Source organism: Sinorhizobium sp. FG01, from assembly GCF_002531875.1.
Classification (GTDB): domain Bacteria; phylum Pseudomonadota; class Alphaproteobacteria; order Rhizobiales; family Rhizobiaceae; genus Sinorhizobium; species Sinorhizobium fredii_C.
The window spans coordinates 223,224-336,222 of sequence record NZ_NWTB01000008.1 but is presented as its reverse complement, the minus strand read 5'-3'; the positions used below and the strand labels follow the sequence as shown (position 1 = coordinate 336,222).

Sequence of the window (112,999 nt, the reverse complement as noted above, 5' to 3'; positions counted from 1 at the left end):
ATCGAGATCGACCCGATGATCACCCACACCATGCCGCTCGACGAGATCAACAGGGGCTTCGAGCTGATGCATTCGGGTGAGAGCATCAGAAGCGTGGTCGTCTACTGAGCCAGACGATTGCCGGCGGCAATGAATTCGCCCGTTGCCGCTGGCAAGATAAGGTGGAGACCGCCACCATTTCCTCACACAAAAATCTGATGCTCAGCCGTCACCAGTTCCTGCAGGAATGAGACGACCGTGCGCACGCGCACCAATTCGCGTGCGCTCTCGTGATAGGTCGTCCAGTAGGCGCGCCTGATCGTCGTCTCGGGCAGGACGCGCGTGAGTTCCGGATATTGCCGGGCGATATAGTTGTGCAGGATGCCGATGCCGGCGCTGGAGCGAACCGCCTCGGTCTGGCCGGTGGCGCTGGAAATTTCGAAGGAAGCGTCCCAGCTTCGCATGATCTCTGCGGAGAAATTCAGCGACGGCGTGAAGATCAGGTCCTCCACATAGCCGATCCGTCGGTGGTTCTTGAGGTCGTCGACCGTTGACGGAGTGCCGTAGCGGGCAAGATAGTCTGCCGATGCATAGAGGCCGAGTGTATAGTCGGTGAGCCTGGAGGAAACGAGCCGCCCCTGTTCGGGCCGTTCGATGGTGATGGCAATATCGGCCTCGCGCTGCGACAGCGAGAAGGAGCGCGCCACCGGCACGAGCTGCAGCTTGAGTTCCGGATGGCGCGCCGTCAGCCGTCCGAGCCGCGGCGCCAGGAAGGAGACGCCGAAGCCGTCGGGGGCGCCGATGCGCACCGTGCCGGCGATTGCCGTGTCGATCCGGCCGATCTGCGACTGCGCCGCGAGCATTTCGGTTTCCATGCGCTCGGCGGCGGAAAGGAAGATCTCGCCCTCGGCGGTCAGTTCGCAGCCGTTCGGACGGCGGACGAGCAGCCGCGTCTTCAGCGTTTCTTCGAGCGCAGTGACGCGCCGGCTGAGCGTCGCGTGATTGATGCCGAGCCTCTTAGACGCGGCAAGGATCTGGCCCGTTCGCGCCACCGCGAGAAACACCCTGACGTCGTCCCAGTCCATGTAGCTGCTCCCGTGAACTTCAATTTTCGCACAACGGTTACTGAATTTCGGAAATTGATTTGTTGAAATCGTAGTGCGATCATGCCCCCAAGATCAAGACCAACCAGGATCAAGACAGGAGGAACACCGATGTATGAAGTAGGACATTTCATCGACGGCAAGCGCGTCGCCGGCAAGAGCGGCCGCGTCAGCAACATCTTCAACCCGGCAACGGGCGAAGTTCAGGGCACCGTGGCGCTGGCGAGCGACGCGGAGCTTGCAGCCGCCGTCGAGAGCGCCAAGGCCGCGCAGGTCAAGTGGGCCGCCACCAACCCGCAGCGCCGCGCCCGCGTCTTCATCAAGTTCGTTCAGCTCCTGAACGAGAACATGAACGAACTGGCCGAGATGCTCTCCCGCGAGCACGGCAAGACCATTGACGATGCCAAGGGCGATGTCGTCCGCGGTCTTGAAGTCTGCGAATTCGTCATCGGCATTCCGCACCTGCAGAAGAGCGAGTTCACCGAAGGTGCCGGCCCTGGCATCGACATGTACTCGATCCGCCAGCCGGTCGGCGTCGGCGCCGGCATCACGCCCTTCAACTTCCCGGCAATGATCCCGATGTGGATGTTCGCGCCGGCGATCGCCTGCGGCAACGCCTTCATCCTGAAGCCCTCCGAGCGCGATCCGTCCGTGCCGATTCGCCTTGCCGAACTGATGATCGAGGCCGGCCTGCCGGCCGGTGTCCTGAACGTCGTCAACGGCGACAAGGGCGCGGTCGACGCGATCCTGACTCATCCCGACATCGCCGCCGTCTCCTTCGTCGGCTCGACCCCGATCGCCCGTTACGTCTACGGAACCGCGGCGATGAACGGCAAGCGCGCCCAGTGCTTCGGCGGCGCCAAGAACCACATGATCATCATGCCCGATGCCGATCTCGACCAGGCCGCCAACGCGCTGATCGGCGCCGGTTACGGCTCTGCCGGCGAGCGCTGCATGGCGATCTCGGTCGCGGTTCCGGTCGGCGAGGAAACCGCCAACCGCCTGATCGACAAGCTGACGCCGATGGTCGAGAGCCTGCGCATCGGCCCCTATACGGACGAAAAGGCCGATATGGGCCCGGTCGTCACCAAGGAGGCCGAACAGCGCATCCGCAGCCTCATCGACAGCGGTATCGAACAGGGTGCGAAGCTCGTCGTCGACGGCCGCGATTTCAAGCTGCAGGGCTATGAGGACGGCCATTTCATCGGCGGCTGCCTGTTCGACCACGTCACGCCGGACATGGACATCTACAAGACGGAGATCTTCGGCCCGGTTCTCTCGGTCGTCCGCGCCAAGAACTACGAGGAAGCCCTGTCGCTGCCGATGAAGCATGAATACGGCAACGGCGTCGCGATCTACACCCGCGACGGCGACGCGGCGCGCGACTTCGCCTCCCGCATCAATATCGGCATGGTCGGCGTCAACGTGCCGATCCCGGTTCCGCTTGCCTACCACTCCTTCGGCGGCTGGAAATCCTCGTCCTTCGGCGATCTCAACCAGCACGGCCCGGACTCGATCAAATTCTGGACCCGGACCAAGACCATCACCGAGCGGTGGCCCTCGGGCATCAAGGATGGCGCGGAGTTCTCGATCCCGACGATGCGCTGACAAAGAAATATCCTCCCCCATTGAGAGCCTCCTCCGGGAGGCTCTTTTTTGTTGCATTCCGCGCAGCGGCACAACTAACGTCGGGCTTGACGGTGCAGTCGACGGGTGATTCGCGCATGCGTTGCGTTAGATGCTTCCGGCTGCAATCGGAATGGCGCAGTCGGCGCAAGCGGCGTATGGTTTTGTCGAGGGGATGGATCATGGTTTTGGCTGAGCCGTTGGCGGCACAGAGTGTCGGGCAGGGCAGTTTCGGGCGCGCCGGTCACGGCGATTTTCAGCGCCTGTCATTTACCGGCAGCGGCAGCGAGTATTTCGGCATCTGGATCGTCAACATACTGCTGACGATCGTCACGCTCGGCATCTATTCCGCCTGGGCCAAGGTGCGCCGCAATCGCTATTTCTACGGCAACACAGTGCTCCTCGGGCGCGGGTTCGAATATCATGCCAGGGGTGGGCAGATCCTGATCGGCCGGATCATCGTCTTCGCCTATCTGGTGCTCTACAACGTGCTCCTGACCTTCGCACCGTTCGCCGGCATCGCGCTCGTTCTATTGTTTCTCTGTTTCGTCCCGTGGCTCGTCGCCCGGGGCTTGCGCTTCAGCGCGCGGGTGACGAGCTACCGCAATGTCCGCTTCGATTTCGTCGGCCGCGCCGGCGGCGCCTTTCTCGCCTTCATCGTCGGCCCGTTCCTTGCGGCGGTGACGCTCGGGATTCTTGCGCCGCTCGCCAGCCGCTGGACCTATCGCTACATCGGCAGCAATCTGCGTTACGGGCAAAGAGCCTTTTCCACCGAACCCTCGGTCGGGGTAATTTATAAGTCCTGGGGTATTTCGGCGGCGATCATTGTTCTCGGGCTGTTGATCGTCGGCTTCATCGCCTTCCTCAACATTGCGCTTTTTGCGACGGCGATCGAGAGCCCCGACTTGCTTCCGGCCGAGATGCAGATGTCGCTCGTCACGCTGATGGTGCTCGGCTACATCCTGTTTTTTGCGATCTTCGGTGTGGCGGCGCTGGTCTACCGTGCCGGCGTGCGCAATGTCGCCTGGTCCGCCACCACCTTCGACGGCAAGCACCGGCTCTTGAGCGATCTCTCGCGCCTGCGCTACACTTGGATCGCCATCTCGAACGTCGTCGTGACGCTTCTAACGCTCGGCCTGATGCGGCCCTGGGCCGCCGTCCGGATGGCGCGCTACGTCAACGAACACACCGGCGTCCGATTCGAGGGCAATGTCGGCGAGATCTTCTCGGCGATCGCCCAGGAAGGCTCGGCGGTCGGTGCCGAATTCATGGATATCGAAGGCTTCGACTTTGGCTTCTGACAATTCGGCCTTTGCGCATGGCGAGTGGCATCCCCCGGGGTCGAGCCGCTCAGTGACCTCCGGCCTCGTTGAGGCCGGGGAGCGGCTGGTCGCCAGTGACGAAACCGGTGCGGAACTCGCCGGAGGCAGCCTTTCGGCCATCGAAATCTCCGCGCGGGTCGGCCGCATCCCGCGCCGCGTCACCTTCCCAGATGGTTCTCTTTTCGAGACCGACGACAACGACGCAATCGACCGCTTCCTGTCCCGCAACGGTCGGAGCGGGGCAGGGCTTGTCCACTGGCTGGAGCGCTTCCACCCGCGGCTGATCGCCTTCGTCGCGGCGACCATCCTGCTCGGTGCGTTGATCTACCGCTACGCGCTGCCGGCCCTCGTCGAAGTCGCCATCGCCGTCACGCCGCCGATCGTGCCCCAGATCATGTCGGCGAGCACGCTCGAGACCATGGACCGGACGCTGCTTGGCGAAACGAAGCTGGATGAGGCGCGGCGCGGCAGGATCGTTGACGGGTTCCGGCGTATCGCGGCGCTCTCGGCCGCGGGTGAGGCGGCCTATACGCTGAACTTCCGCGAAGGTGGTCCGATGGGTCCCAACGCCTTCGCCCTGCCCGATGGTACCCTCATCGTGACGGATGAGCTCGTCGAACTTGCCGGTAATGACACGGAGATGATCGTCGGCGTGCTGGCGCACGAAATCGGCCATGTCGAGCACAAGCATAGCCTCAGGCAGATCTATCGCGCGGCCGGGGTTGCCGCACTCATCATGCTGATCGCTGGCGATATCGGATCGGGAGCCGAAGACGTTCTGGTGGAGGGAGGCGGCCTGCTCGCGCTCTCCTATTCGCGCGCCGCGGAAGCGGAGGCGGACCGGCATTCCGTCGAGCTGATGATGAAGGCTGGCCGCGATCCGACGGCGATCGCCCGCTTCTTCGAGCTGCTGGAGACGAAGCTCGACGATCATTCCGACACGAGCATCTTCTCGACCCATCCCGGGACGCCGGAGCGCCGCAAGGCGATCCTCGAGCTGATTGCCGAATTGCGGAAGGGCTAAACTCCGCCGGAAACGGCCGTGGAGCCGGCAGACCGGAACCGTTCCTCGAACTCCCGGCGCAGTTCCCGCCGGACCTCGGCGGCGCGGTAGCGGCGTTCCGTTATGCCGGGCTCGGGGCGGTAGGGCGGCACGCTCGTCGGCCGGCCTTCCGCGTCGACGGCCACCATGGTGAAATAGCAGGAGTTGGTGTGCCTCCGTTCGCCGGTGCGGATGTTCTCCGCTTCGACCCGGATTCCGACCTCCATCGAGGTTCGGCCGGCATAGTTGATGGAAGCCCGAAAGTGCACCAGTTCGCCGACATGGATCGGCTGGCGGAAAACCACCTGGTCGACGGAGAGTGTCACCGCATATTGCTTTGAGTAGCGCGAGGCGCAGGAGAAGGCGACCCGATCGAGGAGGTTGAGGAGCGCGCCGCCATGCACCTTGCCGCTGAAATTCGCCATGTCGGGGGTCATCAGCACGACCATTTCCAACTGGCTCTTGTCATTCGTCTCTTCCAATTTCCCCTCCGATAAGGCCGTTCCAGCGAGCGCTACTTTCGAGGGGTTAAGAATCCTATGGTTGGATCGGTCCGTCAATGCGTCTGCGAAAGCGTCGGTCGGCGGAAATTTTGCCTGTCGAGTGCCCCAAACGAAAACAGCGGGCCTTGTGCCCGCTGCTTCCTCTCAATGGCAATGACCGCCTTACAGTGCCGTGCGTCCTTAGGACGCACAAAGGACGCTGTAAGCCTTTGAATCTACGCATCGTGCTTTCCGAAAATCGGGTCCGATTTTCGGGCCGATGCGCTAGTCTTGCGGCCCATCGTTGTAGCCGACCTTGTCGACCAGTTCCGACGCCTTCTTCCGGTTTGCGGCAATCTCGGCAAGCGGCAGGGTGTCCGGCTTGATCGTCCCGAAGGACTTGACGACGTCAGACGGCTCGGCACCCGGAAGCACCGGGTATTCGAAGACCTGCTCGGCATAGATCTTCTGCGCTTCGCCGGCCGAAAGGAATTCCATCAGCTTGATGGCGTTGTCCTTGTTCGGGGCGTTCTTCGCGAGCGCCATGCCGGAGATGTTGACATGCGTGCCGCGGTCCTTCGCGTTCGGGAAGAGGACCTTGATGGCCGAAGCCCATTCCCTCTGCTCGGGCTCCTTCTCGTTGGTCAGCATGAGACCGACATAGTAGCTGTTGCCGAGCGCGATATCGCATTCGCCGGCAAAGATCGCCTTTGCCTGGTCACGGTCGCCGCCATCGGGCTTTTTCGACAGATTGTCCCTGAGCCCCGTCAGCCACTTTTCCGTCTCGGCCTCGCCGTGGTGGGCGATCATCGAGGCGAACAGGCCGACATTGTAGGAATGCTGGCCGTCGCGGGTGCAGAACTTGCCCTTCCATTTCGGGTCGGCGAGCTCCTCATAAGTGATGTCGTTCTGCGGCACGCGTTCCTTCGACGCATAGATGACGCGGCCGCGGGTCGTCAGGCCGAACCAGTTGCCGTCCGGGTCACGGAAATGCGCCGGAATGTCCTTGTTGATCGTCTCGTTGATGAGCGGCTGGGTCACGCCGGCGTCCCTCGCCTCGGTCAGGCGGCTGATGTCGACGGTCAGGATCACATCGGCCGGAGAGTTCGCGCCCTCCGCCTGGATGCGCTCGACGAGGCCCTTGTCGAGGAAGAGCACATTGGCGGTGATGCCGGTCTCCTTGGTGAAGGCGTCGAGCAGCGGCTTGATAAGATCGGGCTGGCGGTACGAATAGATGTTGACCTCGCCATCGGCGCGGGCAGGCGCCGTCAAGGCAAGGAACGCCGCCGCGACCGACAGGGTGCCGATCAGCGTTTTAGAGGCAAGCATGGTGTTCTCTCCGTTTGGTGGTGCTTATAAGTTAACCAGGCGGGTCATATTTCTACCGCGCGACAGCGACAGTCAACGGCGAAACGGCGAAGTAAAGCCTTCGTGAATTTTTCATGTTTTGGAATTGTTCCAAACTACGTTCCGTCCTATATGAGAGGGACGAATTTCTCGATCCCGGAGTGAATGATGCGTCTGACGAAGCAAACAAACTACGCAGTTCGCATGCTGATGTACTGTGCTGCGAATGGCGAGAAGCTCAGCCGCATTCCTGAAATCGCCAAAGCGTACGGTGTTTCCGAGCTGTTTCTGTTCAAGATCTTGCAGCCCTTGACCAAGGCGGGTCTGGTGGAAACCGTGCGCGGCCGCAATGGCGGCGTTCGGCTGCCGAAGCCGGCCTCGGAGATCAGCCTCTTTGACGTGGTCAAGGTGACGGAGGACAGCTTCGCCATGGCCGAATGCTTCGAGGCGGGGGAGGTCGACTGTCCTCTGGTCGACAGTTGCGGCCTCAATGCCGCGTTGCGCAAAGCGTTGAACGCCTTCTTCGAGGTACTCGAGGGCTATACGATCGACGATCTCGTCAAGGCGCGACCGCAGATCAACTTCCTTCTGGGCTTGGACACCGGTTCGCAGCCGCAGCCCTCTGCCGCCTGAAAAAAACCGGTTCGACATGTGAAGCGCGGAGCCCCTTCTCCGCGCTTTTCTGCGTCTTCTCCTCGCTTCTTCCGCCGCATCCCCGTCTTACTGCATGTGTCCTCGAGGCGTGCCGATTTGAGGACAAAACATGCAGCAATTCAAAGTGCTACAGGGTCCTTTGTGCGTCTGATAAGACGCGCGGGCCTGTAGGGGAGGGCTCATCGACACGCGACAGGCGCAGCCGGAAGACCGATTCGCTGCCGGGGCCGAGCCTCTACCTGTGGAAGAATTTTTCGCATAGACAAATTTCTTAAGCGAGTTATTGCAATGCGACGCCAAATGTCGTTCCATCCGTTCTTGACCGGATGGAAAAACTCTCGCCGCGGTCGAAAACAATACGAGAACAAAAAACAAATCTGGGAAGCAAGCTCATGAAAAAGCTCACGACTCTCTTCGCAGCGACGGCGCTCGCCACGCTGATGGCCGGCACTGCCTGGTCGAAAACGTTCGTCTTTTGCTCGGAAGGCTCGCCGGAGGGTTTTGACCCCGGCCTCTACACGGCCGGTACAACGTTCGACGCTTCCGCGCATACCGTCTATAACCGCCTGCTCGAGTTCAAGAAGGGCACGACGGAAACCGAGCCGGGGCTCGCCGAGAGCTGGACGATCTCCGACGACGGCCTCGAATACACCTTCAAGCTTCGTCCCGGCGTCAAGTTCCAGACGACCGAGTTCTTCACCCCGACCCGCGAACTGAACGCCGACGACGTCGTCTTCTCGCTCGAGCGCCAGTGGAAGTCCGACAATCCGTGGCACGGCTATGTAACCGGCGGTTCCTGGGAATACTTCGCCGGCATGGGGCTGCCCGAGCTGCTCGAGTCGATCGAGAAGGTCGACGACATGACCGTCAAGATCAAGCTGAAGCGGAAAGAAGCTCCCTTCCTCGCCAACCTGGCCATGCCCTTCGCTTCGATCATGTCGAAGGAATATGCCGACAAGCTGCAGGCCGAAGGCAAGATGAACCAGCTGAACCAGATGCCGCTCGGCACCGGTCCCTTCTCCTTCGTCGCCTATCAGCAGGATGCCGTCATCCGTTACAAGGCTCACCCGGACTACTGGGGCGGAAAGCAGAAGATCGACGACCTGGTCTTTTCGATCACGACCGATGCGGCCGTCCGCTTCCAGAAGCTTCAGGCCGGCGAATGCCACCTGATGCCGTATCCGAACGCGGCTGACGTCGAGGCGATGAAGGCTGATCCGAACCTCAAGGTGATGGAACAGGCCGGCCTCAACGTCGCCTATCTCGCCTACAACACCACGCAGGCGCCTTTCGACAAGGTCGAAGTGCGCAAGGCGCTGAACAAGGCGATCAACAAGCAGGCGATCGTCGACGCCGTCTTCCAGGGGCAGGCTACGCCGGCGACGAACCCGATCCCGCCGACGATGTGGTCCTATAACGAACATCTCGAAGAGGACACCTACGAGCCGGAAGTGGCAAAGAAGATGCTTGAGGACGCCGGCGTCAAGGACCTGTCGATGAAGGTCTGGGCGATGCCCGTCGCGCGGCCCTACATGCTGAACGCGCGTCGCGCTGCCGAGATGATGCAGGCAGACTTCGCCAAGATCGGCGTCAAGGTCGAGATCGTCACCTACGAGTGGGCCGAATATCTCGAGAAGTCCAAGGCGAAGGACCGCGACGGTGCGGTGATCCTCGGCTGGACGGGTGACAACGGCGACCCGGACAACTTCCTTGACACGCTGCTCGGCTGCGACGCCGTCGGCGGCAACAACCGCGCTCAGTGGTGCAACAAGGAGTTCGACGATCTGGTCACCAAGGCCAAGGAAGCGTCCGACGTCGCAGAGCGCACCAAGCTCTACGAAGAGGCGCAAGTCGTCTTCAAGCGCGAAGCGCCGTGGGCGACGCTCGACCACTCGCTCTCCATCGTCCCGATGCGCAAGAACGTCGAAGGCTTCGTCCAGAGCCCGCTCGGCGACTTTGCTTTCGACGGCGTTGATATTGTAGAGTAATCTTACCGACTGACCCGAAGGGGGCGTTTGCCGTTGGCGAACGCCCCTCTTCCTTTTTGCCGGTGCCGCAGCAACGAGGCCGCGGTTACGATGGCATGAGGTTTGACTATGTTTCGATTCTTGCTGGGGCGCTTGGCAGTGCTGGTCCCGACCTTCATCGGGGTGTCGATCATTGCCTTCTCCTTCATCCGCCTGCTTCCGGGCGATCCCGTGGCGCTGCTTTCCGGCGAACGGGTGATGTCGCCGGAGCGGCACGCCGAGATTTCTCACCAGCTCGGCTTCGACCGCCCTATCGTCGTGCAGTACCTGGATTATCTCTGGGGTGTCGTCCGCGGCGACTTCGGCACCTCGATCGTCACCAAAAAGCCGGTGATCGACCAATTCATGGAGCTCTTTCCCGCAACCGTCGAGCTGTCGCTGTGCGCCATCATCTTTGCCGTCGTCGTCGGTATCCCGGCCGGCGTGATTGCGGCGATCAAGCGCGGTTCCATCCTCGACCAGCTGATCATGGGAACGGCGCTCGTCGGCTTCTCGATGCCGATCTTCTGGTGGGGGCTGCTGCTGATCATCGTCGTCTCCGGCATGCTGCAATGGACGCCGGTGTCCGGGCGCATCTCGCTGATGTTCTTCTTTCCGTCGGTCACGGGCTTCATGCTGATCGACTCGCTCCTGTCGGGGCAGGAGGGGGCGTTCCAATCGGCCTTCAGTCATCTGATCCTGCCGACGATCGTGCTCGGCACCATTCCGCTCGCCGTCATCGCGCGGCAGACCCGTTCGGCGATGCTCGAAGTGCTCTCGGAGGATTATGTCCGCACCGCGCGCGCCAAGGGGCTTCCGACCTTTCGAGTGGTAGGCATCCATGCCTTGCGCAATGCGATGATCCCGGTCGTGACCACGATCGGCCTGCAGATCGGCGTGATGCTGGCGGGCGCAATTCTGACCGAATCGATCTTCTCCTGGCCGGGCATCGGCAAGTGGATGGTAGATTCGGTGTTCCGGCGCGATTACGCCGTCATCCAGGGCGGGCTGCTGATCATCGCCGGCGTCATCATGCTGGTAAACCTCGCCGTCGATATGCTCTACGGGTTGATCAACCCGCGCATCCGGCATTGAGGAGGGCGATATGACCGAAGTTACCGCAACAACCGCCATATCGACCGACCCGTCCCGTCGGGCGCGGCTCGCCGAATTCTGGTACTATTTCTCGGAGAACCGCGGCGCCGTCATCGGCCTCTTCTTCTTTCTTTTCCTGGTAGTGCTGGCGATTTGCGCTCCGCTGGTGGCACCGCATGATCCGACCGTCCAGTTCCGCGACGCGGTACTGCTGCCGCCCTTCTGGCAGGAGGGGGGGCGCGTCGAGTTCCTTCTCGGAACCGACGCCGTTGGACGCGACATGCTTTCGCGCCTCATCTACGGCACGCGCTTCTCGCTGTTCGTCGGCGTCATCGTGACCACATTGTCGCTGAGCGGCGGCATTCTGGTCGGCGTCATCGCCGGCTATTTCCGTGGATGGGTCGACACCGTCATCATGCGGATCATGGACATCATCCTGGCCTTCCCGTCGCTGCTCCTGGCGCTCGTCCTGGTGGCGGTACTGGGGCCGGGTCTCACCAATGCGATGATCGCCATCGCCATCGTCTTCCAGCCCCATTTCGTCCGGCTGACGCGCGCCGCGGTGATGTCGGAGAAGACCCGCGACTACGTCGTCGCCGCAAAGGTCGCCGGGGCGGGGCACCTGAGGCTGATGTTCAGGACCATCCTGCCGAATTGCATGGCACCGCTGATCGTTCAGGCGACGCTCTCCTTTTCGAGCGCGATCCTCGACGCAGCGGCGCTCGGCTTCCTCGGCATGGGCGCGCAGCCGCCGACGCCGGAATGGGGAACGATGCTTGCAGAAGCCCGCGAATTCATTCTGCGGGCCTGGTGGGTCGTGACGCTTCCGGGTCTCGCGATCCTCCTGACCGTTCTGGCAATCAACCTGATGGGCGATGGACTGCGTGATGCTCTCGACCCCAAGCTGAAGAGGTCCTGACATGGCGCTTCTTGAAATCGAAAATCTCGTCGTCGAATTCCAGACGGCTACCGGGCCGTTCCGAGCCGTCGACGGCGTTTCGCTCAAGGTTCATGAGGGCGAGGTCCTGGCGATTGTCGGGGAGTCCGGTTCGGGCAAGTCCGTGTCGATGCTCGCGGCGATGGGGCTTCTGCCCTGGACCGCGAAGGTGACGGCCGACAAGCTCGCCTTCAACGGGCGGGATCTCCTGAAAATGCCGTCGGCCGAGCGCCGCAAGATCGTCGGCAAGGACATCGCGATGATCTTCCAGGAGCCGATTGCGAGCCTCAATCCCTGCTTCACCGTCGGTTTCCAGATCGAGGAAGTGCTGCGCATCCATATGGGCCTCGACCGGACGGCGCGGCGCAGGCGCGCCATCGAGCTCTTCGAGGCCGTCGGCATTCCCGATCCGGGCGAGCGCCTCGGGCATTTTCCGCATCAGATGTCGGGCGGCCAGTGCCAGCGCGTGATGATCGCGATTGCCCTTGCCTGCAATCCGAAGCTCCTGATCGCCGATGAGCCGACGACGGCGCTCGACGTGACGATCCAGAAGCAGATCCTCGACCTGCTGATGAAACTGCAGCAGGAATACCGCATGGGCCTGATCATGATCACCCACAACATGGGTGTCGTCGCCGAAACGGCCGATCGCGTCGTCGTCCAGTACAAGGGGCGTAAGATCGAGGAGGCGGATGTGCTGTCGCTGTTCGAATCGCCGAAGAGCAATTACACGCGGGCGCTTCTCGCCGCCCTTCCGGAAAACGCGACGGGGGACCGGTTGCCGACGATTTCCGAACTTTTCAATGAGCAGCAGACGCTCGAGGGAGCCGCTCGATGACCCACGTTCTCGAAGCCCGCAACCTGGTGCGCGACTATCACATCCCCGGCAGCCTGTTCCGCAAGGCGCGGACCGTCCATGCGCTGAAGGGCGTCAGCTTCACCGTCGACGAGGGCAAGACCCTCGCGATCGTCGGCGAAAGCGGCTGCGGCAAGTCGACGCTCGGCCGCATCATCACCCTGATCGACCCGGCGACCGCCGGAGAGCTGCTGATCGATGGCAATAAGGTGGACATCGCACGCGATGGCCTGACCACGGAAATGCGCCGCAAGGTGCAGATCGTCTTTCAAAATCCTTACGGATCGCTCAATCCGCGCCAGAAGATCGGCGACATCCTTGCGGAACCGCTGGTGATCAACACCAAAGTTCCCGCAGCCGAGCGGCGCGAGCGGGCGATGACGATGCTGAAGAAGGTCGGCCTGGAGGAGAAGCACTACAACCGCTATCCGCACATGTTCTCCGGCGGTCAGCGGCAGCGCATCGCCATCGCCCGCGCTCTGATGCTCAATCCCAAGCTCCTGGTGCTGGACGAGCCCGTTTCGGCGCTCGACCTATCCGTCCAGGCCCAGGTCCTGAACCTGCTTGCCGATCTGCAGGACGAGTTCAAGCTCACCTATGTCTTCATCAGCCACGACCTCTCGGTGGTGCGCTACATCGCCGACGACGTGATGGTGATGTATTACGGCGAGGCAGTCGAATACGGCAGCCGGGACGAGGTGTTTTCCAATCCGCAGCACAGCTATACCAAGACGCTGTTCGCGGCCACGCCGCGTGCCGATGTTGCGAGCATCAAGGCGCGGCTCGCCCGCAAGAGCGCCGCCTGAGCGGCTCCGAGCGAGCCGAGTAAAAAACCCAGAAAGCCGCGTCTCGCACGGAAGCGCGGCTTGTTGGCGTTCTCATTCCGATCGTGTAGAGCTTCGGCGCCGCCACTTGAATTCCGGCCCTGGCGGCGGGCAGCCGAATTGGCCGGCAATCCCTTGTTCGGCCCAACACCAGGATGACGAATATGGAAATCAAGCGCTTTGAAACCGGCCCGCGGATGAGTCAGGCCGTGGTCTACAACAACACGGTCTATCTGGCCGGCCAGGTTGGCAACGCTGGAGACGATGTCGTCACCCAGACCAAGCAGGCGCTCGCCGAAGTGGATCGTCTGCTGGCGCTCGCCGGCACCGACAAGACGCGCATCCTCTCGGCCACCGTCTGGCTCGCCGACATGGCGGATTTCGCCAAGATGAATTCCGTCTGGGATGCCTGGGTGCCGCAGGGCCACACGCCTGCCCGCGCCACCGGTGAAGCCAAGCTCGCAACGCCGGAATACCTCGTCGAGGTTATCGTGACGGCAGCGCTCTGAGGCGTCGCGTCACACCGCTTCATGTCTCTATTTTGAACGCCGCCGGCTGAACGGCCCGGCGGCGTTTTGCTGTGCGCTGCCGATACCCACAGCCGGAACGATTCTCCTCCTCGAAGCGTTTTTGTGGATCAAACCGCATGTGGAGGAATCGCCCATGGTCTACTGGCTGCCGCGGCTGTGTTTGCTGCTGATCGCCGGGGTGATTCTGGGCTTCGGCCTTTTCCCGCGGACGTCGGAGGAGGTCGCCTACACATTGCTGATAATCCTTGTGGGGCTGGGGCTGCTTTCCGTGACGCTCCACATCTTCCCTCCCGAAAAGCATTGACCGCGCGGCCGTCGAGATCGAGAGGCGGCGAACTGCCCATGATTTCCTCTTGCCGCACTCAGGAAAGAAGCGAGGCAGCGGCAGAGCAGGTTGAAGAGGCGTGTCGATGGACGCCAAAAGTGTAGCGGCTGTCCGGAACCGCAAGCGCAATGCCGACAAGGAAATCGCCTTGGCGGAGGCGACGAAGGCGGCTGCCCAGAAGCGCGACGGCATGGATCTCGTGGTTGCCGGGAGCATCGTCGGGTTGTTCGTCCTGGCTTGCTCTGCAGCCGTTTATACGATGGCGGCGATCCTGATGCCGATTGCCTTCGCCATCGTCGTCGGCATCGTGCTCGGCCGGGCAGCCGATGAGCTGGCGCGTTTCGGTCTTCCGCCGATGCTTGGCGGCCTCCTGCTGGCGCTGTTCTTCGTGCTCGGCTTATCCTCGCTCGTCAATGCGCTGCTGGGGCCGATCACCGAAGTCGCGCGCGAGGCGCCGAGATTGGCCGAAGGCGTAGTGGAACGGGTGCTGCCCTTCATCGAGCGCTTCGAGTGGGGACGGATTGCGCTTGAGCGAAGCATCGGCGCCGCCGCCTTCGCGGACGTCATCGTCAAGAATGCCGGCCCGATCCTCGGCGCCGCCGCGGCGAGCGTCACGCCGGCGCTGATCCAGACGCTGATCTTCCTGGCCGCCCTCGTGCTGTTCCTGCTCGGCCGCGTCCACTTGCGCAGCACCATCATCCTTGCATTTCCGAGTCGCGAGGGGCGCTTGAGCGCGATCCGCATCATGAATGCCATCGAAGACGGGCTGGCGCGCTATTTTTCCACGGCGAGCCTGATTTACCTGGCGCTGGGCGGCTTCACGATGATGATCGCGCTGATCGGCAGTTTGCCGATGCCGCCGCTCTGGGGACTCTTCGCCTTCGTTTCGAGCTTCATACCCTATCTCGGGGTCACGTTCATGACGCTGTCGCTGCTCGTGGGCGGCCTGATGATCCATGATGCCCTGGTCGCAGCGCTCGCGCCGGCCGCCGGCTTCTTCCTCATTCATCTCGCCATGGAGAATCTGGTCGTGCCGGCGATTCTGGGGCGACGCTTTGAAATTAATCCATTCCTGATCTTCGTCGCGATTCTGTTCTGGACCTGGATGTGGGGCGCGGTCGGGGCGATCCTCGCCATGCCGCTCTCGCTGATCGCCATGACCATTTTCGAGCAGCTGCGCGAGGCGACGCCCGAACCGCAACTGCCGGGCTGAAGGTCAGCGCGCGCGTGCGTGCGCTTGTTCGTCGAAGAACAGCGCCTGGCTGATCAGCGCCTTGACCATTTCCGGATTGAAGGGCTTCGTTACGAGGAAGGCAGGCTCCGGCTTGTTGCCCGTCAGCAACCGCTCGGGGAAGGCGGTAATGAAGATCACCGGAACGGCCGCCTGCGTCAGGATGTCGTTGACCGCGTCGATACCGGAGCTCCCGTCGGCCAGCTGTATATCCGCGAGAACCATCTTGGGCGACGTCTGGCGATAGATGTCGATCGCCTCGCGATGCGTGCGGGCGATGCCCGTCACCCGGTGCCCGAGGCTCGTCACCATGTCCTCGATGTCCATGGCGATAAGCGGCTCGTCTTCGATGATCATGATGTCGGTGGCCACCTGGCGGGAAATCTCTTCCGACGCACTAGCGAGGAGCTTGGCGAAGGCGCCCTGGTCGACGGACATGATTTCCGCCGCTTCGGCGCTCGAAAAGCCTTCGACGGAGACGAGCAGGAATGCCTGTCGCGGCGCGGGCGCGATCAGCGACAGATTGGCGGCGGCCTTCTGTTCCCAGGCAAAGGGAGAGGTCAAATTGGCCCGGTCGACCTCCAGCTTGTCGAACAGCGAGCAGAAGAGCTTGTAGAGGCTGATTCGGTCGTTGGACGCCGAAGGGAAAAGGCTGATGTCTTCGATCAATGCCTCCAAGGTGGCTGCGACATAGGCATCGCCTGCCGCTTGCGAGCCGGTAGCGGCGCGCGCGTAGCGCCTGAGATAAGGAAGATGTGGCGCAATCCTGGTGGAAAGTGACATTTAGGCCTTCCTAAACTATTGTGCATAAAGTCGCACTAATGGGGTGGCATGACGCAGGATACGTCAATGTTGTGCGCGCGTCTTGCGAATTCAAGAAACGGATTGCAGACGACGAGATACGAATGGAAAACCGCCGGAGGATTTGAGCCTTCGGTATCCGGGACTGAAAAATGAACGATCAATCCAACCGTCGTCCGGGAGGCAAATCGGCCACCGGAGCCACGAAAAGCGATGTCAATGGCATCGTGGTGTCCCGCCTGAGAGCGCTCTATCAGGCTGTCGAGTCCGAGGCTGTGCCACAGCAATTTATCGATCTTCTCCGGCGCCTCGACGAGGCCGAGAGGGCGCAGTCGGACGATTGACGAAGGATCCGGCAGGCCCTCGCTTTCGAGAGGGCCTGTGCCTCGACGGAAATGGCGAAGCTGTCGACGCGAAATCGATCCGCTTCGCGGCGGCCGCATCAGCAACGCGCGGTATAGCGGCGGCCGTAGCGGTCGCGATAGACGCAATAGCCGGGCTCGCTCGCGCGCCCGATCAGCGCGCCAGCTACGCCGCCGACCGCCGCGCCGACCGCGGCGCCGCGGACATCGTTCGAAATGGCCCCGCCGATGATGCCGCCTGAAGCGGCGCCGATCGCTGCACCCCTTTCCGTTTGCGTGCACGAAGCAGCAAGGGGAAGAATTACGCTGGCGACAAGAAGGATCTTCTTCATGGTGCTTTCCTATCCGAGGTTGGTTGAACGAAAAATGGGCGCGGGGCGGTCGAAACGGCGCGGAATGAAGCTCTCAAGGAATAAATTCGAGATGGTCGGCAGCCACCATAAGGCGGGAGAATCGGCTTCTGCCGGAACCATCAGGACAGGCGCGGCGAAGGCTTGCAATTCGCGACTCCCTTGTACTGCCGCCGTTGCGGCGCGCGTTATCGTTGTCAGAACGCCGTCTGACGCCTTTTGTTCCGCGTGGCCGGGACGTGCTACGCTCGGTTGTTGCCGCCGTCCTGCCTGGGGCCGGAATCTGAGCTGCGTCACAACGTTTCTTGAGGAGAATGGTCGCGCCTAGCTGTGGCGCTTGCCCTCACACTGCTCCAGGTTTTCAAGCAGCGCCTGAAGCCGCTCGTTGCTCTTTTCTTCCGTGTGCATTTCGAGATCGCGCAAAGTCCTGCCGATGTGCAGATTATGAACACTCATATCCGTCTCGGGCCGGGTGATCTCTGTCACCGTCTTGAGTATATGTCGCGAAGGTATCTTCATATCTTGCCTGAGGAACTCTGTTTTCCGGAGAACGCCAAGTCCTGGCGAAGGTTCCGGTCGTAATGACCCGCGACGCAATTGCGGATTGTTTTTCCTGTCCCTGGCTAAACATATGGTTTCCGGCTGGTTAACGGGCGCTGGCGCGAAACCGGAACAAAGCCGAGCGGCAGAGCGTTTGGATTCCAATTCCAAGGCAAGGAGATAGCAAATGCTCTACTATGCCCTCATCTTTCTTGTGGTCGCCATCATAGCCGGCGTTCTCGGTTTCGGCGGCATAGCCGGCACCTCGGCGGGAATCGCCCAGATCCTGTTCTTCCTGTTCCTGATCTTCCTGGTGGTCTCGCTTGTCATGGGACTCTTCCGACGAACCTGACGAGAGTCTTTACGGAGCGGATCGCTTGCGCTCCGCGCCAGATCCCAAGACATATCTTGCTTTAAAGGGTGAGGCTTCAAGCCTCACCCTTTTCCTTGGCAGCTTTGCCGTCCCTTGCCCCGCCTGGCGCGCTTGGCTATTCATGCGTGTATCATCGGGGGCGACGCTCATGAAATCACTCGAACTTTGTCGACGAGCCCGGGCGCCCTCTGTCTCGGGTCCTGCTGCCAAGGTTTCCCGAGATAGGGAAAGCTAAATGCGTGACGCATGGATCGAACGGGGCGAAGGAACGGGCATCGTCTATGAAGACTGACATAGTGGTATTGGGCGCCGGGATCGTCGGCATTTCGACCGCCATTCACCTGGCGCGGCGCGGCAAATCGGTGGTGCTTCTCGATCGTCGCGGCGCGGGCGAGGAGACTTCCTACGGCAATGCCGGCCTGATCCAGCGGGAGGGGGTTTTTCCCTATGGCTTCCCGCATGATTTCGGTGCGCTTTTCCGCTACGCGCTGAACAACACCATCGATGCCAGCTATCACTTTCGCGCGCTGCCGAGCCTGGTGCCTTTCCTGGCGCGGTATTGGTGGCACTCGGGCTTCACCCAGCATCAGCGGATCGCCCATCTCTACGCTCCGCTGATCGAGAATTCGATCGCCGAGCACAGCGATCTGATCGACGCATCCGGCGCCGGCGACCTCATCCGCAAGGACGGCTGGATGAAGGTGTTCCGCACCGAGAAGGAGCGCGACGCCGCCTACAAGGATGCTGAACGGCTCTCGGCCGGGTTCGGCGTCAATCACCAGAAGCTCTCGACAAGCGAGCTGAAGACCATGGAGCCCTCGATCCAGGTGGAACTGGCCGGCGGGCTGCGCTGGACGGATCCCTGGTCGATCCGCGACCCGCACAGCCTGAACAAGGCCTATCTCGGTTATTTCCAGTCGCTCGGCGGCCGGCTCCTCTCGGGCGATGCCGCAACGCTTGAACATGTTCTCGAGGGGCCCGGCTGGCGCGTCGCGACGCCGGAAGGTCCGCTCGAAGCCCGCCAGGTGGTTGTTGCCCTCGGCCCCTGGGCCGACACGGTGACGCGCAAGCTCGGTTATCATTTCCCGCTTGCGGTCAAGCGCGGCTATCATATGCACTATGGCACCAAGGACGGTGCACAATTGAACAATTGGGTGCTGGACGAGGAAATGGGCTATTTCCTGGCGCCGATGCTCCGCGGCATCCGCCTGACGACAGGGGCGGAATTCGCGCTCCGCGACGCACCGAAGACGCCCGTGCAGCTGACCCGCGCGGAGCGCGTCGCCCGCGAATTCTTCCCGCTCGCCGAACGGCGCGACGAGGAGCCATGGATCGGCGCTCGACCCTGCACGCCCGACATGATGCCGATCATCGGCAAGGCCCCCAGGCACGAGGGGTTGTGGTTCGCTTTCGGGCATGCCCATCACGGAATGACCCTCGGCCCGGTTACCGGTCGCGCGCTTGCAGAAGCGATCACGGGCCAGAAGACGGTGATCGACCTTGCGCCCTACAGGCCAGACCGCTTCCTCGCGTAAATTTCTCGGCCTTCCGGAGCGATTTTTTTGCTCCAGTGGAACTTAAGCGGCGGAGGCGTGTTTCTCCCGCGGCTGAAAGGAAAGGTTCGGTGCGTCCGATCTCTGCCTTGCAGCCAGCCGCCCCAGCCGGCGGGCGAGGGAGGGCCGCTTCAATGAAAAAGCAGACGATCGAATTCGCCGGCGAGGCCGTGGGCGCGCTGATCCCAGACAATGGGCAATTGCGTTTCGTGGCGGTTAAGTACAGCGTGTGGTCTCTCGATGGTCGGATCTTTGCGACCTCCGACGAGGCGCTTCGAGCGGTCGCCTCGCTGCATGTCTTGCGGCAGAGGGAGCCGGTCGGGGCAGGGCCGGTGCCGACTGGGGGCAGTGAAACGATGGTCAGCGCCTGCTAGGTGTGACAGGCCGAAGCGCTCATCTCGCTCGGCCACGTAGGCCACAGACTATTCTCTCATCGACTTCGTTCGCCCGATCCCGAAGGTGCCCCGGCAGCGTCTTTCCGGCGAGGTTCCCTGGCGCCGTCCTCTTCACCTTCGGGCGCCTTCCATTGCAGCGCCACCTCCATGCGGCCGAGGATGAAAAGGACGATGAGGCTGGCCACCGCGGCGAAGGCAGCAATCAACCAGAAGCCGAAGCCGATCGACAGGCCGACGGCGCCGGCAAGCCACATGCCGGCGCCCGTCGTCAGGCCTTTGACCTCGCCCTTCGAGAACACGATCATGCCGGCAGCCAGGAAGGCGACGCCTGCGGTTACCGCTTCGACGACGCGGATCGGATCGATGCGGACCTCCGGGCCCGACAAGCTCGTCATGTGCACGCTCTCTACCGCGACTACAGCGAAGATCGCCGAAGCGAGACTTACGAGGATATGCGTCCTGAGACCCGCGGGGCGCTGGCGTTTCTCCCGTTCGATGCCAATGAGGGCGCCAAGCAAGATTGCTCCGCCCAACCGTGCGAATATGACCGGATAGGGGGTGCGAGTCCCAACGAGGATGTCGGCAAGGATCTGGTCCATGAATGTGCGGATCGCGGTAGTGGATTGCAAAGCCAAGGCGACACTGCGCCGGAGCGGCGGAACTCAGATCAGGGGGGCGGAGAGCCTCCTCTCCGCCCGAAATCGTCGCGTTCCGGTCACTGGGCCGGAGGCGTCTGCGTCTGCGGCTGCGGTGCCGTTCCTTCAGGTGCCGTTCCTTCAGGTGCCGGTGCCGGCGCCGGGGTAGTCGGCTGAGGTTGCGTTTCAGCGGGTGTCGTTCCCCCTGGCGTTGCCGCGGGCGGTGTTGCCTCTCCGCTTGTGGCGGGTTGGTCGGTCGCGGGCTCCGTCGTGGTCGTCGTCGAGGAGGTGGGAGTATCCTCCGCATCCCTGGTCAGTTCGGCCGGCAACCAAGCAATCAGCGCAAGCACGAGACCGGCAAGCAGTATGACGAGCAACGGCCAGGTGCTTCGGGCGGCGCGCTCCTCATGCACTTCGGGACGCGGCGCTGGCTGTCCTGTAACCGGATCGACCGGAGGCCTATCCTTCAACTGGTCGTTTGGGTCCATGGCAGTATCATCCTTTCTGGCCATCGTCCCTTCGGCGCCAGCATCTGGCGGCTATGATTCCCCAAATCAGCGAGGACTTAAGGAGGGGCGTTCGACCATCGCAAGTATAATTTAGAGCCTCACCATCGTGGATGGAGAGGCGCTGCAATATTAAACGCGCGAAATATTGCAAGGTTCCGTTGCGGTCCTTTTGAAACACACACCTGTGCTGGTAGAAGGTCCTTTACAGAGCGCGCGTTCGACTGCAAGAACTGAAACGGGAATGCACCGGACGGGCAAGCACGGGAGGCATACGAATGACCACGAGCTATGAAAATGGAACCTTCGTCGGACGTGCGTGGCGCCCGGACGTCGAAGGGCCGAGCCTTGTGACCGTCCGAGCGGGAGAATTGATCGACATCACCTCGAAGGCGGTGCCAACGATGCGCGACCTCCTCGAGCTTTCCGATCCCGTCGCCCATGTCCGTTCGGCCTCCGGAGAGGCCATCGGCTCCGTCGACGCCGTCATGGCCAAGACGGAGCCGGGCCGGGACAAGGTCCATCTTCTTGCCCCTTGCGATCTTCAGGCGGTCAAGGCCTGCGGCGTCACCTTCGCCCGCTCGATGATCGAGCGTGTCATCGAGGAGCGCGCTGCAGGCGACGCCGCACGGGCCGAGACGATCCGCACGCGGATGACGGCGATCATCGGCAACAGCCTGAGAAACCTGAAGGCCGGCTCGCCGGAGGCAGCCGATGTCAAATCCGCGCTGATCGAGGAGGGCGTCTGGTCGCAATATCTTGAGGTCGGCATCGGCCCCGATGCCGAGGTCTTCACCAAGGCCCAGCCGCTCTCGGCGGTCGGCTTTGGCGCCGCGGTCGGCCTGCATCCGATTTCGCGCTGGAACAACCCGGAGCCGGAGATTGTCCTTGCTGTTTCCGGCGACGGGCGCGCCAAGGGTGCGACGCTTGGCAACGATGTCAATCTGCGCGACGTCGAGGGACGCTCGGCGCTGCTTCTCGGCAAGGCCAAGGACAACAACGCCTCCTGTTCGGTCGGCCCCTTCATCCGCCTCTTCGACGAGACCTATGCGATTGACGACGTGCGCAGCGCCGATCTCGATCTGCTGATCGAGGGCCCGGACGGCTTCCGCCTTAAGGGCGCCAGCACGATGCGCGAGATCAGCCGCGACCCGCTCGATCTCGTCACCCAGACGATCGGCCCGCACCACCAGTATCCGGATGGGCTTATGCTGTTCATGGGGACGCTCTTCGCTCCGGTCGAGGATCGCGGCGAGCCGGGCCAGGGTTTCACGCACAAAATCGGCGACGTCGTTACGATCTCGAGCCCCGCCCTCGGCAGCCTCGTCAACACGGTTCGCCTTTCCACCGATTGCCCGCCCTGGACCTTCGGAGCTGCATCGCTGATGCGCAATCTTGCGAAACGCGGCTGGCTTTAGCGCGAGGAGATGGGCGATTGCATCCGGGCGCCGTCCGTCGCAATCTCTGGCGGCTGGATTGATCGTTCATTCAGGGCTGGGGGTCGAAATGAAAGTCGCCTTCGGGTTGGCCGCGGTTAGCCTGTTCGTCGCAGTCGCGGCGCATCCGCTGCGCGCCGAACCGTTGCGGACCATCGAGGAGGTAAGCAATGCGCTCGGCAAATGCTGGACTCCTCCCGCCGGCATCAGGGATTCCTTCGTCACGCTCAAATTCGGCTTCCGCGGCAACGGCACGCTGATGGGCCCGCCTCAGCCGACGGCGATCCGCGTCACCGGAGACGCAGACCAGCGCAAGGCCTTCGTCGCCGCCGCGACGGCGGCGCTCGAGAACTGCGTGCCGCTGGACTTCTCCCGGGAACTCGCCGACGAAATCTCGGGCAACGTGTTTACGCTGCAGTTCTATTCGGCGGACTGACGGAGGGGACTTGCGGGCTGAGGCGGCTCCGCCAAGCCCAAGCACTGAACCGTCGCTGGCAAGTGCACTCCGCCATGGCCGACGCTGCTGCAGACGCCCGCGGCTACAACCTATCGATTGCAGACCTGTTACCGCAGGAACAACTCCCGGCTCTCCCGCAGATTAGCTAATGGTCACGCCAGATCGGCGTAGCAACCCAACTGTCGAGGGAGCCATGAGCAAGAAAGTGAAGTCCATAGCGCCGCCTCAGGCGATGCTCGCGCTTGATCCGTTGGCCGCCGGGTATACCATACCCGGCGTCGGCGACCAGACGGTGAACGGCGACGGCGGCAGCAATTTCATCAGCACCGGCTCCGGTTCGGACACGATCGATGGCGGTCTTGGCGCCGACACGATCAAGGCTGGCACCGGCGACGACGAAATTCTCAACCAGAGCCCCGCGGGCCTGCTTGGCGACAAGATCGACGGCGGCCTCGGCTTCGACGTGCTCGGCATCGATTTCAGCGGATCGAGCAAGGGCGTCTCCTTTGCCGCCTTCGACCCGATTGTGACGAAGGCGGTTCTCGGCGCCACCATCCTTAATGTGGAAAGGTTCGAACTCGCGGGCAGCAATTTCGCCGATACGTTCACTGGCGGTCGCTGGAACGACTGGTTCGAAGGCGGCGCCGGCGCTGACGTTCTGAATGGCGGCATTGGCAAGGACTGGCTCGAGGGAGGAGCCGGCAGCGACAGGATCTATGGCGGCAACGGCGATGATTCTGTGCTGGGGGATGCGGGCGACGACTATCTCTCCGGCGGCTATGGCATCGACTGGCTTTCCGCCGACGAGGGCAACGACACGCTGCTCGGCGGCGCCGGTGGCGACTATCTCTACGGCCATTCCGGCAATGACAACATCAAGGGCGAAAGCGGCACCGATACCATCTCCGGCGGCTCCGGCCGGGATGTCATAGACGGCGGTTCGGAGGACGATTATCTCGCCGGCGACGGCGATGACGACACGGTTCTGGGTGGCGCAGGCAACGATACGATCCGGCACAGCATCGAAAGCTGGGCAAGCGACGGCAAGGACGTGCTCGACGGCGGCGTCGGCTACGACGAGGTCGAGCTGAGCGGTCTCTCCGGAACCTTCACCGCCAAGTCCTCCTCGACCAAGCAGACGCTTTCCAACGGCACCACCATAATCAATTTTGAAGCCTACACGATTTACGGCTCGGACACGGCCGACTGGTTCACCGGCTGGACCGGCGCCGATACGCTTTCAGGGAAATCAGGCAACGACACGCTCGTCGGCCTCGGCGGCAATGATCATCTCGATGGCGGCCTCGGCAGCGACAGTCTTGATGGCGGCGAGGGAAATGACCTCCTGATCGTCGGCAGCGGCGGCAAGGACACGGTAAAGGCCGGCAGCGGCAACGATTCGGTCTGGATTGATCGTGCCGACATCCACAGCGGACTGACCTTCACCGTTTCCGGTACAACCGCAAAGCTTTCCGATGGAACGGTCGTCACCGACGGCGAGAGCTTCACCATCGACACCGGCAACGGCAGCGACGTCATATCGGCGGGCACCGCGGCATATCTCAACGTCGACGCCGGCAGCGGCAACAACAGGCTGACCGGCGGCAAGGGCGGCGACAGCTTCTACAGCACCAGCGGCAGCGACACCGTCTCGGGCGGAGACGGCGACGACCGCATCATCGACAACGGCGGCGGCACCAATAGGCTCGATGGCGGCAACGGCAACGACTACATTTCCGCAGAGGCGGAGACGGGGACGGCATTGACGATCATGCTCGGCGCCGCGGGCGGCGACCAACTGAGCGTCAACTACGCGGGCGGCTCGACGGCGGGTCGGTTCTCCGTCGACGGCGGATCGGGAACCGATACGCTGTGGATCAGCCGATATGACAGCACGAAGAACCTGTCCTTCGTGCTTTCCGCAAACGCGACGCTGGTCAACGGCGACGTCACGGTAAAAAACGTCGAAGTGGTCAACTTCATTTCCGGTCAGGGTCACGACACGCTGACGGCCGGCAACCTTGACGACGATCTCAACGGCATGGGCGGCAACGACACGCTCAAAGGTCTTGGCGGCAATGATGAGCTGACCGGCTGGACCGGCGCCGACAAGCTCTATGGCGGCGATGGCAACGACGTGCTTTGGGGCAGCGGCGGCATCAAGGACAGCAATGCCGACAGCCTTTATGGCGAGAAGGGCAATGACATTCTCAACATGAATGCCGGCGACTATGCCTCCGGTGGCGATGGCTTCGACCGAGCTGTCATCGAGTTCGGCGAAGAGACGTTCGACGTGTCCTTCGTCTTCGGCAGCGGCCTCGTCAAGGTGAACGCCAACACCTCCTTCACCGGTATGGAGGCGCTCGAATATGTGGGCGGTTCGGGCAAGGACACTGTGACCGGCAGCACGCAAATCGACTATCTCGAAGGTGGGCTCGGAAACGACGCGCTCAGGGGAGGCGGCGGCAATGACTATCTGATCGACGGGAAGGGCAATGACAGGCTCTATGGCGATGCGGGCAACGACACCTTCGACCGCTTCAGTGATGAGACCGGCACCGACTATTTCGATGGCGGCTCCGGTGTCGACACGCTGGAATTCGACATCGTGTCCGACCGCGCGGTCATCATCGACCTGGAGAATAGTGCGAAGAACGGCGGCGTGGCGACGGGGCTAACGCTAGTGAGCATAGAAAACGTGGTCGGGCAGAATAAAGAAGACACAATCCTCGGCAACGGCGTCGCCAATACACTGAAGGGTGGAATGGGTGACGACCGGCTCGACGGTCGCGCCGGTAACGACAAGCTCGAAGGCGGCGCCCACGGCGACCTGCTGACGGGCGGATCGGGCGCGGACCATTTCATCTATGTCACCGGGGATGCGATCGGCTCCGGCGACCAGATCACCGACTTCAAGCGCGGCGAGGACAAGGTTGTCATCGACAAGGATGTGTTCGGCTTTATCGCGCTGGTGCTCTACTCCGGCAACGACCTCAAGGCGACCGGCACGGCCGCGCAGTTCTTCTTCGAGACGGACAATGGCCGGACGCCGACGGCACCGGCAACGAGGCCGATGCCGTGCTCATGGCGACCTTGGACAAGGTTACCTCACTTGCCGCCACCGACTTCCTTCTGGTCTAGAGCGCCGCGCGCTATTTGAACGCGCAAAGGACGCTCTAGCACTTTGAATCTAGAGCATCCTTTCTGCTTTCAGTGGTTCCACTTGAACGCAGGATGCTCTCTAGACGACCCATGAATCGCTGCCGGGGCCGCCGAAATGCATGGCGGCCCCTCACCAGGCGCACTGTCTTCGTGAACCGCTGGCAGTCGCGGTCGAGAAGGTCGGCGCATCACGTCCGGCGGGCTGGTCTTCTCCGGCCGGAGATCAGTCTAAGCCAGGGCGCCGAATGGAAGGCGCTCATCAGCGCGTACATCGGGATCATGCCGGTTACGGCTGGCGCATCGCCGGCGGACGAGCAGAGCATGTCCGGCGGAGTGCCGAGAACGCCGGCAAGAAGCGCCATGACGGCGAAGGTCGGCGCCGCCGCCAAGGACAGAACGTCGGCCGTGCCGAGGGCGGTGGTGTTGCCGCCCGGGTCGCCGCCAGAGCCGCAATCGGAGGCCGGCGACAAGTTCAAACTGCTGGAGTGGCGCAACATTGGAGGTCAGCCCCGGCCGTACTCGTCGTTTCGGCGCCACCAGACACCGGTCTCGTTGCGCCCCAGAGGGGCACGGTCGAGCCACTGATACATGCCCCATATGCTGTCCAGTCCGCGCGCATAGCTGGAATAGCTATGGTAGACGTCGCCGTCGTCGAGCACGAAGGCACTGAGGCCCGGCCTGTCGCGCGTATAGGTGGCGACGTCCGTTCCGGTCATGGCGGCGATCTGCGCGACCGGCCCCTCGCTGCCACGCAACTGCCATTCCTGTACGGTCTTTCCTGCGAGCGGCTCGGGTGCGGGCGGCTCGCGGCGGAAGTTGTATTCGATGCGGCCTTCGCGCTGTTCGTCTGCTGTGAACCAGACGCTAAAATCGCGATTGAAGTCGCCATCGTTCGAGGATGCCCAGGGAAAGCTCCAGCCCATCCGTCGCTTGTAGGCCTCCAGTTTGGCGAGTGGCGCGCGAGATATCGCCGAAAAGGCGATGTCGTGGTTCTCGAGATGGACGACGATGCCGTCGAATCCGTCGGCGATTGCGGAGCAGGAGGGGCACCCGGCGGTGTAGTCCGGCCCAAACATGAAGTGGTAGACGAGCAACTGTGAGCGGCCCCGGAAGAGGTCCTTGAGCGAGGCGCTGCCTGCGTCGGTCTCGAAGCTGTAATCCTTGTCAATCTTGACCCAGGGCAAGGCTTGGCGCTGCCGCGCCAGCTCGTCGCTCCGGCGGGTCAGCTCCTTCTCGGCCTTCAGCAGTTCCAGCCGTGCCGCCAACCATTCTTCGCGGCTCCCGGTCCTGTGTTCCGTCATCGCTCGTCTCCTTCTTTCGGCTTGTTGGGTCTACGGCTAGACTAGCTGCGGATGTCCAGGCGGCGGGAGTTACAAGTGTGACGGGATTTCGATGGATTCGCTGATTACCGCTGCGGCGCGCGCGCTTGCCACGGGAGATCCGCTCGGCGCCTTGAAGCGGGTGGCGCTGCGCGACGACCCGCCCGCGCTGGCGCTGAGGGGTATCGCGATGGCGCAGCTCGGCGACCTCGCCCGGGCAAAGAGCCTCCTCAAGAATGCCGGGCGTGCCTTCGGTCCAAGGGAGGCCGTGGCCCGCGCCAGATGCGTCGTCGCCGAGGCCGAAATCGCCCTCGTCTCGCGCGATCTCTCCTGGCCCGAAAAGGCGCTCGACACGGCGCGGGCGACGCTCGAAAAGCATAGAGACTGGGTAAATGCCGCGCATGCGAGCAATCTCAAGGTGCGGCGCCTGCTCCTGGTCGGCCGGCTCGACGAGGCCGAGCGCGCGCTCGGTGAGATCGACCCCGCACCGCTTCCGCCCGCCGCGCGCGCCGCCTATGAGCTGGTCGTGGCCGGGATCGCAATCCGGCGCCTCAGGACGAAAGCAGCCCGGGCAGCACTTGCGCGCGCCGAGCACGCTGCGCATGAAGCCGATATCCCCGCACTGGCGGCGGAGGTCGAGAGCGCATCCCTCGTCCTTGGTTCTCCGGCGGCACGGCTGATCGCCCGGGATGCGGCGCACCCCTTGCTGCTCGAGGAAGTCGAAACATTGCTGGCCTCGGAAGTGCTTGTGGTGGACGCCTGTCGCCATGTCGTGCGGGGCGGAAGCGCGACGGTGTCGCTCGCGACGCGGCCGGTCCTCTTCACGCTGGCGCGCGCGCTCGGCGAAGCCTGGCCCGGCGATGTGCCGAGAGGCGTGCTCGTTGCACGTGCCTTCCGGGCCAAGCATGCCGATGAATCGCATCGCGCCCGGTTGCGCGTCGAGATCGGCCGGCTTCGGGCGGAGCTTGGGACGTTGGCGGAGGTGGTGGCGACGAAGCGCGGCTTTGCCCTGGCGCCGCGGACAGGCGAGGTCGTGGTGCTGGCGCCGCCCGTCGAAGGGCGGCACGCGGCGTTGCTCGCCCTTCTTTTCGACGGCGAGGCGTGGTCGAGCTCGGCGCTGGCGATCGCCCTTGGTAGCAGCCCGCGCACGGTGCAGCGCGCCCTGGAAGTGCTTGTGGCCGCCGGCAAGGTGCAGTGCTTCGGCCGCGGCCGGGCGCGCCGCTGGATGAGCCCGCCGGTGCCGGCATTCCCGACAGTCTTGTTACTCCCCGGCCCGCTGCCGGGTGACTAGGATCAGCGCATCAAGATAACCGCTGCAACCGATCGAATGGGATGAACAGATGAAACACGCTCAGGCCGAAATTCTCCGCGAATACGGACCCTTTGAGGGCGCCGACAACGTGCATGGCGTCACCTTCGACGGCGAGCATGTCTGGTTCGCGTCCGGTGACAAGCTCAATGCCTTCGATCCGGCAAGCGGCGATACGGTGCGCGCGATCGACGTCGCTGCCCACGCCGGCACGGCCTTCGACGGCCGGCACCTCTATCAGATCGCCGAGGACCGCATCCAGAAGATCGATCCCAGGACCGGCCGCGTGCTTTCGACGATCCCGGCGCCAGGCAACGGCGGCGATTCGGGGCTCGCCTGGGCGGAGGGAACGCTCTGGGTCGGACAGCACCGCGGCCGGAAGATCCATCAGATCGATCCCGAAACCGGCGCGGTCCTTCGCACCATCGAATCCAACCGCATCGTCACCGGCGTCACCTGGATCGACGGCGAGCTTTGGCACGGCACCTGGGAGGGCGACGAGAGCGAAGTGAGGCGGGTCGATCCTGAGACGGGCAAGGTGTTGGAAGCCCTCGACATGCCCGCCGGAATGGGCGTCTCGGGTCTGGAATCCGATGGCGGCGATCGGTTCTTCTGCGGTGGCGGAAAGAGCGGGAAGGTGAGGGCGGTGCGGCGGCCGCGGTGAGGCCCGCCGCGGATTACCGACAGCTCGATATTGGCGCTCCGCCGAAGTGCCACAATGGGGGGAGCGGCCTGCCCTGGCGGCATATTGGACCGGAAGTCCGCGTGAGCGTCAACCGCCTCACGCGGCCTCGATCGCGGCGACGTCGATTTTCTTCATGGTCATCATGGCATCGCTTCGAGGCTGACTGAATGAAACCTGAGGGCAGTTGCTATTCTCGAAATAAAGGCGCAGGGTCCAACCTTCAGTAGCAAATGTCACGGGCGCTATTGCTTGAGGGCTAGATACCCTGGCCCCAATCAAGGAGGGCGCCATGTCTTCCACCATACGCCATATATCGCCCTCCGATAGGGAAATGATCCGGTCAGTCTTAGACGAAGCTGGCTATCGCGCGGATGTTCTTGTCGATGATCCGAGGTTTTTTGAGACTGCCACATTGCTGGTCACTAAGCTGTTGCTTGCGGGTGTTGAATCCCGGTCGGGCCTAGCGGCGAAGCTCGAGTATCAATTGGGCAAGGCCGGCAAGCACAGGCAACCGCCTGGATCGCAGTTGGGCCGCTACGCCATCCAAGGTCTACCGGTCGAGCTGCAACGCCTCACGAGATGAGCGACTCATGAGATGAGCGAGGTTCCTCGCGCTCGTCATTTTGCGGCCCCTCCGGAAGACGCTTGTAGATGCCCGGGGAGGAGATCTGGAAAATCGATCAAGCCGAATTTCGATCTCGGTGGCCAACCGCCTTCGGGTGACCCCGGCATCGATCGGCACCGACAGTTCAGGACCTACCTCGAGATAACGGCCCACCGGCTCCTTCGGAGATAAGTCATGCCCCAACCGTACTGCTCAACATCTGCCCTCCGGATGAGCGTCCTTCTATCAGCAACTCTGTTATTCAGCTCGAGCGCATTTGGCCAAGCGACACCGCGGGTGCCCGCCAATGCCGAGGCAAGCCGTTACGGATCCGGCTGGGAGTGCAATCGCGGGTTCAGAAAACAGGGCAATTCCTGCGTTGTAGTGATGGCTCCCGACCACGCGTTCCTAACGAATAAATCCTATGGCAAGGGCTGGGAATGCCACTACGGATTCGCTGAAGAGGGCAACCGGTGCCTTGCCGTCCGGGTGCCTGCAAATGCCTATCTTGACCCCTACTATGGCGATCGCTGGAAATGCATGCGGGGGCATCGCCGCGACGACACTGGATGTGAGCTTATCGAGGTGCCGGATAATGCGTTTTTGTCGGACACTGCCCTTAATCAGGGGTGGGAATGCGAGCGCGGTTACCAGAATGTCGGGCGCAAATGCGTAGCGTTGATCGTGCCTGAGCACGCTTATCTGACGACCAGCGGGAACGAGTGGATTTGCGATCGTGGTTTCGAACAGAAGGGCGAAACCTGCGTTGCCGTCCAAGTTCCGAAAAACGCATTCTTCGTCGATACGACCTATGGTCAGAAATGGAAGTGTGATCGCGGGTTTGAATCGAAAGGAACCACGTGTTCAGAGGTCAAGCTTCCTGAGAATGCGCATCTCGATTCTTCCGGTAACGCCTGGGAGTGCAACCGACCGTATCAGCTCCGCAGCGGCGTCTGCAGCATGGAATAGCGAGCTCCGAACAAAGGCGGCTTCAGCCGAGTGTATTCCGCACCGCGGCGCGCTCATTTGGAAAGCGCTATGGTGTTTCGGCGCTAGCAAATAAGGGTGGTTATGGTGCGTGAACGGCGGCATCGGCGGCGTCACGGAATGAAACGAGTTTTTGGTTTCTATCGTCCCAAAGGACAAGCCTAACACACCGAAAGCTTTCCCAAAGCGTGATGCGGCCGATACGCGCGAGTTGTGGGTGGTCACGCAGAACCTCCGGCAATCTGTAGTATGGGATCCTGCTCGATAGGTGATGCACGTGATGAATGCCGATATTGCCGGACAGCCATCGCAGTACCAGCGGCAGGTCATAGTGGGACGCACCGTGTAGGGCCGCCCGGGGAAAACGCCAATCCTCGCCGGCCGACCAGTGCGTCTCTTCAAACTGATGCTGCACGTAGAAGAGCCAGATGCCGGCCGTGCCCGACAGGAGCACGATCGGCAGGTGGATCAACAGGAAGGGCAGGAATCCGATCGCCCAAGCCATCAAGGCGGCGCCTGTCACGATCGCAACGTTCGTCGCCATCGTCGAGATCCAGGGCAGCGCACCGCCCCTCATCATCCCGAACGGCAAGCGCTGCTTGAGGAGAAAGAGCCACGCGGGGCCGATGCCGAACATTACCAGCGGATGCCGATAAAGGCGGTAGCCCAAGCGCTTCATGGGAGAAAGTGAACGGTACTCTGAGATCGTGAGCGTGGTGATATCGCCGACACCCCGCTCGTCCAGATTGCCGGCCGAGGCGTGATGAGCGGCGTGCGCCCTGCGCCAGTAATCATATGGGGTCAGCGTAAGCACGCCGATGGCACGCCCTGTCCAATCGTCGAGGCCGCGGCGAGCGAAGAACGAGCCGTGGCCGCAATCGTGCTGGATCATGAAAAGCCGCAGAAGGAAGGCTGCGGCCGGAATGATTGCGATGAGCCCGAACCAGAACCCGCTGGCGAGGGAAAAATAGGCGACGGCCCAGAAGCCGGCGAGCGGGACGATGGTGACAAGAAGCTCGAAGGCGCTGCGTCCAATGCGGGGCTGACGGTATTTCGCAAGCGTCTTCAACCAAGCTGCGGCATCATTTTCGGCAACAGAAGCCGGCGGGCAGACATGTGCATTCATCAAAACTGGTCCGTGTTCCTCGACTCGTAAATCATCTGCCAGGCTGTGGCCTTGCGCCTGAGCTTCAGTTGCAATGGCTGAAGGTGTCAGGCCTGACGAGCCTTGCGTGCCGCATAGCGGCGATCGCGCTCGGCTTTGCGGGCAGCCTCGGCCGCCACGGCACGTGAAGCGTGATCGGCAATTTCAGCCTGCCGCGCTTCGGTTTCTTTCCGCTCCATGGCTTCGGCCGCCGCCATCGCTGCTGCGGCTTCCGCCCGCTTCAGCGCTTCGCGTTCGGCGCGACGAGCCTCGCGTGCAACCGCCACTGTTTCGCGGGCGGCAAGCCGCTCCTGCATCTCCGGGTCGGTTGCCTTGGGGGCGGCGGCGAATTTTGCCAGAAGCTGACGCTTGGCTTCGGCCGCAGCAGTACGGCGCTCGGCAAAGCCATTGTCGTTCGGGTGTCTCAATGGAAAATCCTTAATTCTCGCTGGTGACGAGCCGGTCACGCACTCGGAAAGAAAAGGCGGATGTCGTGCCGGCAAATAGAGCCTCAGAACAGAAAAAGGCCAGACATCCGCCTGGCCTTTTCGAACTTCTTGCCGCCATGCCAGTACATCCGTGGTCATCGGCGGCTAAAAGCTTTAGGCAGCGCGGAGCTGGCCTGCGGACATTTTGCCCGACTTGTTGTCGCGCTCGAGCTCGAAGCCGAGCTTCTGGCCTTCGACGATCGAGTTCATCCCTGACCGCTCGACGGCCGAAATGTGAACGAACACGTCGGCGCTGCCGTCGTCAGGCTGGATGAAGCCGAAGCCTTTGGTGGAATTGAACCATTTAACTGTGCCAGTGGTCATAACGAACCCTTTCTTAGCAATATTGATCACCGCTGGGCGACGCACAGCGGGCATTTTTCGACTTTTGAAAGGAGAAGTTCGTTAAGAAGCGCGAGGCGCAGCAAAAACAAATATCGGCAAACAAAGTATCGATGGTGTCCAGTACAGCTTTTTGACCGGCGCGTCAACTTCTTGTTTTGAGTTTCGCAGATATACTACCTTTGCTAGAAATCGGGGGATGAGTCACCCTGCCGCCTTGCCACGCAAAGGGGAACGCCGGGAAGTGCGTGAAGATCGTGACTTCACATGCCCCGCCGCGGCAGAGGGTATGCATCGGCTTCGTAAAGCCTCCGCATCTGTTGACCATCGTAGCGGGCTTCGTCGACCTCCAGGACGGAGCCGCGAAGCATCGCGACCGGCATATCCTCGATCGCAAAGCGAATTGCTTCCGCGGCCGATTCAAACCTCTTGTATCGAAGGCGGCTCGTTCTTCTCACGGTCTTACATGGATAAAGTCCTGCGCCGGCACTGTAATCAAACGTCGCCATGGAGCCGCTCCTTGGGGGCGAACAAAGCGTCGGCTGTCCTCATACGCTTTTCAAGGCGCCTCTGCCTTTCAACTGGCCTGAGTTCCCGCATCCTGCGGACTTGTCTGGCGCGTATCTCCTGCAACTTGGCAGCATTTGAGCCTTCGGGCATTGCGCGCGAAAATAGGCTTTCCGCCACGTGGCGGGTCGTGTCTTTCATAAGGGGTATCCTAAGACTGGATGCGCGCCGGGATAACTTGTAGCGCGATTATCTCCTGCCATGGGCGGAGTTCGAAACGTTGCAAATCGGGAGTCGCCAAGCACCCGGACGAACCGGGGATCACGTAGCCGAAAGCTGAAACGCAGTGTTTAGGTGGTGACGCGTACTGTCCAATTCAAGACGGCTACTGCTGCCCGCCGAAAAGCGCAACGTCCTTGGCCTCACCGACGCGGCAGAAGCTATAGGCCCGGCGCCTCTACTTCCGTGAGAGTCACTTCTGCTTCTTTCCGAGACCTAACCCGCTGTTCGCAAACTTTGCGGTCGTGCCCTGTAGGCCCGCGCCCGGAGCCACGGTCTTGTCTTTTTTCGGCTTTCGCTTTTCGCGATTGCTTCTAGCTTGGCCCTTGGCCATCTGATGCTCCTGAATTTTCGGTTTATGATCGGTTGCGCTGCGGCGTCAGCGCACTCTTACTCAGCAAGGACGAAGCTTTGCGCCACGAAAGCAGGAAAGCCTGGCGGCTCGCGCTGCCAAGTTGAACCGTTTGATGCGCGGTGCTGCCGCTGGCTCGCCTTTACCATTATGCTGAAGCCGAACGTTTTCGCCGTAACCAAATTCGCTGACGCTGACGAGATTACGAGCGACGATGTGAAGGTGGAGGTCGGAAGACATGCTGTCCTCCTTTCTTTGGGGCCAGGACACCAAGGCCCCGAAGCAGCAGCGCCCTGACAATGGCTGCTGACGTTGAGAACATGCGCCCTTTAGCAGCCAAGCGCAAGGGCGCCGGCCGTTTTGCTACTTGTCGAACGATGTTCTCGTGATGACGCAACGGATCGCCTAGTTCTCCGGTAACAGGCGACACTTGCCCTTAGGGCCTTCATGCAGAGACTGTAGTGTGCCTGATCTGAACGTCGCAGATCGGGACTGCTGGCAGCTTACCGTCGCGGCGTGATACCGACCCTGGCCAGCATCCGTGTCAACGGGGCCACCGAAGCCGTCTACGTGAGGGACGGTCATTTCCCTGCTTTCTCCACATCATGCAACCGCTCAAGGAGAACTCTTATATTCTTTGGGAGTTTTTGGGGATGACTGTGAACACGGGAAGTGATCGGAGAAAAGCGACGTTGGAGTCGGTTGCCATCACCTGCCGGATATGCGTCGCCACGTCCCTGTGGGGCTTCTTCATGTCGCCGTCCCTAAAGAGGAATAACACCACGACTGAGAGAATGTTCCCTAAAAGGGGTTTGTGGCGGACAGGCAAGAATTGGCTGGGGAACCTGGATTCGAACCAGGACTAACGGAGTCAGAGTCCGCTGGTCTACCGTTAACCTATTCCCCAAGACCTGCAGGCGTGGTCGCCCGCGTCGGTGTGGCGGGCTTATAAACAAAAGAACCGCCGATGCAAATACCTTTTGGCAAAAAAATGCGGCCGGCCTGTGGTGAAGGCGCGATCCGTCGGTCACGACGATCCGGAGCGTCGGCCTTCGCCCGCAAGGCGGCGGAGAATTGGGGCGAATTCGAGCCTTAAAAAAAGTTTGGCGAAAAAGGGCGGCGCTGGTACAGTCGCGCCAACGCAAAATCGAGAGAGCGCCTTGAGCGGCCGGAAGGCTTCGCGCGGCGCGATGGTTGAGACAAGTGAAAGACCCCGAACACGGCGCAACGCCGTCTGAATCCGGGGCGTCGGCAGCAGGTCGTGGCGAGGCGCATAAGCTTGTGCCGCGCGGCGGCAAGGGGAAACGGAGGCGGCGCAAGCCGTCCGGTTCGCCGTCTGCAATTGCCAGCCCATCCGGGCTTTCCGGAGAGGCAGGGCGTCCCGCAGCACTGAACGAAGCGGAGCCGGCGCGCAAGCGCAAGCGGCGCCGCCGTTCGAAGGCCGCAAGGCCGCAGAGTCAGGCTGCCGCCGGCGTTTCCGGCGCCGCCACCCACGAGCCACCGATCACCGACAAGAAGGGCCAGAAGCGCGGCAAGAAGGCGCGTCAAAGGCGTGGCCTGCAGGGGCGGCCGCTCGCTTCCAGCGGCAAGCCGCTGACCTCCGACCGGCAAGCCTCGCGCGATGTTCCGGCCGCGCTGCAGCAGCCGCGCAAGGACGAGGTGCGCGCTCCCTATCTTGCGCCCAGCGAGCCACCGGCGCCGCTTTATGCGGCGCTCGATCTCGGCACCAACAATTGCCGCCTGCTGGTCGCCCAGCCGACCCGGCCGGGGCAGTTCCGCGTCGTCGACGCCTTTTCCCGCATCGTCCGGCTCGGCGAGGGCCTCGGCGCCAGCGGCAGGCTCTCCGACGATGCGATGGAACGCTCCGTCGAAGCGTTGAAGATCTGCGCCGGCAAGCTCAGTGCCCGGTCGATTCGCCGACGTCGGCTGATCGCCACCGAGGCGGCGCGCGCCGCCGAAAACGGCGAGGCCTTCCTCAAGCGCGTTGCCGAGGAAACCGGCCTCGATCTCGAAATCATCGACCGCGAAACCGAGGCGCGGCTTGCCGTTTCCGGCTGCTCCTCGCTCGTCGATCGCGAGACCAAGTCGGTCGTTCTCTTCGACATCGGCGGCGGCTCGTCGGAAATCGCGGTGATCCGCATCGGCGACAACCGCTCGAGCCGGCTTGCCAACCACATCACCCATTGGACCTCGCTGCCCGTCGGCGTCGTCACCCTGTCCGAACGCCACGGCGGCGAGCATGTCACACCTGATAGCTTCGAGACGATGGTGCGCGAGGTCGAAGGCATGCTCGACCGGTTCGACGGCCCCTCGGTCGAAGCGCTGGAAAGCGCCTCCGGCAGCGGCTTCCACCTGATCGGCACGTCGGGCACGGTGACAACGCTGGCCGGCGTCCATCTCGACCTGCCGCGCTACGACCGGCGTCGCGTCGACGGTCTCTGGCTCTCCGACGAGGAGGTCTCGGCGATGCAGGCACGGCTGCTCTCCTGGGATTTCGCCGCGCGGGCCGCCAATCCCTGCATCGGTCCGGACCGAGCCGATCTGGTACTTGCCGGCTGCGCCATCCTCGAGGCGATCCGCCGCCGCTGGCCGTCGAACCGTATGCGTGTCGCCGACCGTGGGCTCAGAGAGGGTCTGCTGACCGACATGATGGCCGATGACGGGGCCTGGCGGCGCGGGCGTCCGCGTCGCTACCAGCAGCGCGGCTCGGCCCTGGCGAGCGAAGAGCGGCAGAGGTCCCACGAAGGGAACAAGGCATGACGAAATCTCCGATCGGCGGCAACCGCAGCGGCCGCAAGCTCGGCCAAAAGGTGAAGAAGGGCAAGCTCAAGGCATCCTCGCGCCGTTGGCTTGAACGGCACATCAACGACCCTTACGTGCAGCGCGCCCAGCTCGAGGGCTATCGCGCCCGGGCGGCTTTCAAGCTTTTGGAGATCGACGAGAAGCACAAGATTTTGGCCGGCGCCCGGCGCATCATCGATCTCGGCGCCGCACCCGGCAGCTGGTCGCAGATCGCTGCCAAGGTGACGAATTCGACCGATGCGGATCCGCGCGTCGCCGCAATCGACTTTCTCGAGATGGACCCGATCCCGGGGGTCCGCTTCCTGCAGATGGATTTCCTCGACCCCGAAGCGCCGGAAAAGCTCAAGGAGGCGGTCGGCGGCACGCCCGACCTCGTCATCTCCGACATGGCGGCGCCGACCACCGGCCATCGCCAGACCGACCATCTGCGCACCATGCATCTCTGTGAAGTGGCGGCGCATTTTGCGGTCGACGTGCTCGCCAAGGGAGGGCACTTCCTGGCAAAAACCTTCCAGGGCGGTACGGAGCGCGACCTTCTCAACATGCTGAAGCAGAATTTCCGCCAGGTCATCCATGTGAAGCCGGCCTCGTCGCGCGCTGAATCGGTCGAGATGTTCCTGCTCGCCAAGGATTTCAAGGGTCGGCAGAAGGCCGGCACGGAGACGGAAGCCGAAGAAGAGGCGGCGGAATAGGCATGTTGCTCTACGTGACGGTCGGCACCAACGACCTCGAACGCGCCGGCGCGTTCTATGACGGCGTGCTCCCAACCCTCGGCTACCGCCGCCAGCGGTGGGACGAAACCGAGATCGGCTACGGCGCCGATGGTGATATGCGCGTCCGCTTCTGGGTGGTCACCCCGTTTAATCGCGAGCCTGCCACCTATGGCAACGGCGTGAGCATCGCGCTCGTGGCCGAGACACGAGGCGCCGTCGATGCCTTTTATGCCGCGGCGCTTGCAAACGGCGGCACCGACGAGGGCGCGCCGGGGCTGCGGCCGTTCCACGCGCATTTTTATGGCGCCTGGGTCCGCGATCTCGATGGCAACAAGATTGCCGCCGTCTGCGAGCGGCCGGAATAGGGCAGGATACGTACGGCCCGTCTGAGAAGACAATCGAGGTGGACCCGCCCCCCTCTGCGATGTTCCCATAGAGCAGTCTGATTAGAGAGCTACTTACCGGCCGTCGCCTCGGCTTCCCGCAGCGCCTTTCGATGGCCGGAGACGGAAGCGCCGGCATTCTTCGCCATCGTCAAAAACGGGATCGCCGCCAGCAGATTGGCGACCGCGATGATCATGAAGGCGATGTGAAAGTCGTCGAGCGCCAGCGGTCCGCCGCCGATCGCGGTTCGGATTTCCAGGATCGCGCCCGCCACCGCCACGCCGAGCGCAAGGCTGATCTGCTGCAGCACGGCGCTCATCGACGTTGCCTTGCTGGCGTCGGCGTCGTCGATGTCGGCGAAGGAAAGTGCGTTGACGCTGGTGAAGAAGAAGGAGCGGGCAAAGCCGGCGATGAGCAGGATCGTGAGCATGACGAGGTAAGGCGTCGCCGGCGTGAAGAAGCCGTTCACGAAGGTGGTGCCGGCGGCGATGATGGCGGCAATGATCAGCGTTGTGCGGAAGCCGGCAAAGGCGAGAACGCGGCGGGCGAAGAATTTCGTGGTGATCGCGCCGACGGCGCCGATGAAGGTGATCAGCCCCGACTGGAACGGATTGAGGCCGAAGCCGATCTGCAGCATCAGCGGCATTAGGAACGGAACGGCGCCGACGGAGATGCGGAAGACCGTGCCGCCGATCGAGGCGGCGCGGAAGGCGCTGTCGCGAAACAGCCCGAGGTCGAGCACCGGTGCCGGATGGCGGCGCGCGTGGAAGATGTAAAGGAAGGTCGCGGCAATGCCGGCCGCGACGGAAGCGATGCCGACCGCCGGCGGCAGGGCCGGCAGGCTGATGACCGAAAGTCCGAAGACGATGCCCGAGGCGGCGATGCCGCCGAGCAGAAAGCCGAGAATGTCGACCGGCGGCGGGTTCTGCCGCTCCATCTCCGGCAGGTAGATGCCGGAAAGCACATAGCCCGCAATGCCGACCGGCACATTGATCAGGAAGATCCAGTGCCAGGAGAAATAGGTGGTGATGAAGCCGCCGAGCGGTGGGCCCGCCAAGGGTCCGACGAGAGCCGGAATGGTGAGCAGCGCCATGGCGGAGACGAGCTCGCTGCGCGGCGTGCCGCGCACCAGCACGAGCCGCGCGACCGGCGTCATCATCGCGCCACCCATGCCCTGCAGGAAGCGCGCCAGCACGAAGGCGACCAAGCTGTCTGCGACGGCGCAGAACACCGATCCGGCGACGAACACGAGCATCGCCGTGCGGAAGATGCGCTTGGCGCCGAAGCGGTCCGCCATCCAGCCGCTCAAGGGAATGAAGATTGCGAGCGCAACCATATAGGAGGTGAGCGCCAGCTTGAGCGTGATCGGCCCGACGCCGATGTCATGCGCGATCGCCGGGAGCGACGTCGAAATGACGGTGGAATCCATCTGCTCCATGAAAAGAGCGACGGCGAGGATCATCGGGACGATGCGGTTCATGAGAGACCTTGGATGCGGGTCGGCGTCCGGTAGACGGTCCCGATGGCTTTGTCGAGGCAAACCGGCGATTGCAGATCAAATGCCTGTGATCCGGCTGACCTTTTCCGTCAAGGCCGCTACTTCTTGCCTGCTGGCATGCAAGGCAGCGCCAATCCACAGGAGCGATCATGATCACACAGAGTTTGAAGCGCCGAACCCTGTCGGAGCGGGAGCGGCTGCCTTGGCGGCGCCGGGCCTGTTGAGTGGAATTGCCAATGCTCAGGAAAGTGCAAAGGGTGCCATGACGGATGACGCGGCTTTCAAGGCCTTCAAGCTCGGCACCTTCAAGGTGACGGTGATCAGCGACGGCACGCGCGCCTCGCAAAATCCGCACGAAACCTATGGTATCAATCAGCCGGCGGAGGCGGTATCCGCGCTACTCGAGCAGAATTTCCTGCAGACCTCCGGCTTCATCAACGGCTTCTCGCCGGTGCTGGTCGATACCGGATCGGAGATCGTGCTGTTCGATACGGGGCTCGGCGAAGGCGGCCGGGAGGCAGGGACCGGAAGGCTCGCCGACGGCATCCGGGCCGCAGGCTATACGCCGGAGCAGGTCTCGGTCGTCGTCATCACCCATATGCACGGCGATCACATCGGCGGTCTTGTGGAAGGCGGCAAACCGGCCTTTGCGAATGCCCGCTATGTGACCGGACAGGTGGAGTTCGACTTCTGGAAGGATCAGGCCCGTGTCGGCACGCCCGCCGAAAACGGTCATAAGGCGGTGCTTGCCAAGGTCGTGCCGCTGGCGGAAAGGACCACCTTCGTCGCCGACGGCGCCGAGGTCGTGCCGGGGATCAGCGCCATCGCCGCTTTCGGCCACTCTCCGGGGCACATGATCTACAGGCTCGAATCGGAGGGCAAGGCGCTGATCCTGACCGCGGACACCGCCAACCACTATGTCCTGTCGCTGCAGCGGCCCGATTGGGAAGTCCGCTTCGACATGGACAAGACGGCCGCCGGCGCCACCCGGCGCAAGGTGTTCGATATGATCGCGACCGATCGGCTGCCCTTCATCGGCTATCACATGCCTTTTCCCGCGGTCGGCTTCGTCGAGCGGCGGGACCAGGGCTACCGCTTCGTGCCGGTAACCTATCAGTTCGACATCTGAATCCGGCGCTTTGTTGCTCTGCAACAACAAATATGCGGGGCCCGGGAAATTTCCGGGCCCCGACTATTTCCATTCTGACATATCCGTGTTACGAGCCCTCGCCAACTTCCAAGACAAGCTTTGAAGTCACCCGGTGGACAAGTCGCTGATGGTCCCCGGGGATTTTCGTATATTCGAAGAGGAACTGGCCATGGCGCGCATCATCGAAACGGCAACCGGTCTGGAGGCTTTGACCTTCGACGACGTCCTGCTGCAGCCGGGACATTCCGAGGTGATGCCCGGCCAGACGAATATCGCGACCCGCATAGCCCAGGATATCGATCTCAATCTGCCGATTCTTTCGGCCGCCATGGACACGGTCACCGAGGCGCGACTCGCGATCGCCATGGCCCAGGCCGGCGGCATCGGCGTCATCCACCGCAATCTGACGCCCGCCGAACAGGCCGAAGAGGTCCGCCAGGTCAAGAAGTTCGAAAGCGGCATGGTCGTCAATCCGGTGACGATCGGACCGGACGCGACGCTGGCGGACGCGCTGGGCCTGATGAAGGCGCACGGCATTTCCGGCATTCCGGTCGTAGAGAACGGCGGCAGCGGCGGCCAGAAGCAGGGCCGCCTCGTCGGCATCCTGACCAACCGCGACGTCCGCTTCGCGTCCGATCCGGCGCAGAAGATCTATGAACTGATGACGCGGGAAAACCTCGTCACCGTCAAGGAAAGCGTCGATCAGCAGGAGGCCAAGCGCCTCTTGCACAAGCACCGGATCGAGAAGCTGCTGGTCGTCGATCCGGAAGGCCGCTGCGTCGGCCTGATCACGGTCAAGGACATCGAGAAGTCGCAGTTGAACCCGAACGCCTCCAAGGACTCCCAGGGACGGCTTCGCGCCGCCGCTGCGGTCAGCGTCGGCGACGACGGCTTCGAGCGCGCCGAGCGACTGATTGACGCCGGTGTCGACCTGATCGTCGTCGACACCGCGCACGGCCATTCGCAGCGCGTCCTCGACGCGGTCAGCCGGGTGAAGAACCTGTCGAACTCGGTCCGCATCATGGCCGGTAATGTTGCAACGGCGGACGGCACCAAGGCTCTGATTGACGCCGGCGCCGATGCCGTCAAGGTCGGCATCGGTCCGGGCTCCATCTGCACCACCCGTATCGTTGCCGGCGTCGGCGTGCCGCAGCTCGCCGCGATCATGGCGGCCGTCGAGGCGGCGCAGGCCTCGGGCATCCCGGTGATCGCCGACGGCGGCATCAAATATTCCGGCGACCTCGCCAAGGCGATCGCCGCCGGCGCGTCTGCCGTCATGGTCGGCTCGCTGCTCGCCGGCACCGAGGAAAGCCCCGGCGAGGTCTTCCTCTACCAGGGCCGTTCCTTCAAGGCCTACCGCGGCATGGGTTCGGTCGGCGCCATGGCGCGCGGTTCGGCCGACCGCTATTTCCAGGCGGAAGTCCGCGACACGCTGAAGCTCGTGCCGGAAGGCATCGAGGGCCAGGTGCCCTACAAGGGGCCGGTCGGCGGCGTGCTGCACCAGCTCGCCGGCGGTCTCAAGGCGTCGATGGGCTATGTCGGCGGCGCGACGATCAAGGACTACCAGGAGCGCGCCACCTTCGTGCGCATCTCCGGCGCCGGCCTTCGCGAGAGCCACGCCCATGATGTGACGATCACCCGCGAGAGCCCGAACTATCCGGGCGCCGCTTGATATCTTCCCTGGGACGCCGTCCGGCGTCCCACTTTCTTTCCTCAAGCGTTCCATTCGAGACTTTGAAGCGGAGCACCGATGACGGGGTTCGAGATATTCTGGCCCGTGGTCGCCCATGTCGCGCTGGTCTTCGCGCTCTATGCGCTCCTCTCGACGCGCCGATCTGCGGTTTTGCGCGCCGGCAAGGCGGAGCCATCTGAGTTTCGCGAGAACCGGGGAGAGCCGAGCGAGAGCCTGGTCGTGCGTAACAGCATCGCCAACCAGTTCGAACTGCCGGTGCTCTTCCATGCCTGCTGCGTGCTTCTCTACATCACCGCAGCTGACAATCTTCTGGCGGTGGGCCTTGCCTGGGTGTTCGTCGGATCCCGCTACGCGCACGCGTTCGTTCATGTGACCAGCAACCGGCTCCGCCATCGCGGCCCTCTCTTCCTGGCCGGCTTTGTCATGCTTGCAGCCATGTGGGCCTGGCTCGCCCTCTGGATGGCGATGAACTGACAATCGCCGTCAGTCGGTCCGACTGTCTCAGCTCGGAGACAATCTCCTGCTCGAAACGTCCGGCGCTTGATGAGCGTCAAGGGACCCCGGCCGGCCCTGCCGCTAAGCTTGCATCCGTCAACGCGCTGCTTTGGCGGAGGGTAATGCGGCGCTGGCACAATTTCCATGCCAACATTGAACATCGGAGGAGATCGATATGGCCGGAATGATGAAAGCCGCCGTGGTGTGCGAATTCGGCAATCCGCTTGTGATCGAGGAATTGCCCATACCGCAGCCTGGACCGGGGCAGGCCCTGATCAAATACGAGGCCACGGGCGTGTGCCACACCGACCTGCACGCCGCCAAGGGCGATTGGCCGGTTCGCCCCAATCCGCCCTTTATCCCCGGCCATGAGGGTGTCGGCTACGTCGCCAAGTCGGCGCCGGCGTCACGCGGCTGAAGGAGGGCGACCGCGTCGGCGTCCCATGGCTGCACACGGCCTGCGGCTGCTGCACGCCATGCCGAACCGGCTGGGAAACGCTGTGCGGCAGCCAGCAGAACAGCGGCTATACGGTCGACGGTACTTTTGCCCAGTACGGCCTGGCGGATCCGGATTTCGTCGGCAGGCTGCCCGGCAAACTGGAGTTCGGTCCGGCCGCACCGGTGCTTTGCGCCGGTGTGACGGTCTACAAGGGCCTGAAGGAGACGGAGGTGAAACCCGGCGAATGGGTTCTCGTCTCGGGCATCGGCGGCCTCGGCCACATGGCCGTGCAATATGCAAAGGCCATTGGCATGCATGTCGCTGCGGCCGACATCTTCCCGGACAAGATCGCGCTTGCCGAAAAGCTCGGCGCCGACCTCGTCGTCGATGCACGGGCGGGTGATGCTGTCGAGGAGGTGCAGAAGCGGACCGGCGGTGTCCCCGGGGCGCTGGTCACGGCGGTCTCGCCAAAGGCGATGGAGCAGGCCTACCGGATGCTGCGTTCAAAGGGCACCATGGCCCTCGTCGGTCTGCCACCGAGCCAGATCTGCCTGCCGGTCTTCGACACGGTGCTGAAGCGCATCATGGTGCGCAACTCGATCGTCGGCACCCGCCAGGATCTTGAGAAGCCTTGGAATTTGCCGGCGAGGGCAAGGTCGGGGCCCTCTTCTCCTGGGACAAGATCGAAAACATCAACGCCATCTTCGAGCGCATGGAAGAAGGCAAGATCGACGGCCGCATCGTTCTCGACCTGAGTTGAGGCATCGATCACAGCAAGTAACGCAGTTTTGACGTGTACCTGCCGCCCGCTGACCTATCCTGTCGGCGGGCGGCGCGGCTATCGCTGCGCAGCCTTCGGAAAAACGCCGGAGGAGAGCGTCATGAACAAGCCTGAGATCACCCAGGCAATGATCGATGCCTATGACGAATACACCCATCTGACCCTGGATCGCCGTCGCTTCATGGAGAGGCTGACGGCGCTTGCCGGTTCGGCGGCGGCCGCCGCGGCAATCGCCCCGATGCTGGCCGCCAACAGCGCCAAGGCCGAGGTGGTCGCCGCGACGGACGAGCGGATCAAAGGCGAGGACATCACCTATCCCGGTGCCGATGGCGAGATGAAGGGCTATCTGGTCAAGCCGGCCAGCGCATCCGGAAAACTCCCGGCGGTCATCGTCATCCATGAGAATCGCGGCCTCAACCCACATATCAAGGATGTCGCCCGTCGCGTCGCCCTCGAAGGCTTCGTCGCGCTCGCTCCGGATTTCCTGTCGCCCGACGGCGGCACGCCGAGCGACGAGGACGAGGCGCGCGAAATGATCAGCGCGCTCGACGCCGGTGAGACCAACTCCAACGCGGTGGCGACCGTCGCCTTCCTCAAGGGACATGCGGAAAGCACCGGCAATGTCGGCGCGATCGGCTTCTGCTGGGGCGGCGGCATGGTCAATCGCCTGGCGGTGAACTCGCCTGACCTCAAGGCCGGCGTCGCCTATTACGGCTCCCAGCCGAAGGCCGAGGATGTGGCGAAGATCAAGGCCGCCATGCTTCTCCACTATGCGGGGCTCGACGAGCGCATCAATGCCGGCATCGAGGCTTACCGCAAGGCCCTGACCGAAAACGGCAAGGACGCCACGATCCATGTCTATGAGGGCGTCAACCATGCCTTCAACAACGACACCTCGGCCGCCCGCTACGACAAGGCGGCGGCCGATCTCGCCTGGGGGCGGACGATCGAGTTCCTGAAGACGAAGCTCGCTTGATCGCGCCGAGTTCCGGGGTGGGCTGATCGCTGGCCGTTCTCCCTACCCCTCGGTCCCGCTGGATATCGAGCGGGCACAGTCGACGATCGCTTCTGCCAGCGCGTCCATGTCGCGCCGGCGCGGATTGCTGCGGCGCCAGATAAGGCCGATCTCGCGCGCCGGGCCGGGATCGGCGAAGGGTACGATGCGGATCGCGTTGCGTGCCGCCTCGCTCGGTATAGCAATCTCCGGAATGAGCGTCATGCCCATGCCGTTCGCCACCATCTGCAGAAGCGTCGCCATGGAGGTGGCGCCGAAGCTCATCAACTGCCGTTTTCCGGCGGTGTTGCAGACGGCCAATGCCTGGTCGCGCAGGCAATGGCCTTCCTCGAGCAGCAGCAGTTGCGAGATATCGACCTGCTCCTCCGTCATCGGCGACATCAGCACGTTGCGGTCGTTGTCCGCCACGGCCATGAAAAACCGGTCCGAAAACAGCGGGCGCGTGGCGATGCCGTCGGCATCGATCGGCAGCGCGGCGACGACAGCGTCGAGGCGGCCGTCACCAAGGTCGGCGACCAGCCTGTCGGTCAGCGACTCCTTGAGCTCGATTTCGATATCCGCATATCGCGCCCGCAGATAGGGAATGAGCTGCGGCACCAGATAGGGCGCCAGCGTCGGGATGACGCCAAGGCGGATGCGCCCTTCGAGCGTTCCCGAATTCGCCCGGGCGCTCTCCTCCAGCCGGTCGACTTCGGCCAGAATCGCCCGGACCCGCACCAGCACGTCCTCGCCCTTGACGGTCAGAAACACGCCGCCGCGGCTTCTCTCCACGAGCTTGACCCCGAGATGCTCTTCCATCTCCATGATCTGCGCCGAAAGGGCCGGCTGGCTGACATGGGCGAGCTCGGCCGCGCGGCCGAAATGGCGGGCCGTGGCGAGCGCATCGAAATAGCGCATCTGGCGAAGCGTCAGCATGATAGGACATGCTTATTGAAAAGCAGCTAGCAGCACAATTGCAGATTATGCAGTTCGTGAGCCCGCTTACCAGCCGGGCAGCATATGGCTCTGCCTCAGGCGCGGATAGCGCGGATAGCCCTTGATGTCGTTGTCGAGGTCGTCATTGACCGCGATCGGCGTGATGTTGTCGAGGCAGGCGGTGATGTGATTGGTGATGGCGTTCGACAGCGAGGGCGAAAGTCCGGGCCGCTTCATGATGCCGATCTGCACCGGCGCGAGAGCCGGGAATCCGTCGGCGAGCGTCAAGACCTTCATGCCGGGACGAAGCGCCGACTCCGGCAGCACCGAGACCGCCATCCCGGCAAGCACCGCGGCAGCGACGACCGTCGACGACCAGCTTGTGAACAGGATCTGATACTCGCGGCCGGTCGCATCGAGCGCGGCACAGGCGGCCTGGCGCCAAACGCAGTCGCGCCGTCCGACAGCAAGCGGGATCGGCGCATTTTCCGGAAGCGGATGGTTGATTGAACTCACCCAGCAGAGCGGCTCGGTTCTCACCACGTCGGAGGGCCGAACCCGCGGATTGTGGGTGACGAGCGCGATGTCGAGGTCGCCCTTTGCCATCTTCTCGGCGAGATCGGCCGAGGGCTCGCAGACTATGTAGAGTTCGACATTCGGGTGGGTCTTCGCAAAGCGGCCGATGATTTCGGGCATGTAGCGGTCGGCATAGTCGTCGGGCGTGCCGATCCTCAGCGTGCCTTCAAGCCTGTTGTCGTCGAAGGAGGCGATCGCCTCGTTGTTGAGGCGGATCATCCGCCGGGCAAAATTCAAGAGCCTGTCGCCTTCGACGGTCAAGCGGTTGCCGCGCCCGTCCTTCATGAACAGCGGCTTGCCGATGCGTTCCTCTAGCCGGCGCATCTGCATCGACACCGCCGATTGGGTCTTGAAGACGCGATCGGCCGCCTTGGTGAAGCTGCCCGTGTCGGCGATGGCGACGAAGGTTTGCAACTGATCGATGTCGAGCGGTGCGGACATGGCCGGTTACCCATAAAATTGTTTGATGAATATCATTAGAAACATTCGTTGGACTGATCAATAAGGATTTGCGATTCATAGCGTGCAAATCACGTCGATCCTCCCGGCGACTTCACCGCCGATCAACCACATCGTTCCCGCCTGCCCCAGCGCGTGACCTCCGCGCAGTGGCATAGGCCTCTTCGTGCCCGAAAAAGGAGTTTTGTCATGCGCACGACCCAACACGCCCTCGATCTCGACCTCGCTGCTGGCAAGCCGTCGCTTGCGTCCCGTTCGGCAACGGTCATCGGCGTGCTGACGGGTGTCTGGCGCCTGTACCAAGACCGCCGCCAGATTGCGCGTCTGCATGATCTCGACGATCGGCAACTGCTCGACATGGGGCTGAAACGCGAAGATCTGCACGAGGCCATGACCTCGTCCTTCTTCGACAGTCCTGGCTGCTTCCTGACGCGCGCGTCGAGAAATCGGGCGAACCTCTTCTACCGGGGTGTCCGCCACGATTGACATTCCCCGTGGCGCGTCCGCCCCGCGTCGCGCGTCTGCACAGGCGCGCAACTCTGCAGGATGCGTCATTTGCGGCATGATGCGGCGAAAGCCTGCCGCCATCGCGCGTATCATGCCGCGAAATTCCAGCTACGGTGATGCTGATCATCGATGCGTTCCCCGCAGGGTATGAGCCAATAGACCCTGCCGCTTGCCCGGTACATGCCAAGACATGTACCGGGCTTTTTTTCTGGGGAAAAAGCAAGTTCGGGAAGGCGTTTGCCCCTCATCCGGCCTGCCGGCCACCTTCTCCCCGCGAGCGGGGCGAAGGAGCCTCGCGGCGACGCCAGAGTCCCCTCTCCCCGTCAGAACGGGGGGAGGGTGAGGGGCAAAATCATGCCTCGCCGCCTGAGCGCTTCTGATAGCTCTCGAACAGCGCGTCGATATTCTTTTGATATTCCTTCTGCATCTCAAGTCCGCTGTCGAACATGCTGTTCATCATCTGCGAGAACTGAGCAAAAGCAGGGTTTTCCTGGGGTGGCTTTTCGGCCGCCGCGCTGCTGCCGCGCAACATGTCCTGATAGGCCTTGAAGAAGGGATTGTCGGCGAAAAAATCGGGTGTTTTTGGCTTCTCTTGCGTCTTGCCGACGCCAAAGAACCCTTGCATCGCCTGAGTGAAGGGATTGTCGAACGGGTTTGGCTGAGGCTCGGGCTTCCTGGCGAGGCCGGTCGCCTCCATCCATTGCCGCATCAGCGTCATCATCGGATTGTTGGTGAGCGCTTCGTTCACCTGGCTAGTGGTCTCCTTGAAAAGGCCGCCCATCAGTGTGCTCGCCATCACCGGCAGCATCTGCTTGTAGACTTCCTGGCCGATGCCGGTGATTTGCGCCGCCTGAGCGGCGATCGCCCTCGACATCTCCTTCGAGCCGAACAGCTGGCCGAGGATGTCGTTGCCGGCCGCCACTCCTTCCGGCGTGAAGGCCTGCCGCATGTCCTCGAAATACTTGACATAATTGCCGGTCGAAAGGGCCGTCAGCAGCGCTCCGAAATCATAGGGATTGGCGGTGTTGCGCTTGAAGCCCGTGGAGAAGGCCGGCAACAGTGCCGCCGTCGCCTTGGTCATCTGCTCCTGGGCCAGACCAAACTGCTTTGCCATCAGCTCGATCGCCTGGCCGTTCTGCGCCTGTGCGAACATGTCAAAAAGCGGTGCCATGGCGGTTCCTTCCCGGGCGAGCGACGCATGTCATTGCACTATAACGGGAATCCAGGGTCTGGAAACCGCTTTTTGTCTAGGGACGGGGACGCGCTTCGCCCCTCAGTACTGGTATTCCGTGAAGACGGGATCCACGGAACGGTTCCAGCGGCCGTTATAGAGGGCCAGCAGGTCCTCGGCGAGCGTCGCCTTCTTCGCCAGGACCTCGTCGAGCGGCTCCAGGAAATGGCTCTCGTCGATGCCGTCGCCGTTCAGACGGTTGCGCCGCTTCAGCCCCGCGCGCGAAATCGTCAGCACCTCGCGGGCGATGTCGAAGAGCGACGCCGTTCTGAACCTCGCGGCCAGCCCCTCGGCGGGAACCGCATCCCTCAGCGCCTGAACCTCGTCGTAAGTCCAGTCGCTCGTAAGTGCCTCGGCGTCCGCCAATGCCTGGTCGTCATAGAGCAGGCCGACCCAGAAGGCGGGGAGCGCGCAAATCCGTCGCCAAGGTCCGCCGTCGGCGCCGCGCATCTCGAGGAATCGCTTCAGCCGGACGTCGGGGAAAAGGGTCGAAAGATGGTTGGTCCAGTCGCCCATATTCGGCTGCCACTCGGCGATCTCATCCTTCAGCGCCCCGTTCATGAACTGGCGGAAGGTGACATGCGTACAGTCATGATAATGGCCGTCGCGCACGACGAAATACATCGGCACGTCGAGCGCCCAATCGACGTAATCGACAAAGCCGAAGTCCGCCTTGAAGGCGGATGGCAGCAGGCCGGCCCGCCGGTTGTCGGTGTCGCGCCAGATGTCGCCGCGCCACGAAAGCAGCCCGTTCGGCTTGCCGTCGGTGAAAGGCGAGCTGGCAAAGAGCGCCGTGGCGAGCGATTGCAGCTTCATCGATACGTGCATCTTGCGCCGCATGTCCTCCTCGGAGGAGAAGTCGAGATTCACCTGGATCGTGCAGGTGCGGTACATCATGTCGAGGCCCTTGGTGCCGACCTTCGGCATGTAGCGCGTCATGATCGCGTAGCGCGATTTCGGCATTCGCGGCGTCTCTTCGAAGGTCCATTTCGGGCTGCCGCCGATGCCGAGGAAGCGGATGCCGAGCGGTTCGGCGATTTCGCGAAGCACGGCGAGGTGCTGGTTCGATTCCTTGCAGGTCTGATGCAGGTTCTCGAGCGGCGCACCGGAAAGCTCGAACTGGCCGCCCGGCTCCAGCGAGATTGCGCCGTTGCCGCCGTGGTCGGCAAGTCCGATGATGTTGCCTTCGTCGAGGATCGGCTCCCAGCCGTTCCTTTGAGCCATGCCCTTCAGAAGCGCCTCGATGCTCGCCTCGCCGAAATAGGGCACGGGGCTGTTGTCTGCCTTGAAGAAGGCGAATTTCTCGTGCTCCGTTCCGATCCGGAACTTCTCCTTCGGCTTCGATCCGGACGCGAGGTAGGCGGTCAGGTCGGCGACGGAGGTGACCGGCGTCTGGTCGGTGGTGTCTCGGGCCATATTCGTCTTCTTCGTATGTGCGGGATCCCGCCGGCAGCAGGACTGGATGGAGGGTGCTTGAACCGTAATCAAGTGCGGTGCAAGTCAATTTCTTTCAAGATGCCGTCAAAAAAACTCCGTGCCGGTGCCGGTGCCGATCGAGGGCTTCATCGCCAGTCGCCGAGCGTTGCCTGAATGATCGCGAGCGCGGCCACGGCTGCCGTATCGGCTCGCAGGATGCGCGGGCCAAGCGGGATGGCGGTGACGTAGTCGAGGCTGCGCAGCAGCACCCGCTCGGCTTCCGAGAAGCCGCCTTCCGGACCGATCAGCAGGGCGAGGCGGCGCTCGCTGATCTTATCGAGGACCGGCAGCGGGTTCTGGCTCTCATTGCTCTCGTCGCAAAAGATGATGCGCCGCTCGCGCGGCCAGTCCGCCAAAAGCTCTTCGAGCCTTCGCGGCGGCTCCACCGAAGGAATGCCGAGAACGCCGCATTGCTCCGCGGCTTCGATTACATTGGCGCGCAGGCGGTCGAGATTGCCGAGCTTGCCTTGCACATGCTGGGTCATCACCGGCTGCAGCACGCCGGCGCCCATCTCGACGGCCTTCTGGACCAGATAGTCGAGCCGCCCCACTTTGAGCGGGGCAAACAGATAGACGAGGTCTGCGGGCGCAGGCTGCGGACGTGTCTGCTCGCTTGCCGTCAGAACGAGGTGTTTGCGGGACGGCAGGGACAATTCCGCACGCCATTCGCCGTCCCGTCCGTTGAACACCAGGACCGACGAGCCCTCGCCGAACCGCAGCACGTTGACGAGATAGTTGAACTGCTCCTTCGTGGCCTCGTGTCTGGCCCCCGTGTGGAGCGGGCTTTCGACGAACAGTCGCTGCATGCGGAAATTGGCGCGCATTCTGTTGCCCTTACAAAAACAGGCCGGCGAGGAGGCGGTAGACGAGTGCCGAAAGGAGCGCCGAGGCCGGAAGGGTGATTACCCAGGCGGCCACAATCGTCAGGAAGTAGGAACGGCGCACCAGCCGGCGGCGGCGCACCTCGGCGAAATTCGTTTCGATCGCCTCGCCCATGAAGTCGGATTGGCCGGTCCTCCGCCGGATATATTCCAGCCGGCGCTGCGAATGGCGTATGTACCATTCGCGGAAGAAGCCGACGCCGAAAACGGCGCCGACCGCCGTGTGCGTGGAACTGATCGGCAGACCCAGCGCCGATGCCAGGAGGACGGTGACCGCCGTCGCCAGCGCCACGCAGAAGGCGCGCATCGGATTGAGGCGGGTGATTTCCTCGCCGACGACGCGGATCAGGATCGGGCCGTAGAGCAGCAGGCCCAGAGCGATGCCGAAGGCGCCTATCAGCAGCACCCAAAAGGGCGCCTCCGACCGGGCGGCCGATATCGTGCCGTTGACGGCCGAGACGATCGCCGACAGCGGTCCGATGGCGTTCGACACGTCATTGGCGCCGTGGGCGAAGGAGAGCAGCGCGGCGGAGAAAACGAGCGGCAGGCGGAACAGCTTGCGAAGCGATTGGTTGCGGTTGTCGAGCCCCACGGACTGGCGATGAATCCACGGCCTGCACAGCCCGAAACAGGTCATGCCGGCGAGGGTGCCGATGAGGAGGGCGGTCCAGAGAGAAATCACCTGCAGATGGACGAACCCGAAGATCGCCACATAGGCCGTGAAAGAACCTGCCGTGACGCCGAGCACGATCGGCATCCAGTACCGCGCCGCCTCGATCTTGTCGTCGCGGTAGATGACGAATTCCTTGAGGAACGCCAGGAAGAGGGCGGCGATGGCGCCGCCCAGCAGGGGAGAGATCGACCAGCTCGCGGTGATCCCGGCGATCGCCCACCAGTTGACGCTCGCCAGGCCCTCTGCCGCGAGGCCCGCGCCGATGATGCCGCCGGCGATCGAGTGAGTGGTCGAGACCGGGGCGCGCGCATAGGTGGCGATGTTGATCCAGACGGCCGAAGACAGCAGCGCCGCCATCATCACCCAGACGAGCGTGTCAGGGCTGACCAGCCTGGCGCCGTCGATAATGCCGGCTTCAATGGTCAGCGTCACTTTCCGCCCGGCGATCACGGCTCCGGCAATTTCGAATACGGCGGCGATGGCAAGTGCCGTCGCCATCGTCATCGCCTTTGCGCCGACCGCGGCTCCGACATTGTTGGTGACGTCGTTGGCGCCGATGTTCATGGCCATGTATGCGGCGATGGCGGCGCCCGCCACGACGATGGCCAGCCCTGACGCACCGGTGAAATAGCTGGCTGCGAATACCATGCTGAGGATCAGGAAGAGCAGGCCGAGACCGGGGGCGGCAAGCCTGCGCATCACATGCTGCGATGCCTCCTCGGCACGGCTGACCTTGTCGAGATCCTTATCGATCGTCAGCTTCTCGAGGTGCAGGCGCGGCTTGGCCACAAATGTTTCTCCCTTGTCACATTCGCCAGTAGCGGTGCGCGGCGGCATATTCAAGCGGTGTTTGAAAGGGGCGGCGAAGCTAGGGCGCACCAAGCGGCTTTGGGCTGTCGCCCAAAAGAGTGCAGCGATTTTGGGATAACGGCGCGCACAAGATCAGCGAGCCAAAGCGCGGCGCATTCATGCGTTTGAAGGCGATGCGCTTTAGCCTTCGGGCGCTGCGGGCTCCGGCGGCTGGGCGGCGGCCATTCGCCTGCCGAAGCCGAGGATGAGTTCCTTCAACGAGGCTTCGGCGACGCGCCTGGCCGCCTCTTCGCAATCGACCCACTCGAGCTTCCGCTCGCCTTTCTCGGGAAAATTCTTGCAGAGATTGTCGACTTCGAGGGCGTGCACCTGGACCTTGCAGGGAATCTTCAGGCCGTGGTCCATGCGTTTCTGATAGACGTAGGAGCCGATGGCGGCCTTCTGCACCTTCCCCTTCACGCCCGCCTCTTCATAGGCCTCGCGCTCAGCGACTTCGTGCGCCCACTTTCCCTGCATCGGCCATCCCTTGGGAATGACCCAACGGCCCGTGTCGCGGCTGGTGAGCAGGAGAATTTCCGGGCTCTTCGTCTTCTTGCGAATGCGGTAGCACAGCGCGGCATATTGCATGCGCGCCGGTCGGCGCAGCATCAAGTGCACATCAGATGCCAGCCGGTGCAAGAGGTTCAAGGGGCTCGATACTCCTGTCGAATCAGGTTGAAATAACCATTCAAATTATGGCGCCCCTGCATTGCGTGTAAATGACGTCAGCGGATCAATAACGGATAAGAAGCGTTGCGGTTCCGTGAGCGGGGCAGCGTCGTGGATACATATAATGATTGCGCGCATCGCCTGCCAGAAAGCGACATTCCCGGTCGTATTCAATTAACTCGGTTCAAGAACTTCGGGGCGTGGACCTGGCGACAAGCAATACCCGCCAAGTGACGTTTCCTTTAGGAACCGGCGCGGTCGCGCTGCTTGAGGCGCAGTCGCGCGATGCGGGCCCACTCGCCGCTGCGCTCCGCATCGCGGGCGGCGGCGGCGACGAAGTCGATATGGCTTTGCGCGGCCACCTTGGCCGCCTCGGGGTCGTGCGCCATGATAGCGGCATAGATCGCCTCGTGCTGGGCAAGCAGCCGGTCGCGCGCGCCCGGTGCGTTAAAGACCGAGCTGCGATGGAAGAAGATGCCCTGGGTCAGGAGCCGGTAGCAGGCCCTCAGCGTGTGTAGCAGGATGATGTTGTGGGCGCTTTCGCCGATGGCGTTGTGCAGCTCGACATCGGCTTCGAGCTCGTCGTCGAAATTGCCGCTCGCATGCGCCGCGCGCATCCGCTCGATGATGCGGGTGAGAAGGTCCCGGTCGAAATCCGTGGCGCGCGTCGCGGCGAGTTCCGCCGTCAGGCCCTCGAGCTCGCGCCGGTATTCGAGGTAATCCTGCGTCGCCTTGTGGTGACGGCCGATGAGCTCGATCAGCGGTTTCGAGAAGATCTGGCCGACGACATCGGCGACGAAGGTTCCGCCTCCGTGGCGGCTCTCGAGCAATCCGCGGCCTTCCAGCTCCTTGAGCGCCTCGCGCAGGATCGGCCGCGACACGTCGAACCGTTTCGAGAGTTCCCGCTCGCCCGGCAGCCGGTCCCCGTCGCGCAGCACGCCTTCCAGGATCAGAAGCTCGATCTGCTGGACGACCTCGTCCGCGGTTCGGCTGTGGCTGATACGCGCATAAAGCTCGCTCTGGTCTTCGGTCACCGCAAATCTCCCGGAGACGGAATGCTCTCCCGCCTGGCGCGGCAATCTAGCAGGACCCATCGAGTGGTCAAATCGATTGTCAACTCGCTCGGCCGCGGCTGATAAAAGTCAAACTGCGTCAATGCGTCCTGTTCTTTTTGCTCCCCCGGTTGATAAGTAAAAGGTGATGAACGCGTGAGGGGGATGAAGCGCTTCATGGCGAAGGCAAGTTTTGGATTTCCAGCGGCGGCCTTGCGCGCCCAGGTGCTCGGCGAAGTTCATTCTCGACCCTATGCGCTGGTGACGACGCCACGCGTCATCTTTCAGCTGGCCTTCATCACCGAAGGCGGCTCCGTCGTCGATCACGCCGTGCTCTCGGAACTGTCGCGCTCTCGCGGCATCGCGCCGCCCGGCCGCGATGCAAACCACCACGCCATGCCCTGGGGGCAGGGGACATTGCGCTGGGAGCGCCACACCGAGTTCTCGACTTATTTCTGGGACGCGCCGGCGCCGGAGCGCTTCGGCGGCGAGGTGGCGATCCATCCTTTCGGCGACGGCTTCTCTCCGCCGGGCCTGCTGATTTCCGGCATCCGGCTGGAGATCCGACCGGATACGCCGGAAGCCCGCGAGGCGATCCAGGCCTTCGACCCGACGAGCCTCTGTTACAGCGAGACAAAGAACGGTCAGGCGGTGCTGCTCACCGACTTCCGGCAGAACGGCGACGGGCTCACCCAGATCCTCATCCTCGACCGGGGTTTGACGGAGGCGGGCACGGGGGCCCTCATCCAGCGCCTGCTCGACATCGAGACCTACCGCACGCTGGCCATGCTCGGGCTGCCGCTGGCGCAATCGCTGTCGCCGGAAATCCGCCGGACCGAGGATGGCCTGACCGCCGTCACCCAACGGATGAAGGAGAATGTCCGTGAGGAAGCGGACGAAATGCTGGCGGAAATCACCCGGCTTGCCGCCGACCTCGAAGCCGGCGCAGCGCTCAGCCTCTATCGCTTTGGCGCGAGCCGCGCCTATTACGGCATTGTTCAGGAACGCATCCGGACGCTCTCCGAAATGCCGGTGCCCGGCTACGAGACGATAGGCACCTTCCTCGAGCGCCGGCTGGCGCCAGCGATGCGCACCTGCCAGTCGGTCGAGGAGCGTCAGGCGAACCTGTCGCGCAAGCTCGCCCGTGCGACGGCGTTGCTCAGAAGCTGGATAGATGTCGAACTCGAACGGCAGAACAGCGCGCTGCTCAATTCGATGGACCGGCGGGCGAAATTGCAGCTGCGCCTCCAGCAGACCGTCGAAGGCCTCTCCGTCGCTGCGATCTCCTATTACGTCGTCGGGCTGTTCGGCTACCTCGCCAAGGCCGTTAGCCACGCGATCCCGGTCGATCCGGGCGTGCTGACGGGCCTTGCGGTGCCCTTCGCGGTTCTCGGCGTCTGGTTGATCGTCCGCCGGATCCGCCGCCATCACGAGGAGAGTGCGCACAAGTGACGGCGCCCTGTTGGATTTACTGCTCCCAGTAGGGAACGGGGCCATAGAGGGCGGCGAGGAAGTCGACGAAGAGCCGAACCTTGGCGGGCAGAAACTGGCGGCTCGGATAGACGGCCGACAGCGTCAGCCTTTGCGACCCTTCCCATTCCGGCAGCACCTGCACCAGGCGCCCGTCGCGCAACTCCGCGCTGACGTCCCAGGTGGAGCGGAGCGCAATCCCCGCTCCGGCGATCACTGCGGCACGGATGATCTCCGACGAATTGGTGACAAGCGGCCCTTCCGGACGGTAGGCGAGGGAACCGCCCGGGCCCTCCAGCTTCCAGCTCTCATTGTTATGGGCCGGCAGGCAGATGTGCTCGGCGAGATCGCCGATCTCCTTGGGTGCGCCGTGCCGAGCGATGTAGTCCGGGGCCGCGCAGAGCAGCCGCCGGACCGGTGCGAGCTTGCGGGCGACGAGGCTCGAATCGGTGAGTTCACCGATCCGGATGGCGAGGTCGAAGCCGTCGGCGACGATGTCGCTGAACTCGTCGCTGAGCACGATATGGAGCTTGAGGTCGGGATGGTCCTTCATGAACCCGGTCAGGTGCGGCGCGATATGCATGCGTCCGAACGAAGTGGGCGCCGTGATGCGCAAAGTTCCCTGAGCCTGCGACGAGCGCCCCGAAGCAAAGGCTTCCGCCTCCTCGATCCCGGCGAGGACACCGAGGACGCGGTCATAGAAGCCCTGTCCTGCTTCGGTCAGTGAGACCTGTCGCGTCGTGCGCTGCAAGAGGCGCGTGCCGAGCCTCTCCTCGAGCCGCTTGACGCGCTTGGAGATCACCGCCGCGCAGAGGCCGAGCGCGCGGGCGGCCGCCGACATGCTGCCGGTTGAAACCACCCGCGCGAAGACTTCGAGATCCCCAAGATTCGTCATGAATTCCGGCCGTTTTCTCCAAGAACGAAAAGATGATTAGCAGTTGCCAAATGCCGGTCATAGTGCATTCCGCTTTCACAAACTGGACAAGATGCTCTAAGATTCAGAGCACAAACGTGATCGATTCTAAGAGGTTGGGACACGGGAGCGACGAGAAGCGACCGTGCTTTCCCAGCCTCCACTTTGGTGGTAAAGAAAATTTACCACTTTGTTGCGCGTTGGCTGGAGGAGTTCATGCCGGAAACGATCGGGTTCCTGAAGCCCAGGCAGGCCGTCCTCGATCGCCGCGGCGAGATCATCGCCGACCTCGCCGACCTGTTGCCCGACGGCTGCCTGATCAGCGACGAGCGTGGCCTGAAACCCTTCGAGACGGATGCGTTTCTTGCCTATCGCCGCCTGCCGCTGGCCGTCGTCCTGCCGGAGACGACGGAGCAGGTCGCCGCCGTCCTCAAATATTGCAGCCGCTATGGCATTCCGGTCGTGCCGCGCGGTGCCGGCACCTCGCTTTCCGGCGGCGCCATCCCGCAGGAGGACGCCATCGTCGTCGGTCTGTCGAAGATGTCGCGCATTCTCGATGTCGACCTGTTCAACCGCACGGCGACGGTGCAGGCGGGCGTCACCAACCTCAACATTTCCGAGGCGGTGGGTGCCGACGGCTTCTTCTATGCGCCCGATCCGAGCTCGCAGCTCGCCTGCACCATCGGCGGCAATATCGGCATGAATTCCGGCGGCGCCCATTGCCTGAAATATGGCGTGACCACCAATAACCTGCTCGGCGTCAAGATGGTGCTCTTCGACGGCACGGTGATCGACCTCGGCGGCAAGGCGCTCGACGCGCCAGGTTATGATCTGCTCGGCCTTGTCTGCGGCTCCGAGGGCCAGCTCGGCATCGTCACCGAGGCGACGGTCCGGTTGATCGCCAAGCCCGAGGGTGCGCGGCCCGTGCTCTTCGGCTTCTCCGCGTCGGAGGCGGCCGGCTCCTGCGTCGCCGACATCATCGGGTCGGGTATCATTCCGGTCGCGATCGAGTTCATGGACAAGCCGGCGATCGAGATCTGCGAGGCTTTCGCCCATGCCGGCTATCCGCTCGACGTCGAGGCGCTGCTGATCGTCGAGGTCGAGGGGTCCGAGGCGGAGATGGAGGCGATGCTCCAGGGCATCATCGAGATCGCCCGGCGTCACGGTGTCGTGACGATCAAGGAATCGCAGTCGGCGCTCGAGGCGGCGCTGATCTGGAAGGGCCGAAAATCCGCCTTCGGTGCCACCGGCCGGGTCGCCGACTATATCTGTATGGACGGCACGGTTCCGCTGAGCCAGCTGTCGCATGTGTTGCGCAGGACCGGCGAGATCGTCGCCAGCTACGGGCTGCGTGTCGCCAATGTCTTCCATGCCGGCGACGGCAACATGCATCCGCTGATCCTCTACAACATCAACGATCCGGCGGATGCGGCCCGCGCCGAGGCGGCCGGCAACGACATCCTGAAGCTCTGCGTCGACGCGGGTGGCTGCCTGACGGGCGAGCATGGGGTGGGGATCGAAAAGCGCGACCTGATGCGCCATCAGTACAACAAGGCCGATCTCGATCAGCAGATGGCGGTGCGCGCCGCCTTCGATCCGCAATGGCTCCTCAATCCCTCGAAGGTATTTCCGCTCGAAGGACGGCCTCAGGCATGATCGTCCATTTCGAACCGGCAAGCGAAGAGGGGATCGCCTCCGTGGTGCGCTCCGCAGCGGCCGAGCGCGTCACGCTTGCCATTGTCGGCGGCGGCACGCGATCCGGGCTCGGCAATCCTGTCCGTGCCGACCGGACGCTTTCGACGCGGCGTCTCTCCGGTATCGTCACTTACAATCCGGCGGAGATGACCATGAGCGCGCTCGCCGGGACGCCGCTTGCCGAAGTGGAGGCGGCGCTCGCAGCCAAGGGCCAGATGCTGTCTTTCGAACCAATGGACCATCGCGGCATTCTCGGAACGACGGGCGAGCCGACGATCGGCGGCACCTTCGCCGCCAACGTCTCCGGTCCCCGCCGCTATGTCGCCGGGGCTGCCCGCGACAGCCTGCTGGGCGTGCGTTTCGTCAACGGCCGCGGCGAACTAATCAAGGCCGGCGGCCGCGTGATGAAGAACGTCACCGGGCTCGATCTCGTCAAGCTGATGACGGGCTCCTACGGAACGCTCGGAATTCTGACGGAGGTCACCTTCAAGGTACTGCCGGTGCCGCCGGCGGCCGCAACCGTCGTCGTCGAGGGTCTCAACGATGCGGAGGCAGCCGCCGTCATGGCCGAGGCGATGGCACAGCCGGTGGAGGTGTCGGGCGCGGCGCATCTGCCCGAAAGCGTGCGGGGCCGCTTTATCGATGGTGCACTGCCGGAGGGAGCGGCTACCGTCCTAAGGCTCGAAGGTCTGGCGGCGTCTGTGGAGATGCGTGCCGAGAAGCTCGTCGCGGCGCTGTCGCGCTTCGGCTCGGCCTCGAAGCTCGACGCCGGGCAGACGAAGGCACTTTGGGCAGAGATCCGCGACGTGAAGCCCTATGCCGGCGGCACGGCCAGACCGCTGTGGCGTGTCTCGGTCGCCCCATCGGTGGGGCACCAGCTCGTTGCCGCGCTGCGTCTCCAAACAGGCGTCGATGCATTCTACGATTGGCAGGGCGGCCTAGTCTGGCTGCGCATGGAGGCGGAAGCCGAGGCCGAACTCGTGCGCCGCTACGTGCACGCGCTAGGCGGGGGCCATGCGACGCTCGTCCGAGCCGACGGCGAAGCTCGCGCCCGGATACCCGCCTTCGAGCCGCAGGCTCCCGCGGTGGCCCAACTTGCAGAACGCGTGCGCGCATCGTTCGATCCGGCGCGGATCTTCAATCCGGGACGGCTGGCGGCTGTCGCCTGATCGCAGGCGGGCTGTTGCAATTCGCTGCAGGCGAGAGGAGAATTCGATGAGTGATCCGGGTCCGCAGACGCCGCTTTCCCGCGACACCGACCGCTGGTTGGAGCCGGGCAAGGTCAACATCCAGATCATCTACCTGCTTTATCTGGTCGGCTTCGCCATCGGCATCACTCCGCTCGTCGGCATCGTGCTCGCCTACCTTAATCGGGACAAGGCCGAAGACTGGGCGAGAACGCACTACATCTGGGCGATCCGCACCTTCTGGATCGCCCTGCTGTTCGCCGTCGTTTCGGCACTTCTGTCCGTATTGCTCATCGGCGTGCTCGGCTTCGTCGCGACGGCGGTCTGGATCGTCGTGCGCTGTGTCATAGGGCTTCAGAAAGCCGCCCGCGAGGAGCCGATCACCGATCCCGAAAGCTGGCTCATCTAAGGCGTGGCGGCTCCGTTCAGGAACTGCCGTTTGAGAATTGAGAGTGGAGTATCCGGTTGCAGACAAATTTTTCGCCAGAGCAACTCGCCGACCCGCATGTCGCCGAATCGGAAAAGATCCTGCGCAAATGCGTCCATTGCGGCTTCTGCACCGCCACCTGTCCGACCTATGTGCTGCTCGGCGACGAACTCGACAGTCCGCGCGGACGGATCTATCTCATCAAGGACATGATGGAAAACGGGCGAGCGGCCGATACCGAAACCGTCACCCATATCGACCGTTGTCTCTCCTGCCTTTCCTGCATGACCACCTGTCCGTCGGGCGTCGACTACATGCATCTCGTCGATCATGCCCGGATCCACATCGAGAAGACCTACAGACGACCGTTCAAGGATCGCTTCGCTCGTGCCGTCATTGCTGCGACCTTGCCCTATTCTTCGCGCTTCCGGCTGGCGCTCAGGGCGGCGGGGCTCGCACGCCCCTTTGCGGGGCTGCTGAAGCGGGTTCCCTGGCTCAAGACCTTCGGCGTCATGCTCGATCTCGCACCGCGTGCGGTGCCGGCCGCAGACGGGGTGAGGCCTGCCGTTTACGCGGCCAAGGGCACGCCGCGCGGCCGCGTTGCCCTGCTCGCCGGCTGTGCCCAGCCCGTGCTGAGGCCCGGGATCAACGAAGCAACGATCCGTCTGCTCACGAGCCAGGGGGTGGAGGTCGTCGTTGCCGCGGGTGAGGGCTGTTGCGGCGCGCTCGTGCACCACATGGGGCGGGAGGAGCAGGCGCTCGCCGCCGCCCGGCGCAACGTCGATGTCTGGCTGAAGGCTGCCGAGGAGGACGGTCTCGACGCCATCGTCATAACCGCATCCGGCTGCGGCACGACGATCAAGGACTACGGCCACATGCTGCGGCTGGACGCTGCCTATGCCGACAAGGCGGCCAAGGTGTCTGCCCTTGCAAAGGACATAACCGAATATCTGGCGGAGCTGGACCTGCCGGAACAGGGCACGCGTGGCCTGACTGTCGCCTATCACTCCGCCTGCTCGATGCAGCATGGCCAGAAAATCACCGCGGCACCGAAGCGGCTCCTGAAGCGGGCGGGCTATGCGGTTCGCGACCCGGCGGAAGGCCACCTCTGTTGCGGCTCGGCCGGCACCTACAACATCCTGCAGCCGGAAATATCGGCAAGGCTCAAGGCTCGCAAGGTGAGAAACATCGAGGCGACCAAGCCGAACGTCATCGCCACCGGCAATATCGGCTGCATCACCCAGATCGCCAGCGGCACGAATATCCCGATCGTGCATACGGTCGAGCTGCTCGACTGGGCCTATGGGGGTTCGAAGCCGTCGGGGCTGTGAGCGGTGGCGGTTGCCCCTCTCCTCGGGTTAAACGCGAAGAGAGGTGCAAATTTCCCGACGTATCAACCGCCAAAAATCTGGCGGAAAATGTCGACGCCGCGGTCGTCGAAGCTGACATCGCCTGCCTTGTTGCCCGGGCCGATGACGATGACCTTGGTGCCGATCGGGGCGCGATCGTAGAGGTGCTCGACGTCCTCGTTCATCATCCGGATGCAGCCGGACGACATGTTCTGGCCGATGGTCCAGGGCTGGTTCGTGCCGTGGATGCGGAAGATCGTGTCGCGGCCGCCCTTGTAGAGGTAGAGCGCGCGGGCGCCGAGCGGATTGTCGATGCCGCCTTCCTGCGTCATCGGCAGGATGCGCCCCTTGGCCGCTTCGCGCACGCGCATTTCCGCCGGCGGCGTCCAGGCCGGCCACTCGGCCTTGCGGCCCACCTTGACGATGCCGGACCAGCCGAAGCCCTCACGGCCGACGCCGATGCCGTAGCGCGTCGCGCGGTTCGGGCCGTCGATGTAGTAGAGATACTTGTTGTTGGTGTCGACGATCACCGTGCCGGGCGCCTCGTTGGTGCGGAACCGTACCTTGGTGCGCCAATATCTCTGCGGCGGCTTCTTCGGCTGGGCTGCCAGCACGACATCGGAGCGCTTCACCTTTGCACCGGCAATGTCGGCCGGAGTGAACGCGGAGGTATTTGTGGCAATGAGAAAAGCAGCGGCCGCGACGGTGAGCGCGGCCAGCCGGGTGGCATGAAGTCTCATTTATGATTCCCTCTGAACCCTCGTTGCGGGCAAGCTATGCAAAATAACCCCAAGTGCAAGCCCGTGATACATCCTGTAGAACAAGGCGCGGGCCGGAACTTGTATCGTAGGGAACGGCTGTTGCTCTTTGAACACGATCCGGCAAGAAAAAAGCCAGTTTTAAAGGGAATGTATTCTACTTGGCGGAGTGCCGCTAGATGACGATAACCTTGGTGCCGACTTTGGCGCGCTCGTAAAGGTCAACGACATCTTCGTTGCGCATGCGGATGCAGCCGGAGGAGACGCCGTAGCCGATCGTCCAGGGGGCATTGGTGCCATGGATGCGATAGAGCGTCGAGCCGAGATACATGGCGCGGGCGCCGAGCGGGTTCTGGGGTCCGCCGTCCATGCGGTCCGGAAGATAATGACCCTTGGCCGCTTCGCGCGCGATCATCTCTTGAGGCGGCGTCCAGTTCGGCCATTCGGCCTTCCGCGTGATCCTGTGTTCGCCGGCCCATTCAAAGCCGGGCTTGCCGACGCCGACGCCGTAGCGCCGCGCCTGTCCGTCGCCGGTAACGAGATAGAGGAAACGGTTGTTCGTGTCGATGACGATCGTGCCCGGCCTCTCGCCTGTCTCATAGGCCACCATCTGCGGCAGGAATTGCGGGTCAAACTGCGACCTGGCAGGCCTTTGCGGGCGTATTGCGGCAGGCTGCACGGCCGCCGTTTCCAGCCGGCGCTTCATCTGGCGACGCTCCACCAGTTTTCGGGTGGCGGCCGGGGCCTGCGGCCGATAGACGGCCGGGCGCACCCCTTCGCCGGTCAGTTGCATCACCCAGGGGGCAGTGAGATCCGGGCTGACGACGACCGGCGGCCGGTTCTGATATCGGTCCCAAGCGCCGGCGCCGGCGGGGAGGGTGCAGACAAGGCACGTGGCAAGCAAAAGGAACTTCTTCATCATCGGACGGACTCGCTACCTAACGCCGAAAAAATCATGGGCAGCGCAGCGGCTGCACTTGCAATGGCGCGATGCTCGCACTCCTCCGCCACCGAAGGGTAAACATGGCTTCGATAAAATGCTGCGATGTGGATAAAGCTTTGGGTAGGGTTATTCCCGGCTTTATGAATCTGGTTTGCAAATGGTAAATGGAACAAAAGAGAAACAAGGCGGGAGCGCGGTGATGTCGGCGAAGGGTTTGATTATCGGCGATGACGGGTTGCAGCGTTGCGCCTGGCACGGCAATCTCGACGACTACCGCCGCTACCACGACGAGGAATGGGGCCGCCCGGTGACCGACGATCGCCGGCTATTCGAGAAGATTTGCCTGGAGGGCTTCCAGTCGGGCCTTTCCTGGCTGACGATCCTCAGGAAGCGCGATGCCTTCCGCTCGGCATTCGCATGCTTCGACTTTGACATGGTTGCCGAATTCGGCGAGGCGGACATCGCGCGCTGCCTCGGCGACCCCGGCATCGTGCGACACCGGGGCAAGATCGTCTCGACTATCAACAATGCGCGCCGCGCAAAGGAATTGCGGGCGGAATTCGGCTCGCTTGCCGCCTATTTCTGGGCGCACGAGCCGGATGGAAGCGAGCGCCCGAAGGTTGTCGACTACGCGACGCTGATCGCCAATCCGACCACACCGACCTCCGTCCGGATATCGAAGGATCTGAAGAAGCGCGGCTGGACCTTCGTCGGCCCGACGACCGTCTATGCCTTCATGCAGGCCATGGGCCTCGTCAACGACCACCTCGAAGGCTGCTTCTGCCGCGCGCAAGTGGACGAGATGCGGCGGCAATTCGCCAGGCCGCTGCATAGCCGACCGGAGTGACCCTCCCCGGTTTTGGAGGCGGGGAGGGCCGGCTTCGCTAGCCGCCGTGCCCGGCGAGCCATTCCTTCATCATTGTGATCTCGGCCTCCTGGGCCTTGATGATGTCTTCCGCCAGCTTGCGGATCGCCTCGTCCTTGCCGTGCTCGAGCTCGACTCTTGCCATGTCGATCGCGCCCTGGTGGTGAACGATCATGCTGCGCACGAAATCGACGTCGGCATTGCCGGTGAAGGCGATGTCCATATCCTTGTGCATTCTGGCGTTCGCTTCAGCGAAGGCCTTGCTCGACGGTGCTATGTCGGCAGCCGTCGCGTCCTGGTGCATGCCTTGATGGTTTTCCTGGGCGTATACCGGCATGCCGACCAATACGGCGACCGTCAACGCGGCGAGGGTCCTTTTCAGGGACATGGTGTGTACCTTTCCATCCTAATGGGAATTCAGGAGATCTTGCGGGCCGCGCGAGGGAACGTCGTCGCGTCCCTCGGAGGCGCCGGCGCTAAATGGAAAGGCTGCATTTGGGCGGTGGGGACAGGGGCTTGACGGCCTGGTCGAGCAGCGGCGCTTGTCGCTGCGGCGAAAGCCGCGTCGAAGACGTCGCGGATCGCATGAACCCGGGCGGCGCCGCATGGATCGCGACGCAGGCGGAGCAGAGCGCCGGGTGGTCTGCTTTCGCCGGGCTCGGACAATGGCTCCGTTGGACGCAATGACCGTCACGACCAGTGGAGGCGTGGTTCACCATATTGGAGGTCGGGTGATGATGTGCGCTGTCCGCCATCGCGCCCAGGTCGCGCGCCTGGGCGATCGCGGGAAGGGCTCCGCCGAGCGGAGCGGATAGAAGCAGGAGAATGAGGGCGAGCCAACGCAGCATGCCGGCAAGATAGGTTACTGGGCGTCGAATATGAAGGGGGCAAGAGGAAATCGCCGAGCCGCGACCGCCTCGCGTCAGGCCGGCAACGCCGCTCCGTTGCGGGGAACCGCGAAGACGCCTTGCAGGGAACCTCCCGCAGCCTCGCCAATCGTCGAGTTTCCGATGCAGCAAAGCTGGCGTGAGCTTCCGCCCGGACGGCGGACCATCGCAGAAAAGCAGAAGGACGAGGACGTCGCGGTCGCCTTTTCCAGAATGCTGAGGATCGTTGCCCGGTCTTTCGGGTCGTAGGCCCGCACCAGATCGATGATGCCGCAGGGGTTCTGCCTCAGGCCAAGAAGCGAAAGGGTCTGCAGGCCGACCACAAAGGCGCCGCTGTCCACGTCACAACGCCACGGCTCGATCATATAGCCTGCCTTCGCGAGCACGCGGGTCCAGGCTCCGTGGGTTTCCGGATTGAGCGGCTTTATCGCTGCCGCGCCGGGCGTCATGACAGTCAGCATTTTGCGAAAGTCTCCGTTTGAAGCCCTTGTTTCGATCGGCTTAACTTATAAGGGTGCAGAGAGAATTTTACAATCACGACGCAGTGATCGTAATTCGAACCGGAACGCTTTTGCGCGCGGCCTTGTTCCGCCGCCCTCCCGGCTGCCGGCCCGTCGCCCCTTTGTCGGTCGCTACCCTTGCCGCCCTTGACGTGATCCGGTAGGGAAGGCACCGACCAAGCTTTACAGCCCGGAATGCCTTCCATGAACGACAAACCGAAGAAACCGCAGAAGCTCAAGGCGCGCCTGCCGCGCGGCTTCGTCGACCGTTCGGCGGCGGATATCCGCGCCGTCGACGAGATGATCGCGAAGATCCGCGAAGTCTACGAGCGCTATGGTTTCGATCCGGTCGAAACGCCGCTGTTCGAATATACCGATGCGCTCGGCAAGTTTCTTCCCGACAGCGACCGCCCGAACGAAGGCGTGTTCTCGCTGACGGACGACGACGAGCAATGGATGAGCCTGCGCTATGACCTGACGGCGCCGCTTGCCCGGCACGTGGCGGAGAACTTCAACGAGATACAGCTTCCCTACCGCACCTATCGCGCCGGCTACGTGTTCCGCAACGAGAAGCCGGGCCCGGGCCGTTTCCGCCAGTTCATGCAGTTCGATGCCGATACTGTCGGCGCCGCCGGCGTCCAGGCCGATGCCGAGATGTGCATGATGATGGCCGACACGATGGAGGCGCTCGGAATTGCGCGCGGCGATTACGTGATCCGCGTCAACAACCGCAAGGTTCTGGACGGCGTGCTCGAGGCGATAGGGCTCGGCGGCGATGACAAGGCGAATGCGCGGCTGACGGTTTTGCGTGCCATCGATAAGCTCGACAAGTTCGGTCCGGACGGCGTGCGCCTGCTTCTGGGCGCGGGGCGCAAGGACGAGAGCGGCGACTTCACCAAGGGTGCCGGGCTCGACGAAGAGCAGATCCGCAAGATCCTCTTCTTCGTCGGTATCAGCGACTATGCGAAGAGCGCCGATGAACTCGCCGAGCTCGTCGCCGGCACCGCGCGCGGTGCGGAGGGCGTCCAGGAGCTGAACACGATCCGCAGCCTCGTGCTCAGCGCCGGCTATGACGCGGATCGCATCAAGATCGACCCCTCGGTCGTGCGCGGCCTCGAATATTATACCGGCCCGGTCTTCGAGGCCGAACTGCAGTTTGCCGTCACTAACGAGAAGGGCGAGAAGGTCGTCTTCGGCTCGGTCGGCGGCGGCGGCCGCTATGACGGTCTCGTCTCGCGCTTCATGGGCCAGCCGGTGCCGGCAACGGGCTTCTCGATCGGCGTGTCGCGGCTGATGACGGCGCTGAAGAATCTCGGCAAGCTCGGGGTCGAGGAGGTGGTCGCGCCGGTCGTCGTCTGCGTCATGGACCGCGACCTCGACAGCATGGGCAGCTACCAGCGCTTCGTGCAGCAATTGCGCCATGCCGGCATCCGCGCCGAGATGTACCAGGGCAACAAGAAGAACTTCGGCGACCAGCTCAAATATGCCGACCGGCGCGGTTCGCCGATCGCCATCATCCAGGGCGGCGACGAGCGCGCTTCGGGCGTCGTTCAGATCAAGGACCTGATCGAGGGCAAGCGGCTCTCCGGCGAGATCGAGGACAATGCCGCCTGGCGCGAGGCGCGTGTCGCCCAGGTCTCCGTCCCGGAGAGTGAGCTCGTCGCAAAGGTTCGCGAAATTCTCGCAGAGCAGGCCGAGGACCGGAAAAGGGCAGGCTGATGCCGCTGATCAACCTTCCCGCCTTTGCCGGCGAGTTGCTTGCCGATTTCGAGCGGCTGAAGACGTTGCGCGTCGACACGCCGGTGATCCAGCCGGCCGAGCCCTTTCTCGACATGGCTGGTGAGGATCTGCGCCGGCGCATCTTCATGACCGAAAGCGAGACCGGCGAGAGCCTCTGCCTGCGCCCCGAATTCACCATTCCCGTCTGCCTCCGCCATATCGAGACGGCGACCGGCACGCCGCAGCGCTACGCCTATCTCGGCGAGGTGTTCCGGCAGCGCCGCGAAGGCTCGAGCGAGTTCTACCAGGCGGGCATCGAGGATCTCGGCGATGCCGACACGGCCGGCGCCGATGCGCGGGCGATCGGCGACGCTATGCTGGTGCTTGCCTACCGGCTGCCGGATCGGCGGCTGAAGGTGACGCTCGGCGACCAATCGGTCTTCGAGGCGGTGATTGCCGCCTGCGGACTGCCGGGGGGCTGGCAGAAGCGGCTGATCCACGCCTTCGGCGATCAGAAACTATTGCAGAAGCTCCTGGGTGAGCTTGCCGATCCCAAATCCGCGGGCGTCTTCGGCCCCGAAGTCGAGCGGCTCGCCATCATGGGAATCCTCGACGACCAGGAAAGGCTCGTCGCCCATCTCGCCGAGACGATGGAGGCGACCGGCTATTCCACCAATGCCAGCCGTTCGCCGCGCGACATCGCCCGCCGCCTGAAGGAGAAGACGGAGCTTGCGGCCACGCGGCTCGACAAGGCAGCACTCGCCGTCATGCGCGAGTTCCTCGCCTTCGACCTGCCGCTTGCCGAAGCTCCGGCGGCGCTGCACGCTTTCGCGAAGAAATCGAGATTGAAGATCGACGGCGCGCTGTCGCTGTTCGACGCCCGCGTCGCCGCCGTCGCAAAGGCGGGCGCCGATCTCGGTCTGATCCGCTATCGTGCCGCCTTCGGCCGCCCGCTCGACTACTATACCGGCCTTGTCTTCGAGATCGAGGCCGAGGGAGCACCGGCGGTTCTCGCCGGCGGCGGGCGCTTCGATCGCTTGCTGACGCTGCTTGGCGCCCGCGAGCACATTCCGGCCGTTGGCTTTTCTCTCTGGCTCGACCGGATCGAACGGGCCATCGCTGCCGCAGGGGGCGCGAAATGACGATAACCATTGCGCTGCCGTCCAAGGGCCGGATGAAGGACGACGCCTCGGCCATCTTCGAGCGCGCCGGGATGAGGATCGTCGCCGTCGGCAACGACCGCTCCTATCGCGGCCGCGTCGAGGGTTCGGATGACGTCGAGGTCGCCTTCCTGTCGGCCTCCGAGATCTCCCGCGAGGTCGGCAGCGGCGCGGTCGACTTCGGCGTTACCGGCGAGGACCTGGTGCGCGAAGGCATCGCCGACGCCGATGCACGCGTCGAATTCGTCGCCCGGCTCGGATTCGGCCAGGCCGATGTCGTCGTCGCGGTGCCGGAAGTCTGGTACGACGTCGATACCATGGCCGACCTCGGCGATGTGGCCGCCGACTTTCGTGCCCGCCACGGCCGCCGGCTCGCGATCGCCACCAAATACTGGCGGCTCACCCAGCAGTTCTTCTCTGGCAGCCACGGCATCCAGCTCTATCGCATCGTCGAAAGCCTGGGCGCCACCGAAGGTGCGCCCGCTTCCGGCTCGGCCGACATCATCGTCGACATCACCTCGACCGGATCCACCTTGAAGGCCAACCACCTGAAGATCCTCTCGGACGGGGTGATCCTGCGTTCCGAAGCCTGCCTCGTGCGGGCTCGCAAGGCTTCCCATGAAGGCAATCCCGTCATCGATCGGATCATTTCATCCGTGCGTTCGGTCCTCTGAAGCCACCGCACGGTCGGAATTTTCGACCGGGGTCTGACAAATGCAACCAGCGCGACCTATCTAGGGGCGGCAGACCACCTTAACTTTCCATCCCACCTCAAGGCACCTCATGGCTGATCTTTCCTCCTTCCCGATCACAAGCCGCTGGCCGGCGAAGAATCCCGACATCATCCAGCTCTATTCGCTGCCGACGCCGAACGGCGTGAAGATCTCGATTGCTCTGGAAGAACTCGGGCTGCCCTATGAGGCGCATCGTATTGCTTTCGACGCGAACGAGCAGAAGTCGCCCGAATTCCTGTCACTCAACCCGAACGGACGCATCCCGGCGATCATCGATCCGAACGGACCGGACGGCAAACCGATCGGTCTCTTCGAATCCGGCGCGATCCTCATCTATCTCGCGGAAAAGGCCGGCAAGCTCATTCCGGCCGATGCGGCCGGGCGCTACGAGACGCTCTGCTGGGTGATGTTCCAGATGGGCGGCATCGGGCCGATGCTCGGCCAGTTCGGCCACTTCTTTAAGTTCGCCGCCGAGAAGGTCGCCGACAATTCCTATCCGGTCGAGCGCTATCGCGACGAGGCAAAGCGCCTGCTCGGCGTTCTCGAAACGCGGCTCGAGGGCCGTGAGTGGCTGATGGGCGACGAATACACCATTGCGGACATCGCCACCTATCCCTGGGTCGAAGGCGCGCGCAAGTTCTATGGCGGCGCCGAAGTGCTTGAGTACAAGAGCTTCCCGAATGTCATGGCCTGGGTCGACCGCGGCCTGGCGCGTCCGGCTGCGCAGAAGGGCATGGAAATTCCGCGCAAGGAATAGCGTCGCCTTTTCGGCTCGAGTTGACTGGACTCGGGCCGGAGGGTTACGGGTTAGCGAGCCAATGCGGAAGCCTGTGCGGCTTCCGCGGCTCGAAGAATTGATCGTTGAGACGGGTGGAGATGGTGTCGGGAAGACTTGTTGTTGTGGGTGGCGGTCAGGCCGCTTTCGCCTTGATTGCCAAGCTTCGCGCCCTGCAGGACATGCGTTCGATTACTGTCGTCGCCGCCGAGTCGAGCCTGCCCTATCAGCGGCCGCCGCTTTCCAAGAAATACCTGCTGCGCGAAATGACTCTCGACCGGCTGCTCTATCGGCCGGAGGCCTGGTATGCGGAGCACGAAATCGACATTCGCCTGTCGACGCTGGTGACGCGGGTCGACCGCAAGACGAAGGAAGTCACGCTCAGCGACGGCTCGAGGCTCCCCTATGAAACGCTGGCCTTTGCAACCGGTGCCACGCCGCGCCGCTTGCCCGCTTCGATTGGCGGCGATCTCGAAGGCGTGCACGTGGTGCGCGATTTCCAGGACGCCGACCGGCTCGCCGGGGAGATGCAGCCGGGGCGGCGGGTATTGGTGATCGGCGGGGGCTATATCGGCCTGGAGGCGGCGGCGGTCGCCCGTACATGCGGGCTGGAGGTCACAGTCATAGAAATGGCGGACCGCATCCTGCAGCGCGTCGCTTCGGCCGCGACCTCTGCGGTCGTCCGCGAGATCCATCGCTCGCATGGGGTCGAAGTCCGCGAGCGCATGGGCCTTCACCGGCTGATCGGCGAAGACGGGCGCGTGTCCGCGGCGGAGCTCTCCGACGGCTCGGTCATTCCGGCCGACCTGGTGATCGTCGGCATCGGCGTGGCGGCGAATGACGCCCTGGCCCATGATGCCGGCCTCGAAACCGCGAACGGCATCCTCGTCGACAGCCACGGCCGGACATCCGACCCGGCGATCTTCGCGATCGGTGACTGCGCCGTCTTGCCCTGGCAGGACATGCGCATTCGTCTCGAATCGGTCCAGAACGCCGTCGACCAGGCGGAAGCGATCGCAGCCGTTCTCGCCGGCGGTTCCGAGCCCTATGATCCGAAGCCTTGGTTCTGGTCGGACCAGTACGACGTCAAGCTGCAGATCGCCGGCTTCGGGCTTGGCCACGACGAAACCCTGGTTCGCCCGGGCCAGCGCGAGGGCAGCGTCTCCGTCTGGTATTTCCGCCAGGGCAAGTTGATCGCCGTCGATGCCATCAACGACGCGAAGGCCTACGTGACGGGCAAGAAGCTGCTCGAAGCGGGCGTAACGCCCAATCGGGCCCTACTGGCCGATCCGCAGGTCGATCTCAAATCCTTGCTCGCATAGCGGCGCAAGGGCGATCTCCTTGCCATGAACGTACCGTTCGCGGAACGACTCCACGTGTCTTTGCCGCTCCTCGAATGGCGCGCACCTCCTACGATAAGCTTGCGGTAGCTTGGCGATTCATTAACGCAACTCAGCAATGTTCGCTTCGAAAGCGGCGGTGGTCCCGGTAAATTTCATCCTTCCTTAAAGGGATTAAAGCGAACACATAGCGACCCGGCGTGGAACACAGGCGCCGAGCGGGCGAATGCGTGTATTTGGGCGACCTGCAATGTTTAGGATTCTTTCGTGCCTCGTCGTGGAACATGACTTGCGGTTGGTTGCACTGGCGGCGGTGGTTTGCTTCCTTTCCAGCTTTGGCGCCGTGACGCTGCTTCAGCGGGCCCGAATCTCCGAGGGCAGGCCGCAGGCGATCTGGGTGGCGGCCGCAGGCATTGCCAGCGGCTTCGGCATTTGGGCGACCCATTTCATTGCCATGCTCGCCTATGACCCGGGAGTCGTCCTCGGCTACCAGGCCAGCCTGACGGCATTGTCGCTGGTGGCCGCGATCTTGCTGACGACGTCGGCTCTGGCGATCGCCTCCTATTGGAAGGGCCGTCCCGCATGGCTGCTGGGTGGCCTGGTGCTCGGCGCCGGTGTGGGCTCAATGCATTTCCTCGGCATGGCCGCCCTTGAAGTGCCCGGGTTCATTCGTTGGGATTCGATGCTCGTCGTCGCATCGATTTTGGCCGGCGTGCTCTTCGACATGGGTGCCCTTCTTGCGATCAACCGGGCCGACCAGTCGCTGAGGGCACAGATGGCCGCGACGTTGGCGATGACGCTCGGCATCGTCGTGCTGCACTTCACCGCGATGGGCGCGGTTACGATCGAAGTCGAGTTCGCGACGACCCAAACCCCGGAAGGCATGATCCAGCCGCATCTCTTGGCCTTCGTCCTTGCCGGAACCGCCTTCTTTCTTCTATCCGCCGTGCTGATCGCCGCCGGCTTCGCACGCCAGGCGGAGATCCTCGCCACCACATCGGAGAAGGAGTTTTCCCGCTTCGTGCGCAGCGTCAGGGACTATGCCATCTACATGCTCGATGTCGACGGACGCGTGGCAAGCTGGAATGCCGGCGCCGAGGCCAACAAGGGATATTCCGCCGAGGAGATCATCGGCAAAAACTTCTCCTGCTTCTACTCGCCCGAGGATCGTGCGGCGAACCTGCCGGGGCGCGCCTTGCGCATCGCCCTTGACGCCGGGAAATATGAAACCGAGGGCTGGCGCTACCGGAAGGATGGCACCCGCTTCTGGGCGCATGTGGTGATCGACCCGATCATCGGCGAGGACGGCGAGCACGCCGGCTTCATCAAGATCGCCAAGGACATCACCAAGCAGAAGGAGGATGCCGATCGGATCGCCGAGGTGAGCAAGAATCTCGACATCGCGCTCGAAAACATGAGCCAAGGCATTTGTCTCTTCGATCGTGCCGACCGCCTGCTGCTTTCGAATCGGCGCTGCCTCGAGATCTTCGATCTGCCTGAATCGATGGCCGGCAAGGGCATGACCTTCCGGGAAGTCCTCAATCGTGCATTTGACCGCACCTATGCGGATCCGGTGGTCGCGGAGGCGAAGGCGAACGAGGCCTATCAGAGGCATAGGCTGGACATCGTGGCGAAGGGCGGCGGCGACCTGGTCGAAAAATTGTCGAACGGACGCTCGATCCTGTCCAAGCACCGCACGCTTCCCGATGGCGGTTGGGTCTCCACCTATGAGGACATCACCGAGCGGCTCGACTCCGAGGAGCAGATTTCCTTCCTCGCGCGTCACGACAGCCTGACCGGGCTGCCCAACCGATTGCAGTTCAACAGCCATCTCGACGAGGAACTCGACGCGGCCGTCTGGTTTTCGCGCAAGGTGGCGGTCGTCGGCATCGATCTCGACAAGTTCAAGGAAGTCAACGACCTGCACGGACATGCGGCTGGCGACTTCGTACTGGTGACGATCGCGCAGCGGATGAAGGAACACCTGCAAGAGGGCGAATTCGTCGCCCGCTTCGGCGGAGACGAGTTCGCTGCGGTCAAGCGCTTCGAAGACCTGTCTGAACTCAATGACTTCCTGCGGCGGATCGAGCGGTGCCTGCATGAGGAGATGCGCTTCGGCGATTTCGAGCTGAAATCCGGCGGCAGCATGGGTGTGGCCATCTACCCGCAGGATGCGGAAACCGCCGACACGCTGATCAACAACGCCGACCTCGCGATGTATCGGGCGAAGGCGGCGCTCAATCAGACGATCTGCTTCTACGAGGTCTCGATGGACGAGGCTGCACGCGGCCGCCGGGCGCTGGCGAACGATCTCTGGGAAGCGGTTGAGAAGAACCAGCTGGCACTGCACTACCAGGTGCAGAAATCAGTGACGAGCGGAGAGGTGATCGGCTACGAAGTGCTGCTGCGCTGGAACCATCCGGAACGCGGCATGGTATCGCCAGGCGAATTCATCCCGCTCGCCGAGGAATGCGGCGCCATTCTGCCGATCGGCGAATGGGTGTTGCGCGAGGCCTGCCGTGAAGCGGCGACCTGGGACAGCCAGCACAAGATCGCCGTGAACCTCTCGCCGGTGCAGCTGGCAAATGGCGACGTCGTCAGCCTCGTCCATGCGATCCTCGTCGAAACCGGGCTCGACCCGAAACGGCTCGAGCTCGAGATTACCGAATCGACGATTATCGACGACAAGCAGCGCGCGCTGTTGACGCTGCGCGAGATCAAGGCGCTTGGCGTGACGATCGCCATCGACGATTTCGGCACGGGTTACTCCTCGCTAGAGACATTGCGGTCGTTCCCCTTCGACAAGATCAAGCTCGACAAGAGCTTCATGTCCGAGGTCGAAGGCAGCCCCCAGGCAAAGGCGATTATTCGCGCCATCCTCGCCCTCGGCCACAGCCTCCAGGTACCGGTGCTCGCCGAAGGGGTGGAAACCCAGAAGCAGCTCGACATTCTCATTGCCGAAGGCTGCGACGAGGCGCAGGGCTATCTCCTCGGGCGGCCGGCGCCGATCGGTTCCGTCGTTGGGGTCAGGACCGAGGCCGCCTGACGCGTTCGGCAAACGGCGAAAGCGGGAGAGTGGGATTGATACCCCTTCTGCCCTGCCGGGCATCTCCCCCACAAGGAGGGAGATTGGCTGGAAAACGCCGTTCTGCCCCACGCCCAGCGTGCCTATGCCGAAATAAAGGGACCTGCAAAGTCCATGTAAGGATATTTGATGGCGGGACATTGCCACTTGCCGATCTCCACCCTTGTGGGGGAGATGCCCGGCAGGGCAGAGGGGGTGCCTCCGACCGTAGCAACGATTCCACAAGAGGCGCGGCGCTGGCATGAAGTCGTCGGCTTGCCGCCGAGTGTGAACGCCCGGTGGTGCCCGGCGGCGCTTGCCCAGCGAGGCGAATGGCATGAAGGAATCCTCGCCGACGAAATCCTGAAAAGCAAAAAGGGCGGCTCGAGAGCCGCCCTTCCGATCCGGATGGATCACCTGCGCTAAGGCTTTCGCCTTATCACATCATGTCCATGCCGCCCATTCCGCCCATGCCGCCCGGCATGGCCGGAGCGTCCTTCTTCGGCAGCTCGGCGATCATGGCTTCGGTGGTGACGAGCAGGCCCGCAACCGAGGCTGCGTCCTGGAGAGCGGTGCGGACGACCTTGACCGGGTCGATGATGCCCATGGCGATCATGTCGCCATACTCGCCGGTCTGAGCGTTGTAGCCGAAGTCGTCGGTGTTCTTCTCGAGGATCTTGCCGACAACGATCGAGGCTTCATCGCCAGCGTTCTCCGCGATCTGGCGGGCCGGAGCCTGCAGAGCGCGACGAACGATGTTGATACCGGCGTCCTGATCGTCGTTTTCACCCTTGACGGTGATCTTGACGGAAGAGCGCAGCAGGGCAACACCGCCACCCGGTACGATGCCTTCCTGAACGGCAGCGCGCGTCGCGTTGAGGGCGTCGTCGATGCGGTCCTTCTTTTCCTTCACTTCGACTTCCGTCGCACCGCCGACGCGAATAACGGCAACGCCGCCAGCGAGCTTGGCAAGGCGCTCCTGCAGCTTCTCACGGTCGTAGTCGGAAGTGGTTTCTTCGATCTGGGCCTTGATCTGGGCAACGCGGCCTTCGATGTCGACCTTCTGGCCGGCGCCGTCGACGATCGTCGTGTTTTCCTTGGAGATCGAGACCTTCTTCGCACGGCCGAGCATGTCGAGCGTGACGTTTTCGAGCTTGATGCCAAGGTCTTCGGAGATCACCGTGCCGCCCGTCAGGATGGCGATGTCTTCGAGCATGGCCTTGCGGCGGTCGCCGAAGCCCGGAGCCTTGACGGCAGCGATCTTCAGGCCGCCACGCAGCTTGTTGACGACGAGCGTTGCAAGAGCTTCGCCTTCGACGTCTTCAGCGATGATGAGGAGCGGCTTGCCGGTCTGAACGACGGCTTCGAGAACCGGGAGCATCGCCTGAAGATTGGAGAGCTTCTTCTCGTGCAGGAGAATGAAAGCGTCTTCGAGGTCTGCGACCATCTTTTCCGGGTTGGTGACGAAGTAGGGCGACAGGTAGCCGCGGTCGAACTGCATGCCTTCGACGACCTCGAGTTCGGTCTCGGCGGTCTTGGCCTCTTCAACCGTGATGACGCCTTCGTTGCCGACCTTCTGCATCGCTTCAGCGATGTCGAGGCCGATCTGCTTTTCGCCGTTTGCCGAGATCGTGCCGACCTGGGCGACTTCTGCCGAGGTGTTGATCTTCTTGGCTTTGGCGAGCAGGTCCTTGACGACTTCGGTGACGGCGAGGTCGATGCCGCGCTTCAGGTCCATCGGGTTCATGCCGGCAGCAACGGCCTTGGCGCCTTCGCGAACGATCGCCTGGGCGAGAACGGTTGCGGTCGTGGTGCCGTCACCGGCGATGTCGTTGGTCTTCGAAGCGACTTCGCGGACCATCTGGGCGCCCATGTTCTCGAACTTGTCTTCGAGTTCGATTTCCTTGGCGACCGAAACGCCATCCTTGGTGATGCGCGGAGCGCCGAAGGACTTGTCGATAACGACGTTGCGGCCCTTCGGGCCGAGCGTCACCTTGACCGCATCGGCGAGGATGTCGACGCCGCGCAGCATCTTTTCGCGCGCGGTACGGCCGAACTTGACTTCTTTAGCTGCCATTTTTGAAAGCTCCTGGTTTCGAAGTTCCGGGACGCACCCGGTTTCAAATTACGGAAGTTGGGGTTGCGGGCCGATCAGCCGATGATGCCCATGATGTCGGCTTCCTTCATGATCAGAAGGTCTTCGCCGTTGATCTTGACTTCGGTGCCGGACCACTTGCCGAACAGGACGCGGTCACCAGCCTTGACGTCGAGCGGAACAACCTTGCCGCTTTCGTCACGGGCACCCGAACCGACAGCCACGATTTCGCCTTCTTGCGGCTTTTCCTTCGCGGTGTCCGGAATGATGATGCCGCCCTTGGTCTTTTCCTCAGACTCGACGCGGCGGACGACAACGCGGTCGTGCAGCGGACGGAAGTTGGTGCTTGCCATTGTCTAATCCCTCGATCAAATGACATTGCGGATCGTTCATCGATCCGGTGGATGGGTGTTAGCACTCCTGCTTAAAGAGTGCTAGCGCCGCCGAGATAAGGCTGGCTACCGAACGAGTCAAGGATCGGCTTCGAGATTTTTTTGCCGGCCGCGAGCGTTGACATGAAATGCCGTTTTTTGTTTGATGGATCTATGGGGTAAGCGAATGCCCCACGAGGCGTCATGCTGGAATTTCGCGTCCAACAGCTATCAAGGACGTCGTATCATGGCCTCGTTCAACTCCATCTCTCCTGAAAAACTTGCCCGGCTGGTCGGCACGCCGAAAGCTCCCGTCCTCATCGATGTTCGCGATGAGGACGATTTCACCGCCGATCCCCATCTCGTACCGTCCTCGTTCCACCGGACGCACGCCGATGCGCCCAAATGGGCGGACGAATACAAAGGACAGTGGGTCGTCGCGCTCTGCAAGCACGGCGGCAAGCTCAGCGAAGGCGTTGCCGCATGGCTTCGGCACGCCGGCGCGTCTGCGGAAATATTGGAAGGCGGTCTCGAAGCGTGGCGCGAGGCGGGTCTGCCTCTCGTCCCGGTGGCGAGCCTGCCGAATGCCGACCCTTCGGGCGGCTCGGTGTGGGTGACGCGATCCCGGCCGAAGATCGACCGCATCGCCTGCCCGTGGCTGATCCGCCGCTTCGTCGATCCGCGTGCCAGGTTCCTCTACGTCTCGCCGGCCGAGGTCGAGGCGGTCGGCGAACGCTTCGACGCAACGCCGTTCGACATCGAAGGCGTGTTCTGGAGCCACCGCGGCGACGATTGCACCTTCGACACGATGGTCAAGGAATTCCGCCTTTCCTTTCCCGCGCTCGAGCACGTCGCCCGGATCGTCCGCGGTGCCGACACGGACAGGCACGAGCTGGAACCGCAAGCGGCCGGTCTTCTCGCCGTATCGCTTGGCCTATCCCGAATGTATGCCGGCGACCTCGAACAGCTCGAGGCGGGGATGACTCTCTATGACGCGCTCTACCGCTGGGCGCGCGATGCGAGAGAGGAGAAGCACGATTGGGTATCGCACGGCGGCAAGGGGAAGCGGACGTGAACGACCAGGTATCGGCGGGCCTTCCGCCCGCCCATCCGACCTTTGCCGAAGCCGCGAAGGTCTGGGCAAGGATCGGCCTGTTGAGCTTCGGCGGGCCGGCCGGACAGATTGCGCTCATGCACCGGGAACTCGTCGAGGAGCGCCGCTGGATCTCGGAAAGCCGCTTCCTGCACGCGCTTAACTATTGCATGCTGCTGCCCGGCCCAGAGGCGCAACAACTCGCCACCTATATCGGCTGGCTCCTACACGGCACGCGCGGCGGGGTGGTGGCGGGCACGCTCTTCGTGATGCCGGGCTTTTTTGTCATCCTGGGCCTCTCGTCCGCCTATGCCCTGTTCCAGGAGACCAATTGGCTTGCGAGCCTCTTCTTCGGCCTTAAGGCCGCGGTGCTGGCGATCGTCATCGAGGCGCTGATCCGGCTTTCCCGCCGGGCGCTGAAAACCGGCTTCGATCGATGGCTCGCCATCCTGGCGTTCCTGGCGCTCTTCGTTTTCGCCGTGCCCTTTCCGCTGGTGGTCCTCGCGGCCGGCATCGCGGGCTATGTCGCTGCCCGCCATGCGCCGGCGCGGCGAGCGGCCGCGCATCAAGCGAAGGCTCCCGATCTTCCCTCCGTTATCGGCGCCGATTACCCCCACGGAAAGCCAAGCTGGGGGAGGGCGGCGGCAGTCATTGCCGTATGGGGCGCCCTCTGGCTGGCGCCCTTCCTCCTGATCGCGGCCATCGTCGGCGGACCGAATGTCTACACAGACATCGGCCTCTTCTTTTCGCAGATGGCGGTCGTCACTTTCGGCGGCGCCTATGCCGTTCTTGCCTATGTCGCACAGCAGGCGGTCGAGACCTATCACTGGCTGCGCCCCGGGGAGATGGTCGATGGCCTGGCGCTGGCGGAGACGACGCCGGGGCCGCTGGTGCTTGTGCTCGCCTTCGTCGGCTTCATGGGGGCGTACCGTGCGCCGATCGGTGTCGATGCGCTGACGTCGGGCGTGCTTGGCGCGACGCTTGCGACTTGGGTGACCTTCGTTCCGTGCTTTCTCTGGATCTTTCTCGGCGCGCCCTATGTCGAGCGGCTGCGCGCCAATGCGGCGCTCTCCGGTGCCCTGTCGGCGATCTCGGCGGCGGTCGCCGGCGTTATCCTCAACCTCGCCGTCTGGTTCGGCCTTCATGTCCTCTTTGGTCGCGTCGAGCGATTGGAGAGCGGCCCGCTCTCGCTTCCCTATCCGGATCCGGCGACGCTTCACCCTGCTGCTCTTTTCTTGACCGTCATTGCGGCCGTTTCGCTTTTCTGGTGGAAGCGCGGCATTTTCCAGACGCTCGCGATCTGTGCGGTGGCCGGCTGGTTGCTGATGCTTGTCTGATTGGCGGCATTTGTCGCCGCCTATCTTGGGAACTGCGGCGTTTTTCTGTAGGCGAGGCTTGTATTCTTGGTCCTTCCTTGCGATGTCAGCCGGGAAGCCGAGTTTGCAGGAAGCCAGGATGGCCGTCAGGATCAACAGTTTTCGGGAAATCGCCAGCCGATACGACGTGGTGCTTTGCGATGTCTGGGGCGTGCTTCACAACGGCGTTCAGGCCTTCGCCTCCGCCTGCGAGGCGCTTGCCGAGGCACGCGCTCAAGGGGTGACGGTCGTCCTCATCACCAATTCGCCGCGGCCGCATCCGAGTGTCAAGGTGCAGATCCGCGGCCTCGGCGTTCCCGATGAAGCCTATGACCGGATCGTCACCTCTGGCGACGTCACGCGGGCATTGATCGCCTCGGCCGAGAAGCGGATTTTCTTCATCGGCGCCGATCGCGATCTGCCCTTGCTCGAAGGATTGGGCACCGAGATCGTTTCGGCGGAAGAGGCCGAGACGATCGTCTGCGCTGGCTTCTACGACGACGAGACCGAAACCCCCGAACACTACCGCGCCACGCTGAGCGGGCTTGCCAAACGGAAAATCCCGTTCATCTGTGCCAATCCCGATCTCGTCGTGGAACGCGGCCATCGGCTGATCCCCTGTGCGGGCGCAATCGCCAAGCTCTACGAGGAACTCGGCGGCGAGGCGCGCATTGCCGGCAAGCCCTACAAGGCGATCTACCGTGCCGCGCTGTCCGAAGCGAAGGTGGTGAGAGGTGCCTTCGATCTCGCGCGGGTCATCGCCGTGGGCGACGGCATGCCGACCGACGTGAAGGGGGCGCAGGACGCCGGTTTCGATTTGCTCTATATCAGCGCCGGCATCCACGCGTTGGAATACATGCACGAAAGCCGCACCGACGAGGCGAAGCTTGCCGCCTTCCTGAAAAAGGAAGGGGCGACGCCGAAGTGCTGGATGCCCCGGCTCGCCTGACAGGGAGACGGCAATGACGGTTTTTCATCGCAACGAGACCCGTGATCCGCTTCCCGAGCGCCTCCACGGCGGCGTGATCGCGATCGGCAATTTCGACGGCGTCCACCGGGGTCATCAGTCGGTGCTGAACCGCGCGCTCGACGAGGCAAAGGGCAGGGGCGTTCCCGGCCTTGTGCTGACCTTCGAACCGCATCCGCGCACCGTCTTCCGGCCCGACCAGCCCGTCTTCCGCCTGACGCCTGCGCCGCTGAAGGCTCGCATCCTCGAGGGGATGGGTTTCGGCGCGGTGATCGAATATCCCTTCGACCGGACCTTCTCCGAGCTTTCGGCGTCCGATTTTATCCATCGCATTCTCCGCGAATGGCTGCACGCATCGCACGTCGTCACCGGTTTCGATTTTCATTTCGGCAAGGGACGCGAGGGCGGCCCGGCCTTCCTGATGGCGGCGGGCGCCCAGGAAGGCTTCGGCGTGACGCTGGTCGATGCCTTCCGCGACGAGAACGCCGCGGTCATTTCCTCGAGCTTCATCCGTTCCTTGCTTGCCGAAGGCGACGTCGCGCATGCCGCCGGCCTGCTCGGCTACCGCTACACGGTCGAAGCGGAGGTGATCGGCGGCAAGAAGCTCGGGCGCACGCTCGGCTATCCGACCGCCAACATGCGCCTGCCGGCCGAAGTCGAACTCAGGAGCGGCATTTATGCGGTGCGGTTCCGCCGCTGGGATGGTTCGCTTTACGACGGGGTTGCAAGCTTCGGCCGCCGCCCGACCGTCGACAGCGACGGTGAAGCGCTGCTGGAGACCTTCGTGTTCGACTTCTCCGGCGACCTTTACGGCGAGGTCTGCGCCGTCTCCTTTTTCGGCCACCTTCGCGACGAAGTGAAGTTCGACGGGCTCGAGCCCCTGATGGTGCGGATGAGGGAGGACGAGAAGGAGGCGCGCGCCCTTCTTTCCGGCGTGCGGCCCTTGAGCGACATCGACCGCCATATCAATTTCGTCTGAAGCGGCGGGTGCACCGGGCCTAAAGAATCGCGCCCTGCTGCGCTCGCGGACCTTTTCAAAAGGGCGAAAACGCCTTAAACAACCGGCCATTATGATTAGGCATCGTCGATTGACCATCGATCAGCGAATTATTGGCCCGGCTTTCCGCGCGCGCTAGAGCGTGCCGGGAGGTCCGGGATTTCGGCGTTTCACGCCCTTCCAGTCATCTTCGAGAGACCGAACCCTTCCGCCTGCGTGACAATCCGCGCGGAAAAGACGAATGCAAAAGACCATGACAGAGACCGCTGAAAAGATCGACTACTCCTCGACGCTCTACCTGCCGCAGACCGAATTTCCGATGCGCGCCGGCCTCCCGCAGAAGGAGCCGGAATTCGTTGCCCGCTGGCAGAAGATGGAGCTCTACAAGAAGCTTCGCGCCTCCGCTGCCGGCCGCGACAAGTTCGTGCTGCATGACGGCCCGCCCTATGCGAACGGCAACATCCATATCGGCCATGCGCTCAACAAGATCCTCAAGGATGTCATCAACCGCTCGTTCCAGATGCGCGGCTTCGACGCCAATTACGTCCCGGGCTGGGACTGCCACGGCCTGCCGATCGAATGGAAAATCGAGGAGAAATATCGCGAGAAGGGCCGCAACAAGGACGACGTCCCGGTCAACGAGTTCCGCAAGGAATGCCGTGACTTCGCCAGCGGCTGGATCCAGGTGCAGACCGAGGAATTCAAGCGCCTCGGCATTGAAGGCGACTTCGACAATCCCTACACGACGATGAACTTCCATGCAGAAGCGCGTATCGCCGGCGAATTGATGAAAATCGCACGGGCCGGCCAGCTCTATCGCGGCTCGAAGCCGGTGATGTGGTCGGTTGTCGAACGCACCGCGCTCGCCGAGGCCGAAGTCGAATATGCCGACGTCGAAAGCGACATGATCTGGGTGAAGTTCCCGGTGACAGAGGGCCCGGATGCGCTTGCCGGCGCCTTTGTCGTCATCTGGACGACGACGCCCTGGACGATTCCCGGCAACCGGGCGGTCGCCTATTCGTCGCGCTATGCCTATGGCCTCTATGAAGTCGCGACGGCCGAAAACGACTACGGTCCGCAGCCGGGCGAAAAGCTGATCTTCGCCAAGCGCCTCGCGGAGGAATCGGCCGCCAAGGCGAAGGTCACCTTCCGCTTCATCCGCGACATCGAAGCCGAGGAGCTTGCGGCAGTCACCTGCTTGCACCCGCTGCACGGCCTCGGCGGTGGATACGCCTTCAAGGTGCCGCTGCTCGACGGCGAACACGTCACCGACGATGCCGGCACCGGCTTCGTCCACACCGCGCCCGGGCACGGCCGCGAGGACTTTGATGCCTGGATGGACGGCGCCCGGTCACTCGAAGCGCGCGGCATCTCCTCTGCGATCCCCTTCACCGTCGACGATGCCGGTTATTTCACCGCCGATGCGCCTGGCTTCGGTCCGGACGCCGAAGGCGGCGCCGGTCGCGTCATCGACGACAAGGGCAAGAAGGGCGACGCCAACGATCGCGTCATCAAGGCGCTCATCGCCCGCCATGCGCTCTTTGCCCGCGGACGCCTGAAGCATTCCTATCCGCATTCCTGGCGGTCGAAGAAGCCGGTCATCTTCCGCAACACGCCGCAATGGTTCGTCTATATGGACAAGGACTTCGGCGACGGCACGACGCTGCGCTCGCGGGCGCTCAACGCCATCGACGAAACCCGTTTCGTCCCGGGCGCCGGCCAGAACCGCCTGCGCGCCATGATCGAGCAGCGCCCGGACTGGGTTCTGTCGCGCCAGCGCGCCTGGGGCGTGCCGATCGCGGTCTTCGCCGATGAGCAGGGTGAAATCCTCGTCGACGACGCCGTCAATGCGCGGATCCTCGAGGCTTTTGAGAAGGAAGGGGCCGATGCCTGGTTCGCTGAGGGAGCGAAGGAACGCTTCCTCGGAAACGACCACGACCATGCCCGCTGGAACCAGGTTATGGACATCCTCGACGTGTGGTTCGATTCCGGCTCGACCCACACCTTCACGCTCGAAGACCGTACAGATCTGAAATGGCCGGCCGATGTCTATCTCGAGGGTTCCGACCAGCACCGCGGCTGGTTCCACTCCTCGCTGCTGGAAAGCTGCGCGACCCGCGGCCGCGCGCCCTACAACGCCGTTGTCACCCATGGCTTCACCATGGACGAGAAGGGCGAGAAGATGTCGAAGTCGAAGGGCAACACGGTCACGCCGCAGGAAGTGATGAAGGATGCCGGCGCCGACATCCTGCGCCTGTGGGTGATGACCACCGACTACTGGGAAGACCAGCGCCTCGGCAAGACGATCATCCAGACGAACATCGATGCCTACCGCAAGCTCAGGAACACCGTCCGCTGGATGCTCGGCACGCTCGCCCACGACAAGGGCGAAGTGATCGCGCTTGCCGAGATGCCGGAGCTCGAGCAGCTGATGCTGCATCGCCTTGCCGAACTCGACCGGCTGGTGCGCGAAGGCTACGACGCCTTCGACTTCAAGCGGATCGCCCGCGCGCTGATCGATTTCTCGAATGTCGAACTTTCGGCCTTCTATTTCGATATCCGCAAGGACGCGCTCTACTGCGATGCGCCTTCGTCGCTCCGCCGCCGCGCCGCGCTGCACGTCATCCGCACGCTGTTCGATTGCCTGGTGACCTGGCTCGCGCCGATGCTGCCCTTCACCGCCGAGGAAGCCTGGCTTTCCCGTAACCCGGAAGCCCTCTCGGTGCATCTCGAGCAATTCCCGCCTGTGCCGGCGGAATGGCGCAACGATGCGCTGGCCGAGAAATGGCGGAAGATCCGCGAAGTGCGCAAGGTCGTCACCGGCGCGCTCGAGATCGAGCGCAAGGACAAGCGCATCGGCTCCTCCCTGGAAGCCGCTCCGCTCGTCCACGTCGCCGATCCGGATCTGAAGGCCGCCCTCGAAGGCCAGGATTTTGCCGAGATCTGCATCACCTCGGCGATCGGGATCGACGACGCCGAGGGGCCGGAAGGCGCGTTTACCTTGCCGGAAGTGGCGAAGGTCAGCGTCGTGCCGAGGCTGGCCGAAGGCCGCAAATGCGCTCGCTCCTGGCGGATCACCACGGATGTCGGCTCCGATCCGCTCTATCCGGAAGTGTCGGCCCGCGACGCCGCCGCACTGAGGGAACTTGGCTTCAAAGCGTGATGGAACGTCCCGGGTGAATTGCGCTTGGCGCATTCATCCGGTACAACCTGCCCGAAATTTGGCGGATTTTTCCGCCATGGGGGCGTTTAATGGCCGCGGCGGGCGCGGTGCGGCGGGGCTTAAGGGAACTTTATGGAAATGACGCGAGCGTTGCGGGTGTCTGCGAGCATTGCTGCTGTCGTGGCGGGGAGCCTGGCGCTTTCCGGCTGCATCGGCGGCCCGACCTACGGCACGGACAAGACGGCCGGCGAACAGCTCGTCGACGATCTCGGCAGCGCCATCAGCCTGGCGCCGCCGAAAAAGGATCCGGTCAAGTACCAGCCGCGCGCCGGCCTTGTGTTGCCGCCGCAGGGAGAGCAGGCTTCGCTCATCCAGCCGCAGCAGTCGCTCGCAAGTCGCGAAACCAATCCCGAGTGGGTCGAGTCCCCCGAGGAGGTGCGCGAGCGCCTGCGCGAAGAGGCCGACGCCAACAAGAACAATCCGAACTACGTCTCGCCGCTTGCCAAGGCAAGCGCCAACGGCCGCCGTCTTTCTGCCAAGGAGCAGCAGGCGGCCTATCGCGAGGCCCGCAAGATCGAGATGGGCGCCTATTCCGACAAGCGCCGTTTCCTGAGCGACCCGCCGCTCGAGTATCGCCGGCTGCCCGAGGCCTCGGAAACGGATCTCGGCGAGCCGGAGAAGGACAAGGAGCGCCGGCGCAAGAAGGCGGCGCAAGTCGCCAACAGTGGCAGCAAGTGGTACTGGCCGTTCTAAGCCATGGCCATCAGCATTCGCGATGCGGTCCCGGCCGATGCGGCAACGATCCTGCGCTTCATCACCGACCTCGCCATCTATGAGAAGGCCGAGGACGAGGTCGAGGCGACTGTCGAACTTCTGACGGATTCGCTCTTCGGGACCGGCTCGGTCAGCCGGGCGATCATCTGCGAGGTCGATGGCGCGCCGGCCGGCTTCGCCATTTGGTTCTACAACTATTCGACCTGGCAGGCGCGCAAGGGTCTCTATCTTGAAGATCTGTATGTTACGCCCGAGCACCGCGGCTCGGGAGCGGGCAAGATGCTGCTCAAGCACCTGGCCCGTATCGCGCTTGCCGAGGGCTGCGGCCGCTTCGAGTGGAGCGTTCTCGATTGGAACGAGCCGGCGATCCGTGTCTACGAGGCGATCGGCGCCGAGCCGCTCTCGGAGTGGACGCGCTACCGGCTGACGGGCAAGGAGCTTGAGGCGCTCGCCTCCAGCTGACTGTTGCTATCATCGCCGGGCGGCGAAAAAACCGCGAAGCAGCTCGGCCGCCTCGCGTTCGCCGAGGCCGGAATAGACGTCCGGCACATGATGGCAGGTCGGCGAGCCATAGAACCTGACGCCACTTTCGACGGCGCCGCCCTTCGGGTCCTCGGCGCCGTAGTAGAGGCGGCGTATGCGGGCAAACGAGATTGCCGCCGCGCACATGGTGCAGGGTTCGAGCGTCACATAGAGATCGGCGCCGGAGAGCCGCTCGTCGCCGACGGCGGCCGCCGCCTGGCGGATCGCCTCGATCTCGGCATGGGCCGTAATGTCCCGCAATTCGCGCGTGCGGTTCCCGGCCGCAGCGACGACTTCGCCGTCGAGCACGACGACGGCGCCGATCGGCACTTCGCCGCGCGCCGCCGCCTTCCGGGCTTCGTCTAGCGCCGCATCCATGTAGCGCGTCGTTTCCGCCATCACTTGCTCATAATTTCTCTTAACCCGTGGCCTTCGACCTGATAGGACAGCCGCAAAAGGCAGGCAACAGAAATGACATCCAAAGACAAGTCCACCGGGCCCGGCAAGGGAAAAGGTCGGAAAGGCAATTTTCCTTCAGGCGAGAAGAAGGCCAACGCGGCACGGCCCGGCAAGAGCGCGGCGCCGGGAGCCGACGTCGGCGCCGACGAGCCGCAACGCATCTCGAAGATCCTGTCGCGCGCCGGCGTCGCCTCGCGCCGCGACGTCGAGCGGATGATCATGGAAGGGCGCGTCAAGCTTAACGGTGTCGTGCTCGAAACCCCGGTTGTCAATGCGACGCTTGCCGACAGGATCGAGGTCGACGGCCATCCGATCCGCGGCATCGAGCGGACGCGCCTGTGGCTCTATCACAAGCCGGCCGGCCTGGTAACGACCAACGCCGACCCTGAAGGCCGTCCCACCGTCTTCGACAACTTGCCGGACGAGTTGCCGCGGGTGCTGTCGATCGGCCGCCTCGACATCAATACAGAGGGCCTGCTGCTCCTCACCAACGACGGCGGGCTGGCGCGCGCGCTCGAATTGCCGGCCACCGGCTGGCTGCGGCGGTACCGCGTCCGCGCCCATGGCGACATCGATCAGCAGGAACTCGATCGTCTGAAGGATGGCATCGCCGTCGACGGCGTCCTCTATGGTGCGATCGAGGCGACGCTCGACAGGGTCCAGGGTTCCAACGTCTGGATCACCATGGGCCTGCGCGAAGGCAAGAATCGCGAGATCAAGAACGTGCTTGGGGCGCTCGGCCTCGACGTGAACCGCCTGATCCGCATTTCCTATGGCCCGTTCCAACTCGGCGAACTGCCCGAGGGGCACGTCCAGGAAATCCGCGGCCGCACGCTCAGGGATCAGCTCGGTCCGCGCCTGATCGCGGAATCGAAGGCGAATTTCGACGCGCCGCTCTACAATGATCAGCCCGCCGCAGAGGAGAGGGAGGTCCACAGCGAGGACATTCCTGAAAAGGGCAAGCCGCAACGCGGCGCCTGGCGTGAAAAGCCCGAGGACAAGCGCGAACGGGCGCTTGCTCGCCTTGATACCCAGCGTGACGACGGCCGCTCCCGCGATCGCCGCGATCGTCCCCGCGAAAAATTCGAGGATCGCCCGGCCCGGGCGCCGGCGAAACGCAGCCGCACGGCGAATGTCTGGATGGCCCCGGGTGCCCGCCCAGTCGCCGAAAAGAAGCCGAAGGCGGCCGAGGACGATGCTTCGCCGAAACCCGCCCGTCGCGAGCGCCCGGAGGGTGCGCCGAAGACCAAGCGTTACGGCCGCACGAAGGATGGCGCGGCCACGAAGACTTCGGCAAAGTTCGATCCCGACCGCAAGGCAAGTGCCGGCAAGGGTGCTGCTCGGCCGGACCGCGCCCCGCGTCCGCCGGTCAAACGCGCCGATGAGGATGGCGACTGGATCAGCGCCAGCGAACCGGTCCGCCGCAAAGACGATGCCCGCGACGGCGGTTTCGAGCGGCGCCGGCCCTTCGATCCCAACGAGCGGAAATCGCGGGATCACGGCGATCGCCCGCCGCGTCGCGAGAGCAGCGAGCGCCCTCGTGGCGAGCGTCCGGCACGGACCGCCGGCGACAAACGCGCATTTTCGGAGAAGCCGCGGACAAGCCGCCGCAAGGACGATGTCCGCGAGGGCCGCGAAGGCGGAGATCGCCCCTTCGGCGACAATCCTCGTGGAAAGCCTGCCAGCGGCAAGCCGGTGGGAGGGAAGTCCTTCGGTCAGCGTTCCGGTGGTCCGCGTGGCGGCAAGCCTGGCGGCGGCAAGCCCGGTGGCGGCAGACCGGGTGGAGGCAAGCCTGCCGGCAGCAAGCCCGGCGGTCGTACGGGCGGCGGCAGGCCGCGCGGCAAGGGGAAGTAACCGGCCGTGCGCGTCGTCGGCGGAGAGTTTCGGGGCCGCACGCTCGCGAGCCCCAAGTCCAACGACATCCGGCCGACCACCGACCGGACGCGCGAGAGCCTGTTCAACATTCTCGGCCACAGCTATCCCGAGGCGCTTGACGGCACCCGGGTCCTCGATCTTTTTGCCGGCACGGGTGCAGTCGGACTCGAGGCCCTGTCGCGAGGCTGCCGCCAGGCGCTCTTCGTCGAACAGGGGGTCGAGGGCCGCGGGCTCATCCGCGTCAATATCGAAACGCTCGGCTTGCAAGGCCGCGCCAAGATCTTTCGCCGCGATGCGGTCGATCTCGGCTCGGTCGGCACGATGGAGCCCTTTCATCTCGTCTTCGCCGATCCGCCCTATGGAAAAGGTCTCGGAGAACGTGCGCTGGAGTCGGCCGTGGCCGGCGGATGGCTCGTCCCCGGCGCGCTCGTGGTGCTGGAAGAGCGGAGCGACGTGCGGCCGCGTTTGTCCGCAGCCTTCGAGCAGCTCGACGATCGCGCCTTCGGCGATACGCGAATGCATTTCTACCGATTTCTAGGCGCCTGATCTAAGTTGGGCGGGCGGTGAGACCCGCCTGATCCCGCCCTTTGGCACCGCTGTAGCGGCGCAGACGGAACGGAGAGCATCGATGGAGCAGCACGTATCTGCGCAGCGCAACAGGCCCGACGGCAGGGACGAGCCGACGATCGCGCTTGCGCTTGGCGGGGGCGGTGCCCGCGGCTTTGCTCATATCCATGTCATCGCGGCGCTGGACGAGATGAGGATCCGGCCTACGGCGATCGCCGGCTCGTCGATCGGCGCGATCATGGGCGCGGGCATGGCGGCCGGCATGACCGGCAAGGAGATCCGGGACTACACGTTTGCGACCGTCGGCAATCGCGGCGAAATTCTGAACCGGCTGTGGCAGCTTCGGCCGAGCAGCCTGTCGGAAGCCGTGTCGAGCGGCTTCCGCCTCGGACAATTCAACATTGAACGGGTGCTGAAAGCCTTTCTGCCGGAGGCGATCCCGCCACACTTTTCCGACCTGCTGATACCGCTGAAAGTCACCGCGACCGATTACTACGGGCAAACCGAGCGCGTCTGTGAACAGGGAGACCTGCACAAAGCGATCGCCGCCTCCTGCGCCCTGCCGGCGATCTTCACGCCGGTGAAGATTGAGGGCCGCGTGATGATCGATGGCGGCATGTACAATCCGGTTCCCTTCGACCACTTGCGTGACCTCGCCGACATCGTCATCGCCGTCGATGTCGTCGGCGGTCCCGATGGGGACGGCAAGACGATTCCGAGCCGCATCGACACCCTGTTCGGCGCGAGCCAGTTGATGATGCAGTCGATCATCGCCATGAAGATGAAGGCCGGCGCCCCCGACATTCTGCTCCGCCCGGATGTCGGCCGCTTCCGTGCCCTGGATTTCCTGCGTGCCCGCGAGGTGCTCGCGGCGACGGCTGCCACGAAGGAGCATTTGAAGCGGGCGCTCTCCGAGCGGATCGAGCAATGGCAAGCGAATCGCTGATTTCCGCCCGCCCCACCGCGTTCCGGTTCAGTCGGCACCGGCCAGCGTTTCGCCGGCTCGTCCATTCTCTGCCGCCGGAAGCTGGGGCAGGATCCGCTCCTCGGTCTCCGCCGTGTGGTTGACGTCCCGCTTCGGCTTGACCAGCGGTTCCGGACGCACCGGCTCTGAATGCAGCATGTGGCGGCCTGCCGTGATGCCCTCGGCCTCCTGCAGCACCAACCGCGCCTCGTCGCGGCGGCGGATGTCGTCCATGATGGCGATCGCCTCCTCGCCGTTGACGCCGAGCGCCTCGATCGTCTTGCGGCCGAACAGCAGCCCGGACTCGAAAGTCTCGCGCAACTCGTATTCGACGCCCTGGGCGCGCAGTTCCAGCGTATGCAGGCGATCGTAGGAACGCGCGAAGATCCGGGCGTTCGGGTATTCCGCCTGCACGAGGCTGATGATCCTGTCGGTGATCTCCTTCTTCTGGGTACAGACCGCGACGATCTTCGCCTTCTCGATGCCGGCCGCCCGCAGAACGTCGAGGCGCGTACCGTCGCCGAAGTAGATGCGGAAGCCGAAGGTCGCAGCCTGGCGGACGCGTGCGGCGGAATGGTCGATAATCGTCACGTCGCGGCCGCCGGCCAGAAGGATCTGCGCGGCGATCTGCCCGAAGCGCGAAAAGCCGATCATCAGGACGTCGGCGCCGGCGCCTTCGAAATTCTCCTCCATCTCGTCTTCCAGATCATCCTGTTCGCGCAGCAGCCGCCTCGAAATGAGCGCCGCAACCGGCGTCAAGGCCATAGAAAGCGTGACGATTGCGACGAGCAGGGAGGCGAGGCCTTGGGTGAAGACGCCGGCAACAGCGGCGGCCGTGAAGAGCACGAAGCCGAATTCGCCGCCCTGCGGCAGCAGCAGGCCGATGCGCACCGCATCATTGTGGTGAGAACCGGTCGCGCGGCAAAGGCCGTAGAGGACCAGGCTTTTCACCACCATCAGCAGCGGCACGGCGACAAGGATCAAGAGATAGTTCTCGGCGACGACGCCGAGTTGCAGCGACAGTCCGACCGCCATGAAGAACAGCGCCTGAAGGATACCGCGAAACGGCTCGATGTCGGCCTCGAGTTCATGGCGGTAGGAGGATTCCGCCAGCAGCACACCTGCAAGGAACGCGCCCATCGCCATCGAAAGGCCGGCCAATTGCATCATCGTCGCCGCTCCCATGACGACGAGCAGCGCGGCGGCGATCATCACGTCGCGGGCCCCTGTGCGGGCGATCACCTGGAACAGCGGATTGAGCAGATAGCGGCCAGCCGCATAGAGAGCGGCAATCGCGGCGATCGCAATTGCGAAGTCTTCGAACGGCGTTGTTGTCGCCTCCGGCGCGCGCGTCGCCATCAACGGGATCAAGGCGAGTAGCGGAACGATCGCCAGGTCCTGGAGCAGGAGGATGGAAAAGGCGCGCTGACCGTAGCGGGTGTTTGTATCGTTGTTCTCTTCGAGGATCTGCATGGCAAAGGCCGTCGACGAAAGCGCCAGGCCGAAGCCGGCAATGACGCTGCCGGCCCAAGGGAGCAGGCCGAAGAACTCGATGAGGAAAGACAGAACGAGGCCTGTCGCCACCACTTGTGCCGTGCCCAGGCCAAAAATGTCGCGCCGCATCTGCCACAGTCGCGACGGCTTCAACTCAAGGCCGATGATGAACAAGAGGAAGACGACGCCGAGTTCCGATACGTGAAGAATCTCTTCGCCCTCGGTAATCGACTGGGCGACCGGGCCGATCACGATGCCTGCCGCGAGATAGCCGAGAATCGTGCCGAGCCCGAGACGCTTGAACAGCGGCGCAGCAACGACGGCGCCGGCGAGCAACATCAGCGCCTGAGTGTAGAGGATCGGTGTCTGCATTGCGCGCGGCTTTCATCATGGAGGCTCTCGAACCTGCCCTTGGCGGGCGCGGCGAGGCGGAATGTCATACTATGCGGAGAGGGGAATCATCGTGATGCCCTTGATGCATGCTCCAGTGCACAATAAATGGGGCAGGAATGAAAGGCCTAATCATGTCCGAGACGATCGATTCCGCCATCCTCGAGAAACGCGCCGCCGAACTGGTGGACCGTGCGCGGCAGGCCGGTGCGGAGGCCGCCGACGCGGTCGTCGTACGCGGCCGCTCCCGCTCGGTTTCGGTGCGGCTCGGCAAGGTCGAGGCGACGGAGGCCTCCGAAAGCGACGATTTTTCGCTCCGGGTCTTCGTAGGGCGGCGTGTCGCCAGCGTCTCGGCCAATCCGGGTTTCGATCTGAAAGTCCTGGCCGAGCGCGCGGTGGCGATGGCCAAGGCCTCGCCGGAGGATCCTTACGCCTCGCTCGCCGATCCCGATCGCCTGGCGAGATCCTATCCGGACCTGGATCTTTTCGACACGCGCGAGGTTTCGAGCGAGGCGCTCACCGAAGCGGCGCTTGCAGCCGAGGCGGCAGCGCTTTCCGTGTCCGGCGTCACCAATTCGAGCGGCGCCAGCGCTTCCGCCGGCATGGGCGGGCTCGTGCTGGTGACGTCGCACGGGTTCTCAGGCTCCTATATGGCGACGCGGTTCGGCCGCTCCGTCAGCGCCATCGCCGGCGAAGGCACCAGGATGGAGCGCGACTACGACTATGACAGCCGGCTCTATTTCGACGAACTCCGCGGCGCCGACGATATCGGACGGGTGGCCGGCGAGCGGGCAGTGGCGCGCCTCAACCCGCGGCAGGTCGCTACCGCCAAGAACGTGACCGTCGTCTTCGATCCGCGCATGGCTCGCGGCTTCGTCGGCCATCTGGCAGGCGCCATCAATGGCGCCTCGGTCGCCCGCAAGACGAGCTTTCTCAGGGACATGATGGGCAAGCAGATCATGAAGGCCGGCATTGCCGTCACGGACGATCCGCAGATCGTGCGCGGTTCGTCGTCGCGCCCCTTCGACGGCGAGGGGGTCTCCGGCTCGAAGCTGTCCATGGTCGAGGATGGCGTGCTGAAGCACTGGTTCCTCTCGACGTCCGCGGCGCGTGAACTGGGGCTGGAAACCAACGGGCGCGGCGTCCGTGGCGGCCCGGCGGTCAATCCGGCCTCCACCAACCTCGCCCTCGAACCGGGCACGATTTCCCGCGACGACCTGATCCGCGGCGTCGGCACGGGAATCTACGTCACCGAGCTCATCGGCCAGGGCGTTAACATGGTGACCGGCGAGTACAGCCGCGGCGCCTCCGGCTTCTGGATCGAGAACGGCGAGATCACCTTCCCCGTCTCGGAGGTGACGATCGCTTCCAATCTCAAGCACATGTTCATGGCCTTGACGCCTGCCGACGACATCGACAGGAAGTTCGGTACGGCCGCACCGACCCTCGCGATCGAGGGCATGACGCTTGCCGGAAGTTGAGTGCGGGACCGTAGGTTCCGCCAGTTAGAGGCGCGGGGAATCGTCCCGGCGCTGAAGGAGTCGAATGTCAGAAGCAGCCCTCCAGACCCGACCCAGCTGGGACGAGGATCTCAAGCTCATCCTTGCCGCAGCGGTGGCAGCAGGCGATACGGCGCTCGGCTATTTCCGAAAGACCGTGGACGTCCGCTGGAAGAATGAGGGCCGCTCCCCCGTGAGCGAGGCCGACCTCGCCGCAAACGATATTCTGAAGACAAGGCTGCTCGCCGCCCGGCCGGACTATGGCTGGCTTTCCGAGGAAACCGACGACGACGCGACGCGCCTTTCCCGCGACACCGTCTTCGTCGTCGATCCGATCGACGGCACCCGTGCCTTCATCTCCGGCAAGGACCTCTGGTGCGTCAGTGTTGCGGTCGTTCACCGGGGCCAGCCGACGGCGGGCGTGCTCTATGCGCCGGCACTCGGAGAAATCTACCAGGCGACCCTTGACGGGGAGGCGCGCAAGAACGATGCGGCGATCAGCGTCCGTGACCCCTTGCCGAACGAGCGGCTGCAGGTGGCGATGGCCGAGGACATCGCCGGGAGGCTTGCCGCCCCCTATCGCGATCGGCTGGCGCGCGTGCCGCACGTCCCGTCGCTCGCCTACCGCCTGGCGATGATCGCCGACGGCCGCATCGACGGCACGATCGTCAAGAAGAACGCGCATGATTGGGATCTGGCCGCCGCCGATCTCGTTCTGGCACGCGCCGGCGGGGCGCTCCGGGGCCTCGACGGTATGCCTCTGTCCTACAATCGCCCCATTGTCAGTCATGGAGTTCTCGGGGCCGGATCCGGGTCGGCGCTGCCTGCATTGCTCGCCGCCTCCAAGCCGTTCGACGCCCATTGACCTTTGGGTGCTAATGCCGCAAACCAACGCCGACGTCTCAAAGAACAATGGGGAAACAATGGCTCAGAATACCGAGAAGAAGCAGCTCTTGCACCTCGTCTTCGGCGGCGAATTGACGACGCTCACCGACGTGCAGTTCCGCGATCTCAACAACCTCGATATCGTCGGTATCTTCCCCGACTACGAGAGCGCCCATGTAGCCTGGAAGGCCAAGGCGCAGATGACCGTCGACAACGCCCATATGCGTTATTTCATCGTCCACATGCACCGGCTGCTCGACCCGGAAAATGATTGATGTCTTGGTGAGCGCGGGTAGGGGCGAGCATTGATGAGCAGCCTGCGCGCACGGCTTGCGCTTTCCACCTATCGCTGGCTCGGCACGGCGATCTACCCGTTCGTCGGACCCTACCTGGCCCTGCGCGCGGCAAAGGGCAAGGAGGATCCGGCCCGTCGCCGCGAGCGCTACGGCCATGCAAGCGCGCCGCGCCCGCCCGGGCCGCTCGTCTGGTTTCATGCCGCGAGCGTCGGCGAAACGGTCGCGGTAACCCCGCTGATAAAGGAAATCCGCCGCCGCGGCATTGCCGTGGTCCTGACCACCGGGACGACCACCTCGGCGCGGGTGGTAGCCGAGCGCCTCGGCAAGGCTGTCATCCATCAATATGTGCCGCTCGATCTCAAGCCGGCCGTCAGCCGTTTCCTCGAATATTGGCAGCCGGACCTGGCGATCATCGCCGAATCCGAAATCTGGCCGATGACGATCGTCGAACTGGGTCGGCGCCACATTCCCCAGGTTCTGGTCAATGCGCGGCTGTCGGACCGGACCTTCGCCCGCTGGAAGAAGCGGCCGTCGCTTGCCGATGCGCTGTTCGAGAACCTGGCGCTCGTGATCGCCCAGTCCGATATCGATGCGGAGCGCTTCCGCACGCTTGGCGCGCTGCCGGTGATGGTCTCGGGCAATCTCAAGGTCGATACCGACGCGCCGCCGCACGACCCGCAGGCGCTTCGCGACTATGCGCAGCAGATCGGTTCGCGCAAGACGTGGGCGGCAATCTCCACTTTCGAGGGCGAGGAAGAGGCGGCCGGGGTTGTCCATCACGCGCTCAAGCCGCGCAACGGCCTCTTGACCATCGTCGTACCGCGCCATCCCGAGCGCGGCGATGCCGTCGAAGCGGCGTTGGCCGCCAAGGGGCTCAAGGTTGCCCGCCGGACGCGGGGCGATCGCCTGACGCCGGACGTCGATATTTTTCTCGGCGACACGATCGGCGAGATGGGGCTCTATCTGCGGCTGACCGAGGTCGCCTTCGTCGGCCGTTCGCTCTTTGCCGAGGGCGGGCAGAATCCGCTGGAGCCGGCCATGCTCGGTTGCGCGGTACTTTCGGGCGGCAACGTCCAGAACTTCCGCGAGACCTACCAGATGCTTGCCATGAACGGCAGCGCCAAGATCGTACGCGACGTCGAAATGCTGGCGAAGGGAGTCAACTACCTGCTCGGCAACGACGACATGCGTCGCTCGATGATCGACGCGGGGCTTGAGACCGTGCAACAGATGCGGGGCGCATTGACGGCGACGATGAGGGGGCTCGAGCCCTATATTAACCCGCTGGTGGTGAAGGCGCGGCTGGAGCCGCGCGTCGAGAGCTGAAAACGGATGGGACCATGGCTGCGGGCAACGGCATCGCCGGAATATTGTTCGACAAGGACGGCACGCTTCTCGACTACGCGAAGAGCTGGGTTCCCGTGAACTACGAACTGGCGCGAATTGCCGCCAGGGGTGACGATGCGCTCGCAAGAATTCTGCTTCGGGCCGGCGGCATGGACCCGGATACGGGCCACGTCGCACCCGACAGCCTGCTCGCGGCCGGCAACACGGTCGAGATTGCGACCGGCATGGTCGAGGCCGGCGCGCCGTTCACCGTGGAAGAACTGACGGCGCTGTTCGACGGCCTTTTTGCGAGCTCCGCCGACTATGCGGTGCCGGTGACCGACCTCGGCGCCTTTTTCGCTGCCCTCCATGCGAAGGGCTACCGTCTCGGCGTCGCCTCGAGCGACAACGAGCGGTCCATCCGCGAGACGGCGAAGCGCTTCGGCTTCGAGACCTATCTGCACTACATTGCCGGTTACGACAGCGGTTACGGCGTCAAGCCGCAGCCGGGCATGGTCCTCGGCTTCTGCGCCGCGACCGGGCTGACGCCTCAGCAGGTGGCCGTGGTCGGAGACAACAATCACGATATGCATATGGGCCGCGCTGCCGGCGCCGGCCTGACCATTGCGGTTCTGACCGGCACCGGCTCGCGTCAGTCGCTGGCCGGGGCTTCCGACCATTGCCTGGCCGATATCACCGAGCTTGAAGCAGTGCTCTGACTCCGTTGACCGGCTTGCCTTTTTTCGCATTCTGAAGTCTCTTGTGGCGTCGTCGGCCCATGGCCGGCGAGAGACGGGTCAGGAGCGCCTCGCGGCGCATGGAGCAGCAAGAGCCGCGGAGGCAGCATATTCAAATGGTTTCCGAAGCGCCTCCGTTCTGGTGGACAAAGGCCGATTGGCGGGCCTACGCGCTGTGGCCTTTCTCCTGGGTCTACGGCCGCGTCGCCGCCATCCGCATGGACCGGGCGCGCCGCGCCATGCCGCCCGTACCGCTGATCTGCGTCGGCAATTTCACCGTCGGCGGCGCCGGCAAGACGCCGACCGCAATTGCGTTGGCGCAGGCGGCCAAGGCGCGGGGGCTGAAGCCGGGTTTCCTCAGCCGCGGCTATGGCGGCTCCCTGGACGTGACGACAGTCGTCGATCCCGCCCATCACCGGGCCCGGGACGTCGGCGACGAGCCACTGCTGCTTGCGCGAGAGGCCCTGACCGTCGTGTGCCGCCGCCGCGTCGACGGCGCTCGCAGGCTCGCCGCCGAAGGCGCCGACATCATCATCATGGACGATGGCTTCCAGAGCGCTCGCCTCACCTTCGATTTCGCCCTGCTGGTGATCGATTCCGTCCGCGGCATCGGCAATGGCCATCTGGTGCCCTCCGGGCCGGTCAGGGCGCCGATCGCCGACCAGCTTCGCCACGCCACTGCGCTTCTGAAGATTGGCCACGGTCCGGCCGCCGATCGCCTGATCCGCCGTGCGGCGCGCGCCGGCAAGGCCGTCTATGTCGGGGACACGGTGCGGCTTGACGATCAATCGCTGTCCGGCGTCACGGTCCTGGCCTGGGCGGGCATTGCCGACCCGGAGAAGTTTTATCGCACGGTCCGGGAGACGGGTGCAATCGTCGAGGAGACGCGGAGTTTCCCGGATCATCACCATTTTTCAGAGGACGAGATCGCCGATCTCATCGATCATGCCGCAAGCCGGGGCTACACGCTGGTGACCACGGCCAAGGACATGGTCCGCCTCGAGCCCGGCCAAGGGCGAGCGGCGGAACTCGCCGCCAACAGCCGGGTCATCGAGATCGAGGTGCGTTTCGACGATCCGTCAGCGCCCGCCAAGATCATCGAGGCTACGCTTGTCGCGGCGCGGGCACGCAAACTGCATGCGACCGGGAAGGCTTTGAAATAGATGCCTCAGGGCTGTCGTGCGGGCAGCGCCCCGGCACGCCGTTCGGCTTCAAGGGAGGCGGCGGCGTCGATGTAAGGCTCCTGCCGCACCACGCTCCAATAGCGAAGCTCGTCCACCGGGATAGCCTTGCCGGTCGTGGCACAGATGACATGCGAGCCGGCCAGCACGATCTGAAAGTCGCCATCGAGATAACGAATTTTCGCTTCGCGAGAGGAATTTCCGTCAAAGCGGTTCATCATTTGCGTGCTTGCCTCGTCAATGCCCGTTCCCTGATCTATCCCGCCGGTCGCCAAAAGACCAGTCGAATTCGAAATCCGCCGCTAACATGGCCGCGACGCCGCAATGTCAACTCCGTCCAAAAAGCCTTTCGATATCGGCGAGCTTGAGCTCGATATAGGTCGGCCGCCCGTGGTTGCACTGCCCCGATCCGGGCGTCGCCTCCATCTGGCGCAGCAGCGCGTTCATCTCCTCCGTCCGCATGCGCCGGCCGGAGCGGACGGAGCCGTGGCAGGCCATCGTCGCAGCGAGATATTCGAGGCGGCCGGCAAGCCCGTTGGCCGTGTCCCATTCGGCCAGTTCGTCGGCAAGCTGCCGCACCAGTCCTGAGGCGTCCATCTCGCCGAGCATCGCCGGCGTTTCGCGCACCGCGATCGCGCCCGATCCGAAGCGCTCGATCGCAAGGCCGAGCCGTAGGAATTCCTCCGCATGCGCCATCAGCCGGTCGCAATCGTCCTCGGCAAGATCGACGATCTCCGGAATGAGCAGCGCTTGCGCCGGCACCGGCCGCGAGTGCAGCGCCGTCCGCATCGCCTCGAAGACGAGCCGTTCATGCGCGGCATGCTGGTCGACGATGACGAGACCGTCTTCGGTCTGGGCGACGATATAATTCGCGTGGAGCTGCGCGCGTGCCGCACCGAGCGGAAAGGCGGCTTCGCCCGTGCCGTTCGGGCCCTTCGCCTCGGCGGCCGGCGCGGCGGCGCGCGCCGATGGCTGCGAAAAATCCGCAAACGCCGCTTGCGGGGCCTCGGCAAAGCCGCGGGCGGGTTCGCCGAACCCAGTCGGCCGGTAGGGCGAGGCGGCGGCCGTCCAGGGCGCCTGCGCTCGCTGCGGTTCGGCTCGGTACGCTCCAGGCCGGAAGGCGCGCATCATTCCCTGGACGCCGGTTGTCGCTGCGCGGTCGCCGCCGCGCGCCAAAGCCTCGCGGATCGCGCCGATGATAAGCCCGCGGATTAGCCCGGGGTCGCGGAAGCGCACGTCCGATTTGGCCGGATGGACATTGACGTCGACCAAGGCCGGGTCGAGCAGGATCGAAAGCACGGCGACCGGATAGCGCCCCTGCGGAATGGTTTCGGCATAGGCGGCGCGGATGGCCGAGAGGATCAGCTTGTCCTGCACAGGCCGGCCGTTGACGAAGGCATATTGCTGCAGCGAGTTGCCGCGGTTGAAGGTGGGCACCCCGGCAAATCCCGTCAGCCTCGCCTCTTCGCGCTCCGCATCGATCTCGATGGCGTTGTCGCGGAAGTCCTTGCCGAGCACCTGCGCCATGCGCGCCAGCCGGTCGTCGCCGGTCGCCGGGAATTCCAGGGTCGACCGGTCCGCACCGGACAGCACGAACCGCACCTTCGGAAAGGCGATCGCCATGCGGCGGACCACTTCGGAAATCGCCGCGGCTTCGGCCTTTTCCGATTTCATGAACTTGAGCCGCGCCGGCGTAGCGAAGAAGAGGTCGCGCACTTCGACGACGGTCCCGACATTGGCAGGCGAGGGGCGGACCGGCTCGGTCCTGCCGCCCGTCACCGAAATCGCCGCCCCCTCGCTCGCGCCCGCCGTTCGCGTGGTGATCGACAGCCGCGCCACGGATCCGATCGAGGGGAGCGCCTCGCCGCGAAAACCGAGCGTGCGGATCTCCGTGAGCGTATCGGCGATCTTGGAGGTGCAATGCCGGCGGATCGCCAGTTCGAGATCGGCGGGCGACATGCCGCTGCCATTGTCGGTCACCCGGAGCAGCGTCTTGCCGCCCCCGGCCGTGGCGATCTCGACCCTGGTTGCGCCGGCGTCGAGGGCATTTTCGATCAGCTCCTTGGCGGCACTGGCCGGCCGCTCGATGACTTCACCGGCGGCGATTTGGTTGATGAGCGTTTCCGAGAGTTCCTTGATGGCCATGGCCCCATTTTCCAGGATTCGACGGCAGAGGGAAAGGGCCCCTCACGCGTCTTCAGCTGGAGGAAAGCGGTGCTCGTCCCCAGGCAGATCGGCAGAAATCGGATGCCGATTTAATTCCGCCTTAACGTTCTGCTGCGATTTTCCACAACAACCTGAATGATCACGGGTTTTGTTCTTTGGAGCACCGCGGCGTTGCTGGACGCCGCTCGATTCCCGCTCGAAGAGTGCCACGAACGGCCAGCCAGCATGTCCCGAAACGAAACCGCCGCTGCAGCGCCACTTAAGGACGCGGGTGCTGCAATACCCATGCAGTCGGCGAGACGAGGGCAGAGTAATGAACGATGTGGCGTCGGGCGGCGCGGACATCAGCAGGATCGTTCTTGAGTCGAGTTGCGATGCGCTTGGCCTGGCCTTGCTCGTCTGCGGACGGGACGACACGATCCTCTATGCCAGCGCCTCGATGTTGCAGTTTTTCCCCGTCCAGCCTCACCTGTTGAAGCACGGGACGCGGCTTCGCGACTTTCTCGCAGCGGTCTACGATACGGGCCTGCGCCCGGGAACGCTGCCCGAAAACAGCCGGCGGCGTGCGAACCGGGAGGACTGGATCGCCGAACAGATGGGCCTCCATTGGCGTGAGCGCTACGAAAGCGTCGAACGGGCGGGCCGTACGCGCTGGGTCTGCCTGCGCAAGCGCCGCCTGTCGAGCGGCATCGGCATCTTGTCGATCAGCGATGTCTCCGATCAGAAGAAGCGCGAGGAACAGCTGCAAACCGACCTGGAACGGGTCGAACTCACCGAGCAAATCCTCGATGCGCAACCCAATCCCATCTGCGTCAAGGATCGCAATCTGAACTATATCGCCGCGAACCGTGCCTTCTGCGCCATTCACGACGTGGCGCCGGAGGCGATCCTCGGTCGGTCGGCCTGGGACGTCGTGGACGCGGAGCTTGCCGAACGCTTCGAGCAGTCGGATCGGCAGGTGCTGGCGACCGGCCGGCCGCATTCCGAGGCGGAGCACATCGTTCGCGCCGATGGCAGCGACTTGTGGGTGGTGACGCGCAAGTATCGCGTCGGCGTGCCCGGGCGCCACTTCGTCGTCACCTGCATGAACGACGTGACCGACATAGCCGCCTGGTATCATGGCGCGGACGATGGCGGCAGCAATTCGGGGCTGCAGATCCGCGACTACAGCATCTTCACGCCGGCGCAGAATTTCTACGATCCGTTCCGGGCGCTGAACGTCCAGCAGCTCGTTGAAACCGGCTCGATGATCGAGACGCTGCCGGCCCGCGGCCTGCGGGTGCTCTTGGCGACGGCGGACAGCGAAATGGAGGCGCGGATCGTCGCACGCTTACGCGGCTCTGGCCTCGATGCCTGCGCCGTACGAAACCGCGGCGAGCTCGAAGCCTTTGCGGCCGCCGCCGAGGATCACGGCCTGAAGCTCGATATTTTGGTGATGGACGCGGTATTTCCGGCAAGGGATGCGGTCCATGCGGGATGGAAGACCTGCCCGGTGCTCGACGTTTCTGCGGACGCTGATGCAACTGCCCTGCTCGGCGAAATCTTCCGGGCCAGCACCGACCGGCAGCCGCCGCGCTCGCAGTTTCCGCAAGCCGATTGGGAAGTCTCTTTCGAAGGTGATGCGACGGTCCGGACAGGCGCACCCGAAGTGGAGGTTCTCGTTGCCGAGGACAACCAGATCAACCAGTTCGTCTTCGCCCAGATCCTGGACGGCCTCGGAGTCTCGCATCGGATTGCCGCCAATGGCAGGGAAGCGGTGGATCTCTGGCACGAGCTGCAGCCGGCTCTCATCCTCATGGACATATCCATGCCGGTAATGAACGGCTTCGAAGCCGCAGTTGCCATCCGCGACGCGGAAAGGCAGATCGGACGCCGCACGCCGATCGTTGCCGTTACTGCGCAAGCCCTCGACATCGACCTTCAGCAATGCGAAGCGTCGGGAATGGACGATCACATCATGAAGCCGATCAGTCCGGACATGATCGAAGCGTTGCTGCGCAAATATCTGCGTGCCGCCCATGCGCGGCTGACGGCCTGATCGGCACACGACGGGCTCGACCCCAGATTTGACGATCAGCCGATATAGGATTGTTAACCGCCGATTGTCATCGTTTGCTCCACGGTTGCCTTCATCGGCACCACCATCCGGGAGAAACTGCCCAGTCGCTGGCATAGCACCAATTTTCGCGCGTTCACCGCGCGAAGCTGTCGCCCAAGGCTGCAAGAGTTGAGCATCGAAGACATGAGCATGTCGGCCAAACAGTCATTCCCCCGGTCGGACTTCGGTTGCGATCGACGGGACGTGCTCCGTGCGGCACGGGCGCGCGCTCCGGCCGGGGGCGTAGCGCGATGATGGTCGCCGAACTGGCCATCGACCGTCGCGGTCCCGACAGGCTGCCCTTCGTCGATCCGCTGACCGGGCTGGGCAATGCAGAGCAGTTGCGGCACAAGGTCTGTGAGCTTGCCGCCGAACGCGCCAGCGATCCGGCTCCGTTCACCATCGGCCTTGCCAATCTCGACGGCTTCAAGCCGATCAACGATCTTTTCGGGCCGGAGGCCGGCGATCGGATCCTGCGCCAGGTCGCGCAGAGATTGTCGGCCTGCGTTCCGGAAGGGGCGACGGTGATCCGCACGGCCGACGACGAGTTCGCACTGGTGCTGCCGCTCGTCTTCGAGCGCAAGGGTGCCGAGAAACTCGGCCAGATGCTGAAGGAAATCCTCTCTGCGCCATTTGATCTTGGCGACCGCACGGTTCGGCTGTCCGCCTCCTTCGGTTTTGCCGTCTATCCGTTTGCCGGTGCGGTGTTCGAGGAACTCTTGAAAAGCGCCGACACGGCGCTTTACCGTTCGAAACGGCGTGGCCGCGGCCAGATCACGGTCTATTCGCATGAGATCGCCCAGGAGATGAAGCGGGCGACGCAGCTTGAGCAGGCTCTGCGCAACGCGATCATCGCCGAGGAGATCGATGTCCATTTCCAGCCGATCGTGGACCTTCGCAACGACGGCGTGGTTGGTTTCGAAGCGCTTGCCAGATGGTGCGATCCGGATTTCGGCTATGTCTCGCCTTCCGTGTTCGTGCCGCTGGCGGAGGAGCGCGGCTTCATCGAGGCGCTCGCCGAAATGCTGCTGCGCAAGGCGGCACAGACAGCCCTGGCGTGGCCGAAGGAATTGTTTCTCTCCTTCAACCTGTCATCGGCGCAATTGATGGACCCGGCGACGAGCGGCCGTCTCCTGGCGATCGTCAACAAGGTCGGCCTCGACCCGCGCCGCCTGGAACTGGAGATCACCGAAACCGCCGTGATGGCGGATGCCGATGTGGCGCAGAAGATCGTCTCCGAATTGCGGTCCGCCGGGGTGCGCGTGTCGCTCGACGATTTCGGCACCGGTCAGTCGAGCCTCTGCCGCTTGCGCGATTTCTCTTTCGACAAGGTGAAGATCGATCGCGCCTTCGTCTCGCGGATTTCGGCCGATCGGGCTTCGGAACACATCGTCAGGGCGATCGTCTCGATGTGCGAAGGGCTGGAACTCGAGGTCGTCGCCGAGGGCATCGAGGACATCTCCGAAGTGCTGAAGCTGAAAGCGCTCGGCTGCGGCATGGGGCAGGGCTATTTCTACGGCAAGCCGGCCGATGCGGTCGCCACCATGCGCTATCTCTCCGACCGTCACCGCGACGCTGTAGCCCGCTGACCGTCGTCGCGGCCCGCCACATCGTCAGCACGGTCGCGTGCGCCTTCCTTCAGCAGCCAGTCACGAATGCGTCCGGCCTGGCTGTTGAGTTCGCGCGACCGCGGCCACACGACGTAAAAGGCCTGACCGGTCCGCAGCACGTGGCCGGCAACCGGAACGAGGGCGCCTGAGCGCACCTGCCCGGCGATCAGATGGTCCCAGCCAAGGGCGATGCCCTCGCCGGCGAGCACGGCCTGGATCACCAGAACATAGTCGTTGATCGCCAGCCGCTTGCCCTGTGCGGGATAGGCAAGGCCGGCGCTTGCGAACCACTCGGTCCAGTCGCAGGCGCGCCTGACCGGCTCTTCGAGGTGGATGAGGCTGTGCCGCAGGAGGTCCGCCGGCTTTTTCGGCATGCCATGCGCCTCGACATAGGCCGGCGTCGCTACGGCAGTGATCACCTCGTCGGCGAGCAATGCCGCGTGATAGCGCGGCCATTGGGCCGGGTCGCCGCCGCGAATGCCCAGCGGTATCGGCTCCTCGTCGAGGTTCAGATCACGAACGCCCGTCTGGATGCGAAGGTCGATCTCCGGCAGATCCTCCCGCAGCCGATTGAGGCGTGGCAACATCCACATGGAGGCGAAGGCCGTCGAGGCAGCCAGCGTCACATTCGTCTCGCGGCCCTTGGCGCGAATGTCTTCGGCCGATTTCTGGATGCGCGCCAGGCCGACCGACACGTCGGCATGGAACCTCTCGCCGGCCTCGGTGAGCTCGACGGCCCTGTGCACCCGATGGAAGAGCGAAACGCCGAGCTGGTCCTCAAGGCTCCTTACGGCATAGGAGACCGCCGCCTGCGACATGCCAAGCTCGGCAGCGGCGCGGGTGAAGTTCTGATGACGGCCGGCGGCCTCGAAGATGATGAGGCTGGCGGCGGACGGCAGCAGGCGGCGCATGTTTTCCATAAGCGCTACTTATATCATGCGTGGAATTTTTCCAGCGTTACAACGGTGTTTGCCGCAAATACCATCATCCCAAATCATGGGAGAACGGCGATGGCATTGGCGAGTGCGACTGGCGATGCTCCGAGGCGAACACGAAGCGGACGGCCGCAGCGGCGGGAAGGCAGCGGCAGGCAACTTGGCGTTCCCTACATCGTCCGCAATATACCGACCTATGACATCCTCGGGGAGGAGAGCCTCGAGCGGGTCGAGGCGACCGCCGATCGCATTCTCGCCGAGGTCGGTATCGAATTTCGCGACGACCCGGTGGCGCTCGAGCACTGGCGGCGCGCAGGTGCGAAGATCGAGGGCGTCCGCGTCACCTTCGAACCCGGAATGCTGAAGGAGATCGTTCGCTCGGCGCCGTCGCAATTCACCCAGCACGCCCGCAATCCCGCCCGCAGCGTCGAGATTGGCGGCCGGAACGTCGTCTTTTCGCCGGCTTACGGCTCGCCGTTCGTCACGGATATCGACAAGGGCCGGCGCTACGGCACCATCGAGGACTTCCGCAATCTCGTCAAACTCGCCCAATCGAGTCCCTGGCTGCACCATTCCGGCGGTACGATTTGCGAGCCGGTTGACGTGCCGGTCAACAAGCGCCATCTCGACATGGTCTACAGCCATATCAAATATTCCGACCGCGCCTTCATGGGTTCGATCACCGCCGAGGATCGTGCCGAGGATTCGATCGAGATGGCCCGGATTCTCTTCGGCGCCGAATTCGTCGACAACAACTGCGTCATCCTCGGCAACGTCAACGTCAACTCGCCGCTCGTCTGGGACGGGACCATGACCAGGTCGATGCGTGCCTATGCCCGCGCCAACCAGGCGGCGGTCATCGTGCCCTTCATTCTCGGTGGTGCGATGGGGCCCGTCACCAATGCCGGCGCCATCGCCCAATCCTATGCCGAAACGCTGGCCGGCTGCGCGCTGACGCAGCTCGAACGCAAGGGCGCGCCGGTGATCTTCGGCAACTTCCTTTCGTCGATGTCGCTTCGCTCCGGCTCGCCGACCTTCGGCACGCCGGAACCGGCGATCGGCAGCATGGTGGTTGGCCAACTCGCCCGCCGACTGGGCCTGCCGCTGCGCTGCGCCGGCAATTTCTCCAATTCGAAGCGGCCGGACGCCCAGGCGATGCAGGAAGGCGTCATGTCGATGCTGTCGGCTGTCCATTGCGGCGCCAATTTCATCCTGCATTCGGCCGGCTTTGTCGACGGCCTGCTGGCCATGTCCTACGAGAAATTCGTGATGGATACAGACTTTTGCGGCGCGCTGCATTCCTATCTCGCAGGCGTCGTCGTCGACGACAATTCGCTTGCCATGGATGCGTTTACGGAAGTGGGTCCGGGAAGTCATTTCCTCGGCTGCGAGCACACGATGCGCAACTATCAGACCGCCTTCTGGGACAGCGCGCTCTCAGATAACGAGCCGTTCGAGAAATGGGTCGAGCAGGGCGAAACCGACATGGCGCTACGCGCCAATCGTTTCTGGAAGAAGACGCTTGCCGAATACGAAGCGCCGCCCTTGGATGCGGCGATCGACGAAGCCCTCGTCGATTACGTGGCGAGGCGCAAGGCCGGTATGCCCGACGCTTGGTATTGAATCATAAGCGTGGAGTTTCAAAACAAAAGCGGCGCCGTGAGCGCCGCTTCTGTGTCGGTTGCGACCGGCAGCGTGGTTACTGCTGCGGTGCCGGTTCGGCGGGTGCCGGTGCCGGAGCCGGGGTCGTGCCCGTTGCCGAAGTCGTCGACGTGTCGACGGGCTGCGCCGCGTTGCGCTCAGCCATCAACTGCGACTTCGTCTTGAATTCCGGCGCACCCTTCAGGGATTCGGCCGTTTCGGTCGTCGTCAGCTTGAGGGCATCCGAGTCAGGCTGTTCGGTGACTTCGATGCTTTCGAACGGAACCGCAACGTTCTTCTCGCCGATTCCGAGGAAGCCGCCGACGCCGACGATAGCCGCAGCGACGCCGCCTTCTTTCTTGATGATAAGGTCGTTGATCTCGCCGATGCTTTCATCACTGGCGTTATAGACCGACTGACCGATGTAGGTGTTAGCGGAAATCTGGTCGTCCGCCTGTTCGGTCAGATAGGACCCAGCTTCTGCCATGTCGGTCGTCTTGTCCGCAGGAGCCGGTGTCTGTGCCTGGTCAGCCGGTGCCGGAGTGGCAGGAGCAGGCTGCACCTGTGTCTCGGGCGCCGGGGCCGGCGGTGTGGTGGTTTCCTGCGCGAAGCTCATCGGAGCGACGGCAACGCCCACGAGAAGCGCGCCGGCGGCAACGGAAGATATAAATTTGTCGATCATATCAGTCTGCCTTTCGTTGACGTTGTCGGTTAAGCGCAGCCCCTATTTTCCGGTGTTTTGCGCTGCGCCGGTGGTACTCAAGCAACGTCCGGCAGCGAAAACTGTTCCGGATAAAATGAAAATATAAAGCCGCTGGTTGTCTCAGCATCGAGCCTGTTCATCCATCGGTATAAATCTCTTTTTATGTAAACGCCAACCGCCCGCGGCAAGCAAAACCAATGGCGGGCGGAACGGAGAGCGCCGCGTGCCGAGGTCGGCACGCGGCGCTCATCATCGGTGGCCATAGAAGGGTCAGTGGCTCTCGCGATGCACCTCGCTGCCGCTGTTGCCGACGAGGAAATCGAGGTCGGCGCCCTTGTCGGCCTGCAGCACGGTGTCGTGGTAGAGCTTGTAGTAACCGCGCTGCCATTTTTGCTCCGGCGGCTGCCAGGCCGCCACCCGGCTTGCGAATTCCTCTTCGCTGATCAGCAGGTTCAATTCGCCCTTCATGGTATCGAGCCGGATGCGGTCGCCGGTCCTGACGATCGCCAGCGGCCCGCCGGCGTTGGCTTCAGGGCTGACATGCAGCACAACGGTGCCGAAGGCGGTGCCGGACATGCGCGCATCGGAGATGCGCACCATGTCGCGAACGCCCTTTTCGACGAGCCGGCGCGGGATCGGCATATTGCCGACCTCGGCCATGCCGGGATAGCCCTTCGGACCACAACCCTTGAGCACGAGAACCGTATCCTCGGTGACCGGCAGATCCGGATCGTCGATCTTCGCCTTGAGGTCTTCGATCGTCTCGAAGACATAGGCCGGCCCCTCATGCGCGAGCAGGTGTTCGCTTGCCGCCGATGGCTTGATCACCGCGCCGTTCGGCGCAAGGTTGCCCTTCAGCACCCGGATACCCGCGGCGGCGCGGAGCGGATTGTCGAGCGGCCGGATGACGTCGTCGTTATAGACCTCGGCACCTTCCCAATATTTGCTGATCGGTACGCCGAACACCGTCGGCGCATCGGCGTGCAGCAGGTGCTGAATGCGGTTCATCACTGCCGGCAGGCCGCCCGCATAGGCGAGGTCCTCGATCAGGTATTTGCCGGACGGCATGCAGTTGACGATGCAGGGGACCTGGCCGCCGACGCGGTCGAAGTCCTCCAGACAGAGATCGACACCGGCGCGCCCGGCGATCGCCAGCAGGTGAACGACGGCATTCGTTGATCCACCGACGGCGGCATTGGCGATGATGCCGTTTTCGAAGTTCTGCCGCGTCAGGAGCTTCGACAGCCTGAGATCCTCGTGCACCATGTCGACGATCCGCTTGCCGGTCATGTGCGCCAGCGCCATGCGCCGCGCATCGACGGCCGGCAGCGCCGCATTGGTCGGGAGCGAGAGGCCCATCGCCTCCACCACGGACGCCATGGTCGTCGCCGTGCCCATGGTCATGCAGACGCCGGGCGACCGCGACATGCCGCTTTCGGCTGCCATGAATTCCTGCAGGCTCATTTCGCCGGCGCGCACCGCTTCGGAGAACTTCCACACATCGGTGCCCGAGCCGATGTCCTTGCCTTTCCATTTGCCGTTGAGCATCGGACCGGAGGAGACGACGATCGTCGGCAGGTCGACGGAGGCCGCCCCCATCAACTGGCCCGGCGTCGTCTTGTCGCAGCCGCCGAGCAGCACCACGCCGTCGATGCCGTAGGCGCGGATCGCCTCTTCCACATCCATCGCCAGGAGGTTGCGGAACAGCATGGCCGTCGGCCGCATCTGGGTTTCGCCGAGCGACGAGACCGGAAATTCGACCGGAAAGCCGCCCGCCTCCCAAACGCCGCGCTTGACGCCCTCTGCAAGGATGCGCAGGTGGCTGTTGCAGGGCGTCAGCTCGGACCAGGTGTTGCAGATGCCGATGATCGGCCGGCCGTCGAAGACATGATCCGGAAAGCCCTGGTTCTTCATCCAGGACCGGTGAATGAAACCATCCTTGTGCGTGCCACCGTACCAGTGCCGGCTCCTCAGTTCTTTTTTCTTATCGCTCATCCGAGCACTCCCTTTCCATGCGCGATTCACCGCATGGATTAATTGTATGACTTTTTCTCGGCGCCGCCAGCTTTTGTTCGCGATCGGGCGCCGAATGAAGCATCCTTCAGCTAAGTCGGAACGCCGGCTCGAAGCGGCCCTTGACGTCGATGCCGAGCTCGAAGGTTTTGCCGGCGTTGGGATCGGCGGAGCGTGCCGCGTCGTCGAGGTCCTGCCAGGCGGAAGTGACCAGCAGCCTGTCCGCCCGCGCACCGATGAAAGCGGGGCAACTCGGCTGCGTCGCCGGCACCGCATAGCGGGCGACCTTCTGTCCGTCCGGCTTGTACACTTCGACGGCACCGGCGCCCCAGCGGCAGTTCCAGATCAAGCCGTCGGCATCGCAGACCGAGCCATCGATCCCGCCCGGTGCCGCACTCTCGTCAGAAAGAGTGACGGGATCGCCGGTCGGCAGTGCCGTCGCCGGATCGATGGCGACGCGCATCAGGTGATTGACGTCGGTGTCGGTGAAATAGGCGGTGGCGCCATCCGGCGAAAAGCAGATGCCGTTCGGGATGGTGATATTGCCGTAGAGCCTTGTGATGCGGTTGCCGGCGACGTGATAGATCGCGCCCGCATGCGTCTCGGCTTTCCGTCCCATGGTGCCGATCCAGAGAGCGCCGGAGGGATGAACGCGCCCGTCATTGGAGCGGTTGCCCGGCTTGTCCTCGATTGCGGCGAACGGGCTGAGCGAGAAGCTTGCCGTGTCGCGGATAAAAAGCCCCTGGTCCGAGGCGATCAACTGCCGGCCGGGGTCGATGGTGGCCAGCACGCTGCCGAGAAAGGGCAGGGGATGAATGGTCTTGTGTCCGCTCCCGAGATGGAGCTCGTGCAACTCCTGGCCCTTGATGTTGAACCACCAGGCGGTGTCGGCGCGGGGGTCGTAGGTCGGGCCCTCGCCGAGTTCGGAGGCGAAGTCGCAGAGGATGTGGCCAGAAAAGGCGACGAGGTCGGTCATTCTTGGCCTCCATAGACGGCATCATAGGCTTTCAGCGTTGCCACCGCCCGCTGCCTGACATCCGCTGCGCTCATTCCCGGCTTGTAAAGGCTCGAGCCGAGTCCGAAGCTTCGCACGCCGATCCTTGCATAGTCGGCAAAATTGGCCTCCGAGACGCCCCCGACCGCGGCGATCTCGATGTCGTGCGGAAGCACTGCGCGGATGGCCGCGATGCCGGCAGGCCCAAGAACGCTGGCGGGGAAGAATTTCAGGCCGCTGGCGCCCGCAGCCGCTGCCGCGAGTGCCTCCGTCGGGGTGAAGACGCCCGGCATCGTCACCATGCCCTTGGCCGCGGCGAGCCGGATGACCGACGACTCGACATTGGGGCTGACCATCAGGCGGCCGCCGACGCCGTCGAGCTGCTCGACGTCACCAGTCGTCAGCACCGTGCCGGCGCCGATGAGGCAGTCGACCGGCGCCATTTTCACCGCCGTTTCGATGGACCGGAACGGGTCGGGCGAATTCAGCGGGATCTCGATCGCCGTAAAGCCCGTTTCGATCAGTGCGCCGACGACGCTCTCGGTCTCCTCCGGCTTCAATCCGCGCAAGATCGCAATCAGCGGATATTTCATCGGGGGCAGGGGAATGCGGTTCATCTTCTTTTCTTCCGTCAAAGGGGCCAAATAGCCTGGGCAGCGGTTGAAAGGCCGGCCCGCACCGCCTCATCGGCGTCGATGAGCCGGACTGCGAGGCCCTGGCTTTCAAGCGCCGCGCGATAGAGCGTGCCGAGTTTTCCCGAGCCGACCAGGCAGATGCCGTCCACCGGGCCCGCCGTAGCGAGCGCACCGGCGATCTCCAGACCGATCAGCGTGCCGGACAGGCGAGCCTTGGCGTCGGCCGCGCTCAGACCATGAAGCAATTGTCCCGCCCGGACGGAAAAGAGGAGGTTCGTCGCCAGCGCCGGTTTTTCCCGTGCCTGGGTGACGGCTTCGGCAAAGGCAGCGCTGTCGGCAGCAATGGCATCCACCCCGGCCACGGCATGGCTCAAGATCGTATGCTTGGAGATGGCGTCGAACAATTCGCCGGTCATGTAGGTGGAGAAACCGTCGACCGTCTGACCCGACAGCCGCACCCACTTGCTGTGGGTGCCCGGCATGCACGCCAGGTGCCGGCCGCTGTCGAGCATACCGGCTGCCCCGAGCAATTGCGTCTCCTCGCCGCGCATGACATCCGGATGCCGATCGTTGCGCTGCGCCAGGCCTGGCAGGATGCGAATGTCGCGATCCACGTCCGGAACGGCGATTGCATTTCCCGCGATGGCGCCAAGCGTTGCCGGCGTTTCAAGATAGCCCGCTTCTTTCCAGCCCTGCCGGGCGCCGGCCATGCCGCAGATGATGATCGGCAGATGGGCAGATGCCGATACGGCGGTAAGATGGCTGTCGAGGACGGCGTGGAACCCGGTTTCCGCTGCGGTGGTCATACCCTCCGCACTGCGGCGTTCGGCGAGCACCGACCCGTCCTCTCCGATGACCCACAAGCGGAAGCTCGAGGTCCCCCAGTCCACCGCGGCATAGTAGCCTGCCGTCATCAAAACACGCCTCCATCGATAATCATGCTCTGTGCCGTCATCGCCGCGGAGCAATCCGAGGCCAGAAAGAGGCAAGGGCCGACGAGATCCTCGGCAGCCAGAACGCGTTTCAGGCACTGCCTTTCCTGCATCCGGGCGATCGAGTCCTGCGTGAGCCAGAGCCGCTTCTGCCGTTCGGTGACGATCATGCCGGGCAGGATGGCATTGACGCGGATATTGTCCGGCCCGAGTTTCCCGGCGAGCGACTTGGTGAGCCCGATAATGCCGGCCTTTGCCGTCGCATAGGCCGGCATTTCAGGCATGTTCAGCATGAAGGCGATCGACGAGAAATTGATGATCGATCCGCCACCCGCTTGCCGCATGTGCGGCGCAATCGCTTGGGCGAGAAAGAAGAAGTGCCTGAGATTGACGGCGAGGCTTTCGTCCCAGCTTTCCCTTGTCACCTCCTCGAGCGGCTGCCGGTCGTCCCGGGCGGCGTTGTTGATCAGCACCCGAATGGGGCCGAGCGCCGCGACGGCTGCATCCGCGGCGCTTCTTGCCTGCTCGACGTCCCGGAGATCGGCGCGAACGAATTCCGGCCTCTGTCCGATTTCGGCGGCAAGCCTGTCCGCAAGCGCGCGGCCCGCGTCCTCGGCAATATCGATGAAGGCGACGCGCGCACCCTGCCGCAGAAAGCCCTCCACCAGCGCCGCTCCAATGCCGGAGGCCCCGCCGGTGACCAGGACGCCGCGATCGCGCAAGTCGGGGAACTGACTGCTCGGCAGCGTCATCGATCGTTCTCTCCCTCTTTCTCAGAAAAATTGTTCCAGTATGTGGAATAGCTCTTTATTTTCTGGAATTATCGCGCTGCGGGTCTTATCCTGTCAAGGTGGCAAGCGGGCGAAAGCAGATGAAATGGAACCCAAGATCGTGAGCGAGCAGGAAAGCGAAGGGCCGGGGACCGGCACGCTAGGGAAGGCGATGGCGGTGCTTGAGGCCGTCGCGGCGGCCGACCGGCCCCAGCGGTTCACCGACATCCTGCAATCCGTCCGCCAGCCGCGCGGCACGTTGCATCGGCTGCTTGGGCACCTCGTCGATGAAGGCCTGCTGGTGCAGCGAAGCGATCTTTCCTACGAGCCGGGATTGCGCCTCTTGAAGCTTGCCTATCGCTCCTGGTCCGGCAATCAGTTTCGCGACATTGCCGAGCCGCACCTCTTGCGTCTGCATGAACTCACTGGCGAAACGGTTCATCTCGGCATATTGCGCGACACCGAGATCATCTATGTCGACAAGGTCGAAAGCCGCCAGACGGTCCGCATGAGCTCGCAGATCGGCAAGGCCTCGCCGGCCTATTGCACAGGGATCGGCAAGGCGGCCCTGTCGTCGCTTGGACATGGCGCGCTGGAACGAGTCACGGCAAGGATGCAGTTCGTCCCGTTCACCGAGCGCACGCATCGCTCGGCCGCTTCGCTGCTTGCGGAAATTGAAGAGATTCGCCGCGAAGGCCATGCCTTCGACCGCGAGGAGCATGAAGCCGAGATCTGTTGCGTGGCAGCGCCGATCGTCGTTCCGGAGCACGAATTGGTAGCCGGTATTTCGGTAACCGGCCCTTCCTATCGCGTCACGATGACGCAATTGGCGGCCTGGGCGGCGGATGTTCGCAAGGCCGCCGCTAAGGTCGAGGAGGAGGCCCGAATCCGGTTGGGACCCGGCCGAGGCGGCCGCTAAGCATCGCTTTACGGTAAATTAGAAGTTTCGACTGGACGAGGCGGCTATAGATCGCTAGCTTCAACTGGCTACTCCCGCCTCCACGACTGGTTGCAGTTTCGCGCGGGATGTGTTCCTTGGCGGAAGCGCCAAGAGCGGATTAGGACGGTGAACCGACCGGACTCGCCAACGGCGTGAACAGGTTGTGGGAGGCCAGCGGAACGATGATGGATTTCAACGCGGACATCAATTCACTGATCCTTCCCGATGGCCGCTCGATCGATGGGACGCTCGGCAATGAAGACGATGTCAGGCGCGCTCTGGACCAGATTTCGGACGCTTTCGGATTCCGCGGCTTCATCGTCTTGGCCATTCCCGACTCCGGTTGTCACAGCCTGGCTGCTCAGGCGTTGCTCACGTCCTGGCCCGCCGAATTCCTGCGGCGCTATGATAGCGCCGGCCTGATCGAGGGAAGCCCCGTTATCCAGCGGCTGCGCCGGAGCACCATCCCCTTCACCTATGATGCGCATTTGCTGGCGCGCAGGCGCATGGACGGCAAGGGCGAGGCCGCCGTCAGTGTTTTCGAGCAGGCTGGCATGCCGCGC

The 112,999-nt window shown here is 63.6% G+C and carries 105 protein-coding genes, 1 tRNA gene and 2 pseudogenes (1 of these 108 running past the window's edge); 65 read left to right on the top strand and 43 right to left on the bottom strand.

Annotated features, from left to right (window positions below; translation table 11 throughout):
• Positions 1–182 precede the first annotated feature (182 nt).
• Positions 183–1,064, bottom strand: a complete 882-nt coding sequence (locus CO656_RS16035; RefSeq protein WP_037413111.1) for a LysR family transcriptional regulator — start codon at positions 1,062–1,064, stop codon at positions 183–185.
• A gap of 129 nt (positions 1,065–1,193) precedes the next feature.
• On the opposite strand from CO656_RS16035, the gene CO656_RS16030 reads away from it, so the two are divergent.
• The 3 genes from CO656_RS16030 to CO656_RS16020 all read left to right on the top strand — a co-directional run bounded on the left by CO656_RS16030 (position 1,194) and on the right by CO656_RS16020 (position 5,054).
• Complete coding sequence (locus CO656_RS16030) at positions 1,194–2,690, top strand: CoA-acylating methylmalonate-semialdehyde dehydrogenase (protein WP_037413113.1); 1,497 nt, start codon at positions 1,194–1,196, stop codon at positions 2,688–2,690.
• Between the two features lie 200 nt (positions 2,691–2,890).
• Positions 2,891–4,009, top strand: coding sequence for a YjgN family protein (locus CO656_RS16025; protein ID WP_097526375.1), 1,119 nt, complete (start codon positions 2,891–2,893; stop codon positions 4,007–4,009).
• Positions 3,999–5,054 (top strand): M48 family metallopeptidase, encoded by a 1,056-nt coding sequence (locus CO656_RS16020; protein WP_097526374.1) that lies wholly within the window; start codon positions 3,999–4,001, stop codon positions 5,052–5,054. The genes CO656_RS16025 and CO656_RS16020 overlap by 11 nt, the downstream gene beginning before the upstream one ends.
• Here CO656_RS16020 and CO656_RS16015 read toward each other — a convergent pair.
• Together CO656_RS16015 and CO656_RS16010 are read right to left on the bottom strand one after the other, a co-directional pair.
• The gene (locus CO656_RS16015; protein WP_037413207.1) at positions 5,051–5,521 is read right to left on the bottom strand and encodes an acyl-CoA thioesterase; all 471 of its coding nucleotides are present in this window, start codon (positions 5,519–5,521) and stop codon (positions 5,051–5,053) included. The two genes, CO656_RS16020 and CO656_RS16015, sit on opposite strands and share 4 nt — an antisense overlap.
• 318 nt (positions 5,522–5,839) lie before the next feature.
• Positions 5,840–6,883, bottom strand: coding sequence for a Fe(3+) ABC transporter substrate-binding protein (locus CO656_RS16010; protein WP_097526373.1), 1,044 nt, complete (start codon positions 6,881–6,883; stop codon positions 5,840–5,842).
• Between the two features lie 186 nt (positions 6,884–7,069).
• Between CO656_RS16010 and rirA the strand changes: the two genes are divergently transcribed.
• From rirA to CO656_RS15965, 9 genes are all read left to right on the top strand, one after another.
• Positions 7,070–7,534 (top strand): iron-responsive transcriptional regulator RirA, encoded by a 465-nt coding sequence (gene rirA / locus CO656_RS16005; RefSeq protein WP_037413208.1) that lies wholly within the window; start codon positions 7,070–7,072, stop codon positions 7,532–7,534.
• Between the two features lie 413 nt (positions 7,535–7,947).
• A complete protein-coding gene (locus CO656_RS16000) occupies positions 7,948–9,543 on the top strand; it encodes an ABC transporter substrate-binding protein (protein WP_097526372.1) in 1,596 nt (531 codons plus the stop codon).
• A gap of 108 nt (positions 9,544–9,651) precedes the next feature.
• Complete coding sequence (locus tag CO656_RS15995) at positions 9,652–10,656, top strand: ABC transporter permease subunit (protein ID WP_037413126.1); 1,005 nt, start codon at positions 9,652–9,654, stop codon at positions 10,654–10,656.
• A gap of 10 nt (positions 10,657–10,666) precedes the next feature.
• A complete protein-coding gene (locus CO656_RS15990) occupies positions 10,667–11,575 on the top strand; it encodes an ABC transporter permease subunit (RefSeq protein ID WP_037413129.1) in 909 nt (302 codons plus the stop codon).
• 1 nt (position 11,576) lies between these two features.
• Positions 11,577–12,431, top strand: coding sequence for an ABC transporter ATP-binding protein (locus tag CO656_RS15985; protein WP_097526371.1), 855 nt, complete (start codon positions 11,577–11,579; stop codon positions 12,429–12,431).
• A complete protein-coding gene (locus CO656_RS15980) occupies positions 12,428–13,255 on the top strand; it encodes a dipeptide ABC transporter ATP-binding protein (protein ID WP_037413131.1) in 828 nt (275 codons plus the stop codon). Before CO656_RS15985 ends, CO656_RS15980 begins: the two co-directional genes overlap by 4 nt.
• 182 nt (positions 13,256–13,437) lie before the next feature.
• Entirely contained in the window at positions 13,438–13,782 is a 345-nt protein-coding gene (locus tag CO656_RS15975) for a RidA family protein (RefSeq protein ID WP_037413132.1), read from the top strand.
• Between the two features lie 154 nt (positions 13,783–13,936).
• Positions 13,937–14,107, top strand: coding sequence for a hypothetical protein (locus CO656_RS15970; RefSeq protein WP_080605498.1), 171 nt, complete (start codon positions 13,937–13,939; stop codon positions 14,105–14,107).
• Between the two features lie 106 nt (positions 14,108–14,213).
• Positions 14,214–15,341 (top strand): AI-2E family transporter, encoded by a 1,128-nt coding sequence (locus tag CO656_RS15965; protein ID WP_037413134.1) that lies wholly within the window; start codon positions 14,214–14,216, stop codon positions 15,339–15,341.
• 3 nt (positions 15,342–15,344) lie between these two features.
• Here CO656_RS15965 and CO656_RS15960 read toward each other — a convergent pair whose 3' ends face one another.
• Positions 15,345–16,142 carry a response regulator gene (locus CO656_RS15960; protein WP_037413136.1) on the bottom strand — a complete coding sequence of 266 codons (798 nt, stop codon included), beginning with the start codon at positions 16,140–16,142 and terminating at the stop codon, positions 15,345–15,347.
• Positions 16,143–16,312: 170 nt separating this feature from the next.
• Between CO656_RS15960 and CO656_RS15955 the strand changes: the two genes are divergently transcribed.
• A complete protein-coding gene (locus CO656_RS15955; RefSeq protein WP_037413138.1) occupies positions 16,313–16,504 on the top strand; it encodes a NepR family anti-sigma factor in 192 nt (63 codons plus the stop codon).
• 98 nt (positions 16,505–16,602) lie between these two features.
• Here the strand turns inward: CO656_RS15955 and CO656_RS15950 are convergent, their stop codons facing one another.
• Together CO656_RS15950 and CO656_RS31250 are read right to left on the bottom strand one after the other, a co-directional pair.
• Entirely contained in the window at positions 16,603–16,854 is a 252-nt protein-coding gene (locus CO656_RS15950; protein ID WP_037378934.1) for a YMGG-like glycine zipper-containing protein, read from the bottom strand.
• A 342-nt stretch (positions 16,855–17,196) separates the two neighbouring features.
• Complete coding sequence (locus tag CO656_RS31250) at positions 17,197–17,328, bottom strand: hypothetical protein (protein ID WP_272938903.1); 132 nt, start codon at positions 17,326–17,328, stop codon at positions 17,197–17,199.
• Positions 17,329–17,599: 271 nt separating this feature from the next.
• On the opposite strand from CO656_RS31250, the gene CO656_RS15940 reads away from it, so the two are divergent.
• From CO656_RS15940 to CO656_RS15930, 3 genes are all read left to right on the top strand, one after another.
• Complete coding sequence (locus CO656_RS15940) at positions 17,600–17,764, top strand: DUF1328 domain-containing protein (RefSeq protein ID WP_012706940.1); 165 nt, start codon at positions 17,600–17,602, stop codon at positions 17,762–17,764.
• A gap of 302 nt (positions 17,765–18,066) precedes the next feature.
• The gene (locus CO656_RS15935; RefSeq protein WP_037413146.1) at positions 18,067–19,320 is read left to right on the top strand and encodes an FAD-binding oxidoreductase; all 1,254 of its coding nucleotides are present in this window, start codon (positions 18,067–18,069) and stop codon (positions 19,318–19,320) included.
• Positions 19,321–19,472: 152 nt separating this feature from the next.
• On the top strand, positions 19,473–19,712 hold the full coding sequence (locus CO656_RS15930) for a hypothetical protein (protein WP_097526369.1): 240 nt from the start codon (positions 19,473–19,475) through the stop codon (positions 19,710–19,712).
• A gap of 56 nt (positions 19,713–19,768) precedes the next feature.
• Here CO656_RS15930 and CO656_RS15925 read toward each other — a convergent pair whose 3' ends face one another.
• A complete protein-coding gene (locus CO656_RS15925) occupies positions 19,769–20,332 on the bottom strand; it encodes an MgtC/SapB family protein (RefSeq protein ID WP_037413149.1) in 564 nt (187 codons plus the stop codon).
• 116 nt (positions 20,333–20,448) lie between these two features.
• Positions 20,449–20,856 (bottom strand): hypothetical protein, encoded by a 408-nt coding sequence (locus CO656_RS15920; protein WP_097526392.1) that lies wholly within the window; start codon positions 20,854–20,856, stop codon positions 20,449–20,451.
• Positions 20,857–21,152: 296 nt separating this feature from the next.
• On the opposite strand from CO656_RS15920, the gene CO656_RS15915 reads away from it, so the two are divergent.
• From CO656_RS15915 to CO656_RS15905, 3 genes are all read left to right on the top strand, one after another.
• Positions 21,153–22,292 carry a fumarylacetoacetate hydrolase family protein gene (locus CO656_RS15915; RefSeq protein WP_179864778.1) on the top strand — a complete coding sequence of 380 codons (1,140 nt, stop codon included), beginning with the start codon at positions 21,153–21,155 and terminating at the stop codon, positions 22,290–22,292.
• 88 nt (positions 22,293–22,380) lie between these two features.
• Positions 22,381–22,746, top strand: a complete 366-nt coding sequence (locus CO656_RS15910; RefSeq protein ID WP_179864777.1) for a hypothetical protein — start codon at positions 22,381–22,383, stop codon at positions 22,744–22,746.
• Between the two features lie 214 nt (positions 22,747–22,960).
• A complete protein-coding gene (locus tag CO656_RS15905; RefSeq protein ID WP_234819782.1) occupies positions 22,961–25,927 on the top strand; it encodes a calcium-binding protein in 2,967 nt (988 codons plus the stop codon).
• 190 nt (positions 25,928–26,117) lie between these two features.
• On the opposite strand, the gene CO656_RS15900 is transcribed toward CO656_RS15905, so the two are convergent.
• Together CO656_RS15900 and CO656_RS15895 are read right to left on the bottom strand one after the other, a co-directional pair.
• Entirely contained in the window at positions 26,118–26,399 is a 282-nt protein-coding gene (locus tag CO656_RS15900) for a hypothetical protein (protein ID WP_337441793.1), read from the bottom strand.
• A 33-nt stretch (positions 26,400–26,432) separates the two neighbouring features.
• Positions 26,433–27,230: a thioredoxin family protein gene (locus CO656_RS15895; RefSeq protein ID WP_097526366.1), complete on the bottom strand. Its 798-nt coding sequence runs from the start codon at positions 27,228–27,230 to the stop codon at positions 26,433–26,435.
• 91 nt (positions 27,231–27,321) lie between these two features.
• Between CO656_RS15895 and CO656_RS15890 the strand changes: the two genes are divergently transcribed.
• From CO656_RS15890 to CO656_RS15870, 4 genes are all read left to right on the top strand, one after another.
• Positions 27,322–28,539 (top strand): helix-turn-helix domain-containing protein, encoded by a 1,218-nt coding sequence (locus CO656_RS15890; protein WP_097526365.1) that lies wholly within the window; start codon positions 27,322–27,324, stop codon positions 28,537–28,539.
• Positions 28,540–28,588: 49 nt separating this feature from the next.
• The gene (locus CO656_RS15885; protein WP_037413166.1) at positions 28,589–29,221 is read left to right on the top strand and encodes a PQQ-binding-like beta-propeller repeat protein; all 633 of its coding nucleotides are present in this window, start codon (positions 28,589–28,591) and stop codon (positions 29,219–29,221) included.
• 310 nt (positions 29,222–29,531) lie between these two features.
• Positions 29,532–29,825, top strand: coding sequence for a hypothetical protein (locus tag CO656_RS15875; protein WP_097526364.1), 294 nt, complete (start codon positions 29,532–29,534; stop codon positions 29,823–29,825).
• A gap of 318 nt (positions 29,826–30,143) precedes the next feature.
• Complete coding sequence (locus CO656_RS15870; protein ID WP_157213139.1) at positions 30,144–30,815, top strand: hypothetical protein; 672 nt, start codon at positions 30,144–30,146, stop codon at positions 30,813–30,815.
• Positions 30,816–30,915: 100 nt separating this feature from the next.
• Here CO656_RS15870 and CO656_RS15865 read toward each other — a convergent pair whose 3' ends face one another.
• From CO656_RS15865 to CO656_RS15835, 6 genes are all read right to left on the bottom strand, one after another.
• Positions 30,916–31,959 (bottom strand): fatty acid desaturase, encoded by a 1,044-nt coding sequence (locus tag CO656_RS15865; RefSeq protein ID WP_097526363.1) that lies wholly within the window; start codon positions 31,957–31,959, stop codon positions 30,916–30,918.
• 86 nt (positions 31,960–32,045) lie between these two features.
• Complete coding sequence (locus tag CO656_RS15860; RefSeq protein WP_037413174.1) at positions 32,046–32,405, bottom strand: DUF6481 family protein; 360 nt, start codon at positions 32,403–32,405, stop codon at positions 32,046–32,048.
• Positions 32,406–32,579: 174 nt separating this feature from the next.
• Complete coding sequence (locus tag CO656_RS15855) at positions 32,580–32,789, bottom strand: cold-shock protein (RefSeq protein ID WP_037413176.1); 210 nt, start codon at positions 32,787–32,789, stop codon at positions 32,580–32,582.
• 281 nt (positions 32,790–33,070) lie between these two features.
• Positions 33,071–33,316 carry a hypothetical protein gene (locus CO656_RS15850; protein ID WP_037413178.1) on the bottom strand — a complete coding sequence of 82 codons (246 nt, stop codon included), beginning with the start codon at positions 33,314–33,316 and terminating at the stop codon, positions 33,071–33,073.
• Between the two features lie 671 nt (positions 33,317–33,987).
• On the bottom strand, positions 33,988–34,185 hold the full coding sequence (locus tag CO656_RS29760) for a hypothetical protein (RefSeq protein WP_141471723.1): 198 nt from the start codon (positions 34,183–34,185) through the stop codon (positions 33,988–33,990).
• A gap of 593 nt (positions 34,186–34,778) precedes the next feature.
• A tRNA-Gln gene (locus tag CO656_RS15835) sits at positions 34,779–34,852 on the bottom strand.
• Between the two features lie 296 nt (positions 34,853–35,148).
• Between CO656_RS15835 and CO656_RS15830 the strand changes: the two genes are divergently transcribed.
• Genes CO656_RS15830 through CO656_RS15820 form a run of 3 tightly spaced genes read left to right on the top strand, consistent with a single transcriptional unit; the run spans position 35,149 to position 37,825 of the window.
• The gene (locus CO656_RS15830) at positions 35,149–36,705 is read left to right on the top strand and encodes a Ppx/GppA phosphatase family protein (protein WP_179864776.1); all 1,557 of its coding nucleotides are present in this window, start codon (positions 35,149–35,151) and stop codon (positions 36,703–36,705) included.
• On the top strand, positions 36,702–37,439 hold the full coding sequence (locus CO656_RS15825) for an RlmE family RNA methyltransferase (RefSeq protein WP_097526360.1): 738 nt from the start codon (positions 36,702–36,704) through the stop codon (positions 37,437–37,439). The genes CO656_RS15830 and CO656_RS15825 overlap by 4 nt, the downstream gene beginning before the upstream one ends.
• Positions 37,440–37,441: 2 nt before the next feature.
• Complete coding sequence (locus CO656_RS15820; protein WP_097526359.1) at positions 37,442–37,825, top strand: VOC family protein; 384 nt, start codon at positions 37,442–37,444, stop codon at positions 37,823–37,825.
• A gap of 89 nt (positions 37,826–37,914) precedes the next feature.
• Here the strand turns inward: CO656_RS15820 and CO656_RS15815 are convergent, their stop codons facing one another.
• A complete protein-coding gene (locus tag CO656_RS15815; protein ID WP_097526358.1) occupies positions 37,915–39,324 on the bottom strand; it encodes a DHA2 family efflux MFS transporter permease subunit in 1,410 nt (469 codons plus the stop codon).
• 167 nt (positions 39,325–39,491) lie between these two features.
• Here CO656_RS15815 and CO656_RS15810 point away from each other — a divergent pair.
• The 5 genes and pseudogenes from CO656_RS15810 (at position 39,492) to CO656_RS15790 (ending at position 44,876) form a co-directional block, all read left to right on the top strand.
• Positions 39,492–40,471: pseudogene (locus tag CO656_RS15810) on the top strand (MBL fold metallo-hydrolase).
• Between the two features lie 190 nt (positions 40,472–40,661).
• On the top strand, positions 40,662–42,164 hold the full coding sequence (gene guaB / locus CO656_RS15805; RefSeq protein ID WP_037413216.1) for an IMP dehydrogenase: 1,503 nt from the start codon (positions 40,662–40,664) through the stop codon (positions 42,162–42,164).
• A gap of 78 nt (positions 42,165–42,242) precedes the next feature.
• On the top strand, positions 42,243–42,659 hold the full coding sequence (locus CO656_RS15800) for an MAPEG family protein (RefSeq protein ID WP_097526357.1): 417 nt from the start codon (positions 42,243–42,245) through the stop codon (positions 42,657–42,659).
• Positions 42,660–42,855: 196 nt separating this feature from the next.
• Positions 42,856–43,879: pseudogene (locus CO656_RS15795) on the top strand (zinc-dependent alcohol dehydrogenase).
• A gap of 121 nt (positions 43,880–44,000) precedes the next feature.
• Positions 44,001–44,876 (top strand): dienelactone hydrolase family protein, encoded by an 876-nt coding sequence (locus tag CO656_RS15790; protein ID WP_097526356.1) that lies wholly within the window; start codon positions 44,001–44,003, stop codon positions 44,874–44,876.
• Positions 44,877–44,918: 42 nt separating this feature from the next.
• Here the strand turns inward: CO656_RS15790 and oxyR are convergent, their stop codons facing one another.
• Complete coding sequence (oxyR, locus tag CO656_RS15785; protein ID WP_037413220.1) at positions 44,919–45,830, bottom strand: hydrogen peroxide-inducible genes activator OxyR; 912 nt, start codon at positions 45,828–45,830, stop codon at positions 44,919–44,921.
• A 66-nt stretch (positions 45,831–45,896) separates the two neighbouring features.
• The gene (locus CO656_RS15780; protein ID WP_037413222.1) at positions 45,897–46,847 is read right to left on the bottom strand and encodes a LysR substrate-binding domain-containing protein; all 951 of its coding nucleotides are present in this window, start codon (positions 46,845–46,847) and stop codon (positions 45,897–45,899) included.
• 207 nt (positions 46,848–47,054) lie between these two features.
• Here CO656_RS15780 and CO656_RS15775 point away from each other — a divergent pair, with 207 nt between their 5' ends.
• Complete coding sequence (locus tag CO656_RS15775; protein WP_097526355.1) at positions 47,055–47,351, top strand: DUF1127 domain-containing protein; 297 nt, start codon at positions 47,055–47,057, stop codon at positions 47,349–47,351.
• A gap of 373 nt (positions 47,352–47,724) precedes the next feature.
• Here CO656_RS15775 and CO656_RS15770 read toward each other — a convergent pair whose 3' ends face one another.
• The 6 genes from CO656_RS15770 to CO656_RS15745 all read right to left on the bottom strand — a co-directional run bounded on the left by CO656_RS15770 (position 47,725) and on the right by CO656_RS15745 (position 54,185).
• The gene (locus tag CO656_RS15770) at positions 47,725–48,543 is read right to left on the bottom strand and encodes a DUF937 domain-containing protein (protein WP_097526354.1); all 819 of its coding nucleotides are present in this window, start codon (positions 48,541–48,543) and stop codon (positions 47,725–47,727) included.
• Between the two features lie 102 nt (positions 48,544–48,645).
• Positions 48,646–50,019 (bottom strand): glutamate--cysteine ligase, encoded by a 1,374-nt coding sequence (locus tag CO656_RS15765; protein ID WP_097526353.1) that lies wholly within the window; start codon positions 50,017–50,019, stop codon positions 48,646–48,648.
• A 146-nt stretch (positions 50,020–50,165) separates the two neighbouring features.
• Entirely contained in the window at positions 50,166–50,903 is a 738-nt protein-coding gene (locus tag CO656_RS15760; RefSeq protein WP_097526352.1) for a 16S rRNA (uracil(1498)-N(3))-methyltransferase, read from the bottom strand.
• 10 nt (positions 50,904–50,913) lie between these two features.
• Entirely contained in the window at positions 50,914–52,422 is a 1,509-nt protein-coding gene (locus tag CO656_RS15755) for an inorganic phosphate transporter (protein WP_097526351.1), read from the bottom strand.
• A gap of 201 nt (positions 52,423–52,623) precedes the next feature.
• Entirely contained in the window at positions 52,624–53,130 is a 507-nt protein-coding gene (locus tag CO656_RS15750) for an NUDIX hydrolase (protein ID WP_097526350.1), read from the bottom strand.
• Positions 53,131–53,393: 263 nt separating this feature from the next.
• Entirely contained in the window at positions 53,394–54,185 is a 792-nt protein-coding gene (locus CO656_RS15745; protein WP_097526349.1) for a FadR/GntR family transcriptional regulator, read from the bottom strand.
• 195 nt (positions 54,186–54,380) lie between these two features.
• Here CO656_RS15745 and CO656_RS15740 point away from each other — a divergent pair, with 195 nt between their 5' ends.
• The gene (locus CO656_RS15740) at positions 54,381–55,655 is read left to right on the top strand and encodes a DUF3422 family protein (protein ID WP_037413235.1); all 1,275 of its coding nucleotides are present in this window, start codon (positions 54,381–54,383) and stop codon (positions 55,653–55,655) included.
• A 16-nt stretch (positions 55,656–55,671) separates the two neighbouring features.
• Here CO656_RS15740 and CO656_RS15735 read toward each other — a convergent pair whose 3' ends face one another.
• Entirely contained in the window at positions 55,672–56,568 is an 897-nt protein-coding gene (locus tag CO656_RS15735; protein WP_097526348.1) for a LysR family transcriptional regulator, read from the bottom strand.
• A gap of 234 nt (positions 56,569–56,802) precedes the next feature.
• On the opposite strand from CO656_RS15735, the gene CO656_RS15730 reads away from it, so the two are divergent.
• The 4 genes from CO656_RS15730 to glcF are packed head-to-tail and all read left to right on the top strand — an operon-like array spanning position 56,803 to position 61,226.
• Positions 56,803–58,242 carry an FAD-linked oxidase C-terminal domain-containing protein gene (locus CO656_RS15730; protein ID WP_097526347.1) on the top strand — a complete coding sequence of 480 codons (1,440 nt, stop codon included), beginning with the start codon at positions 56,803–56,805 and terminating at the stop codon, positions 58,240–58,242.
• Positions 58,239–59,450: a glycolate oxidase subunit GlcE gene (gene glcE, locus CO656_RS15725; RefSeq protein WP_097526346.1), complete on the top strand. Its 1,212-nt coding sequence runs from the start codon at positions 58,239–58,241 to the stop codon at positions 59,448–59,450. Before CO656_RS15730 ends, glcE begins: the two co-directional genes overlap by 4 nt.
• Before the next feature lie 46 nt (positions 59,451–59,496).
• On the top strand, positions 59,497–59,877 hold the full coding sequence (locus tag CO656_RS15720) for a membrane protein (RefSeq protein WP_037413239.1): 381 nt from the start codon (positions 59,497–59,499) through the stop codon (positions 59,875–59,877).
• Positions 59,878–59,933: 56 nt separating this feature from the next.
• Positions 59,934–61,226, top strand: a complete 1,293-nt coding sequence (gene glcF, locus CO656_RS15715; protein WP_097526345.1) for a glycolate oxidase subunit GlcF — start codon at positions 59,934–59,936, stop codon at positions 61,224–61,226.
• A gap of 62 nt (positions 61,227–61,288) precedes the next feature.
• Here glcF and CO656_RS15710 read toward each other — a convergent pair whose 3' ends face one another.
• Positions 61,289–61,984 carry a L,D-transpeptidase gene (locus tag CO656_RS15710; protein WP_097526344.1) on the bottom strand — a complete coding sequence of 232 codons (696 nt, stop codon included), beginning with the start codon at positions 61,982–61,984 and terminating at the stop codon, positions 61,289–61,291.
• Between the two features lie 193 nt (positions 61,985–62,177).
• Positions 62,178–62,924, bottom strand: a complete 747-nt coding sequence (locus CO656_RS15705) for a L,D-transpeptidase (protein WP_097526343.1) — start codon at positions 62,922–62,924, stop codon at positions 62,178–62,180.
• Positions 62,925–63,144: 220 nt separating this feature from the next.
• Between CO656_RS15705 and CO656_RS15700 the strand changes: the two genes are divergently transcribed.
• Positions 63,145–63,792, top strand: coding sequence for a DNA-3-methyladenine glycosylase I (locus CO656_RS15700; RefSeq protein ID WP_037413245.1), 648 nt, complete (start codon positions 63,145–63,147; stop codon positions 63,790–63,792).
• Between the two features lie 37 nt (positions 63,793–63,829).
• Here the strand turns inward: CO656_RS15700 and CO656_RS15695 are convergent, their stop codons facing one another.
• Both CO656_RS15695 and CO656_RS15685 read right to left on the bottom strand, forming a co-directional pair.
• Complete coding sequence (locus CO656_RS15695) at positions 63,830–64,198, bottom strand: DUF305 domain-containing protein (protein WP_097526342.1); 369 nt, start codon at positions 64,196–64,198, stop codon at positions 63,830–63,832.
• Between the two features lie 534 nt (positions 64,199–64,732).
• Positions 64,733–65,158, bottom strand: coding sequence for a hypothetical protein (locus tag CO656_RS15685; RefSeq protein WP_097526341.1), 426 nt, complete (start codon positions 65,156–65,158; stop codon positions 64,733–64,735).
• Positions 65,159–65,401: 243 nt separating this feature from the next.
• Between CO656_RS15685 and hisS the strand changes: the two genes are divergently transcribed.
• From hisS to CO656_RS15655, 6 genes are all read left to right on the top strand, one after another.
• Entirely contained in the window at positions 65,402–66,916 is a 1,515-nt protein-coding gene (hisS, locus tag CO656_RS15680) for a histidine--tRNA ligase (RefSeq protein WP_037413367.1), read from the top strand.
• Entirely contained in the window at positions 66,916–68,058 is a 1,143-nt protein-coding gene (locus tag CO656_RS15675; RefSeq protein ID WP_097526340.1) for an ATP phosphoribosyltransferase regulatory subunit, read from the top strand. Before hisS ends, CO656_RS15675 begins: the two co-directional genes overlap by 1 nt.
• Entirely contained in the window at positions 68,055–68,750 is a 696-nt protein-coding gene (gene hisG / locus CO656_RS15670) for an ATP phosphoribosyltransferase (RefSeq protein WP_037413250.1), read from the top strand. Before CO656_RS15675 ends, hisG begins: the two co-directional genes overlap by 4 nt.
• 109 nt (positions 68,751–68,859) lie before the next feature.
• A complete protein-coding gene (locus tag CO656_RS15665) occupies positions 68,860–69,567 on the top strand; it encodes a glutathione binding-like protein (protein ID WP_037413252.1) in 708 nt (235 codons plus the stop codon).
• Positions 69,568–69,689: 122 nt separating this feature from the next.
• Positions 69,690–70,907, top strand: coding sequence for an FAD-dependent oxidoreductase (locus CO656_RS15660; RefSeq protein ID WP_097526390.1), 1,218 nt, complete (start codon positions 69,690–69,692; stop codon positions 70,905–70,907).
• Positions 70,908–71,175: 268 nt separating this feature from the next.
• The gene (locus CO656_RS15655) at positions 71,176–73,971 is read left to right on the top strand and encodes an EAL domain-containing protein (protein WP_097526339.1); all 2,796 of its coding nucleotides are present in this window, start codon (positions 71,176–71,178) and stop codon (positions 73,969–73,971) included.
• A 457-nt stretch (positions 73,972–74,428) separates the two neighbouring features.
• Here CO656_RS15655 and groL read toward each other — a convergent pair whose 3' ends face one another.
• Both groL and groES read right to left on the bottom strand, forming a co-directional pair.
• Positions 74,429–76,066, bottom strand: a complete 1,638-nt coding sequence (gene groL, locus CO656_RS15645) for a chaperonin GroEL (RefSeq protein ID WP_037413255.1) — start codon at positions 76,064–76,066, stop codon at positions 74,429–74,431.
• A 74-nt stretch (positions 76,067–76,140) separates the two neighbouring features.
• Positions 76,141–76,437 carry a co-chaperone GroES gene (gene groES, locus CO656_RS15640; RefSeq protein ID WP_012706990.1) on the bottom strand — a complete coding sequence of 99 codons (297 nt, stop codon included), beginning with the start codon at positions 76,435–76,437 and terminating at the stop codon, positions 76,141–76,143.
• 265 nt (positions 76,438–76,702) lie between these two features.
• Between groES and CO656_RS15635 the strand changes: the two genes are divergently transcribed.
• The 7 genes from CO656_RS15635 (at position 76,703) to CO656_RS15605 (ending at position 85,266) form a co-directional block, all read left to right on the top strand.
• Positions 76,703–77,530, top strand: coding sequence for a sulfurtransferase/chromate resistance protein (locus tag CO656_RS15635; protein WP_097526338.1), 828 nt, complete (start codon positions 76,703–76,705; stop codon positions 77,528–77,530).
• On the top strand, positions 77,527–78,885 hold the full coding sequence (gene chrA / locus CO656_RS15630; protein WP_097526337.1) for a chromate efflux transporter: 1,359 nt from the start codon (positions 77,527–77,529) through the stop codon (positions 78,883–78,885). The genes CO656_RS15635 and chrA overlap by 4 nt, the downstream gene beginning before the upstream one ends.
• 118 nt (positions 78,886–79,003) lie before the next feature.
• Positions 79,004–79,852: a TIGR01459 family HAD-type hydrolase gene (locus CO656_RS15625; protein WP_097526336.1), complete on the top strand. Its 849-nt coding sequence runs from the start codon at positions 79,004–79,006 to the stop codon at positions 79,850–79,852.
• 13 nt (positions 79,853–79,865) lie between these two features.
• Entirely contained in the window at positions 79,866–80,849 is a 984-nt protein-coding gene (locus CO656_RS15620) for a bifunctional riboflavin kinase/FAD synthetase (RefSeq protein WP_097526335.1), read from the top strand.
• 271 nt (positions 80,850–81,120) lie between these two features.
• Positions 81,121–84,030, top strand: coding sequence for an isoleucine--tRNA ligase (gene ileS, locus CO656_RS15615; RefSeq protein ID WP_097526389.1), 2,910 nt, complete (start codon positions 81,121–81,123; stop codon positions 84,028–84,030).
• Between the two features lie 132 nt (positions 84,031–84,162).
• Positions 84,163–84,783 (top strand): hypothetical protein, encoded by a 621-nt coding sequence (locus tag CO656_RS15610; RefSeq protein ID WP_037413263.1) that lies wholly within the window; start codon positions 84,163–84,165, stop codon positions 84,781–84,783.
• 3 nt (positions 84,784–84,786) lie between these two features.
• Complete coding sequence (locus CO656_RS15605; protein ID WP_037379067.1) at positions 84,787–85,266, top strand: GNAT family N-acetyltransferase; 480 nt, start codon at positions 84,787–84,789, stop codon at positions 85,264–85,266.
• A 9-nt stretch (positions 85,267–85,275) separates the two neighbouring features.
• On the opposite strand, the gene CO656_RS15600 is transcribed toward CO656_RS15605, so the two are convergent.
• A complete protein-coding gene (locus tag CO656_RS15600; RefSeq protein ID WP_037413264.1) occupies positions 85,276–85,725 on the bottom strand; it encodes a nucleoside deaminase in 450 nt (149 codons plus the stop codon).
• Positions 85,726–85,797: 72 nt separating this feature from the next.
• Here CO656_RS15600 and CO656_RS15595 point away from each other — a divergent pair, with 72 nt between their 5' ends.
• From CO656_RS15595 to CO656_RS15585, 3 genes are all read left to right on the top strand, one after another.
• Positions 85,798–87,639, top strand: a complete 1,842-nt coding sequence (locus CO656_RS15595) for a pseudouridine synthase (RefSeq protein ID WP_097526334.1) — start codon at positions 85,798–85,800, stop codon at positions 87,637–87,639.
• A gap of 6 nt (positions 87,640–87,645) precedes the next feature.
• Positions 87,646–88,206, top strand: a complete 561-nt coding sequence (rsmD, locus tag CO656_RS15590) for a 16S rRNA (guanine(966)-N(2))-methyltransferase RsmD (RefSeq protein ID WP_037413266.1) — start codon at positions 87,646–87,648, stop codon at positions 88,204–88,206.
• An 82-nt stretch (positions 88,207–88,288) separates the two neighbouring features.
• Positions 88,289–89,173: a patatin-like phospholipase family protein gene (locus tag CO656_RS15585; protein WP_097526333.1), complete on the top strand. Its 885-nt coding sequence runs from the start codon at positions 88,289–88,291 to the stop codon at positions 89,171–89,173.
• Positions 89,174–89,200: 27 nt separating this feature from the next.
• Here CO656_RS15585 and CO656_RS15580 read toward each other — a convergent pair whose 3' ends face one another.
• Complete coding sequence (locus tag CO656_RS15580; RefSeq protein WP_097526332.1) at positions 89,201–91,057, bottom strand: monovalent cation:proton antiporter-2 (CPA2) family protein; 1,857 nt, start codon at positions 91,055–91,057, stop codon at positions 89,201–89,203.
• 152 nt (positions 91,058–91,209) lie between these two features.
• Here CO656_RS15580 and CO656_RS15575 point away from each other — a divergent pair, with 152 nt between their 5' ends.
• The 6 genes from CO656_RS15575 (at position 91,210) to lpxK (ending at position 96,981) form a co-directional block, all read left to right on the top strand.
• Positions 91,210–92,556 (top strand): TldD/PmbA family protein, encoded by a 1,347-nt coding sequence (locus tag CO656_RS15575; protein ID WP_037413269.1) that lies wholly within the window; start codon positions 91,210–91,212, stop codon positions 92,554–92,556.
• A 64-nt stretch (positions 92,557–92,620) separates the two neighbouring features.
• Positions 92,621–93,439, top strand: coding sequence for a 3'(2'),5'-bisphosphate nucleotidase CysQ (locus CO656_RS15570; RefSeq protein WP_037413270.1), 819 nt, complete (start codon positions 92,621–92,623; stop codon positions 93,437–93,439).
• Positions 93,440–93,497: 58 nt separating this feature from the next.
• Positions 93,498–93,734, top strand: a complete 237-nt coding sequence (locus CO656_RS15565; protein ID WP_037413271.1) for a DUF4170 domain-containing protein — start codon at positions 93,498–93,500, stop codon at positions 93,732–93,734.
• A 33-nt stretch (positions 93,735–93,767) separates the two neighbouring features.
• Complete coding sequence (gene waaA / locus CO656_RS15560) at positions 93,768–95,081, top strand: lipid IV(A) 3-deoxy-D-manno-octulosonic acid transferase (protein ID WP_037413273.1); 1,314 nt, start codon at positions 93,768–93,770, stop codon at positions 95,079–95,081.
• A 14-nt stretch (positions 95,082–95,095) separates the two neighbouring features.
• Positions 95,096–95,800 (top strand): HAD family hydrolase, encoded by a 705-nt coding sequence (locus CO656_RS15555; RefSeq protein ID WP_037413274.1) that lies wholly within the window; start codon positions 95,096–95,098, stop codon positions 95,798–95,800.
• Positions 95,801–95,934: 134 nt separating this feature from the next.
• Complete coding sequence (gene lpxK, locus CO656_RS15550) at positions 95,935–96,981, top strand: tetraacyldisaccharide 4'-kinase (protein WP_037413275.1); 1,047 nt, start codon at positions 95,935–95,937, stop codon at positions 96,979–96,981.
• Positions 96,982–96,986: 5 nt separating this feature from the next.
• On the opposite strand, the gene CO656_RS15545 is transcribed toward lpxK, so the two are convergent.
• Positions 96,987–97,220 (bottom strand): DUF2093 domain-containing protein, encoded by a 234-nt coding sequence (locus CO656_RS15545; protein ID WP_037413276.1) that lies wholly within the window; start codon positions 97,218–97,220, stop codon positions 96,987–96,989.
• Positions 97,221–97,326: 106 nt separating this feature from the next.
• Positions 97,327–99,144, bottom strand: a complete 1,818-nt coding sequence (mutL, locus tag CO656_RS15540; protein WP_037413278.1) for a DNA mismatch repair endonuclease MutL — start codon at positions 99,142–99,144, stop codon at positions 97,327–97,329.
• Positions 99,145–99,478: 334 nt separating this feature from the next.
• Here mutL and CO656_RS15535 point away from each other — a divergent pair, with 334 nt between their 5' ends.
• Positions 99,479–101,203 (top strand): response regulator, encoded by a 1,725-nt coding sequence (locus tag CO656_RS15535; RefSeq protein WP_097526331.1) that lies wholly within the window; start codon positions 99,479–99,481, stop codon positions 101,201–101,203.
• Positions 101,204–101,514: 311 nt separating this feature from the next.
• Positions 101,515–102,852: an EAL domain-containing protein gene (locus CO656_RS15530; RefSeq protein ID WP_037413280.1), complete on the top strand. Its 1,338-nt coding sequence runs from the start codon at positions 101,515–101,517 to the stop codon at positions 102,850–102,852.
• Here the strand turns inward: CO656_RS15530 and CO656_RS15525 are convergent.
• Positions 102,828–103,793: a LysR substrate-binding domain-containing protein gene (locus tag CO656_RS15525; RefSeq protein WP_037413281.1), complete on the bottom strand. Its 966-nt coding sequence runs from the start codon at positions 103,791–103,793 to the stop codon at positions 102,828–102,830. The genes CO656_RS15530 and CO656_RS15525 overlap by 25 nt on opposite strands.
• 90 nt (positions 103,794–103,883) lie before the next feature.
• On the opposite strand from CO656_RS15525, the gene CO656_RS15520 reads away from it, so the two are divergent.
• A complete protein-coding gene (locus tag CO656_RS15520) occupies positions 103,884–105,431 on the top strand; it encodes a trimethylamine methyltransferase family protein (RefSeq protein ID WP_097526330.1) in 1,548 nt (515 codons plus the stop codon).
• A 76-nt stretch (positions 105,432–105,507) separates the two neighbouring features.
• Here CO656_RS15520 and CO656_RS15515 read toward each other — a convergent pair whose 3' ends face one another.
• The 6 genes from CO656_RS15515 to CO656_RS15490 all read right to left on the bottom strand — a co-directional run bounded on the left by CO656_RS15515 (position 105,508) and on the right by CO656_RS15490 (position 111,478).
• Positions 105,508–106,131, bottom strand: a complete 624-nt coding sequence (locus CO656_RS15515; RefSeq protein WP_097526329.1) for a PRC-barrel domain-containing protein — start codon at positions 106,129–106,131, stop codon at positions 105,508–105,510.
• A 291-nt stretch (positions 106,132–106,422) separates the two neighbouring features.
• Positions 106,423–108,147, bottom strand: a complete 1,725-nt coding sequence (locus CO656_RS15510) for an IlvD/Edd family dehydratase (protein ID WP_037413285.1) — start codon at positions 108,145–108,147, stop codon at positions 106,423–106,425.
• 106 nt (positions 108,148–108,253) lie between these two features.
• Positions 108,254–109,141, bottom strand: coding sequence for an SMP-30/gluconolactonase/LRE family protein (locus CO656_RS15505; protein ID WP_037413287.1), 888 nt, complete (start codon positions 109,139–109,141; stop codon positions 108,254–108,256).
• Complete coding sequence (locus CO656_RS15500; RefSeq protein ID WP_037413288.1) at positions 109,138–109,776, bottom strand: 2-dehydro-3-deoxy-6-phosphogalactonate aldolase; 639 nt, start codon at positions 109,774–109,776, stop codon at positions 109,138–109,140. The genes CO656_RS15505 and CO656_RS15500 overlap by 4 nt, the downstream gene beginning before the upstream one ends.
• A gap of 14 nt (positions 109,777–109,790) precedes the next feature.
• Positions 109,791–110,708, bottom strand: a complete 918-nt coding sequence (locus CO656_RS15495; protein ID WP_097526328.1) for a 2-dehydro-3-deoxygalactonokinase — start codon at positions 110,706–110,708, stop codon at positions 109,791–109,793.
• Entirely contained in the window at positions 110,708–111,478 is a 771-nt protein-coding gene (locus tag CO656_RS15490; protein WP_095677915.1) for an SDR family oxidoreductase, read from the bottom strand. Before CO656_RS15490 ends, CO656_RS15495 begins: the two co-directional genes overlap by 1 nt.
• Before the next feature lie 124 nt (positions 111,479–111,602).
• Here CO656_RS15490 and CO656_RS15485 point away from each other — a divergent pair, with 124 nt between their 5' ends.
• Entirely contained in the window at positions 111,603–112,415 is an 813-nt protein-coding gene (locus tag CO656_RS15485; RefSeq protein WP_176536600.1) for an IclR family transcriptional regulator, read from the top strand.
• Positions 112,416–112,618: 203 nt separating this feature from the next.
• Positions 112,619–112,999, top strand: the 5' portion of a protein-coding gene (locus CO656_RS15480; RefSeq protein WP_097526327.1) for an autoinducer binding domain-containing protein. It continues 360 nt past the right edge of the window; the window shows 381 of its 741 coding nt (coding positions 1–381); its start codon is at positions 112,619–112,621; its stop codon lies off the right edge, out of view.

Coding starts and splice junctions, on each gene's coding strand:
- CO656_RS16035 (WP_037413111.1), bottom strand. CDS start 1,064: ATGGACTGGGACGACGTCAGGGTGTTTCTCGCGGTGGCGCGAACGGGC.
- CO656_RS16030 (WP_037413113.1), top strand. CDS start 1,194: ATGTATGAAGTAGGACATTTCATCGACGGCAAGCGCGTCGCCGGCAAG.
- CO656_RS16025 (WP_097526375.1), top strand. CDS start 2,891: ATGGTTTTGGCTGAGCCGTTGGCGGCACAGAGTGTCGGGCAGGGCAGT.
- CO656_RS16015 (WP_037413207.1), bottom strand. CDS start 5,521: ATGGTCGTGCTGATGACCCCCGACATGGCGAATTTCAGCGGCAAGGTG.
- CO656_RS16010 (WP_097526373.1), bottom strand. CDS start 6,883: ATGCTTGCCTCTAAAACGCTGATCGGCACCCTGTCGGTCGCGGCGGCG.
- rirA (WP_037413208.1), top strand. CDS start 7,070: ATGCGTCTGACGAAGCAAACAAACTACGCAGTTCGCATGCTGATGTAC.
- CO656_RS16000 (WP_097526372.1), top strand. CDS start 7,948: ATGAAAAAGCTCACGACTCTCTTCGCAGCGACGGCGCTCGCCACGCTG.
- CO656_RS15995 (WP_037413126.1), top strand. CDS start 9,652: ATGTTTCGATTCTTGCTGGGGCGCTTGGCAGTGCTGGTCCCGACCTTC.
- CO656_RS15990 (WP_037413129.1), top strand. CDS start 10,667: ATGACCGAAGTTACCGCAACAACCGCCATATCGACCGACCCGTCCCGT.
- CO656_RS15985 (WP_097526371.1), top strand. CDS start 11,577: ATGGCGCTTCTTGAAATCGAAAATCTCGTCGTCGAATTCCAGACGGCT.
- CO656_RS15980 (WP_037413131.1), top strand. CDS start 12,428: ATGACCCACGTTCTCGAAGCCCGCAACCTGGTGCGCGACTATCACATC.
- CO656_RS15975 (WP_037413132.1), top strand. CDS start 13,438: ATGGAAATCAAGCGCTTTGAAACCGGCCCGCGGATGAGTCAGGCCGTG.
- CO656_RS15970 (WP_080605498.1), top strand. CDS start 13,937: ATGGTCTACTGGCTGCCGCGGCTGTGTTTGCTGCTGATCGCCGGGGTG.
- CO656_RS15965 (WP_037413134.1), top strand. CDS start 14,214: ATGGACGCCAAAAGTGTAGCGGCTGTCCGGAACCGCAAGCGCAATGCC.
- CO656_RS15960 (WP_037413136.1), bottom strand. CDS start 16,142: ATGTCACTTTCCACCAGGATTGCGCCACATCTTCCTTATCTCAGGCGC.
- CO656_RS15955 (WP_037413138.1), top strand. CDS start 16,313: ATGAACGATCAATCCAACCGTCGTCCGGGAGGCAAATCGGCCACCGGA.
- CO656_RS15950 (WP_037378934.1), bottom strand. CDS start 16,854: ATGAAGAAGATCCTTCTTGTCGCCAGCGTAATTCTTCCCCTTGCTGCT.
- CO656_RS31250 (WP_272938903.1), bottom strand. CDS start 17,328: ATGAGTGTTCATAATCTGCACATCGGCAGGACTTTGCGCGATCTCGAA.
- CO656_RS15940 (WP_012706940.1), top strand. CDS start 17,600: ATGCTCTACTATGCCCTCATCTTTCTTGTGGTCGCCATCATAGCCGGC.
- CO656_RS15935 (WP_037413146.1), top strand. CDS start 18,067: ATGAAGACTGACATAGTGGTATTGGGCGCCGGGATCGTCGGCATTTCG.
- CO656_RS15930 (WP_097526369.1), top strand. CDS start 19,473: ATGAAAAAGCAGACGATCGAATTCGCCGGCGAGGCCGTGGGCGCGCTG.
- CO656_RS15925 (WP_037413149.1), bottom strand. CDS start 20,332: ATGGACCAGATCCTTGCCGACATCCTCGTTGGGACTCGCACCCCCTAT.
- CO656_RS15920 (WP_097526392.1), bottom strand. CDS start 20,856: ATGGACCCAAACGACCAGTTGAAGGATAGGCCTCCGGTCGATCCGGTT.
- CO656_RS15915 (WP_179864778.1), top strand. CDS start 21,153: ATGACCACGAGCTATGAAAATGGAACCTTCGTCGGACGTGCGTGGCGC.
- CO656_RS15910 (WP_179864777.1), top strand. CDS start 22,381: ATGAAAGTCGCCTTCGGGTTGGCCGCGGTTAGCCTGTTCGTCGCAGTC.
- CO656_RS15905 (WP_234819782.1), top strand. CDS start 22,961: ATGAGCAAGAAAGTGAAGTCCATAGCGCCGCCTCAGGCGATGCTCGCG.
- CO656_RS15895 (WP_097526366.1), bottom strand. CDS start 27,230: ATGACGGAACACAGGACCGGGAGCCGCGAAGAATGGTTGGCGGCACGG.
- CO656_RS15890 (WP_097526365.1), top strand. CDS start 27,322: ATGGATTCGCTGATTACCGCTGCGGCGCGCGCGCTTGCCACGGGAGAT.
- CO656_RS15885 (WP_037413166.1), top strand. CDS start 28,589: ATGAAACACGCTCAGGCCGAAATTCTCCGCGAATACGGACCCTTTGAG.
- CO656_RS15875 (WP_097526364.1), top strand. CDS start 29,532: ATGTCTTCCACCATACGCCATATATCGCCCTCCGATAGGGAAATGATC.
- CO656_RS15865 (WP_097526363.1), bottom strand. CDS start 31,959: ATGAATGCACATGTCTGCCCGCCGGCTTCTGTTGCCGAAAATGATGCC.
- CO656_RS15855 (WP_037413176.1), bottom strand. CDS start 32,789: ATGACCACTGGCACAGTTAAATGGTTCAATTCCACCAAAGGCTTCGGC.
- CO656_RS15850 (WP_037413178.1), bottom strand. CDS start 33,316: ATGGCGACGTTTGATTACAGTGCCGGCGCAGGACTTTATCCATGTAAG.
- CO656_RS29760 (WP_141471723.1), bottom strand. CDS start 34,185: ATGTCTTCCGACCTCCACCTTCACATCGTCGCTCGTAATCTCGTCAGC.
- CO656_RS15825 (WP_097526360.1), top strand. CDS start 36,702: ATGACGAAATCTCCGATCGGCGGCAACCGCAGCGGCCGCAAGCTCGGC.
- CO656_RS15820 (WP_097526359.1), top strand. CDS start 37,442: ATGTTGCTCTACGTGACGGTCGGCACCAACGACCTCGAACGCGCCGGC.
- CO656_RS15815 (WP_097526358.1), bottom strand. CDS start 39,324: ATGAACCGCATCGTCCCGATGATCCTCGCCGTCGCTCTTTTCATGGAG.
- guaB (WP_037413216.1), top strand. CDS start 40,662: ATGGCGCGCATCATCGAAACGGCAACCGGTCTGGAGGCTTTGACCTTC.
- CO656_RS15800 (WP_097526357.1), top strand. CDS start 42,243: ATGACGGGGTTCGAGATATTCTGGCCCGTGGTCGCCCATGTCGCGCTG.
- CO656_RS15790 (WP_097526356.1), top strand. CDS start 44,001: ATGAACAAGCCTGAGATCACCCAGGCAATGATCGATGCCTATGACGAA.
- oxyR (WP_037413220.1), bottom strand. CDS start 45,830: ATGCTGACGCTTCGCCAGATGCGCTATTTCGATGCGCTCGCCACGGCC.
- CO656_RS15780 (WP_037413222.1), bottom strand. CDS start 46,847: ATGTCCGCACCGCTCGACATCGATCAGTTGCAAACCTTCGTCGCCATC.
- CO656_RS15775 (WP_097526355.1), top strand. CDS start 47,055: ATGCGCACGACCCAACACGCCCTCGATCTCGACCTCGCTGCTGGCAAG.
- CO656_RS15770 (WP_097526354.1), bottom strand. CDS start 48,543: ATGGCACCGCTTTTTGACATGTTCGCACAGGCGCAGAACGGCCAGGCG.
- CO656_RS15765 (WP_097526353.1), bottom strand. CDS start 50,019: ATGGCCCGAGACACCACCGACCAGACGCCGGTCACCTCCGTCGCCGAC.
- CO656_RS15760 (WP_097526352.1), bottom strand. CDS start 50,903: ATGCGCGCCAATTTCCGCATGCAGCGACTGTTCGTCGAAAGCCCGCTC.
- CO656_RS15740 (WP_037413235.1), top strand. CDS start 54,381: ATGGCGAAGGCAAGTTTTGGATTTCCAGCGGCGGCCTTGCGCGCCCAG.
- CO656_RS15735 (WP_097526348.1), bottom strand. CDS start 56,568: ATGACGAATCTTGGGGATCTCGAAGTCTTCGCGCGGGTGGTTTCAACC.
- CO656_RS15730 (WP_097526347.1), top strand. CDS start 56,803: ATGCCGGAAACGATCGGGTTCCTGAAGCCCAGGCAGGCCGTCCTCGAT.
- glcE (WP_097526346.1), top strand. CDS start 58,239: ATGATCGTCCATTTCGAACCGGCAAGCGAAGAGGGGATCGCCTCCGTG.
- CO656_RS15720 (WP_037413239.1), top strand. CDS start 59,497: ATGAGTGATCCGGGTCCGCAGACGCCGCTTTCCCGCGACACCGACCGC.
- CO656_RS15710 (WP_097526344.1), bottom strand. CDS start 61,984: ATGAGACTTCATGCCACCCGGCTGGCCGCGCTCACCGTCGCGGCCGCT.
- CO656_RS15705 (WP_097526343.1), bottom strand. CDS start 62,924: ATGATGAAGAAGTTCCTTTTGCTTGCCACGTGCCTTGTCTGCACCCTC.
- CO656_RS15700 (WP_037413245.1), top strand. CDS start 63,145: ATGTCGGCGAAGGGTTTGATTATCGGCGATGACGGGTTGCAGCGTTGC.
- CO656_RS15695 (WP_097526342.1), bottom strand. CDS start 64,198: ATGTCCCTGAAAAGGACCCTCGCCGCGTTGACGGTCGCCGTATTGGTC.
- CO656_RS15685 (WP_097526341.1), bottom strand. CDS start 65,158: ATGCTGACTGTCATGACGCCCGGCGCGGCAGCGATAAAGCCGCTCAAT.
- hisS (WP_037413367.1), top strand. CDS start 65,402: ATGAACGACAAACCGAAGAAACCGCAGAAGCTCAAGGCGCGCCTGCCG.
- CO656_RS15675 (WP_097526340.1), top strand. CDS start 66,916: ATGCCGCTGATCAACCTTCCCGCCTTTGCCGGCGAGTTGCTTGCCGAT.
- hisG (WP_037413250.1), top strand. CDS start 68,055: ATGACGATAACCATTGCGCTGCCGTCCAAGGGCCGGATGAAGGACGAC.
- CO656_RS15665 (WP_037413252.1), top strand. CDS start 68,860: ATGGCTGATCTTTCCTCCTTCCCGATCACAAGCCGCTGGCCGGCGAAG.
- CO656_RS15655 (WP_097526339.1), top strand. CDS start 71,176: ATGTTTAGGATTCTTTCGTGCCTCGTCGTGGAACATGACTTGCGGTTG.
- groL (WP_037413255.1), bottom strand. CDS start 76,066: ATGGCAGCTAAAGAAGTCAAGTTCGGCCGTACCGCGCGCGAAAAGATG.
- groES (WP_012706990.1), bottom strand. CDS start 76,437: ATGGCAAGCACCAACTTCCGTCCGCTGCACGACCGCGTTGTCGTCCGC.
- CO656_RS15635 (WP_097526338.1), top strand. CDS start 76,703: ATGGCCTCGTTCAACTCCATCTCTCCTGAAAAACTTGCCCGGCTGGTC.
- CO656_RS15625 (WP_097526336.1), top strand. CDS start 79,004: ATGGCCGTCAGGATCAACAGTTTTCGGGAAATCGCCAGCCGATACGAC.
- CO656_RS15620 (WP_097526335.1), top strand. CDS start 79,866: ATGACGGTTTTTCATCGCAACGAGACCCGTGATCCGCTTCCCGAGCGC.
- ileS (WP_097526389.1), top strand. CDS start 81,121: ATGACAGAGACCGCTGAAAAGATCGACTACTCCTCGACGCTCTACCTG.
- CO656_RS15610 (WP_037413263.1), top strand. CDS start 84,163: ATGGAAATGACGCGAGCGTTGCGGGTGTCTGCGAGCATTGCTGCTGTC.
- CO656_RS15605 (WP_037379067.1), top strand. CDS start 84,787: ATGGCCATCAGCATTCGCGATGCGGTCCCGGCCGATGCGGCAACGATC.
- CO656_RS15600 (WP_037413264.1), bottom strand. CDS start 85,725: ATGGCGGAAACGACGCGCTACATGGATGCGGCGCTAGACGAAGCCCGG.
- CO656_RS15595 (WP_097526334.1), top strand. CDS start 85,798: ATGACATCCAAAGACAAGTCCACCGGGCCCGGCAAGGGAAAAGGTCGG.
- CO656_RS15585 (WP_097526333.1), top strand. CDS start 88,289: ATGGAGCAGCACGTATCTGCGCAGCGCAACAGGCCCGACGGCAGGGAC.
- CO656_RS15580 (WP_097526332.1), bottom strand. CDS start 91,057: ATGCAGACACCGATCCTCTACACTCAGGCGCTGATGTTGCTCGCCGGC.
- CO656_RS15575 (WP_037413269.1), top strand. CDS start 91,210: ATGTCCGAGACGATCGATTCCGCCATCCTCGAGAAACGCGCCGCCGAA.
- CO656_RS15570 (WP_037413270.1), top strand. CDS start 92,621: ATGTCAGAAGCAGCCCTCCAGACCCGACCCAGCTGGGACGAGGATCTC.
- CO656_RS15565 (WP_037413271.1), top strand. CDS start 93,498: ATGGCTCAGAATACCGAGAAGAAGCAGCTCTTGCACCTCGTCTTCGGC.
- waaA (WP_037413273.1), top strand. CDS start 93,768: ATGAGCAGCCTGCGCGCACGGCTTGCGCTTTCCACCTATCGCTGGCTC.
- CO656_RS15555 (WP_037413274.1), top strand. CDS start 95,096: ATGGCTGCGGGCAACGGCATCGCCGGAATATTGTTCGACAAGGACGGC.
- lpxK (WP_037413275.1), top strand. CDS start 95,935: ATGGTTTCCGAAGCGCCTCCGTTCTGGTGGACAAAGGCCGATTGGCGG.
- CO656_RS15545 (WP_037413276.1), bottom strand. CDS start 97,220: ATGATGAACCGCTTTGACGGAAATTCCTCTCGCGAAGCGAAAATTCGT.
- mutL (WP_037413278.1), bottom strand. CDS start 99,144: ATGGCCATCAAGGAACTCTCGGAAACGCTCATCAACCAAATCGCCGCC.
- CO656_RS15535 (WP_097526331.1), top strand. CDS start 99,479: ATGAACGATGTGGCGTCGGGCGGCGCGGACATCAGCAGGATCGTTCTT.
- CO656_RS15530 (WP_037413280.1), top strand. CDS start 101,515: ATGATGGTCGCCGAACTGGCCATCGACCGTCGCGGTCCCGACAGGCTG.
- CO656_RS15525 (WP_037413281.1), bottom strand. CDS start 103,793: ATGGAAAACATGCGCCGCCTGCTGCCGTCCGCCGCCAGCCTCATCATC.
- CO656_RS15520 (WP_097526330.1), top strand. CDS start 103,884: ATGGCATTGGCGAGTGCGACTGGCGATGCTCCGAGGCGAACACGAAGC.
- CO656_RS15515 (WP_097526329.1), bottom strand. CDS start 106,131: ATGATCGACAAATTTATATCTTCCGTTGCCGCCGGCGCGCTTCTCGTG.
- CO656_RS15510 (WP_037413285.1), bottom strand. CDS start 108,147: ATGAGCGATAAGAAAAAAGAACTGAGGAGCCGGCACTGGTACGGTGGC.
- CO656_RS15505 (WP_037413287.1), bottom strand. CDS start 109,141: ATGACCGACCTCGTCGCCTTTTCTGGCCACATCCTCTGCGACTTCGCC.
- CO656_RS15500 (WP_037413288.1), bottom strand. CDS start 109,776: ATGAACCGCATTCCCCTGCCCCCGATGAAATATCCGCTGATTGCGATC.
- CO656_RS15495 (WP_097526328.1), bottom strand. CDS start 110,708: ATGACGGCAGGCTACTATGCCGCGGTGGACTGGGGGACCTCGAGCTTC.
- CO656_RS15490 (WP_095677915.1), bottom strand. CDS start 111,478: ATGACGCTGCCGAGCAGTCAGTTCCCCGACTTGCGCGATCGCGGCGTC.
- CO656_RS15485 (WP_176536600.1), top strand. CDS start 111,603: ATGGAACCCAAGATCGTGAGCGAGCAGGAAAGCGAAGGGCCGGGGACC.